We start from the raw sequence: 115,343 nt of genomic DNA, 5'->3' as shown, positions 1-115,343 counted from the left end.
GTTCGCGCCTGACGCGTTCTCGCCGGTTCGCTTGTGTCGCCCTCGTTGTCTTTGCAGGTTGCAATGCAATGAACGGCACGATGAATAACGAAGTCGGCAAGAATTATTATAAGGCCGGCAATTACACGATGGCCAAGGATGAATTTCAGCGGGCCGTGATCAACGATCCGGAGAACGCCGACTACATCCACAATCTCGCCGCCGCCCAGAAAAAGCAGGGGCAAGTCGGCGAGGCGGAACGGCTGTACCGGCATGCGATCACTGTGAATCCCGAACACCAACCGTCGTATCACAGCTTGGCGCTGCTGCTCAACGAACAGGGCCGCCAAGGTGAGACACTTTCCATGCTGCAAGCCTGGAAAGAAACCCAACCGTACAACACCGAGCCGTATATCGAACTCGCTTGGATGAACCGTGAACAAGGCAATCTGGCCGCGTCGGAACAATTGCTGACGCAGGCGCTGCGGATCCGTCCCAACGATCCAATCGCTTCGGCGCAATTGGGACAGGTCTACGAAGACACCGGACAAAAAGACCGGGCATTGGCGATGTATCAGCGTTCGCGATTCTCACAATGGAGCCAGCCCCAGGTCGAATCGCGGATGACGGCTCTGATGCGCGAGAATCCGCAAATCAGTTCCATCGGATCGGCCGTCTATGCCCCCACCCCCTGGACGACGGCGCAAAACGGTTACCCGCAACAACAAATGGCTAATTATCCACTGCCGAACTACTCCGCAGCGACGGCCAGTGTGCCCCAAGCAGTGATCACCGAACGGCCGATTGCACCGGTTCCTGACTCGAATATGCAAATCGGCGCGCCGATTCCGGGAAATGGCGGGACGCAAATCAGTAGCGGCGAGGCGTTCGTACAGCCGTTTTAGGCGGTCTCCCCCAGGTGATTTTGCCGCTTTGTGTGCAAGTTTGCGATTTCCGCGCTGCTAGCGGTTTCGTGACCCTTGGCGCTACGCCTGTCTCCACTAAGCTAGTGTGAGAGGCGTATGGCGCGCGGTCGGACGTCGAATTTCGGCGGACCCTGACTAGACCAAGCGCGGGTTTGTCGTGTAGATCTGCAGGAATCCGGGTGCCACTGCTGGCTTGTCCAGCAGTGTTTGGCGGGGCGGGCGGATTACACTGGCGGACAAGCCGCCGGTGTCCCCCTTTTTCGACAGACTGCGAATTCACCGGGTCGATCTGCAGGGAACGGTACCCGCTATTTCTATGGCGAATGTGTGCTGAGCAATCATTTTTGGGAATCGGATAATGTTTAGAGTATTGATCACCGACAATCTGTCCCCAGCTGGGATGGAAGTATTAAAAAATCTGCAGGGTATCGAGGTCGATGTCCGTCAGGGACTTTCTCCGGAAGAGGTCCGCGAGGCGCTCAAAGAGGCGGACGGCATTATTATTCGTAGTGCGACGAAACTGACGCCGGAATTGCTCAAGGACCAACCGCGACTCAAAGTGGTCGTTCGTGCCGGGGTGGGCGTCGATAACATCAACCTGCCGGCCGCCACCCGCGAGGGAATTGTGGTGATGAATACTCCGGCGGGCAATACGACCAGTACGGCCGAACATACCGTGGCGATGATGATGTCCTTGTCGCGAAACATTGCCCCCGCCGCTGCCAGCATGAGCGCCGGACGTTGGGATCGCAAGTTGTACACCGGAACGCAGCTCGCGGGTAAGACGTTGGGCATTGTCGGTCTGGGACGAATTGGTTTGTCGGTCGCCAAACGGGCCCAAGGTTTGGAAATGAAGATTGTCGGCTTCGACCCGTTTCTGTCCGCCGAGCGGGCGGCCGAGTTGGGGATCGAGCTACATCGAGATATCGACGATCTGGTTCCGCTGTGCGATTACCTAACAGTGCACACGCCGCTGACGGATGAAACACGAGGCATCATCAATGCCGCGCGTCTGGCCAAAATGCGCAAAGGCGTGCGGATCATTAACTGCGCCCGTGGTGGAATCGTTGATGAGAATGATCTGGCCGATGCGATCGAAGCAGGACAGGTCGGCGGCGCAGCGCTGGATGTGTTTACGTCCGAACCCCCCACCGACGACCGCTTGGTCAAGCTGCCGCAAGTACTCAGCACGCCGCACCTGGGGGCTTCGACAGAAGAAGCCCAGGAACTGGTGGCGGTCGAAGCGGCCGAACTGATCAGTGGGTTTTTGCTGCGAAATGAAATTCGCCATGCCGTCAATTTGGCGCCGGTCTCGGCAGCGGAGATGGCCGAGATTCGCACGTACCTCGACCTCAGTCGTCGTTTGGGATTGCTCTTAGCGCAACATCCCAAGGCGGGGGGGATCAAGAGTGCCCGCATTATGTATCGCGGCGAGGTAGCTGCGAAAAACACTAAATTGATCACCGCCAGCTTCACCTCGGGGCTACTCGAAGCGGCGATGGATGATAACGTGAATATCGTCAACGCTGAGTTGATGGCCAAAGAGCGGGGGATTGAGATCACCGAGTCGAGTTCCTCAGAAATCGGCGATTTCTCGACATTGATTCAGGCGACGATTGATACGGATAACGGCCAGCCGACTGCTGCCGGGACAGTCTTCGGCAAGCAATTTTTGCGTTTGGTCCGGTTGGGAACGTTTTCGCTGGATGCCTATCTGGATGGGCTGATGTTGATTTTCCGGCACCGCGACGTGCCCGGTTTGATCGGCTACATCGGCACGATGTTCGGCGAACATGGCGTGAATATCGCGCACATGTCCCTGGGGCGTGAACACGACGAACAGGGGGGCAACGCGATTGCGGTGCTGAATCTGGATAACGCTCCCACGCAAGAGATCATCGCCGAAATCTGTGCGCATCCCGATGTGACGAGCGTCGAGTTGGTCAAACTCCCCCCCGCCGGCGCCCCGCTGCCTTGGCTGGATCGCGGTTGATCCGACTACGCAACATGCGGAGCGCACGACAACGCACGATCCCAGCCACCCTGGATGAAAATGTTCCGGCATGATGCCTGGGCCATTTTCAATCGCGGACTTCGAAAATCACTTCGACCTCTACAGCGATGTTGAAGGGCAGTGAGCCCATGCCGACGGCGCTACGGGCGCCGCGACCTTTTTCGCCGAAGACTTCGACCATCAAGTCGCTAAAGCCGTTGATCACTTTGGGGTGATGCCGAAAATCGGCGGTGGCGTTTACCATGCCCAGCGCCTTGACCAAACGCTCCACCCGGTCGAGCGAGCCCAGATAGTTCTTGATCGTCGACAAGATGCACAGTCCCACGAGCCGGGCCGCTTCGTTGCCTTGCTCTTCGGTGAGATCATCGCCCACCCGCCCTTGGATCTGCTTGCCATTGGCGTGCAAAGGGCCGTGCCCGGAGACGTAAATCAGATTGCCCACTTGGACCACCGGCATATAGGTTCCGGCGGGGACTTGGGGAGCGGGCAGTTCTAGTCCGAGTTCTTGAATTTTTGCGTCGGCACTCATAGTGGCGATAGTCCTTCAGTTGTGAGAGTCATAATCCGGGCGAAACGAACTCGCCGGGGGAGGTTTTGGCTTTCAAGATAGACACCCCGCGTCCTGTTGCCAAATGCCCCGGTCGTTTTTTGGGTCGGTCTCTCAATATTCGTCGATGGAAAAACGGCTGTCGACGCAGATTGAGGATTTCGCTATGCTCCGCACCGTTTTACCGCAACCGACCGGCAGAAATTGCCGGTCGGTTGTCGCGAATGCTACTTTTACTGAAAAAATAGCCGAATTAAGCGGTAGCCCCCCGATACATCCGACCCCTTGGCGTGTTTATTGCGGGTTGAGTCACACCCAATTGTATGGTTGCAATGGGTCGATTGATTTCAGTGTTGATTGATGACTGTGTCGATCCATTCCAGTGAAGATGCGAAATGAGTTCGCATTGCCTAAGGCCAAATCACCGCGCTGCGGATTATTGAGTCAGCGTGGATCCATGGAGGGAACTATCATGCCTCGCCTATATAAGTCGTTTTGCTATTTCGTCGGCTGCGTTTTCGTCCTGCCCTTGTTTGCTGGGTGCCGCAGTATGAATCATACCGAAAACGGAGCGCTGGTCGGCACCGGTATTGGCGCCACCACCGGTGCAATCATCGGCCACCAGTCCGGTCACGGCGAGGGAGGCGCGCTGATCGGGGCCGCTGCGGGAGCGCTGGGCGGGGCATTGGTCGGCAATGCACAACAGATGTCCGAAGAACGTGACGCAGCCGTAGTCGCTGCCCAACAGGCAGAATGGCGCCGCCACGCCGATGCTCAAGCGGTGACCAATGATGACGTGATCCGTATGGCGCGCGGCGGTCTATCGCAGGAAGTGATTGCCGGCACGATTCGCAGTCGCGGAGGACGTTTTGACCTTTCTCCCAACGCGTTGATCGCACTCAAATCCGAAGGCGTTGGGGATGGCGTGATTCAAGCCATGCAAACCAGCGGCGGACCGCAGTATGTTGCCGGTGCGACTACCGTGACCCCATCGGCCGTAATGACAGTCCCCGGTCCCCCGTCCACGGTGTATGTCACCCCGCGTCCCTCGGCGCAAATTGTGATTGGCCCACGGCGCTGGCATCGCCGCCCGCGCCTACATCGCCACCGCTGGTAACGGCAGATTGACAAACATTCTATTTCGAAAAAATGCCATAACTGTTTTTATTAGAAGAGTTTGCGGTGATTGGTGCAGCCTCGGGAAATTCTGGGAAACACCGAATTTTTACGTAACTTTTACAAAACGATGACACTGCAAAACGCGTATTTGCTTAGAATTCTTCGACTTCGGTTTGGACACCGAACAATGTCCGTCAATCCGATGGACATGCCGATCGTAAACAGCAACGAACTGCTGGATGCAGTTACTACGGGCCGTGCAAGTGCCGGCCATGAAATTCGGGAGAGGGAATCCAACAAGCCTCTGTCGCGCGATCGGCAAACTTTCGCAAGTAAAAGCTGACAATATGAGGGGAGCAGTCTAGTGTCGCCACAAGCCACGCAAACCAAAGCGCCAACGCAAACGCGTAACCATAAATTAGACCGTCATACGATCAAATCTCCCGCGCCGCGCCCCGAGCAATCGCGAACGGAGGAGCGTCAGGCGGGAAAACGTCGTCAAATGCTGGAAGGTACGCCGAGTACATTCCGGTTTCGCGATCAATTTCCCAATGGCATCAATTGGGTGACCACCGGTTGGATGACGGTCATGCACGTCGGCGCCGTGGCTGCCCTGTGGTACGTCAGTTGGCAAGCCATGGTGGCGTTCTTCATTCTGCACTACATCACCGCCTGTTGGGGCATCACGCTGGGTTACCACCGGTTGCTGACCCACGGAAGCATGGTTGTCTCCCGCCCGGTTCGATATTTCTTTTCGCTGTGCGGAACACTCTCCGCCGAAGGCAGCCCGCTGTTTTGGGTGGCCAATCATCGCAAGCATCATGTGCTTTCCGATCATGAAGGGGATCCGCACTCCCCCAACCAGGGTTTCTGGTGGTCCCACATGCTGTGGTTCCAACCCAAAGATACCGCCGAACAGGAATTGGAGCTGTTCAAACGCTGGGCGCCGGACATGTACAACGATCCGGTGCAACGCTTCCTGCACAAGACCTTTATCCTGTATCCGATTTTACTTGGATTCGGGCTCTTCGCGATCGGTCAATGGGCCGTCGGCGGACTGGGCATTTCCTTCGTGCTGTGGGGACTCTGTGCCCGCATGGTTGTCTGCTACCACTGCACATGGTTTGTGAATTCCGCCACGCACGTTTGGGGTTATCGCAACTACGAATCGACTGATCGCTCACGCAACCTGTGGTGGGTGGCCCTGTTGTCCTACGGCGAAGGTTGGCACAACAACCACCACGCCCATCAACGTCTGGCGAAACACGGCCACCGTTGGTACGAGATCGACGTCACCTACCGCACAATCTGGGTGTTGGAAAAACTCGGCTTGGCCACGAACGTCCAAGACAAGTTGCCCAAACTCGGACCACTGGCCGATGGCCCGGCCAAGCTTAACTAGCAGCGTCGGCTCTTGTGCCCAATGCCTGCGAGGCTACTGCCCGAGTGCGGAACTTACGACCGCCTGCAGTGCCTCGCTCGGTGTGCCAGTTAATCGTGTGACATCCAGTCGCGGCAGGGCGGGCAATTCGTCCCATGCCGCGGCACTCTCTTCCACGATACTGTCCCCCGCGCCCAACCAGGCAATGAGGGCCGGGGCAGTGGCAAGGGTCTCATGGAAATCCGCCTCGGCAAATTGCGATTGCAGTATCTCGCAGAGCTCGTTGCGTTGCTTTGGGTTCCCTCCGCAGATCGCGAAATCAAGCGGCCGCGCCAAGAGCCGCTGTCGCAATTCAGCCACGGTCACGCCTTTGACTGGATGCACGATATCCGCAGCAATTTCTGTGAGCGGATCGAGTACAAATCGCCGGTACCAGCTGGCCGGGTGCGGCAGGATCAACCGAGGCTTGTCGCAGACTAGGTCGCCGTAAAAGATGATGTCGATGTCGAGCGTCCGTGGGCCCCAACGTTTTTCGCGGGTCCGGCCCAGCCGGGTTTCGGTGGCCTGCAGCAAATCGAGTAGTTCGAGCGGGGCCAGACTGGTCTCAATTTCGGTGGCCGCATTGAGAAACGCGTCTCCGGCAACTGCACCGACAGCGGCGGTTGTGTGGGAGTTGCTGACCTGGCCTACGGAAACAGCTGGCTGGGAATTCAACTCATCGAGACAGCGAGCAAAGGTCTCGGCGACTGCGCCGGCATTTCCGCCTAGTGCCAGAAAGCATTGCGGCATAAGAGGTTTTCATTCGTGATCCGTCGCAAAAATGCGACAACCACGAGGGCCTTCCGTGGATCTCGAAGTAGGAAACGATTACAGCTGAGCTGCGATTCCACCCCAGAGACCTCCAGTCCCGACGCCAAACGTGGAGATAGCAGAGATTGCTGACAGTAGAATCAGGCCCAGCATCACCGCATATTCTACAGCAGTTGTGGCGTCCTCGTCGAGCAAAAATTGTTTGATCGCGTTCATGATGACTTCCCTACCGTTCTAGAGTCGCCTCAGCATGATGGGCGACGGTCCCTTGGTTTCTATGTTGAACAAGGGGGCAATAAAACACTAGGTTGTAGAATTCCGTCCGTCAAATCGAAATTTGCGGAAATTAGTGAACGAATCGGGACCTGTTTCGCTTTGGCAACACGCTAGGACGACTCCTGGGGCGATGTCGCCCGGGTTGATGCCGAAATGCCACAGTTTCGGTCAATGTCACTGGAGAATTTCTTCCGTTCCTGCGAAAATGAAAAACGTCGCGATCGACGCGGGGCAGACGGAGACGATTAGCGATGTCGCAATCGATCAAGCTGCGTAATCCGCATCACGTTTACTTGTGAAAACCCGGGAGGAAGTTTTTTATGGCCAAAGAAGAGGCCATCGAAGTTGAAGGTGTAGTCACCGAAGCATTGGCCAATACGCAATTTCGCGTTGAGTTGGAAAATGGGCATATGGTTCTGGCCCACGTTGCCGGGAAAATGCGCAAGCACTTTATCCGTATTGTCCCAGGCGACCGTGTCGTCGTTGAAGTCTCGCCTTATGACCTCAACCGTGGACGCATTGTCTTTCGCGAGCGCTAACGCGATTTGTTCGCCACAACCGGATTCCCTAATTCCGGCTCTGCCTTGCTGATTGTGGGCCTACGGTCCGCCTATTCCGTCGCAAAGCCTGATGACACGTCGCATGGAGGAGACCCCACCCGTGCCTGATGAGAGAGCGTCTGCGCCTGAGCCGTCGGTCGATCCGTCCGATTTACCCTTCGTGCAACTCTTCACCGATGGCGCCTGTCGCGGCAATCCCGGACCGGGGGGATGGGCGTTTATTCTGCGGTTTCCCGCCACGGGAGCCGAAAAGGAAGCCTCCGGCGGCGCGCCCGATACCACGAACAACAAAATGGAAATGCAGGCCGTTCTCTCCGGACTGAGCGCCCTGAAGCGGACCAGTCGCGTCGAAGTGATTACCGATAGCACCTACGTCGCTAAAGGGTGCAGCGAATGGATGCCCAAGTGGAAAGCCAACGGCTGGAAACGCCGGGAAGGCAGATCGCTCAAACCGGTCAAGAACGAAGACCTCTGGCGAGAAATGGACGCGTTGCTGGCAAAGCACGCCGTCCAATTCCAAATCGTCAAAGGACACGCCGGACATCCCGAAAACGAACGCTGTGATGAACTCGCCGTAGAAGCCGCCGAACAGTATCGCTAAGCGGTCTCCGGGAGGGCGAAGCTCCCGCTGAGCCGCATCGGTACGTTGAGCATGGCCCGGCTGGCGTTTATGTGCGCAAGAACGCGAATGGAGAGTGCGCGGCTCGGCCGGAGCCTCGCCCTCCAGGATCGCCTGTTTAGTAAATCACAGCGACCAACGGGAGTGGCCCACCCGCAACAGAGCGGCAGCTCTCACCCAGCGGCCACGCCGCCTATGCGGTCTTTGCCGACCCAGGGGCGTAGGACTTCGGGGATGATGATGGAGCCGTCTGCTTGCTGGTAGTTTTCCCAGATGGCGATCAAAGCCCGTGTCACAGCGACGGCGGTGCCGTTGAGCGTGTGGGCGATATGCGTGCCTTTTGTGTCCGGTGATTTGTAACGGATGGCCAAACGACGAGCTTGGTAGTCGGTGCAGTTGGAGGCTGAGGTGACTTCGCCGAACGTTCCTGTTTCACCCCGTCCCGGCATCCAGGCTTCCAGATCGTATTTGCGGTACGCCGGTCCACCCAAGTCTCCCGTGGCAGTATCGACCACTTGATAGGGAATGCCCAAGGATTGGAACAGATCCTCTTCGATCGCCACAATCTCATCGTGGATCGCGTCGGATTGATCCGGGCCGGAGACGACGAACATCTCGACTTTGGTGAACTGATGCACGCGGTAGATGCCGCGCGTTGCTGCGCCGTGAGCGCCCGCTTCGGTTCGGAAACAGTGTGAAAGTCCTGCTACCTTGATCGGCAAATGCGTCGCATCCAGGATCTGGTCTTTGAACATCCCCCCCAGCGTGATTTCAGCCGTCGCGACCAGGCTCAGGTCGGTTTTCTCCACAGAATAAATCTGTGCCTCCGGTCCGCGCGGGATGAATCCAATACCCTCCAGCACCGTATCACGCGCCAAGTCGGGCGTCGTATGCAGGGTGAAACCGGCGGCGGCGGCTTTCTGCATCGCGAATTGGATGAGCGCCATTTCCATCAGCACGGCTTCGTTTTTCAGATAGTAAAAACCGTGTCCGGCGACGCGTGAACCCGCTTCGAGATCAATCAGGTCATGCTTCTCCGCCAATTCGACATGGCTCAACGGGGTAAAGTCGAATTTGGGGATTTCGCCAACTTGCCGCACGATCCGGTTGGCGTCGTCGTCGTTGCCGACCGGCGCATCGGGATGCGTCATGTTGGGGACCAGGGATTGCGCGCTGTACAGTTCAGCTTCCAGGTCTCTGAGTTCCGCTTCGTTGGCGGCGATTTTCTGTTTGACTTCCTTACCGTGAGCGATCAAGGCCTGTTTTTTCGCCGCATCGGACTCCTGGGGAATCTTGCTGGAGGACTCCTTGTGCTCGTGCCGCAGGTTGTCGCCGGCGGAAATCAGTTCACCCCGCCGTTGTCGCAGTTGGACGATCTTATCAATGTCCGCAGTCACACCACGGTCGCGGCAGTTTTGGGCGACTTCGTCGGCATGATCACAAATGAATTGCAGGTCCAACATCAGAAGAGACTCTTTCTTGGCGTTATTGTTTGTGCGTCAATTCCGTAGGGCAGGTGCTTTGCGATGCACCCTCCGGTTTTGGCGGCTGGTTATTTTTCGGCTAAGTAGTGTAATAAGTGGGCGCTGGCGCGGGTGCCGCGGTGGAAGTCTAGGAGGTTAAAATGTTCGTTGGGGCTGTGCAAATTGTCAGTGTTTTGCCCCCATCCTAACAGCAGTGTATCGATTCCCAGAATCTCTCGAAAGGATGCCACCACCGGGATGGAACCCCCTTCGCGAATCAAGACCGGCGGCGTTCCAAAGGCGTCGTCGATCGCGCGGCTGGCGGCGGCGGCGAATGGTCCGCTCATATCGACCACCATGCCGTTGCCACCATGTTGGTCGGTGAATTCCAACACCACCCCCGCTGGGCAGAGCGACTCTAAATGCGATTTGAGCGCCGCAGCCACCGACTTGGGATTTTGATCAGGGACGAGGCGGCACGTGATTTTGGCAGTGGCGAACGAGGGGATGATCGTTTTCGGGCCTTCCCCCTGATAGCCCCCGTAAAATCCGTTGATTTCACACGTCGGACGTGCCCAGCGGCGTTCGAGCGTGGTAAAGCCTTGTTCGCCGAATGTCTCCTGCACGCCGATTTTTTCTAGAAAAGAGGCTTCGTCGAACGGAAGGTTCGCGAATTGTTTGCGTTCTCCGTCGGTCAGCGGAATCACGCCGTCGTAAAACCCGGGAATCGTGACCCGGCCGTTTTCGTCGACGAGCGCCCCCACCATTTTTGCCAAGGCATTGACCGGATTGGCAATCGCGCCGCCAAAGACGCCGCTATGCAGGTCTTGCTTCGGTCCCCGCAACGTCACTTCACAAGCCATGATGCCCCGCAGGCCATAGGTAATGGCCGGCATGCCGGGGCCGTATTGGCTGGTGTCGCTGACGACAGCCACATCGGCGGAAAGGTCCTCTTTGCGGGTCTCTAGAAAATCATCGAGGTTGTTGCTGCCGACCTCTTCTTCGCCTTCGATGATCACCTTGACGTTGACCGGCGGAGCGTCTTGGGTCTTGGTCCAAGCTTCGATCGATTTGAGATGCGTGTACAGTTGTCCTTTGTTGTCGGTCGCGCCACGCGCATAGAGATTTCCGTCGCGCACGTGCGGATCGAAAGCGGGGGTGATCCAATCCTCCAGCGGATCGGGGGGCTGCACGTCGTAATGTCCGTAGACCAAAACCGTGGGAACATCCTCAGAAACCATGCGCGAGCCGTACACAATTGGAAAACCGGCTGTCTCGACAACTTCGACATTCAGTCCGGCGTCGACCATTTGAGCGCGAACGAACTCAGCCGCTTTCGTCATTTCCGCCGCAAAGGCCGAATCAGCGCTGACGCTGGCAATCCGCAGAAAATCTTTCAATTGCTCGACATTGCGCTCGGCATGTTCTGTGAGATACTGATCGACCGATTCCAGGGCATTCATCCGTGGGCGTCCTTAGGGTAGGGAGTCTCGAATAAAACAGGCGCGCTGATCTTAGCACGAAACGACTTGTTTTGAAGCCGGTTTCGTCGCAACTATTCGCCAGTTGATGACTCACTCGCTGGAGTGGCGGGGACCAGGGAGGCCAGTGTGGCTTGGGCGGCAAGTTTTCGTTGTGTGTCGCGGAGGCGTTCCAGCATCGAGCAGCGGCGGCCGTCGCCGGTACTGTCGGCCATTTCGAAACCGACGTTCATAAGCTGCTCAGCGGAGATCTGTTCTGGGGGTTGCGCCAAGGTGACCGTTTGTTTGTCGTGATCCAAATAATGCAACAGACCCGCTTCGACTAAGCGGTCGAAAATCTGGGAGACCACCGACGCGGGCAACGAGGCTTCGTCTGCGATTTTGTGCACGGATGTTTGCTGCCCTTGATTGAACCGACCGGTCACGATTTCCATCACCGTCAACACAGCAGCGGGATCGATCAAACCGATCGTTTCGCGTTTGCGTTCGATTTCATCCAGCCGTCGGCCATGCAGCATTTGCAGTGCGGCGCTGACTTGCAAGCCAAACAAGACCCCCAACCACATTAAATAGACCCAAAACATAAAGAGCGGCACTAGCCCCAATGAGCCGTACAAATGGCTGATTGTAAACGCATTGGCCAGATAAGCCCCCATCGTCCGTTTGCCGACTTCTAGCATCAACACCGTGACTAATGCCCCGATTGCCGCTGGTTTGCCGGCAACTTCTGTATTCGGGACGAGCGTATAGACCCCGAACATGAATAACCATTCGATCGTTACCACCCACAAGAATCCACCGATATCAATCAGCCATTGCCAACGACTGCCCAGCGGGGACTCGGTCTTAGTTTTTCCGTCGGACTGTGTGGCGGCGGTTGCCGTGTCGGTCGTGTCCGTGTCCAGCAGCCGTGCGGCTTGTTCCTCCTCCAGGGCGGATTCTGCAACGGCTTTGGCGGCCTTTGAGTCCAAGAGTGTGTCGATTTGCCCGTCGAGATAGACCGCCAAGCCCAAGGCAGCGGGGCTGATGGTGAGGATGAACCAATACAACGGCACACGCCGTACCCAGGACCGCCCTTCGGGCGCGCGATAAATGGTATTAAAGCTGTTTTCGATCGTGACCATCAGACTGATCGCCGAATAGATGATCAGCGCCAATCCGACCCAACCCACAGCCGCCAAATTGATTTCAGCGGCTTTTTCAATCAGTGCGACAATCCATTCCTTGAGGTTGATGCTATCCCCAGGCTCGCCGTTTGCTCCGGCGGTTCGATCAACGACATGGATGTCCGCTAAGCCGATTTCATCCAGTAAGCTTTCGACCTGTGCTTGAAAGTCGGGGATACCAATAATCGCCCGGACCAGGATCGTGGCGACGATTAACACCGGCAACATGCCGAACAACACGCGATAGGCGAGCGCCGCCGCCATTTGTGGGGCTCGGTCGTGTCGCAATTGTCGTGCGCCAAACCGCGACAGGTCATAAGTGAACAGCGCAGCCCGTTGCCAACGATCCAATTCGCTCCGCGGCTGTGTCACAACGCGCTTGAGCCAGAGCAGGGCGTATTGAATGAATTGGCGAATCTTCTCAATCATCGCGTTCCGACTCCAGAGTGATTTTGGCTTTGATTCCTACAAAGCTGGTTCAGGAGCCAGCACTGTGGGAACGCCGCGCATCCCGATCAGGCATTGGGAGGTTGTTGGTCGTGCTGCCAATCTTCGGTGCAGGATGAAAGGCCCGCTCACAACTGCATCGGCGAGTCACTTTTCCTCGCCTAATTCGCTGTTGATCACGTCGATCATCTCCCGCAGCCGTCCGATGCCGTGCCGGTCGAATTGAAATACCAATCGTGGTAAATGGAGCAGATGTTCTTCATCCATCTCCCACTTTAACACGTCCGACTTCTCGATGCGGCCCTTTTCCACGATGTCGCTAAACTCATCGTTGAGGCGTTCGACGAACGCATCGCTCGGCTCGCAGTGCAGTCGCAGTACGAGTTTGTTCCGCACGTAGCGCATACTGTTGTACACGCTATAAAAGCTGAGGATCTCCTCGACCGCTTCGTTGACATCGTCGGTAACGAGGAACAGGGACATATCGGCCGGAGAAATCAATTCGCGGGCAAGCAATTGTTCGGAGATGAATTCCAGCCAGGCTTTCCAATAGATACCCCCCGGTTCGTCGATGAACACGATCGGCATCATGTCCCGTTTTCCGGTTTGCACCAGTGTCAGCGTTTCGAATCCCTCGTCTTGTGTGCCGAAGCCGCCGGGGAATAGGGCGATGGCGTGTACTTCTTTGACGAACAGCAATTTGCGGGTGAAGAAATACTTGAGGTGAACCAGTTTTTCGTCGTCGTTAATCACATAGTTGGCATCCTGCTCGAAGGGGAGCATGATGTTGACCCCCATCGACATCTCTTTGCCCGCGCCGACGTGTCCGGCTTCCATGATTCCACCGCCGGCACCGGTCAACGCCATCCAACCTTCGGCCGCCATCAACCGGCCAAATTCGGCTGCCTGTTTGTATTCCTCGTGTTCGGCCTGCGTTCGCGCTGACCCAAAAATCGTCACTTTGCGGTGCTTGCGGTAGGGGGTGAACACCTTGAACGCATAACGCAGTTCTCGCAGGGCGCGGCTGAGCAGTTTTAGGTCACCGCGCGTCGCTTTGTCCCGGGCAAGTTTGTCAGCGGTCTCTTTGATCTCGTCAATCAACTCTTGATTCTCGACCTGATCACCAAAGTGTTCGGTTGGTAACACGTTGGCTTCAGAGAGGTTCGGGTCCGCACGTTTCAATCGTCGCTTCGTCATGTTCGTCTCCCGGATACGGGGTCACTCCATTTTATTGGATCGGCATTATAGTGGGTGAAGCGGCTTCGGGGGCAAGGGAGAAAATCGCAAGCGAAACCTGTCGCCAACGCGATTCCTGGTTTCAGGACCACTTAGTAGGTAAATTGTTGAACTTGAAACCGATTTCTCGCACAGCGACCAAGACCTGAGCGCGACCGTTTTCATTAGCCACAGATTGAACACCGATGGAACACAGATTTTCTGAGTCTCTGAGGAAACCAATCATCAGGTGGCAGCGATTGCCAACGGCAATCGGTGTGCAACAGGCACAAGAAGCCGCAGTTTTAGCTGTCCCTGCTGAGGAGACTCTGCTTGTTTAAACACGAGGAAATTGCGGCTTCTTGCGGGCTTTGCCCGCCCCGATAGCAAAGCTATGGCGGCCACCCTGAACGGTTTGCATTCTTACTAGTCTCACAGGTGCAATTGAATGCTGTGGGATAGGCAGTTTGTTTTCAGAGTGCACTGCGACGTACATGGCACGGTGTGTCATGCTTGAGTGTGTGTTGCTGGGCGGCTTAGAATACGTGTCTCCATTTCTTTCAATCGAGACATATCATGAAAAAACTTTGGTTGAAGTGTCCCCGTTGGCTAAGACTCTCGTTGATCGTCTCTGGTTCGGTGATTGCCTTACTGGCAATTCTCGCTGGTGGCGGTTGGTGGTATTTGAATCCGGCTGTCGAGCGAACCGACGGCGTGGTGTATGGCCAGCGGAACGATCAGCCGCTCGTGCTGGATGTGATTCGTCCGCTCAATCCCAACGGCTTGGGCGTGGCGTTCATGGTCAGCGGTGGTTGGAAATCGGGAAAGGCGGGCGAAGCGCCGGTGTTGATGATGGCTCCGTTGCTGCGGCGCGGTTATACGGTGTTCGCGATTTACCACATCTCCCAACCGAAAGCGACGGTTATGGAGATCATCGAAGACGTGAACCGCGGCATTCGATTCGTGCGCCATCATGCGGAGGAATATGGCATCGACCCCGACCACATCGGCGTTAGCGGGGGAAGTGCCGGTGGTCACCTGAGTTTGATGTTAGCGACGCGCGGCGGACCAGGTCCGGAGGATGCAGAGGATCCAGTCGATCGAGAAAGCAGCGCTGTGCAAGCGGCGGCGATTTTCTTTCCGGTGACCGACCTGTTGAATCTAGGCCAATCGACCGAGAATCTCGGCGATGGCGGACCGCCGAAAAGCTTTGTGAAATCCTTCGGCCCCAATGCAACCGACCTGACCGCCTGGAAAGAGATCGGCCGCGACTGTTCGCCGATCTACCACATCACACCGGACATGCCGCCGATCCTCATCTATCACGGTGACGCCGACACGTTGACGCCGCTGGAGCAATCCGAGTGGTTTCGCGATCGCGCCGCTGAACAGGATGTTGATGTCAAACTGGTCGTACACCCCGGCGGCGAACACGGTTGGTCAACGATGTTGTGGGATTTGCGAAAATTCGCCGATTGGTTCGACGAACACCTCAAACCAGCGGCGGCTGGGAGTTGAGAGCTAGGATGCATTCCAAGAACTGTGAATTGAAGGGCGTTGCCGTATCTCTTTTTATGAAATAAGTTGCGTCATTTTATCTCCGTTGCGATGGACAGTGCTGCGTGGATTTATTCATGTAAGCCCCCCGCAGGAATCAATCGCAAGCATTGACGCACCACTGGCATGCCAGTCATAATAGGGACCGATTCTATAGAGATTCGCCCGCGCATCCTGCATGGTTTACAGCGGTTTGTGTGAGCCTCCTGGGCGGCGAAGCGGTGGCGTTATCGACATTGCTTCGCGGGCGAAGTAAGCTGGTTTATTGGCATTTCGCACGAGAGACGTGTTCCGGATCCTCTGCTCAACTGGCCGCGACGGAGACTACAACAGTGCGTTCGATTTCCTGTTTGCTTTTACTCACCGCCTGCTTTGCTGTTGCGCCGACTTTCTCTGGGGCGGAAGAAAAAACTGGGGCGGCTGAAGAATCATCGACGGCTGATCAGGGAGAGCGGGTCAAGCGCGACCTTCGGGCGTTGTATACGTTTTCTGCCGGCAAGGGCGATATTGTCCGCGATCAGTCGGGGGTTCGTCCGCAACTTGATCTCAGAATCGAAAAACTTCCCGCTGTGAAATGGAAGTCGGGCGGACTGCTGATTCGGTCGGCGACGAAACTCCGCTCGGTGGCTCCGGCAAAAAAACTGATTGCCACCATCAAACGGACCGGTCAAGTCACGGTCGAAGCTTGGATAGTTCCGGCCAACGATCGTCAATCCGGCCCGGCGCGGATCGTTTCCCTCTCTGCGAATCCCAGCGGACGGAACGTCACTCTGGGGCAGGACGGCAAACGCTACGACGTCCGCTTGCGAACAACCGCCACCAGCGGCAACGGACAGCCTTCGACGAGCACAGACAAAGGGGTCGTCAAAACCAAGTTGACGCATGTCGTCTATACACGCGACATAGCGGGCAACGCGCGGATCTATATCAACGGGAAAGAGAACGTAGCCAAAAAAGTTGACGGACAGTTTTCGAATTGGAGCAACGACGATCATCTGACGTTGGCCAACGAAAGTACAGGCGGCCGCCCCTGGTTGGGCACGCTGCAATTGGCTGCCCTCTACAGCCGTGCGTTGAGCGAAAAAGAAATCGAACAAAACTTCCTCGCTGGACCGGGCGTTGTAGACGCAGCGCCGTTGACGGCTGAGAACCATCAGTCACAAATATTCGCAAATCAGGTTGCTCCTCTATTGGCTAAGCAATGCTTAGACTGCCATGATTCGTTTGCCAAAAAAGGTGGTTTGGATTTGTCGCGACTAGCCTCCGCATTGGCTGGTGGTGAAAACGGCAAGGCGATTGTACCGGGCAATTCCGCCGAGAGCCTGCTGTGGGATCAGATCGAATCCGATGCGATGCCGCCCGAAGGCGAACCGCTGACGGCGGAGCAAAAGAAACTGCTGCGGCAATGGATCGACGACGGGGCGCATTGGTCGGTCGATCTGATCGATCCGGCCGTTTATGCGAACAACAGCCCCAACGGTGCCGTTTGGCTACAACGGCTCACTGTTTCGGAATACATCGCGACGGTGCGCGAAGCGGTGGGAGTCGACATCTCGCAAGAGGCTCGCGAAATCCTGCCCCCCGATTTGCGGGCCGATGGTTTTAGCAATACGGCCTATAACCTCAGCGTCGACTTCAAACATGTCGAAGCTTATGCCCGTTTGGCGGAGGTCATTGTCTCGCGGATGGACGTCTTGAAGTTCGCGCGCAAATTCTCCAAGAGCAAAAAACTCTCCACTGATTCCACGATGCGCAAGTTCGTCGCCAAGATGGGAAAACGCCTGTTGCGAGGCCCGCTGGATGAACGCGAAATTACCAATTACAGCGGCATCGCCACCACAGTGGCCAGCACAGGCGGCGACTACGAGGAAGCGGTCAGTTATCTCATCGAGGCCATGTTGCAGTCGCCGCGGTTTATGTACCGAGTCGAAAATCAGCAGGGGGATGGCACCGCTTGGCCGGTCGGCGGCTATGAGTTGGCGTCGCGGTTGAGCTACATCCTCTGGGGTGGTCCACCGGACAAAGAGTTGTTTCGTGCTGCCGAAGCGGGCGAGCTGGGCAACCAGGCCGCTATCGAGAAACAAGTCCAACGGATGTTGGATGATCCTCGCGCCATCAATCGTTCGTTACAATTTGTCACCGAATGGCTTGATCTGGAGCGACTGGAAAATCTCAGGCCCAACCGCGAACGATTTCCCAAGTGGAACGACGCGTTGGCCGCTGACATGCGGGACGAAACCTTGGCGTTCTTCAAAGAAGTCGCCTGGACGCAAAAACGACCGCTCGCCGATTTGTTCAACGCCCAAGTCACATTCGCGACGCCGGAATTGGCTGAATACTATGGAATCGAGCCGCAAGGTCCGGGATTGGAGCGTTACGACCTGACGGCCGTTGCTCCGCGCGGCGGACTGCTGACGCAAGGCAGCGTATTGACCATGGGAGGCGACGATGCCTCGATGGTGACCCGTGGGCTGTTTGTCCTGAAAGATGTGTTGCGCGGCATGGTGAAAAGTCCTCCGCCCGGGTTGGATACGACCCCGGTCCCCTCCAGTCCGGGGCTGTCACAACGTCACATCGGTGAGCAGCGAATCGCCAATTCAGCCTGCGGCGGATGTCACTCAAAATTTGAACCGCTGGCGTTCGGTCTGGAGAAATTCGACGGCCTCGGTGCGTTTCATGACAAAGACGAACATGGCAACGAACTGCGTAGCGACGGTGAAGTCCTTTTTCCTGGAACGGCGCAACCGATCAAATATCAAACGTCGGCCGAATTGATGGACCTGTTGGCCGACAGCGAACGGGTTCGCGAGACATTGACCTGGAAACTCACACAATTCGCACTTGGCCGCCCGCTCGGCGCGGCGGATGCACAAATTGTGGGAGACATTGATCAAGCTGCCCAACAAAACGGTGGAACCTATTCCGCTCTGATCACCGCCATTGTGATGAGTGATCTCGTACAAACGACGCGCACCGAAGCCACTCCCACGGAGACAAAACCATGATGAAACAACCGATTAGCCGCCGGATGATGCTCAAAAGCGCGGGAGCTGCCACGATTGGGTTGCCGCTGTTGGAAGAGATGTTGGTCGCCCCCTCTTCAGCAGTTGCCGCTGCCGCCGAGGCGACTGTGCCGGTGCGGGCGTTTAATCTCTTTTTTGGTCTGGGCATTCCCGCACCGCTACAAACCGAAGGCTTCGAGGGCGTGCTGGAGCCGCTCAAACCGCTCGGTGATAAATTGTTAATCATGCGCGACGTCGACCAGGTGCGTTGTGATGAAAAAGGGATTAACGCGCATTACGACGGAGCGTCCGGCGCCTTCACAGCCGAGCCGCCCGATGGTGAAGCGAAATCGGGGGGACCTTCGATTGATCAGGTGATTCGCAATGCGCATCATCCCGACGGGATGCCGGCCGGTATGGTTCCCACGTTGATTGGCGGCACGTACTTCCGCCGCAGCCGCGTGGGGCGGTATGTGCACAGCTACAAATCCGACGGTACGGTTGCCGCGACAATACAGGAGTCGCCTCGCAATCTGTTCGACCGTGTCTTTGGTGCGATCGCCCTCTCAGGCGACAACACCGACATTCGCCGACAGCGCCTTCGTCGGAGTGTGTTGGATTCGGTGATGGACGAATACAAATTCTACACCGGCGCCAACTCCCCGTTGGGCGCCGCCTCGCAGGCGCGCGTCGCCGATCACTTGGACCGAATTCGCGAGTATGAGCAACGCGCCTTTTCGTTGGCCAAAAAAGATCCCAACTCGCCCGAACTGCCGCCCCGTTCGCAATTGCTGCACGGCGGCCCAGCCGACCCCGGCGGGATGGGAATCGATATTACATTGGAAGAGCTAACCACCGAGTGGCGGTTGATGGCCGACTTGTATGCACTGGCCATCCAAATGGACCGCGTCCGCTTTGGATCGCTGACCTTCTTGGCCGCCGGCGAACGGATCCGTCTGACCGGCGATTACGAATACAATGGAAAACAGCGATGGCAATTCGACGATGCCAAGCACCTAAACGCCAGCGGCGACAAAGGGTGCAGCCACGAATGGTGGCATAAGTTCAACCCGGAAAAAGAAAACGAAGCACTCCGCGCGCACGCGCATCTAAAAATGCGTGAAGTGGCTTATTTCCTAGAGCGGCTGACTGGTGACGATGCGACCGAAGCCAACGGCAAGACGATCTTGGAAAACTCGTTGATCACCATCTCCACCGAATCGGGAGATGGACGACACAACAACACCAAGCGCGAGTTGTCCGGTGTCTTTCACGCGATCACAGGAGCAAACGGTCGGTTCAAGACCGGTCAGTTCTTGGATGTCGGCGCCGAGGGGCTGGACGTCTATAATAGTATGCTGACCGCGATGGGCTGTACCGAGCGACTGGGTCCGCAGGACCGCGAAGTTCGCCCCGTCGACGCGATCCGCGCCTGAGTCGGTTTCGAGGTGAGACATTCCTAGAACCGGTCGTTGGGCATTTCGTGGTCGCGTATCACGAGAAGTCACCTCGACCAACGTTCAGGAATTCTATGAACCGCCTCGTTATATTTCTATTCGTCGTTGTTGCCGGTTGGCCCGGTTTGGAAATCGCAGCAGCCGAAACCGCCCCTACGCGTCCGAACATTCTGTTTATTCTGGCGGACGACCTCGCTTGGTCGGACCTGGGGTGTTACGGGCATCCCTGGCACGAAACGCCGCATCTGGACCGCTTCGCCGCCGACGGAATGCGGTTCACCAATGGCTATGCGCCGGCGCCGATCTGTTCGGCGTCGCGGGCAAGTTTCATGACCGGCAAATCGCCGGCGCGGTTGCACTTTGAATTTGTGACCAAGGAGAAGCCGGGACGACCCCAGCACCGCGGCGGTCAATTGATGCGCTCCCCGCCCTATACCATGAATCTACCACTCGCCGAACGGACGGTGGCGGAGCGGTTGGGCGACGCCGGATACCACACAGCGTTCTTTGGCAAATGGCATCTCAACGCGCATCACGGCCGTTATCTGGGATGGAGTCCGAAACATGGTCCGCAACAACAAGGTTTTCAAACAGCCGTTGAGGAATTTGGCAGTCATCCCTACAGCTACGGAAAAGGCAACAAGCCCGCACCGATCACCGCGCCGGGGCAATTTCCGGTCGACTCCATGACCAACAAGGCTGCGGCGTTTTTGCAGGGTAAGCACGACGCTCCGTTTTTTTTAATGGCTTCGCACTTTTACGTGCACACACCCGTCAAGACCCCGTGCGAATGGTTGCTCAAAAAGTACGACAAGAAAATTCCCGCCGCTGCGCCTAATCGCAAAAAGCAGATCGCCTATGCGGCGTTTTTGGAAACGCTGGATCACTATGTCGGACAGTTGCTCGCGGCGCTCGATGCGTCGGGGCACCGCGACGACACATTCGTCGTGTTCACATCGGATAACGGCGGACATCCTGAATTCACCGGCAATGGCCCGCTCCGCGGCTCGAAATGGAATCTCTATGAAGGCGGAGTCCGCGTGCCCTTCATCGTCCGCCTTCCTCAGCACATTCCCGCCGGGACCACCAATTCGACGCCGGTCATTGGTTATGACCTGTTGCCCACCTTCGCCGCCCTCGCCGACGCACCGGTTGATATTGCCGCGGAGAAATTAGATGGGCAAGACCTGACAGCGGTCTTTGAAAAGACAGAGCAGGGACCCGACCGGGCGTTGTACTGGCATTTCCCGTATTACCATCCGGAAAAAGGCTATGAAAAAGCGCAAGCGGACATTGGCGTCAACGACTTTGCTGTCAGTCAAACCCACCCGCATTCCGCGGTACGCTCCGGCAAATACAAAATGCTCTTCTTTCATGAAGACCAACGTACTGAGCTATATGACCTGAGCGAAGACATCGGCGAGCAACACAACCTTGTTCAAAAATCGCCAGCAGTCGCCAACGAGATGCGGCAACTGCTGACGACGTATCTCGACGATGCCGACGCCCGATTGCCGCAACCGCTGCATACCCAAGCCAGTACGACAAACACCGCACCGACTGAAAAACCGCGGAAGCCGAATATTCTGTTTGTCTACACGGATGACCAAGCTCCCTGGGGTTTCGGCGCAGCAGGCAACCCGCAAGCGCATACGCCGAATATTGATCGTCTCGCCGACCAAGGCGCGCGATTTACCAATGCCTTTGTCACCACGCCGGTCTGCTCACCAGCGCGGGCTTCGCTGATGACCAGTCGTTATGCGAGTGAATATGGCATCCTCGATTTCATTCCACATCCCCGCCATAAACTGTTTGATGCGGACAAGCAAATCGGCCTCGATCCCCGTAGTGTCACCTTTGCCGAGGTTCTCAAAGAAGGCGGTTATGCGACCGGCTTGATCGGCAAATGGCATTTGGGCGATTGGACCGCTGTGGAAAATCGTGACTACCATCCCACGCAACATGGTTTCGATTATTTCATGGGGCTGACCGGTGGCGGCACAACGCCTGACGATCCGCCTTTGGAAGAGCACGGGGAGGTTCGCAAATTCCAGGGACTAACGACCGACATCCTTACCGACCGGGCGATTTCGTATATCAAAGAGCATGCGGAGGTACCGTTTTTACTCTGTTTGAACTATCGCGCGCCGCACGGTCGCTGGTTGCCGGTGGCCGATGAAGATTGGGCACCGTACGAAGACCTTGATCCAATCCTGCCTCATCCTGATTATCCCGATCTGGATGTGAAATTGGTCAAACGCAAGATGCGTGAGTATCTGGCAAGTATTTCCGGCGTGGATCGCAATTTGGGCCGTGTCCTGCGCACCCTCGACGCATTAGATATCGCCGGCGACACCGTGGTGATTTACACTTCGGATCACGGCTACAACATGGGCCACAACGGGATTCATCACAAAGGCAACGGGGTTTGGGCGACGAAGACTAGACCACCGACGACCAAGAACATCAACGGCAAGTACCGCCCCAACCTGTACGACAATTCGCTGAAGGTCCCCGCCATCGTCCGTTGGCCGGGCGTGGTGCAACCGGGGACGGTGATCGAAGATTCCACGACCAGCCTCGATTGGTATCCCTCGTTGGTCGAAATGGCCGGCGCGACATTACCAGAACAACACACCGTCCGCGGCCGCAGCCTCGTGCCGTTGCTCCGTGGCGAATCGGTGCCCGGTTGGGATCAGAATGTCTATGCCGAGTACAGCATGATTAACTATTGCCGCGCGTTCATGCGAACTTACCGCACGCCGGAGTGGAAACTGGTCCGCGACTTCCTCGATCCGGCGCGGGATGAGATTTACCACCTCTCTGTCGATCCTGAAGAACGGGTGAACCTGATCGGTGAAGACCGCCCCGAGATTCATAAAGTCATCGCTTACCTCGACCGTGAAATACGTCGCAACATGAAACACATCAACGACCCGTTGCTCAAGACGATCCAACAAAAACCGACCGGAGTCACTCCATGAGTCGATACGCCCTGTTTGCCACGTGCCTGTGGATGACACTGTTGGGGCCGGCTCAGGGAACGGCCGAAGAGAACGCGGTTCGGCCTCCGAATTTCCTGATCATCCTCGCCGACGACCTGGGGCGGGAATTATTGGATTGTTACGGCGGGCAATCCGGTTATGAAACACCGCGGATCAATCAATTGGCTGCCGACGGCATGCGGTTCAAGCATTGCTATGCGACGCCGCTGTGCACGCCCAGCCGGGTGGAGATTCTGACCGGGCGGTATAGCTTTCGCAACTACGTCGCCTGGGGCGAATTGGAGCCGGGCGAAATCACCTTTGCCAATCACCTAAAAGACGCGGGGTATGCGACCGCCTTCGCCGGCAAATGGCACCTGGGGGGCTGGTCTTCAAAACCGCCGCGAATTGCCCTAGCCGGGTTCGATGAGTTTTGTTCCTATGATTCGGTCCAGCTGTTGGCGGATTCGAAGCGCGGGCTGGGGAATCGTTTCTGGGGCGGCACGATTAATCGCAACGGGCAGCAGACAAAACTCGACCGTTACGGTCCTGATGTAAATTGCGATTTTCTAGTCGACTTTATCCGTCGTCACCAGGACACCCCGTTTCTGGCCTACTATTGCTTAACGCCGATGCATCGGCCGTTTCACCCTACACCCGAGCATCCTGATGCGCCTACGGCGGGGGAGGATCCGCCGCAGGCGTGGATGGGTAGTCGCGGCGATGCCCAAAACTATGCCGCCATGCTCCGCTATACCGACAAGCTGATCGGGCGTTTACTCGATACGCTCCAAGAGCAAGGGATCGCCGAGAACACCGTTGTGATTTTTACATCCGACAACGGTACCGACAACAAAGGGGAAGCCAAGACGATCCGCACAAAATTCCGTGACCGGATGGTCAGCGGCGGCAAGTATTTCCCGATCGAGTTGGGGGTCAATGTGCCGTTGATTGTACATTGGCCGCATCGAACCACACCGGGGCGGGTCTCGGAGGAGTTGGTCGATCTTACCGACGTGCTACCGACGATTCGCGAACTCGCCGGGGTGAAAAAAGACGAAGACTACCCCACCGATGGCATCAGTTTGGTGCCCCATCTCACCGGCCAAGCAGAGCACGATAAGTCGTTCATTTATACCTGGGGAAATTTCGACCACAGTTCGAAAAGATATAAAGCCCCAGCAAACTATGCGGAGTCATTTCTACACGTCGTCCGCGATAAGAATTGGAAACTCTACAATGACGGCCGGTTGTTTGATCTTTCGCATGACTTTTTCGAAGAGCATGAGATCCCCGCTGAAACCGACCCCACTGCCGACGCCGCGCGTAATCGCTTGCAAAAATCGCTATCCGAATTGCGAGCGACGCCGCCTAAAAAGTTTTAGTCTCAGACTTGGGATCTAGCGGGCTGTCAATTCTTCTCGCATCAATCCCGGCACGATGGCATTGGTCGGTTCGCGAATGGCGTTGTCGTGGCTGAGTACCATGCCGCGACCGACGAAGTATGTGTGGAAATCGGCGACGACGAGGTTATGGACCTTCTCCGCTGTTCCCCCGGAGATCGCTGCCACTTTTTGCGAGCCGATGACAGTGTGCAACACATTGCCCGCGGCAAGGTTTTTGGCCATTGTCCATCCATGTCCGGAATGCCAGAAGGGATGTCCGCCGGTACACACGAGGGATTCGCCTTCCTGGAGCAGGATCGTCTTGAGTTCTTGGGGAGTCCGCTGCGTGGGACGCAGGACCGGTTTGTACATCAGTTCGCCGGTCTCGATATTCTTGGAGAGCACCCGGTCGCCGGCACGGATTTTTTCAATCGCCACAAACCCCTCGTCCGTCCAGACCGGAGTGCCTGCTTGAAAACATTCGGTCGTCTGCGTGTACTGTTGATAACTTTGATCGAAACTGAAATAGTTTTGATTGTAGCTGAGATCAACAGGCTTCTCGCTCACTTCAGTATCCTGTTCTGAATTCCACCACGCCCACCATTTCTGAGGCGAATTAGAAACATCGGACTCGGAAATTGCTGCCAGGACCGTATAGATGCGGGCATTGTCCTTTTGGGCTTGTGCATTGATTTGCCGAGTCATTTCCTTTTGCCGCCGTGAAATATCCTCAGCTAACCGCCGACTGGATGCGCCATTCATATCCTTTGGTCCGATATAATCGATTGTCGATTCCACAACGAGTGCCCGTTTTTGATATTGCTGTTCGCGGTAGTAGACCTGCCGGATAAACGCTGAACCGTTGCGATAACTGGCTTCGATCTCCGTCTCGATCGGTAGGGTCAGTCGGCCTAACAGCTCTGGAACCGATTGTTTGCGCGGCTTGTCCTGCAGTTCTTCAATGGCCGCGTCCCGCACACGGCTGTTATTGGCTGCGATGGCGACGTCGACAAGGGCATGGGCGGCTTGATACACAGTCATTTTTCCAAACGTACGCGTGGCTGCCAATTCTTCGGGCTCTTGGCCGCGGAAGAACATTTGCTCCATCGCATACACCGCCTCTGGATCGGTAATCGCTGCCAGTTCTGTTTCTGCTTTTTGGCGTCGGCGTTCAGATCGAGAACTCAAACCGGTGCGAATCTTCAGAATGCGTGGCTGCCAACGATTCAGGGCAACGGCGCGGGTTTGCTGTTCCTCTTTAAGCATTTCTAGCTGTTGAGGGCTGAGCCATATTCCGCCGATCATTCGATAGCCAAGCCGTCTGCGGACTGCCTCGGATGTCGGTTGAATTTCCAACGCTTCCACGAGGTGAGCCCGCTCCTGATCCCAAAGTCGGTGTGTCCGGCACCAATCGGCCAGCTTGAGACGTTCGGCAAACGACTCTGCTGCATCACTGCGGCGCTGGCGATATTCACTGCGCAGTGCTAAAAGTTTGTCAGAGGTGGGCTGCTGATCGTACGCGACCCAGCCGGCGTGGGTTCTTACCTGTCCCGACTGCCAATGCGCCGGCGCATCCCGTTTGGAACTGCCCAACACACCTTGGAGTAACTCGGCTCGATTCGCCACGCCTCCATCGACTTCCAAGCGGAGCACCTGTGCCAGCGTCTCCCGCGAATCGCGCGAGACCGGACGCTCAGCAACCACGACAGCTGTACTGGATAATCCTGCAATGACCACAATGACTATGATCTGCGTTGAGCACTTCAGCATGGTATTCACCTTTCCCGGCGTTTTCGCTTGTCCAGTCGATGTCCACGTATGACCTTAAGATCGTGACCAGTTATTCCACAGCATTGGCTTCGTCCATTTGTTTGCAGTTTCGCATTGCTTAAAGGACTTGAGGCAAAGCCGGCAGCGCGGCGACTAACGTGCTCTCAGTTCTTTTCGTATCAATCCCGGAACGACAGCGTTTGTAGGTTTGCGGACGGTGTTGTCGTGGCTGAGTACCATGTCACGACCGACGAAATAGGTATTGAAGTCCGCCACGATGAGGTTGTAGACCTTTGCAATCGGACCGTTGGTCATGCCATCGACTGCCTGTGCTCCGGTCACGGAATGCAACAAGTCCCCCTGCTTCAAATCCTTGGCCATCATCCAGCCCATCCCGGATCGCCAAAATAGATGGCCGATCGTGCAGTCCAAGGTTTCGCCACCCGACAGCATGATCGTTTTGAGCTCTTGTTCGGTCCGCTGGGTCGGTTGGAGAACAGGTTTGTACATCAGTTCCCCGGTCTCAATATCTTTGGATAACACCCGGTCGCCGGCGCGGATTTTCTCAATCGCTACAAACCCCTCGTCCGTCCAGACAGGCGTTCCCGCACGAAAACACGAGATCGTAGGCAGTTGGACAAGTCGTTCATGCGAATGCTCGTAGTAGTATTCGTACTGCTTTTCAGAGACTCCGATGTCCTGCTCGAGGTTCCACCAACTCCACCATTTTTCGGGAGTATTGGACACCTCGGCGTCGGAAATCGCTGCAAGCACTGTGTAGATTCGAGCATTACTGTTCTCGGACTGTTTGTTGAGTTGGCGGGCAAGCTCAGCCTGTTGCCGAGCAAGATCTTCTACGAAACGCTTGGTACCTGTGGCGTAGAATGCGCCCCCTCGACGACCCGTCCCTGGTCTACCACCCTGAAGCGTCGTTTCCACAATGGCTGCTTGACGTCGATACTGCCGCTCTCGATAGTACACCTGACGAATGAACGCGCCAGAATGGTGAAAGCGGGTTACGAAAGCTGTCTCCGTCGAATCGGATAATCGTGCCAATAACTCCGGGACCGAGTGTTTATGTGGTTTCGCTTTGAGTTCTTCAATAGCTGCGTTTCGGACCAGGCTATTGTTCGACTCAACCGCAACATCCACCAGCGCGTGTGCCGCTTGATACGCCGTTATTTCTCTCAAAGCCCGTACAGCAGCCAATTCCTCCCTCTCGACGCCGCGGAGGAACAACTGTTCCATCGCATAAACGGCCGCCGCATCCGTGATGGCAGCCAACTGCCGCGTGGCGAGACGCTGACGCCGCTGGGAACCGGAATGCAAATCGTCACGCAGTTTGGTGAGGCGCGGCGCCCATTTCTTGAGTGCGGCGGCGCGCATTCCCTTTTCTTCGTCGAGTCGTTGCTGCTCTTGCGGGCTAAGCCACGTGCCTCCCACAAATTGATGACCGAGCCGTGTGCGTATCTCGGACGACATCGGCCGAAATTTTAACGCTTTCAGAAGATGCACACGTTCTTGATCAGGCAGTTTGTGAGTCCGACACCAGTTGGCGAGCTGAAGTTGCCCTTCTAGTGTCTCTGGAGTTTTCTGGCGCCGCTGGCGATATTCTTTGCGCAGCGCCGGGCTGGTCTCCAACAACAACAACTGGTCGTAGGCCATCCAGTCTTTCCCGCAACGTACCTCGCCGGCTTGCCAGTGCGCCAGATCATCCCATTTCGAATCGATTAAAGCGTCTTTCAGTCGCGCAGCCCGATTCGTGATGATCCCGTCGGCTTCGGATTGCAGAACCTGCGATAGTTCTTCTTGAGCAGCGCGGCGCGTCAGCGGTTGTCCGGCGAACGTTCCCGGACTCCACATCCCGACAATCGAGAGAAAGATAGCAATAGACATCGAGCGTTTCATGACATCACCCGCCTTTCCAAGCGCAACCTCGCGATTAATCGGCATCCGTTTGAGCAGGAGAATCAACGTTCGATCCGGCTGCCTGATATGTTTTCAAAATCTGTCGTTGTAGATCGCCCCAGTCCAGATCCACATAAGACCGCAGGATTCCCAACCGCCGTTCCGCATCGGTGAGTTCAGCGCTCGTCACAACAGGATTGGCTTTCAGACGCTCCTCCTGCCGTTTGAGTCGCTTCGTCCATTTCTCCAACTTCACGTTCTTTTCTAGGAATGTTCCGGTCTCTTTCTCATAGCGTCGCTCAGCGGTGCGACGTTCATTCATAACCGTTTGCGCGTTGCGATTGACAATACTGGCTTGACGCCATACCGCATGCAACTGGGCATGATACCGCATCATTTGATCCTGCAACGTGAAGAGTCTACGGCGGGTCACATCCCCATTACCAAAACTTGTTTCCCTTGCATTCCCCGATCCGATGTCAGGACCAGATTGCCTGTAGAGTTGAATTTCATATTGCAACGACTGTATTGAGCGTCGCAGCGATTTATCTTGTTCCTCCAACGTGATGTATTCCTTTTCCAACTCATTCAGTTTTTCATCCGCTTGTGAAGTTTGGTCTTCCAACCACTCCTTCCATTGCTTTGCATCCCGCTTGATATCATTCTGCTGGCCGGCGAGCTCTTCACGGCGGTCGGCGAGTTCTTCTTGCTTTTCGTTTCGTTTATCCAGTTGGGCTGTTTGCGTATCCTTGCGGATATCATCCACGCGGGTTTGCAGTTGCTGGTGATTCAATTGCGTCATCAACTGCCCTGCGTCGTACGCCGGTCGATAGGAGGCGCTTAAGGATTCACGAAAATCCATTCCGGGACGCTGCAAAGCCTTATCAACTTTGCGTCCGCTTCCCGGACCCTGCAAAAACGCAACCACGCGTCCCACCCAGTGCGCGGTATTTGTGCGCGTCGCTGTGTCGGGCCAAGCGGCTGGGGAATCGGAAAGGGTCTTCACCAACTGCGCCAGACGATCCAGACCCGGTTCATACTCTTTCCGCGACAGCAAATACCAAATCTCCGCTTGCTCTGCCGGAAGGTAGGGATAATCGGCGCGGTGCTTGGCAGCGGTGAAGTGTTCTAGAGCCTCGGACGGGCGAAAGTTTTTCAAGTTCACCAGCCCCAACGCATAATCGAGCCGCGGATCGTTGTTGCACAGTCGACGGGCTTCGACGGCATATTGTTCAGCCGCTTCCACAGCCGATTTTCCAGACTGCCCCAGCCCTTCTTCCAAAAGGTTTTTGACCAAACCGACGTAGGCAACTTGATCGGATTCCACGCGAAAATCGAGCGGGGGAGGGGGCGTCGAATCCGGTACGGCAAATGGCTGTGCGATCGGTTGTGGGGGGGGCTGCACGTCACGATCTGCCGCCACATCGACCGCCGAAGGGCCTTGGTTTTGCGATTCCTCGACGTTCGACTGTTGTTGCACGCGGGCGATCACTCCTGCGATCTCAGTGATCACCGGCCGTAGTGATTCCGGCAACTGCATCGTGGGCAATGCAACGTCTTGCGCGACTTCAGCGGGCTCTTGATTGGTTGGTTCGGCCACCTTCGGCTGTTTGATTTCGAGCGGACGAACATCTTGCACAACCCTTGGTACAGCTTGATTGTCGCTGCGTGCTTGATGTGCGCGGCGGGGCGCGAGCGTTCGCCCCGCCGCGAACACCAAGCAGCCGCAAATAAGAATCGCCGCCGCCGCGACCCACTTCTGGTGTCGCTTGGACCATGTCGTAACGCGCGCCAACAGATTAGGCGGGCGGGCCGCTATCGGTTCGTTGTTCAAAAACCGCCGCAGGTCGGCCGCCAGATCCTCGGCGGTCGCGTACCGGGCCTGTTTGTGTTTGGCGATGGCTTTAAGAATGATCGTTTCCAGATCCTGCGGAATCGACGGTTCCAATGTTCGGGGGCTGACCGGATCATGCCGCGTCCGTTCGCGCAGCAGTTCCGCACGTGTTTCTGATGTGTACAACGGCTGCAGGGTCGCCAGTTCATACAACGTGGCTCCGAGGGCGAAAATGTCACAGCGGTGATCCACGTCGGTCGGCCGGTCGGAGATTTGTTCTGGGCTCATGTACCGCAGCGTCCCGACCAAATCGCCGGTGCCGGTCAAGGTGGCATCGGTTTCGATTTGCGCCAAGCCAAAATCGGCAACCCAGATCTCGCCCTCACTGTCGAGCATTAAATTGGAGGGCTTGATGTCACGGTGCACAATGCCTCGTTGGTGTGCGTACTCCAATGCTTCAGCGGCCTGGACCCCAATCTGTGCCACCGTGCGGTAAAACATACGGCCGCGGTCAAACCCGCCGGCCGATGAGGACTGCAAGGCTTGCGCATCTGCATCCGCCGCAGCGCCGACACACAGATGCCGCAATTGCACGATCGCGTCCGAAAGGTCCCTGCCCTCGATATACTGCATTGCGTAATAGTGCACGCCGCGTTCGCAACCCACGGCGAAGACCGGCACAATGTGTGGGTGATGCAGCGCCGCGGCCGCTTGGGCTTCGTTTTTGAAACGTTGCAACTGCCGCTTGTCAAGCACGGCCGCAAATGGCAGCACCTTCAGCGCGACGCGCCGCCCGAGCGAGACCTGCATTGCTTCATAAACCACCCCCATGCCGCCCCGGCCGATTTCGCGGCCCAGTGCAAAGTCGCCCAACATCGTGCGGCGGCCGTTGCGGAACCCACCGAGGGACCGTGTTTCGCGATCTTGCTCGGCCGGCCCAATCTGATGCAACGCCGCTAGCGACGGAATCAAGTCGCGGATTTGTCGCTCCAGGTGCGGATATTGTTTCACGATACCCGACACATCGATTGAGCGGCCTTCGTCGAGGAATTGTTCCACCTGCTCGGCGATCAGACCGTAGACCAGATACTCACCCCCGGAACTCTCCTCGGGCGGCGTTTCGGCATGCGGTTTTGAGCGGGACTTCACGTTCATGACGACGATTCCCCGGAAGGGAGACGAGCAGTGAGAATGTCCTTCAGCCGTTTGAGCGCACGACCGTGTCGCATGGTCGCCGCTGTCGCGGCAATCTCAAGCGCTTCAGCGACTTGCAGGTTGCTCATGCCTTCGAAGTGTCGCATCACCAATACCTCGCGGTCACGGTCATTCAATTGTTGCAACGCCGCTCCCACTTGTCTACGTAATTCTCCCTGCTCCATGATTCCACTGGGCGTCGGTCCCCCGGCGAGTAACTGGCGGCCCAAGGCCAACGAGGATTCCGCTGGCAAGCGCAATTCGCGCAGGATGTCACGAGATTGCGTTCCCAGGTGACGCCGCTGAACTTTCAGCAGTCGATCCAATGTTAAACCTCGCAGCCAGACAAACAGGGTGACCCGTGGATTGCTGACGTAAGCGTCTATTTTTTGACTGGCGTCCATAAAGGTCTCCTGCAGGATGTCCGACGGGTCAACGCGACTGGTCAACCGTCCCGCGATCCGCAATTCGACCATCCGCCGCAATTGCGGACGATATTGGCCAAATAACTCGGCCAATGCCGTTTTGTCCCCCGAGCGCAGCCGTGCCCAAGCGCGATGTGCATCTGTTGATTGATCCACGGATTCCCAATTCTCTGTATTGTTTACTCCCCGAAACGATGGGGATTATTCACACATTTTAAGAGAAAAAATGCGTGATTCCTACAAAATACATGAAATTGGTCCGCCTCACAGCAGGCGGGGCAATTCCGCCGTCAAATCGATATGATAGTGCTTAGAGCGGATTCATTTAACATCGACTGAGGATTGAACAGATGACATTCGGCCGCAGCAGTTTGGTAAAAGTGAAAAATATGCACCGACGGCGGTTCTTGAAAACCGGTTTGGCCTCTGTGGCTGTGGGTGGTTTGCTGCGGGGTGTGCCGCTCGTTGCTGCTCCGCCGACTAAAGATTTGACCGTTACTAAAATTGACCGCGTCACGGTGAAGGTCCCTTTTCGTCCCGCGCCGGATCGGAACATGGCGCGAGAAATTCCGCACTGGAAATTTTCCGAAATCTGTACCGTCCATTTACAGAGCGGCCATCAAGGACACGGTGAAACGCTGTTGTACTACACCTGGGGTGTGACCTCGGATGAAGATGTCAAAAACGCCATTGGCAAAAATGCCGCTGCCATCATGTGGGATGATTCTCTCGGTGCGGGGCTGCAAATGGCGCTGTTCGATGCGGTCGCCCGCGCCTGTGATGTGCCGATTCACAGCTTATTGGGACACCAAGTCCACGAGCGGACGCCGCTTTCCTGGTGGAACATCGATACCTATCCCGAAGACATGGCGGCCGAATGCAAGTTGGCGTACAGCCAAGGTTACATGGCCTACAAAACCAAAGGCCGGCCTTGGTTCGATATCTATGATCAGATGGATTTGGCTACAAAAGAAGTGCCGCCCGAATTCAAAATCGACATGGACTTCAACGATACGCTACTCAATGCCGAGCTAGCGATGCCAATCATCAAGGCATTGGCTGAGTATCCGCAAACCGACATTTACGAATCACCGATTCCTCAGAGAGACATTCTCGGAAACCAAGCCATTCGCAAGGCGACGCGCGTCCAAATCGCCATGCACTACGGCACGCCCCCACCGAAAATTGCGATTTGCAAAGGTGTCTGCGACGGATTCGTGATCGGTCGCGGCGCTTCTGCTTTGCTCGCTTCGGCAAATGTTGCTGCGGTCGCCGATATGCCGTTTTGGTTGCAGTTGGTCGGCACGGGGATCACCGCCGCGTTCTCGCTGCATTTTGGCGGCGTGACCAGCCACTCGACTTGGCCGGCGGTCAATTGCCATCAGTTGTATACGCACCAGTTGCTGAAAGAACCGATCACGCTACAAGACGGAACAGCGGCCGTCCCCACCAAGCCGGGACTCGGATACGAAATCGACTGGGAAGCGGTCGAACGTTTTCGCGTCGACAAACCGGCAGCGCGACCCGATCCACCGCGACTTGTCGAAGTCAGCTGGCCCGATGGCAAGAAGATGTATTTCAACCACTTGGGCGGCGTGAACTTCGTATTGGTTCCTTGCGGAAAGCCGGACGTGATTCCGTTTTACGTCCGCGGCGTTAAAACGCGATTGTTATCCGACGACGGTTCCGCGGAATTCCAGGATTTGTACAAGCGTTCCCGCAAAGGACCACTCACGATCTAGCACCCGGTGCGACTTTGCTTTGATCAAAAGCAACAGGGGACGAACTGAGTTCGTCCCCTGTTGAATAAAAAACGATTGCACTCGGCGAGAGAGTTAATTCGTCGGTGCGGGGGGCAACTGCAACGTGTCTGCCGCAGGAGTTGCCGTCAGTTGGGCAATATATTCCTTGATCAAATGGTAGGCCTGTCGAAACTCGGCTTTTTGACTGAGCGAACGATATTGCGGGTTCGCGGCAATCTTATCAAAGCGGCCGAGCAACTCCTGGAGACGTTCCACCGGAGGATGCTGGTCGCCGGTGAATACCTGCGCCGGAAAGGCCAGATACTTCTGCCAGTCGGGGGGCAGGATTTTGGCAAGCTTGATTGCCGCGGCTGCCAATTGCTCGCGTGTTGCTTCCGTATCGTTGACACGTTTGGGCGGGGAAAACGTGGGACCCGATTCCGCTGGGACAGCGACCGCACCGCCGGAGTATTGCATCACTTTTTCGATCAATGTCACAGCCGAGGGAGGCAACGCATTGCCATCGGCGGCAGGAGCAGCGCGGTAATAGGCCGCCTCTGCGGACGGGTCGAGACGAATCGCTGAACCGTCCAGGGAGACGCCCGCAAACAATCCGCGGCTGCGTGCATAGGAGAGAATTTCCGCTTGCAGGCGTTCGTCGGTCGCTGCTGCCAGTTGTCGCCCAACCGGTCCTGCCGCGGCGGCCGCATCGACGCCGATCGTAAACTTTCCGCTGAGCAAACCGCGGACGCTGTTTTTGGTCATGAACACTAAAATGATATCGGTCGACTGGACACCAACTTGAAACCCGATGCTGCCGCCGGTCATCTGCAAAAATCGCGGTGCATCCCAGCCCCGGCTTTCGTTGCGAACCAACGCGATGCCGTGACCGTGCCGCGCGCCAATCACAAAGCCCCCTTTGAGCATATTGGGAATGATCACAATGCCTTCGGCTTTGGCCAACAGCGACTCAGGAATTTTACGTCCCGGTGTCTGCATGACTTCATCAAGCACGGCAGCCGAATTGAGCACAGTCTCAATTTCCCGCGTCTGAGCAGCTAGGCGGGATGCCGAGCAGGTAAAGACCGTCGCAACCAAGGCGGCGGATAAGAAAAATCGGTGAGTTGTCATCGCGGGGACTCCATTCGTTACGGGGATTTCCTAATTCGCTCGGAATTGTAGCCAAGCTGGGTCTCAGATCAATGGCGATTCCCATCAGCCCATTTCACGCTAAAAACAGCCTGTCAACGCATAACTACGCTGCTTGGGTGTTTTTTCAGTAAACTCCACGCGACTTGGCGCGATACTTCAGCGTTGCATGATTACGAACCACGAAAGTCACGAAATATTTGTTAAAGCTCGACGCTGCCAACGTTGCTACTAAGTCGTGGGAGTCTGCTCAGGTCTTATTTTTTCCTGTGTTTCGTGCCTTTCGTGGATTACTTATATAACGACCTGTGATTGCGGTTGCATGGATACCACATCGCTCCGCCGGTATCATTGAATTATCAACAAACGATATTGATCCCCTTCATCGATTCCTTTGCGAGACTCCCTCGATGCGAAACTTTGCCCTCATCACTTTGCTTCTCATGATCATGCACGTTGTCGCTGCACCCACCCGGGGTGAGGAGCCGTCGTTTTCGACTGAACTGATTTTTCCCGTCGAAGATTGGCACAACCACGGTTCGTGTGTTGTCGAATGTCCCAACGGTGACTTGCTGGCCTGTTGGTTCCATGGTTCTGGGGAACGGAAGGCGGACGACGTGGTGATTCTCGGAGCGCGAAAACTCAAAGCGACCGGTCAATGGACCAAGCCGTATGTGATGGCCGATACCCCCGGCTTCCCCGATACGAATTGTTGCATGATCATCGATCCCGACGAGCGATTGTGGCTGCTGTGGCCCACGATTCAGGCGCATACCTGGGAGAGCGCGCTGATGAAATACAAGATCTCCGAAAATTACATGCAGCAGGATGCAACTGCCCCCGAATGGGATTCGATGCAAATTCTGCATATGAAACCGGGCGATGATTTTGCGGAGAAGGTGCAGCAGGCGACTGACAAGTACGTGGCCTCGCTCAATATTCCGGACAATCTTGCGCCGTTGGTCAATGCTTGGAAACAGCGGAATCAGAAACAGGCCGCTGACAAATTGACGCGGCGGCTGGGCTGGTTCACTCGCGCGCATCCGTTGATTCTAGATGGCAAAACCATGCTCGTCGGTTTGTATTCTGATGGATTTTCGTTTTCGCTCGCTGCCCTGACCGATGATGGAGGCCAAACTTGGCGGTTCAGTGATCCGATTGTTGGTGGTGGAAATATTCAGCCGAGCTTTGCCCGCAAGGCAGACGGCACGCTGGTGACCTACATGCGCGACAACGGCCCGCCCCCCAAACGCGTGCTGGTTTCCGAATCGACCGACGGGGGTATGTCCTGGGGCACGGTTTATGATCATCCACAACTGCACAATCCCGGAGCGGGGTTGGAGCTAGCCAATCTGGCGGATGGCGACTGGATCTGCATTTACAACGACGCGGAAAACAGCCGCAGCACTTTGGCCGTTTCGATCTCCGACGACGAAGGGGCCACCTGGAAATGGACGCGGCATCTGGAGCAGGACAAAACCGGCAAAGGCCGCTACCACTACCCTTCGATCATCCAAGGCAAAGATGGCATGCTGCACGCCACGTACAGCTACTTCGTTCCCACCCCCGATGGCGAACGCAAAAGCATCAAGGCCGCAACGTTCAATAAAGCTTGGGTCCTCGAAGGAGACCAATAACACCGGGTGCGGGGGGCTAAGAAATTCTGGGTGCCGTGGCTGGCTTGCCTAGCAGTGCGGTGAGCCGTTATTCGTCCGACACGCGTTCCAACAGTTTCGCCGGGTCACAGACCTGTCCGCCATGCACCACCAAGACGATCTTCCGCGTGTTACGAATATCCTGGAGCGGGTCGGCCGAAAGTACAACCAGGTCCGCTTGTTTGCCGACCTCAATGCTGCCCAGCATGTCGGATTGTTGCACGATCCGCGCATTATTGAGCGTGGCCGAGCTGAGCGCCGCTGCCGGTGACAGCCCCGACGCGACTAGCATTTCCAATTCCTGATGCAGCGAAAAGCCGGGCGGGACGAACGGTTCGGGCGTGTCGGTTCCCACCAGAATCGTGACCCCCGCCTGATGCAGCAAGCCGGTCAGTTCCTGATACTTCTCAATTTCGCGCAGCCGTAACGGGCGCGTTTCGGGAGCGAGATTGCTGGAAGCGCGATACTTTTCCCAGTATCGCAGCATCCGTTTCGGCACATGTTTCAAATCGGCGTGTTGGTGGACTTCTTCCAAGTCGTTCAAATAGATCATATTGCGAAACACGACCAACGTCGGATCGACGGCCACTTTTTGCTTCGCCAACTGCGCGATCAATGCTTGGCATTGCGGGTTTTGCAAATCAAGATTCGCCCGTGGATTGGCGACCTTGGCGGCTGCGGGAGAGATGCTGTAGTTGAACACCGACCAGATGTGTTCCAAACAATCGATCCCGTCCGCTGCCGATTCCTGAGCGGTGTAGCGGCCCAAATGTCCGGTGACGATCATACCGCGGCGGTGGCCCTCTTCAATTACTTTTTGCCCGATTGCTCGCGGTGTGCCGACATAGATTTTCAGTGTCACCACATTCCACTGTGACATCTCATCCACAAAGGCGGGGACCAGCGCCGGGTCGGTCAAGCTGTACCCGATGTCGCGATGTACCGGACGCGCGCCGTCAATGAGCGGACTGGCCAGAAACACTTGCGGACAAAACTCCGGATGCAGCGCCGCATACCGCGCGATACCCACTTCGGCAACAATCGCATCACCGGCACTACGAACCGACGTCACCCCCGCTGCCAAGAACAGCGGTAAAAACTCATCACCGGTCACATGCGTGCGATCGGCCAGATGCACCAAATGCACATGCGCGTCGATCAGACCGGGAATCACGTATTTGCCGCCCGCTTCGACGACGGTTGCTCCGTCGGGAATCGTCGCCGGTTCTTCGCGCGTGCCGATCGCCGTGATCAACCCGTCCTCAACCACAACGGTGCGCTCCGGTAGCATCGTCCCGATCGCGGTATCAAACACCGCCGCATCGCGGAGCACCAATGGCGGAGGTTCGGCGGCAGTGACCGTGCTGTGAACCAAGCACACCGCAACGAACAGGGCCAATCGCATCATCAGACCTCGTCCAATGGTTGGGTGGCATCGCCGAAGGCATCCAACTGGACGCCCATTTTGTCCATCATGCTCAGGTAAAGTCGACACATTTGGCGGTCGGGTTTTTCAAGGTAATCCAGATTCTGACCCCCGCGAATCCGCCCGCCCCCGCCGCCAACCATCACCACCGGAAGCTGATTCGCATCGTGGTGCCCGTTGAGCATGCTGGAACAGAGCATCAACATCGAGTTGTCCAGCAGCGTGCGATCTCCTTCGCGAATGCTGTCCATCTTGCGGGCGATGTAGGCGACCTGTTCCAGGAAGAACTGATTCACCTTCAACCAATCGTCCGTATCGTTGTGTGAGAGCAGATGGTGAATCATGTAGTCCACGCCTAGATGCGGAAAGCGCAACGTGCCGTGATCGTTGTTGAGTTTCAAGGTGCAGACGCGGGTCGTGTCGGTTTGGAAGGCCAACACCAAAATGTCGCTCATCAACCGCATGTGTTCGACAATGTCCTGCGGATATCCATCGGCAGGACGCGGTATGTTGGGACCGGTCAATGTTGGACGCCAGCCTTGCAGTTCGCCCCGCTTCCCGGCTCGTTCGATTCGCTGTTCCACATCACGGACTGAGTTTAAATACTCATCCAGTTTATGTTGATCGAGAGTGCTAATGTCCCGGCGAAAGTCCTTGGCATCTGCTAACACCGCATCCAGGACGCTCTTGTCGCCCAACTGCGCACTTTCTTTGAAGAGGTGGTCGAAGGCCAACGCGGGATAGACTTCCAAAGGTGTTGGCGTGGTCGGGCTGCTCCAGGAAATGTGTGAGCTGTACAACATGGAATAGTTTTTGTGCACCGACGGATTCGCTTTTTCGCAACCCAGCACCAGACTCGGCAGTTTGGTCTGATGGCCGATTTTTTGCGCCACAACTTGATCGACACTCGTGCCGGAGCGAATCGTGCCGCCTGCCGATAGCGGCGCGCCGGACAACAAGTTGCCCGTTTGCGAACTATGAATGTTCCCCTTCAGCGCTTCGGCGTTGTACAGCCCGCGAATGAAGGTCATCCGGTCGCGAAAATCATTCAGCGGAGACAGCACCTTGCCGAGTTCCATCGATTTGCCTTCCCCCTTGGCCCACCACTCGTGGCGATGGTAGCCGCAGCCGGAAAACAAAATCGCCATGCGGGTCGGCGCTTGGCTCGCGGGGGTTTGGCTGGGCGTTTCGTCTCCCCAGACCGACAGCGACTCCATCCACGGCAGGGCCAAACTCACACCCAAGCCGCGAAGCATCGTTCGACGTGAAAACTGATGGACTGCCATGGGACCGCTCCGGTTGAAATAATGATATTCGCTAATATCCGTTGTAAAATTCCGCGCCGCTCAATTCAATCGCCGACTAAATCTCGGCCGCGAATCTGTTGGAATTGTTTGCTCGATACAATCGCTTCGACAGCCACATGAAATCGGTAATCGCCCGCCTTCAGTTTTTCTTGCATCGTGGCCAACAACGGCTCATCTGACAATTGTACTTCCCGCCCTAAGGCATAGCCCAATAATTTCCGGCAGAATTGTCGGACCACATCGTCGCGACGAACCGTGAGCAGATAGTTTCGCAATCCCGCGATTCCTTCCATCGGCTGGCCATTGTCGAGGACTGTTTTTGTATCCGCCGGTTCCGGGCGCAGGCGGCCGATGGCATCGTATTGTTCTAGTGCGAAGCCGAACGGGTCGATACGGACGTGACAGGTGGCACACTCCGGAGCGGAGCTATGTTTCTCGATCAACTGCCGCGCCGAGAGTCCCGCCGGAACGGTTTCGGGCAATTGCGGGATATTGGCCGGGGGGCGCGGCAAACGCTCGCCCAGCAACGTTTCGTAAATCCAGTTCCCGCGCAAAATAGGACTCGTCCGCGAGGCGCCCGATTGGCTGGCCAAAAACGTAGCCATCCCCAAAATCCCGCCGCGGCCTTGCGCCTGTAGCCCCTCAACACGCCGCCACTCATTGCCCTCGACGCCGCTTATTCCATAGTGCTGAGCCAGCGCCGCATTCACGAATGCATGATCCGCATTGAGTAATTCCAGAATCGAACCGTCGTTGCGGAACATATCTTCGAAGAACCGTACCGTCTCTTCATACATCGCACCGCGGAGCTCCGCGAACTCGGGATACAACGCTTCGTTTTTATCGTCGTTCTGATCAAAGTCCCGCAGATGCAGCCATTGGCAGGCAAACTGCACTGCCAACCGCCGCGTCCGTGGATCGGCCAGCATCCGCCGCGTTTGTTTTTGCAACACGCCTTCCGACAGCAGCGCACCCGAATCACCCGCTTCACGAAGTTCAGCATCGGGCAGAGACGACCATAGGAAATAACTCAGCCGATTCGCCAACTCGATGCCGGAGACTTCTGCCGCTGCGTCACCCGTCGGCGGGGTTTCGAGCCGATACAAAAATGCCGGCGAAGCCAATACCCGCGCCAACGTCAATTGAATCGCTTCCTCGTGTGGAATGTCCGATAGGCGCAGTCCGTCATAGAGCCTGCGTAAATCCACTTGCTCCGATTCACTCAACGGCCGCCGCCAAGCGCGATTGGCGAATTCCAAAACCGCATCGATGTGCGCCGGTTCAGTGTTTTTTAACCGTGTGCGAAATAGATCCGCCCGCGCATTGATCGGCCCGCGCATCGGCTCAAACGCTTTCACCAAGTCCGGCCGATCCTGTGTGGCGAATTCATAGATCTGTTCATACGCCACCGTCAGCGCGATCGGTTCCTGAGCGACGTAGAATAATTCATCCCACAATCGATCCAATTCAGCCACCTGCTTATCATTGAGCATCAACCGTTTGAGCTGATCATCCTCCCGGAAATACAATGACAACGTAACCACTTCATCAACCGGCACAATCCGGGCATAACAAAGGGCCGCAGGAAACAGGTTGCGAAACTCCGCCACCGCCTGTTTGGCACGCTGCTGCGTTTTTTTATCTGCCGAAACGACAATCGGCAGCGCCGGCGATAATGAGAGCGACTCGGGTTTGGTGCTGAGAACTTGAAGCTGCACACTCCCACTCGTTGATGTCGCCGCATGCAACGTCCCCGACACGGCAAACTCCGCTCCGCTCGCCAATTCTTTCGGTAGTCGCACTTCGAGAACCTGCGGCGCCTGCACGCACAGACTGGCCGGTTCAATGGCCGAGCCGTTGGGATGTTTGCCAAATTGCGCCGCGTCGATTCCAAAGGGGGAATTGCTTCCCGAGGCCGCTGTGCCGGCCACCATTGCCCAGTGCAAAGGACCTTTCCAGTCGTTCAACAATGTTCGTAACGCCCGGTCCGGTTTGCTGAGTGATGCTTCCTCCATCGTCGTCATCGCCGTTTGCACGGATTGCGCCAGCTGCTGGATTTCGCCGACCGGTTTCTCGCCGAGCACGGCCGCTCGCCACTGGGCGAGGGCGGAGCCGGGGGGTAATAATGAATTGGTGGACTCCATATTCTCTGAGGCTCCGAAGTGCCAAGTCTCTGCGTTGCCGTACGCATCGGGCAACGGATTGGACTCCAGGATTCGATCAACGACATCCGTTGCTAAATCCCAAACACGCGCTTCACCCCCGACCTCAGACAATTTCAAGGCAACGTGAGTTGTGTCGCAGGCGTGCGCTTTGTCCCGGGCGTTGATGATCAGCGACACGACGTCTCCGGCGTGAATGGTCGTTTTCCCCTCGGGGGAAATCGTCTGGCGCCCGCCGTTATCCACGGTACCGCTTGCCAGTTGTGTCGTGCCCGTTTCCGCATGCCGTTCTAAGCGCCAGGCAAACCCATTGCCGCACTTATCGTCCGCATCGGCCGCGAGGCCCTCAATCCGCAACTGTCCATCCAGCGGGCTACGCCAAGCGATGATCGATTCCTGCGTCGGCGTCGGATGTACCGTCACTCCGCGGGCGGGAATCGTCAACGTCAGAAACGTCACGTCCTCTGTCGCACGATTCGTCAACAGGCTCGGCAAAATCCCCGCACCCCAACCGTTGATGGAATCATAATTCTGCACGTTGGTTAATTTGTTGGTGAACAGCCCGCGAATCTCACGTTTCTCTTTCCGCTCCAACCCAAGCAGCGTGGACCACGCTTTGAGCAATTGCGGATTCAAACCGTTGGCTTCGGCGAATTCTTCCAACGTGGCCGTCGAGCTGCGCAATTTGTCGACCCCATCGAGATAAGCCGCCGTCCGCGGGCCTTCGCTGGAAATTACCTTTGATATGCGCTCGTCCAGACCGTAGACATCGCGCAGCAGTATCGGCGGGTGCGCTGCTCCCGACTCATCAGCCGGAAACTCAATACGTGGACGTTCCCAAATCACATAGTCCGCATCGCGGCCGTTTCCCAAATCATCAGCCGTGAGATACAGCACAACATCCGCATCGGCCGGCGGCAGCGCCAACCGTATGTCCTGTCGCGTCGTGACTTTGTCGACCGGCCCCATCCAGTTTTTTTGCACGCCATCGCCCGTCAATTGACCGATGGGATTAAACTTCCACAACGCCTGTTGCGCGGTTGTGATTTCTGCCACCAGCTGCGGCACGTCTGCGACTGTCGCTTGCCGCCATTTTTGGCGAAACCGATTCACGACGAACGAATCCGGTGATTCGGCTGGATTTGACAATGCTATCCACAATATCTGCAGATAACGGGGGCTGAGCGAACGTTCGTCGGCAACCTGTTCAATCGACTTTTGACCGGCCAGCAGGGCGTCCCGTTCTTCGAACGTGGCCGTTAGATATCTCTCAACGGGCAACAGGCCCTCTTGGTCGGTGTCGAATTTCGTGCCCTGCCATGTGACAACCGTCCCGTCCCCGCTTTGGGTATAACGGCGGTAGAACGCTTGGATGCGGGCCAGCAATTCGTCCGTGTGGTCACGCTTCGAAGTATGCGGCGAAAAACGAATTCCGTCGGGCAACAGCACCACATGCGCGGCAACATCTTTGGCGGCTTCGAGATACTTGGTGACCAGCGACGGTGACATCGCTTGTGCGGAACCGGTGTTGATAAAGCCTTCCCCAGCGGCGCCGTCGATCGGAAATTCCTCGGTGGGATCAAGCGTGGCGACAACGGTCAGGTCGCGGATTGTATAATTGTACTCCGCATTATTCAGCCGCCGCAGCACGATTGGTCCGGGATCGCCGGCGCGGGCATTGGCTTCGAGAGTGAGAAAATCCCGCACCCAACTCCGCAGTGAATTTAGCTCCCCAGCGGTCGGTTGCGGTTCATCACGCGGCGGCATCTGTCCGCTTTCCAGCATCTGACGAATCCGCAACCACGTTTTCACCTGCTTGCGCGCAGTGGCCATTGTCGGAATCGTCGAAAGGTCAACTTCCGCTTCCGCCAAATCCGCCGAGTGACAATCGAAACAATACTGCCGCAACAACGGTTGAATCGTCTCGCCGTAGTCTTGCTCTAAAGCGGTCGCGGATTTCTCTTCTGCCCGTAGCAAAGGCGCTGACCAATTGGTCGAGAGTACCAACGCGATCAAAATTGCTGAACCGCCGCGCTGAGAGAGACTGGGGAAATTTCTCATCGACCCGCTCCAATCCGCTGACGATGACTTTCGATGTGAGCTTTCAATTCCGCGGTGGCCCGCTCGACATTTTGGTCGCGCAAGTCCTCGACGATTCGCCGATGGCTCGCAATGCCCGCTTTCCATTCCGCCTTTTTGACGCTATCGCGGAAGCGACGAAAGAACACCTGCAATAGATCATCGAAGGCCACGAGCGGCGCGAGGCCGCTGGCTTGCATCAGACTGCGGTGAAATTCGATGTCGACTTCAATTTGCACCTCAAACTTGCGCGACGCACTGAGGCGATCGACGATGGATTTCAGCGAATCATACAAAGCGGGATCATCCGCCATCCGCCGGGCCACGTGCGGGAGGACACCGGTCTCGATGATGATGCGCGAGTCAATCAATTGATGCGGGTCGGCGGCGTGCAGGGCAGGGTGGAAGCCGAGGTGCTTGGTGACTCGCTGCAGGTCGATTTCCCCGACTGTCAGTCCGACGCCGGTCCGCGATTCGACAATCCCCAAAAACTCCAGCGCCTTGGTCGCCTCGCGCAGGCTGAGTCGGCTCACGCCAAACGATTCGGCCAACTCCGTTTCATTCGGCAACCGGTCACCGGGAACCAGTCCTTCAGAAACGATATACGACTTCAGCCCTTCGGCAACCACATCCCGCAGCTTCTGCCGTGGCAGAGTTTTTAACATGAACCTCTCCGCAAACCAGAATCCCGACGGCACACGTGCCATTTTTTACCAGCATTCAGATTATCAGACAATCTGGCAATGTCAAGAGTTTCTGGTTCTGCAGCGGTATCGCGGTGAACGTCACAACTCAACGAAACGGGAGGGCGAAGCTCCCGCTGAGCCGCGCGCAACCAACGACTTGCACCCCGTTAAAAGACCGCAACGAATCTAAAAATGTGCGATTATTCGATGTTGCGGCATCTCGATTTGGGTGAAATCAATAGGTAGACAGCGGCTCGGCGGGAGCCTCGCCCTCCCGGATCGGTTTATCGTACATTCGACGACGCACGGATCTCCCCCGGTTTGGCAACTGGCGCCGACGCCGTGTGCGTTGCTTCCCAGACACGACGAAAACCGGCGACGTCGTCGTTTTTTAATCCCCATTGGTATTGATACCAGCGCCCATTTTCTCCCCGCCAATGCAGTGTCGGGTACGAGCGAACCCAGGCCGGGGCTGCTTTCCATTCCAGTTGGACCGGTAGGGCGTCGGCTTCGCGGTCTAGGCGTTGGCAGCCGGGGCAGGTGAGGCGGAAGTCCTTGTAGGCGAATACCACCGGTTTGGATTCCGCTCTTTCGTGGGCGGCCGCTTCGCAACGGCAATCCAGGCCGCAGGTGCATTTGCCGCCTGAGCTGCAATGGCACGGCCCGACGACTGACCAAGAGAGCGGCTCCTCACCGGCCACCTCTCGTGTCGACGGTCCAACGATCCGCCAATTGAGCGGCTCATCCGCGGTGACTTGGGTGTAACACAATCCGATGAATAACAGAGTTAATGTTCACATCTTACTGGTCTCCAATAATCCGAAAATCCAATTCCTGTGATGGGAAGCCTGCGAACGCGCTGAACGCAAACGAATCCCCTTGAGCGACGATGTACTCGACATCTTTTTCGCGAATCCAAAATCCCCCCGGTGGCGCATCGTCCGGCGGTGTGCCGTGCGCCGCTGCTCCCCAGGAGTTCAACACGTAGTAATATGGCTCGCTGCCAGTCAGGCCGTCGTAACCGATGATGCACATTTGATGATTCCATGTGCCGCGGTGCTCGTTGACGAGTCTTCCGTCGACCTCCCGCGGTTGCATCCGCCCGCCCCAGTCCGAAGCGATCGTCACCGGATATCCATTGCAAACCGCATCCCGCACATCCGCCGCCGAACGAACCGGTGCGACAGTCCGCACGGGAAACTGCTGCGCGAACTGTACGAATTCCTCCGGCGGTCCGCTGCGTCCCCATCTGCGCGCGACGCGACCGTCGTACTCCGGCACCCCTGGATGATCCGCCGGCAAGACGCCAAACCGCCGCGCCCCTTCGGCCGCCCACGCCCCGACCGATCCATCACCCGATATCCGCCCGTTGCCGATCAACACGCGGGAGATGCCGTAAAAATAGGGCGCGAATGAGGGATGAAAATCACTCACCGGCGGGCCGCGGGCAATCTGCACGCATTGCAAATAATCGACCGCATTTTTCGCTCCCCAACTCACGCAATCTCCCACTTGCTGCGCCGTGTTGGGCAAGTGCTGCCCGTCGTTGATTGCTTTGACATAATCCCACAACCGCACGTTGGCCCGCTGATTGTCTTGAGCGGCACCGACAATGCGAAACGTCGGCATCCCCGCCACAAGCGGCCGTGCCGCCCGTACCGCCGCGGGACCGGCCCAACCTTGGCGGACGGATTTGGGCGTGATTGATACGTCGACGTCGACCGACGTGGTGATCGAAATCGTCAGCCCCGCGACCGAAATTCCAATCGCCGCCGCAATTCCCGCCTTCCAGCGCATGCTCAATCCGTTGTTGTGATTCATGAGGCTTGTGTTTCAGCTGTAGGGGCAATTGCTTGAGCAATGGACCGGTGAAAATTTCAGTGGATTCATGCCGGACAGCAGAATGTTCGAATTCTTAAAAAGCTTCGCTGCGCACGACCGCAAGCGGTCGGTTTGGTAGGCGTGCTCTGGTGAGCAGTGTTTATTTGACGGCACGGAGGCCAATCGCGATTTCACGCAAACAGACCGCCCAGTCGCCGGTTTGTGCCAATCGCCCCGCTTTATAAAGTTCTTGCAACTTCAAGCCGATCGCCGTGCCCCACGGGCTCCAGGCGAGCATCGAGGTACCCAGCGCCGCATTATTGGCAGCCAAGATCGCCCGCAGAATTTCTTGCGGTGTCTTGAGCGTCCCTGCGGCGATCGAAGCGGCTACGGCTTCGGCGGCGTCTGCCAAGGCATGCGCCTGTCTCACACGATGGGTCGAGTCGACCAATTGGGCCAAGTCGAACGCCAACTTGGCGATGCGAAACACGCCATCGGGCACAACGTCCGGTGCCGGAGCGGGAGGCGTTGGTGCGGGTGGGGTTGGTGCGGGTGGGGTTGGTGTCGGCGGATTTGGCGAGGGTGGTACGGGAGCGGGATTTGGCTCATCGCCGATCGTCACTGTCCATTGTGCCTGATAAATCCCCTCGGCGTTGCTACACGCCAAAAAAACGTGATATACGCCCGGCACGCTGGCAATGAGGCACTTTCGTCCCTCTTCCAAAACCAAAATCGTCGGCCGCCCGCCGGGCAATTGCGGCGTCACGCTCCAGGCGTAAAAGTCCGCCGCCGATTCTGAAGCATCCAGTACCAGAATATCTCCCGGCACCCCCCCAGTTGGCCCGGTCAGGATGGCTCGTGGCGGAGCCGCCATCGCCTGCGACATCGTCCCGCACGCGCACATCACCACGACTCGGACTATCAATCGCATGTCAGACCTTATAGCACGATGAGTTTTTTACTAGATGCCTCACTCTATGCGGCTGAGGTTGCGCGGCGCTTGACCGCTATGGCCCAATGATGGACGTCGGCGCGCATCGCATGGTATGATTTGTACACAACCATTCCGTGCTCGCGTTCCATCCCCTCTCCGCGTAAGGCATAGCGATATGAAACCGCTGCCCCACGATTTTCTCGCTCAGCACACCCACCTCACACGGCGGTTTTTCCTCCGCAGCGGCGCCGCCGGTTTGGCGGCGATGAGCACGCTACCGCTCTTCGCCGAGGCCGCCAAACGTGACCCCGCGCTGCAACAAGTGATCGATAATCTCGAACCGTGGCTGACGAAGCCGGATGAGTTCCAGGACGTCTCCCGCGGAAATCCGCAACCACACTCCCTCGACGAAGCCCGCCGTAAAGAGGTCGGGCTGACGCGCGACACATGGTCGTTGGAAGTCGTGAGCGATCCCGAAAACAAAGCCCGGCTTCGTAACCCGTTGACGAAAGAAAAAAACACAGCCTTCACGTTCAAAGATCTCATGCAACTGGCCGAGACGCATGCGGTCCGTTTCCCCAAAATTATGACCTGCCTAAACATCGGCTGTCCGTTGGGCAACGGGATTTGGGAAGGTGTGCCGCTGCGGGAAGTGCTCTGGCTAACCAAACCCAGCAAGGATCTCCGTCGTGTCTTTTACGACGGATTCCATAACGACGATCCCAAACAGTTGTTCCGCAGTTCACTGCCGGTCGGCCGCGTGCTCGAGGATATGTACGGTTTGCCGCCGGTGATTCTGTGCTACAAACTCAACGGACAATGGCTCTCGCCCGAGCGCGGCGCGCCGGTGCGGATGGTTGTTCCTGAGGCGTATGGGTTTAAAAGCATCAAATGGTTGTCACACGTGTTTCTGTCAAACCGCGTGAACGCTAACGACACTTACGGTGAAAAAAACAACGACGTAGATAGCCCGCTCAAGACATTCTGCGAAACGATCTCGCTGCCTAAAACCGTCAAACCCGGACAGCCGATACCCGTGACCGGCTATGCGCAAGTCGGCATCTCGGGCCTGAAGAAGGTGCAGGTCTGGGTACAAAACGACGACGAGGAGCGGGTCGCCGGGGATAAGTATTTCACCAAGGCCCCATGGAGCGATGCGGAGATTCTTCCACCACCCAAAGATTGGGGCGGTGATGTCGCCGACAATCGCATCCCGTCGCCCACCCAGGGCTTTGACCCGGATACGGGACAGCCGCGGATGTGGCCCTTGCGGCTTTCCAAAGCCCATTGGGCGGCGCTGTTACCGGGACTGCCGCCCGGGAAGTACACGTTCCGTAGCCGCACAATCGACGACAACGGCGCCGCGCAACCCATGCCCCGGCCGTTTATGAAATCGGGCCGCGCAGCCATTGATCAAGTCGGCTTTAAAGTCGAATAGATTGGCAGGCATGTTCTGAATTATTCAGGCACCGGAGCGATGATGCGGGAGGCGTGTTCGCGGTTGTGGTGGATCGTGTTGACGGCACTCACCGCATCGTCAGGAAATTCGATGGTCAGCGGTTTCCCCGTTTGCGGATTCGGCTCGTACAACGGAGCGCCCGTGCTGGCGATGGTGACGCGGATGCGATGTCCGGCATTGAAAATCTGACTCATCCATCCCACGGGAAACGCGATTTTCGTCACTTCACCGGGTGTCATCAGTGTTTCGTGATCAAAGCCTTCGCGGTACCGCGCCCGCCAAGGATAATCGACGATCAAGATCGAGCGTCCGTCGGGATAGACGTCGCTGATGCGGACGATAAAGTCGGTGTCGCGGGCTGTTGAAGAGACATACAACTCGGCTTGCACACGGCCCGTCCATTCGACCGGTTTCGTCAGCGGTTCGGTGGTGAATGTGCGAACTTCGGCCTGTTCTTCAAAGGGTCGGGCATCGGTCGCGCCGGGAAAACCGCGGCCGGGAATTTGCATGGGGTGCAGCGGGTCGCTGGTGTAACTGGTGGATCCCCCATCAGCGTGCGGTGCCGCAGCCGAGAGCATGCCATCGGTTTGCAAAAACATTTCCACCGGTTGTGCGGGCGGTGGAAAATCTTTAGCTGTTCGCCACACGTTGCCCGGTGCGTCTTCCTCGCCGAGTGAGCCCATCACGTAGTACCGCACTGTTGGATCTTGTTCAACGCCGTTCTCTTCGCCTTTGAGATAATGATTGAACCAGCGGACCATGTGTTCGCGTACCGGCCAAATTGCATTTTTCGGATAAACTAATTGGCCAACGCGATTGCCTTTGTTCAGTCGCCCGTGTAGCCAAGGGCCGACAACCAATTGTTGTTTCCCGCGCGAGTTGGGGCCTCCCTGGTGTTGCCGTCCCTGGAAACTGGCGATCGAGCCTTGATTCATAAAGTCGTACCAACTGCCAATCGTCATGCAGGGGACGTTCATCTTGTCGAAATGCCGCGTGCAATCTTCGGCTTGCCAGTATTCGTCATAGTTCGGATGGGCGAACCACTCGGCCAATAGCCGCGCATTGTCCTGGGGGTCACGGCAAACGCCGGCCATGCCTTTGAATCGTTCCGGCCGTGTTGTGCCGCCGATACGATAGCCTTCTTCAAACAGACTCAAACCAGTATCGGTCATGTATTGGCAAACCAAGTGCGGCGGTTGCGTGACGGCCAAGTAATTCTGTGCATACCCGCCTTGCGAACTCCCGAAGGTCCCAATCTTGCCGGTGCACCAATCTTGGTCGGCCAGCCATTCGCAACTGTCGTATCCGTCTTGTAGTGCGCCCCATTGCAGCGCGCGATAACCGACGTAGGTTCCCTCGGAGAGATGTGTGCCGCGGAAATTGACCAGTGCCACCACAAACCCTTCGCTCGCCAATTCCGCCGCCGCTTTCCGCGTCGACGCTCCCTGCAATCCGCCGTAGCGTTGCTCAAACAGCGCCGGCCAGGGGCCTTTGCCTGCGGGGAAATATAAGTAGGCGGACAGTTTCTTTCCGTCGCGCATGGGGATCATGAGATGTTTTTCATGCACGTCGCCGAGATCGATTTTGTCTTCGGCTGCGCTACTTCCGACGAGCGTCAGTGCCACAAAGGCCGTCGCGAAACCGTAGAGAGACAGGCAGCGAATATTGAGCAGGAGACTTCGTGGATGCATTATAAGGCCAATCTTGCCGACGGGGATGATCAATGAGACGTCTCCCAGCTTAAACCCGGCGACGCATTGCGTCGAGTGAGTCACGGTTGTTTCGCCGATTTCGCGTTTGGCCGTGACATCTCAGCGCCGTTTGCCTATGAAGTACGGCACACGTCCATTCCGCTTCGCAGTGCATGAAAGCCGCCGCCACCCATGATTGCAATCACGCCTCCCCCACGACCGATTTTCGAACCTGGGCAATTGGTACAACATCGGCGATACGGCTATCGCGGCGTGGTTGTGGGTCGCGACGAAGCGTGTCAGGCGGACGCAGCTTGGTATGCCAAAAACCAAACGCAGCCCGACCGCGATCAACCTTGGTATCACGTGCTCGTTCATGGTTCGCTCAGCTGTACGTATGCCGCTGCGGAGAACCTGATGGCCGATCCCAGCGGGCGGCCGATTGATCATCCGATGGTGCCGCACTTTTTCAGTGAGTTCGTCGACGGACATTACGTACGCAATGACGAACCATGGCCGGGATGATGTCTATTCAAACCTGGACTGTGCGGCCCGTTTCTGACGCCTGATAAATTGCGAAAACAGTTTTCAAGGCGCGGAGACTTTCCGCATTGCTGATCGGTGGGTCAGTCATTTCGGCGCACGCTTTGATAGCGGCGTCGACGAACGGCGTATACCCACGGGGCTGCTTCGAGCCTTGCCACGTCTGCACTTCGCCCGCATGCGCGCCCTTGGCGGTATACCATGTGAGCGGTTCGTCTTTCATCGACTCCAGATGCAACCAGCCGCCCGTACCCCAGATTTTTATATGTGAGTTATACCCCTTGTCGAGGTAATACCCCGAGGTCAGCGTGCCGAGTGTTCCGTTGTCAAACTTCAGAGCCGCAGCGGCGGAGTCCTCTACATTGATCGGTTGCCCACCGACATTTGCCGTAAAACCGGCGACTTCAGTAACGCTGGATTGCGTGATGTTCATGGCCAAGTCGAGCCAATGAATGCCCAACCAAATCAAATGCCCCCCGCCCGCGCGATCTTTGTCGGCAAACCATTGTTGCTGATACGATTCGCGCGTCAGCCGGGTTTGGTCGGCAACCAGATGCATTTCCATCCCATAGATTTTGCCGATGACCCCATTGGCGATCATCCGTCGCGCTGCGGCGATTTCGGGATTCAATCGATTGGCCAATGCCAGCATCAGATTTCGATGCCCGCTGTCCGCCTTGTGCACGAGTGGTTCGAAATCTTCCACACGGACACAGGACGGTTTTTCCGCAAACACGTGGCAATCCGCTTCGAGGGCGGCGTCGATCACCGGGGGCGCTAGTTTGGCTTCCATCGTCACCAACACCATTTCGGGGTGTTCACTTTCCAGTAGCGTGTTGTGGTCGGGATAGACCTGCGTGAGTTTGTCCCCAAGAACTTTGCGCGCCTCTTTTTCCCAACGTCCACTTGGATCGGCCAGGACCACTTCGTCGCACGCAGCGGAATTGGCTAACGCACTCAAATAAGCAGTGACATGCGCACCTTGGGCATGCGTGAGAAGTCCGACTTTAATGGCTTGGGGCATTATGAATTGCCTTTGGCTGTTGGCTTATCAAACGGGTAGACCGGGAGGGCGAAGCTCCTGCTGAGCCGCGTCTTAGAAAAACTCATGCAAAGGCGCTATGTGCTGAGCGCGACGGAACCGCAATCAAGCATGTCCGTTATGATCTTAGCCACAGATTGATCACAGATGAAACACAGATTGTTGGGCGTAGATTTCAAAATCCCTAAACGACCGTTTGCGGTCGCACTATGCGATCCGTGACGGACAACGCGCTGGCGTATCTTTGGATAGGCTATAAATGGCTTTTTAGCTGGAGGATGATTTGCCAGAGCAAGCCTACCTGCAATGATCAATGGAGGCCTCAATATGGATTTCACGCACCGCACGCAAAGTTTGACAATTAGTAGAGCGGATGAATCAATGAGAGCCTAGCAAGTTGACGGCGAGCTTTGCTCCTTAGCGTGATGTCTTCGCTCGTTATGAGTCTTTCGTCCTGCTGGGAATGCGTGAACCTCGCGCGTTGCATGGCATTTTCTCAGCATAGCGGCCGACAGGGTTGGCCGCAAATCTCGCGCGCCTATCTTAAAAAATGTGTCCACCGGGACGCCGTGGTCGTCTCTCCGGGGCACGGTTTTGTCTCATAACATCTCACTTGCGCTGTTTAGAGACGAGGAGGGACGTTGGCGTACGTTTTTCCTATTAAGATGACGTTTCGCAGCAAAAATCACGGTGTCAGCACCGCTGACAAGTCGATACACTCCCGCCGCCGCACCACTGCGCGCACTTCATGCCGTCACCTACGTTGACGAGAGACCGATTGCCAGGCAGATTTTGAAGGAATTGACCGGATGAGTACGCAACATGATGTTGTGATCATAGGCGCAGGCCCCGCAGGAAGCACGGCCGCCACGATTATGGCCCAAAAAGGCCTGGATGTCGTCGTCATTGAGCGAGAACACTTTCCTCGATTTCATATTGGCGAATCACTCTTGCCGGCCTCAGTCCGCATCTTTGAACGGCTGGGCGTACACGAACCCATTCGCAAAGCGTTTGTGCACAAGCCGGGCGGAAAATGGCTGTACGGGTCGATCGAGGTGGCCGGCGATTTCAATAAATCGGATCGCAAAGCGAGTTTCAAAGACCATCCCTACTCCTACCTTGTCGAACGTTCGATCTTCGATCAGATTCTGATTCAGCGTTCCGTGGAGTGCGGCGCGGACGTCCGCTTTGGGACTGAAGTCAACGAAGTCATTACGGAAAACGACCGCATAGTCGGCGTGAAATGTCGCGACGAAGAGGGAGACACCGCCGAACTCCGCGCTCGGCTCGTGATCGACGCCACCGGTTTGCGAGCCTTGATCCCGTCGAAACTGGGGCTGCGTGAAGTTACCCAACCGCAGCGGATGGGGATGTATTGCCAATACGCCGCCCGTCCGACGCGCGACGATGTCCAAGCAGGTTGGTTTGTGGGACAGATGTTTTACGACGGTTGGACATGGTTGTTGCGTCTGCCGGAAGATCGGTTTTCGGTCGGCGTGGTGATGACAGTAGATCGCTTCCAAAAATCCCGCCTGTCACCGACCGATTTGCTGGAAAAAATGGTGCAAGAAAATGACCTGCTCAACCATGGGATGACGCTCGACCGTCAACGGATTTCGGACGTGATGGTCACCGGCAACATGGCTAGCAGCTCTCAAAATCTAGCGGGAGACGGATGGGTAGCTGTCGGAGACGCGGCCTATTTTATCGATCCTTGCTACTCATCCGGTGTGCATTTGGCGATGAAGTCAGCCGAAATGGTCGCCGACATCGTTAGTACTCAAACGGCCACAGAAAAGATTTCGAGCGCCGCCTTTGATGGTTACCAAAAAGAAATGCGTTCGCACGAAAAATCGGTGCATCACATGGTCGACGCATTTTATATCGCCAGTCGCAACACGTCGGTGCAAAAAATGGTGACCACCTTTCAAGGAGGCTACCTCAATCGCCGCTTTGTGACGTTTGTCGGTGGCGATTTTCTGACGAACTCACGCATGATCCGCAACGTGCATCAGATTTCCAAAGTCGTGAAGTCGATCTTCGGAAACAACGCCGCCAAAAGCCCGGAAAACTCGCCGTTGTATTTAATCGACCCCGCTTTGAATCAGGACCAAGACGGCCGCGATTCGAACAAGAAGGCCGCTTGAGTCGTCGGGTGAGGTGGAACGCTCCGGACTACGATTTGCAATACGCGAATTGGCACGGAGGCCAACCTTCGCTGGAATTGTTCACAGATAAGCTTGTGATCAACCCTGTTGCGTCTTCCGCAAAGCAGACCACGTGCGGCCAAGCTGCCACATAGAATTCGTTCCTCGCTTGAGGGATAAGTCGCACTTGGCGAAAGCAGCCGAACGGGCCGCTCTGGATATCAAAGGTGGGCTGATCGACCGTTGCTACAAGTGAATCGCCGTGCGGCCGGAGCCGAAACGTAGTCGCTGATCGATCCTCAAGCATTTGGTAATCTCCGGCAAAACGTTCTAGGTGGTTCGCGGCGGAGACAGATTCTGACCGAGGAATGCCCACGTCATCGAGCACCTCGGCATATCGCGTTTTCCAGTCGTCATGCGAAACGCGCTGCCTTAGTTTTTTGAATCCAATCCGAGCAAATACACGATTTGAAATTTCGTCAAATTCCTTCCAAAATTTGATGAATCCAGCATAGCCTGTAAGGCCAGTAGAGCGCGAATAGGGGTATTGGTCGTGGGCAGCAGTCCATAATTCCATTAGACGTTGGCCGCGGGACTCGACCACATCACGAAAGTTTGACTCGATGTCGCGCGGTGTGAGGTAGATCAAAACGGGATTGAGTGCAGTGATCACCTTTTCAATACGCAGGACGAGATCCACAATCAAATCCCGGTCACAATCGTAAATTAACAGCGACCGTACATGATTTTGAAGCACCGCCGCATCAATGACAGCCACGTCATTCCCGCTACCCAGTTCCCGCACAAATCGCTGCCAACTCAACACAACTTCGTCGCAGTAGTTTGACCAAGATCGGTGGCGCTGCGGTTCATAAAACAAACGCACTGGATGCGTGCCGCTTTCTTCATGATACCATTCGACAGGTTGTCCGTCGCTGCGCAATTGTCGAAAGATAAACTGGGATAGCGTCGACTTGCCGGTGCCCGGCATGCCATCAACAAGTATGATTCGTCTCTCCCGCACAGCATCTCCTTGTTTTTTAAGTGATCGATGCTTGGAGCGATGTGATTGTACAATTTCTAATTGGTGTGTGAGAACTGAGCACCTGGAGTTGTTGAGTCTTCTTCGGATCACATTGTTTTTCGTACTAAGCGAGAATCATGCGTCGCGACGCACCCTACGGTTGCGGCCAATTCTTGTGATTTGGTGGGCGATGTTCTTTTTATCAGTGCTGCTGTACAATGTGCGTTGACGCCGGTTCGTTTCATTCCCCCCCCCTAAGATTGGTTCTTTCGTGGCCACTCCGCAGTTCGAGATCCTCGCTTACGAGCCGACTGAGTTGGGCATGTTGTGTTTGCGGCGTCGTGAATTGTTGTGCGAACCGGGGACCATTGTCACGGAAGTGACGCTCAATCACGAATTTCTGATGAGCAGTTATCTGACCGCTTCGGAACGTGCGTTGTCGGAAATTGCGTTGCGGATGCATGCCGGATCGGAACTGCATGTCTTGGTTGGCGGCCTCGGTTTGGGGTATACGGCGCGAGCGGCGCTGGGGTCTCCGCGTGTGGCGAGTTGCGAGGTCATTGAGTTTCTTCCGCAGGTGATCGGTTGGCTGGAGCAAGGACTGGTGCCGTTGTCGGACGAATTGAACGGCGAAGACCGCTTGCAGATTACGCGCGGCGACGTCTATCAATATCTCGCCGCTGCTCCACCGCGAAAGTATGACCTGATTCTGATTGACGTGGATCACTCGCCCGAGGAAAATCTGGGGACGGCCAACGGCGATTTCTACACGGCCCAGGGGTTACGGTTAGCGAAGCAGCATCTCGCTGAAGGGGGGCTGCTGGGGGTTTGGTCGTATGCCGAAGACTCCCCGTTTTCCGAAGCGCTGCGCGCGTTGTTTCGTGAAGTGCACATCGAACCGGTGACCGTTTTCAATAACCTCATCGATGTCGAACAGACCGATTGGTTGTTCTTTGCCCGCGACTAACGATTCACCTTGCGTTGCGTGACGTCGCTGTCATCTCCCGGCGGCCACCATTCGTCCAGCCGTTGGGTCATGCGTGCGATCCGCTCGGTTTGATCCGCTTGATCGATTAGGTTGTTTTGCTCAGCCGGATCATGTTTCAGATCAAAGAGGCTTTTCTTGACCGGGTTTTTAGTGGGGCCGGGGAGTAACAGTTTGTAGTCCCCCCAACGAATCCAGCGACCGCGCACGTGCTGCGAGGGCGCGCCGAGGCTCTGCGCGTCATTGGGATAGATCGCCCCAAACGCCGGTTGATCGGCGAGTGTTTCGTCGCCTCTGGCCGACGGTAGCAGGTTTCGGCCGCGCATGCGTGGTGTGATCTCCGCGGACAATCCCGCTGCTGCCAGAATTGTTGGGACAAGATCAACCGTACTGACCAATTGCGGGTGCTCCGCCGGTTTGATTGTTTTTGGCCAGCAAAGCAAGATCGGCGTGCGCAGACCGTCTTCAAAGGGGGACAATTTGGAGCGTCGATTCTGCCGTGTCGGGGCACGCTCATCCGGACGGAAACCGTTGTCCGAAGCGAACACGATTAAGGTGTCATCCAGGATGTCGTGTTGCGAAAGAAATCCCATCAGCTGCCCCACGGTCTCATCGAATCTCGCAATCTCCGCATAATAGGGCCGCAGGTGTTTCGGAATATCGCGGCCCTTATACAAGTCGTGGAAACGCTGCGGCGCGTCGAACGGTGTGTGCGGTAGAAAAGGGGCGTACCAGACAAAAAATGGTATCTTGCCGGCGTATTCCTCAATGAAGCTTTCAATCGGTTGCATCGTTTCGCGACCGATGACCAGCCCGGCGTCTCCGTTGCCGTGCGCCACCCATTCGCCGTTGGCTTGCTCGCGGGTGCCGGTGACGTGGCCCAGTCGTTTCGCCGGCAGGCCCCGTGTCATACCGTGCGTGAAACCAGCGGTTTGATAACTCCCCTCCCAATGCTTTCCCGTTTGCAGGCAAGCATATCCGTGTTGTGCCAAGATGCGCGGCAGCGTGGGAACGTTTTGGATTAGATAGTCCGTCGTTGCCCGCGCTTGGTGGTACTCATCTGCCGTCATCGTTTTTTGCATCGTCCTCAATCCCGGTGGCGGGTGATTGAAGTGGATGCCGTGTTGATGCGGATAGAGTCCGGTCAAAATTGTTGCCAACGACGGTCGGCAAACGCTCATGGGGACATAGCCATTGGGATACCGCGCCGAAGCGGCCGCCAACTGATCGATCTGCGGCGTGTGCACCAACGGATTGCCGGTAAAACCAAAGTCGCGATACGACTGGTCGTCGGCGAGAATCACCACAATGTTCGGACGTTCCGCCGCGCAACTTGTTAGCGGCGTTTTCACGAAGATCGTAAGCGCAATCACCGTCACCCAGAGGAAGAACGGCGAGAGCATCAGTCGTCTGTTCATCGTCAATCCTCCGGGCTCGGTACGACTATTTTTCAGTGGGCGGTTCCGCAATGCCGAACAACGAACCGTCGGTACGGATGAAAATGCGGCCGTCGGCGATGGCGGGTGTCGCATTGGTGGAATCGTCCAATTTGTTGACGGCGACCCCGATGTACTTCTCTTCACTCGGCTTAAAGACTAACGTCGTTCCCTTTTTGTTTGTCAGGTACAGCAAGCCGCCGGCACCGGCGATTGATCCCCAACTGGGGCCTTTGCCGCGATGACTCCAAAGGATCTTACCCGTTTTGGGATCGATGCATTGAATGGCAGCGCCATCGGCGTTGGGACGATAGAGATAGCCGTCGATAGCAACGCCGGTGCCAATGCTTTGCGGGCTGTTTTCATTGCGATACAGCCGGTGGGTTTCCGTCACGTCCCCCGTGCCGCCCAAGCGGATGGCCATTGTTGGTCCGCGATATCCACCTGTAATAAAACACAGCGGCCCCACGATGACCGGTGATGAATACGCCAAACTCCCGCGATCATGGGCCATGCCGTCACAGGTCCAGATGATCTCGCCCGACTGCGGATCATAAGCGTTCACCCGTGTGGGCATCGCACAGATGATTTGCGATTTGCCATCGACTTCGGCGATGACCGGTGTGCACCACGATCCCATCGGATTGCCGTCGTCGCGACGGTTGCCGTCCGCCTCAACCGGTTCAGGTGTCTTCCAGATCTCTTTGCCGTTTGTTGGATCGATAGCGGTGAGAAAGACATCCTTTCCCGGTCCGGCATTGAGCAAGATTTTTCCGTCGTGGAATATCGGTGAAGCACCATAGCCCCACATGTGGCGGAATTTTCCCAGGTTGCGGGACCACAATTCATTGCCGTCCAAGTCATAGCAATACAAACCGGCCGAGCCGTGAAAGACGACCACTCGTTCGCCGTCGGAGGCAGGGGTCGAACCGCAGTAGGGGTTGGTTTTGTGGGTTGGCATTTTCTCATCGATGGTGACGGTCCGCACCCACTGTTGTTTGCCGGTTTTTTGGTCGAAGCAGTACAAGCTCCGCAGCTTCCCCTCTTCGTCCTCGGCGCTCGTCACAAACACACGGCCATCCACAGCAATGGGACTGCCATTTCCCGGCTGTGGAAGTTTGACTTTCCAAGCGATATTGTCCGTGGCGCTCCATTGGGTTGGACCTTGTTCCTTGCCCGATAACCCATCGCCTGCTGGACCGCGAAAAGTCGGCCAATCAGCGGCTAAGCTCGGATGCGTCGCACCAAACAGTACCAAGAATAATGCCGAAGCTATGCAGCGGTACATCGATAAAACTCCTTGACTCGATGAAAGCAGGGATCGCGGAATGCAGGCACGTGCTGCCGCACAACCGTGGGGCGCAGCACGGCAGCGATCATATCATACCGATGGGCATCCCGCATGTGTTGTTCAGGCAGCGTGGGGCAATAACGCCGGCGGAGCCGTTTCATCGTTGGTGGCGAGCGGGTCGGCGGCTGCGATCGATTTGCGGCGTTCCTGATATAAAAACCAGCCGAGCAGCGAAAGCATCAGCATGTAACCAAAAAATGGCGTCCCGATGGCGCGCACGGGGCGGTACCAGTCCCACGGCGGCACGAAGTTCAGCAACCCTAAGCACGCGAAGAGTCCGCCCAAGGCGAAGCGCATTTGGTTGCGGGAATGGGTGCCGTCACGCAGATACCACATCACGACGGTCAGCGGATACATCAGCCACACGCCGTAGTAAAACCAAGAGATGGGCGAAAACACAATCATCATCACCAGTAGCATGGCATACTCAATCGCATCAGTCCGCTGCGTGCGGAATTTCGTCGCCGGCATCACTGCCACAAATCCCAAACAGATTGCCAGTGCCGCGCCGAGAATCACGAAGTTCACAACACGAAAGTCAAGATTTGCCACGTTGACATAGATCAAACGGTACCCGGCGTTCGGGTTACCGGGAACGTAGGGGCGTGGATGGACGGTTAATTTGCGGTCAGCAGGAATCGGCCGCAACAGCCGATTCGCGGTGGCAATCAGCGACGCGTTTTTCCATCGGTAACTTTGCCCGGGACGTTGCGCGATCGTGCCACGGTCGTAACTGAGCACCATTGCGTTGGTCCATGTTCCGAGTTCAGCCACATTGCGCTGGAATCCGCGAAACGGGGCCGGCAGGCAGATCAGTAAAAAGGCCATTGCTACTAAAAACCCGGTGAGGGCTCGGTATTGCCGTCGCCATAATAAATAGACGGCCAGCATCACTGGAAAAGCCTTCACGGCCGTCGCTAAGGCAATCAATGTCCCTGCCCCAAATTGACGACCGGCGCGCAGGCAAATAAATGCCGCAAGCAGCAGCGCCAACAACATCAAATTGGGTTGCCCCAATTGAAACGTGTCATACACGTAAGCAGTCGTTGCCAGCGTCGGTACGAGATAGACGATCACCGGCCGTCCCCAGGCTTTGCCCGTGGCTAAGTAGACGCCCGCGTAAACACAAAAAATCCAACTCACCGCATTGGCGGCTTCCAAGATCAAAATGAAAGGCAGCTTGCCGGCAATGGTGAGCGGCGCAATTAGACACGCGGAGACAGGCGGGTACATAAAATTGAACCGCGGCGATTCGGCCAGCGGATAGATTTCTTCGCCCGCCCACACCTGTTGTCCGACCGTGTACCAAGTGTCGTAATCTTTATTGCGATCCGATGCGGCTCCATAGCGAAGGTGCACACTCACCGGGACGACTGCAAAGCCGATGATGACGCCAATCCATATGGCCCACAACCAACGGTCACTGTGCCCTTTGTGCGATAAGGACTGATGTTGTTCAATCACGCCGCGTTGGCCTTCCGGGGAAGCAAATGCTATTGAAGGTCGAGTTTTTCATGTGGGGCGCGATTGAAATCATCCGACGGCATCAACGTTCTTCGAAACGAGTTCTACCGACAGTCACTCAAAGGTGTCTTACTGTCGAGCAAGAGTATATCGCTCGTGAGAGATTCCGCAAATGCCAATTGGGGAAAGTGGTTACGGCATTTTTTCAATCCCCCAATGCCGACGAAGCGAGCGGCTCGCTTGCCGATTCGTAGTGGTGCAATTTGGCGTTTCATTCCAGTGCGCGGTGGGGATAATCGGTATACAGTCGTTCAACGCCCAGTTCCCGCAACTGTGCCATCCGCTTGGGATCGTTTACCGTCCACGCACCCGCTTCGAGATCGGCCGCTTTGATTTTTTGGACCTTCTCCGCAGTTACACCCGCTTCGTTGATCACCAAAGCGGCAAAGCCATGCGTCTTGGCTGTGCGAATATCGGCCTTGATATCCGTGTTTGCGCCGCGGTCCCAAAAAATCTTCACCGCTGGAGCCAGCCGTTTGGCCTGGGCCATGTATTGTAAATTGCCGTCGTTGAATCCGACCCAGGCTTCCATCTTGAGTTGTTGGACCAGCGCGACCGCGTCGGCGACGCAATCCATTTTAGGCTGAAGGGAAACCCGCGTCCGCCGCTGTTTTTTAACTAAGCGCAGCACATCTTCCAGCAATGGAATCCGTTGCGGTGGACAGTCGGCTAGACTCTTGCCGGTGCGACGTCGAAAATCGGTAGCGACGTCGACCGTGGCGAGTTCTTGATAGGTTGATTCCGCCACGACTCGTTTTTGGTCACCGACACGCGCCGTCGTTTTGTCATGGATCACAACCAACCGGCCGTCCTGGGTGCGGAGAATATCGAGTTCAAGCCAGTCTGCGCCCGCAGCGATACCGCCTTGGAACGCCGGCAGGGTGTTTTCAGGGAAGTTCCCCGAATCTCCGCGGTGAGCGGTCACGCCGTTGTTGAGAAATGTTGGCGATTCAATTTCAGAAGCAAGAATCGACTCACGTTTCTCCTGGAACAACGTGAGCCAAGCAAGCGTTAGTCCCTCGCCAATCGTCGCAGGTGGTTGATATTCTTTGGGCGTTCTGCCCCAATAAAATCCAATCCAACCGGCCGCGTACGGTTTGGAGGCGTCGATGAATCGCCCCAATTGCTGCGCGTCGCACTTCAGCGGGAAAATTTCTTCGATGACGACCGGTTTGCCGACTTTCGCAAATCCTTGAAGAGTTTTGAGGGCTTGGGGATTCTTGCCGGTTTCAGGGTAGAGGTGCACGGCCAGGAAATCGAGATCGTCGGTCACTTGGTCCGGGATGAATCCCGATGTCAGCCCTGGACGATCCAGGCTATTGGGGACCAGCCCCACGGTAATCAAATGCCGCGGGTCCTGTTTGCGTATGGCGGCAACCATGTGGCCGATCCATTTTCGAGCAATCGCCTGCCGTGGCCGGCCGGCTGTTTCCAGTGTAATGAATTGCACAAAATGCTTGCCGGCAAACGCGGGGCCCAGCCAATCGTCCCGTTTCTTTTTACCCCCTGGAACATAAGGCTCGTTCATCAGGTCGTAACAAAACAGGGCGGGGCTCTTCGCGCAGTGTGCGGCAACGGCCTCCCAAAACCGGGCCTGTGCCTGCCAGCGTTGTTGTTCGTTTAATTTATCGTACCAAGCGGGAACATCTTGCTTGTGGTAGCAGCCCAGTCCGGTCACATCGAGGTACAACCTGGTGGTTTCCGCTAATCGCAACAGTTTTTCCAGTTGCCGAAGTGTGTCCAGGTTCGGTGTGTTGGCAGCTGTCATGAACTTACCAAACTGCAGATGCACACGGACGACATTCGCGCCCAGTTGTTTCATTTCCTGAAAGTCATCAGCAACGGTCGCCCAGTCGTCTACCCAGTAGTCCTCAATCAACCGTCCATCACGGTCGTGATCATAGTTGAATCCCCAGGGTACGAACGTGCGGCCCGATTCTGCCAAAACGAAGCCGCGTTGATCGTTGGCCGTGCGGACCCATTCCAGTTCGGTGGCGAGAGCGTGGTTGGTCAAAACCAGCCCTGCAATCAACGACAGAAATACGAGTTTGCGCTGCATGGTTTCATAAACTTGTTATCTAGCACGAACCTGATGTCGCGCGAAAAAGCGACTATCGCACTGTAAAGGGAATAGCAACCGGATTCAATTGGCGGGCGGACCTGATAATTGGCCTTTGCTACGGTATGATTGAATGGATCAGCAGGCGCTTCATTTGTAGGCCGGCTATATATTTCTTCTTAGATATCCGTATTCCAGATTCAATCGTTGAGGACAAGAGATGAGATCGCTACGTCCGTGCGTCCTGTTTTTGATGGCCACGCTGTCCGTCGGATTGCTGTCAGCCGCTGAGAAAGCAAATACCTCGGGATTGACCTTCACCGAGTATGACATCGAAGAGGATCTCGTCTATGGGCATAAAGACGGCTTGGCGCTGACCATGGATGTGCTAACGCCTAAGCAAAATGCCAAGGAGATCGGTGTGATCTTGGTTTCCAGCGGCTCCTGGAAATCAAAAAAATCCGACATTGAGGCAGAGAACATTCGCAAGCGTGACGAGGACCATTGGGCGCAAGGATTGCTTGCCGGCGGCTATACGCTGTTTGTCGTGCGGCACGGTAGCTCGCCGCGATACTATGTGCCGGAGATGGTGGAAGATATGAATCGCAGCGTACGGTACGTGCGGTCGATCGCTAAAGATCACGGCGTTGATCCTAATCAATTGGGAATCACCAGCGGGTCGTCCGGCGGACATTTGTCGCTGATGGCGGCCATGACCGGCGATGATGGAAATGCCGACGCCAAAGATCCGATCGAGCGCGTGAGCAGTCGCGTGCAGTGCGTCGTCGCTTGGTTCCCCCCGACCGACATGGTGAATTGGGGCGCCGAGAAGGGCTATAACGTGATCAAACTGGTTCGCCCGGAAATGTTTCAGCGGATGTTTGGCGAGATCACCGACCTGGAAAAACAACTCCGCGAAATCTCACCGATTTACTTCGCCACCAAACAATCCCCGCCGTTGTTGTTGATTCACGGTGATAGCGACAGGACCGTCCCGCTGCAGCAATCCAAAGTGATGCAAACGAAATATAAAGAACTTGGCTTACCGGTCGAATTGATCGTCGAACCGGGCGGCGGGCATTCGTATTGGCCGGGGATTGCGGCAGAATATCAAGAAGTCTGGAAGTGGTTCGACACCTATTTGAAGAAGTAATCGTTATGTCCACAGCAATGCCTCTTACCAGTCTCGGCGAAACGTTGGATCTTTCCGCCGAGTACTTCGGTTGGTTTGCATCCAGTGCGCAGCTGATTGACGATCCTGCTGCATTACGGATGCAGTTGGCGGAAGAAGGGTACCTGTACCTGCCCGGTTATCTCGACGTTGACCTCGTGACCGCTGCGCGGGAACGGCTGCTTGGTCAATTGGATGAATTGGGGATGGTCGATCGCGCGCATCCGGTTTCTGCAGGGGTCGCCCAACAACCCTGGCAGGGACGCAGTTGTCACGATCTGGTTCAGGAGAATGCGCCGCTGAGGGAATTGCTGTACGCCGGGCGGATGATGGATTTTTATCGGCGGCTGTTTGACGAATCGGTGCGGCATTTCGATTTCACTTGGCTGCGAGCGATCGGCCCGGGGCACGGCACTGCGCCGCACGTCGATTCGGTCTATATGAATCGCGGGTCACAACGGTTATTAACCAGCTGGACACCGTTGATGGAGATCACACCCGCTATCGGCGGACTGACGATCATGCCCGGTTCGCATCGTTTGGACCGCTTGAAAAAACATTACACAGGCGATGTCGACACGTTTTGCACAAATCAACCCGATCGTCCGCCCCAAGATGTCCATGAATGGATCGGCCCGTTGGGGGACGGAAAACTGAGCGGGCATCCTGCGCGGCTACAATCCAAACTGGGTCTCCCTTGGCGAACCGCCGAGCAGTATCGTCCGGGAGACGTCGTGATATTCAACATTTTTACAGTCCATGGCAGTCTCGACAATCACAGTGACCGCATCCGACTCTCGACCGATTCGCGTTACCAGCCGGCCGATGAACCGGCGGACGAACGTTGGATTGGCGAAAACCCGATCGGCCATAACCGTTCCGTCCGCAAGGGGTTGATTTGCTAGCAAGCGACCAACGACGAGAACACCATAGAAAGTTCCCACTTATGAATCACATACAACGAATTGGCCTCCTTGCATTTCTGGGGCTTCTGATATTGGCCGGAAGCGGCGCGCCCTTGGCGGCGGCGGAATGGGTTGACCTGCAGGATGCGGTTGTTGTCGTCCGCGATGGCGATCTTCCTCAAACGGAGCAAACCGCGGCGACGGTGTTGATTGAAGAGATCAAAAAGCGGACTGGTATCAAGTTGCCCCAAACCGATAAATGGCCGGCGGGCAAAACGGTGATTGCGCTCACTTCAAACGCCAATGTCACCGATTGGAAAACACCACTCCCCATGCGGAAGGGTGAGGACCTTCCCGAAACTCAGCCCGAGGGATATCGCATTTCCGTTCAGCAACGTGATGATGCTGCGCCGATTGTCTGGATCCAAGGGGCTGATCCCCGTGGCGTGTTGTTTGGCGTGGGGGCGTTGTTGCGGAATCTGCAATGGGGCCAAGAGACAGCCAAGCTGCCGGCGGATTTGGATATCGCCACCGCACCGGTCTCGCCGATTCGCGGCCATCAGTTGGGGTATCGCGCGACGGCTAACTCTTGGGACGCTTGGACGGAAGCGCAATTCGATCAATATATCCGCGAATTGGCACTGTTCGGCACCAACGCCATCGAGAATATTCCGTTTCAGGATGGGCGGAAAAACTCGATGATGAAATATTCCCGACAGGATATGAATCGCAAATTGAGCGAAATCTGTGCCCGTTACGGACTCGACTATTGGGTCTGGACGCCGGCCGACTTTGATCTCAACGACAAAAAGCTGCGCAGTGAAATGCTCGACAAACACGAGAGGTTGTACCGCGATTGCCAACGGCTTGACGGGGTCTTCTTCCCTGCCGGCGATCCGGGAGACAATCCGCCGGAATTGGTGCTGCCGTTTTTAGAAGAATTGTCCGAGCGTCTCATCGCAATTCATCCCGAGACGCGGATCTGGTTGTCGCTGCAACGCCTGAGCCGCCGCGACGTCGAGTCTATTTTCGATTATATCAAAACGAATAATCCAAAATGGTTGGGCGGGTTGGTCGCTGGGCCTTCCAGTCCGCCGGCACCGCTGATTCGCAATTCACTCCCGCCGCAATACCAGTTTCGCCTGTACCCTGACATCACGCACAACAAACTCTGCCAATACGTCGTCCCGTGGTGGGACCCGGCCTATGCGCTGACGTTGGGCCGTGAAGCGATCAATCCCCGACCGCGGGAATACGCGGAGATTCACAATCGGCTCGCCCCGTATACCGATGGGTTCATCAGCTATTCCGACGGCGTGCACGATGATGTCAACAAGATCGTCTGGAGCATGTTGGGCTGGGATCCCCACCGCGATGTGCGGGAGATTCTGATCGAGTATTGCCGCGTCTTCTTCGATCCAGCGATTGCACCCGCGGCAGCTGATGGGATTTTGGCTCTCGAAAAAAACTGGCAAGGCGCGTTGGCCGATAACGGTGCGGTCGAAGGAACAGTGTTGTATTGGAATGAACTGGAAAAACAGGCTCCGCAGTTGAGCGGCAATTGGCGTTGGCAAATGAATTTGCTGCGGGCAAATTACGACGCCTTCACCCGCCGCCGTTTGATTTATGAAACCGAATTGGAAAATCAAGCAAACGGAATTCTCGCCCAAGCACCCGAAATCGGCACCCAAGCCGCGATGAAACAGGCCTTGGACGTTCTCAATCGCGCTCAGACAGATCCGATCAGTCCGGAATTGCACGCACGGATCGAGGAACTCTGTCAGGATCTTTTTGAATCGATCGCTCTGCAAAGCAGCGTCGAAAAATATAATGCCAGCGGGGCCGAACGCGGGGCGTTCTTGGATTTCGTCGATCATCCGCTGAACAACCGGTGGTGGCTCGAAGACCGTTTTACCGAGATCGCCAAACTACTCAGCGAAGAGGAGCGACTGAAGGAGTTGGAGATCATCCGCACGTGGGAGAACCCCGGCGCCGGCAGCTTTTATGACGATTTGGGAAACATCGCCAAGTCGCCGCGGTTGATCCGTTGGAATCCCGCCGGCACCAATCCCGCGCATGTCATCCGCTCACCCAGCACGACCTATTGGTGGTTGGATAACGGCAAGTCTCGAGCGCGGCCATCGTGGTTGACGACCATGGAAGCCGGTACAAAGGTCGTCTACGAGGGCCTGGATCCCAATGCCAATTACGTGGTTCGCGTTGCGGGATATGGACAGTCCCTGCTCCGCGCCGACGGCCAACGGTTGCCGACATCCCTGGATAAACGGGGGTTGGGAGAATTCAAGGAATTCCCCGTGCCTAAAGAAATGCTCAAGGACCGCAAGTTGACGATTACCTGGGATGCCCCCACCGGTGAAGAGCATCTCAACTGGCGGCAGCAGTCGCGAAACGCTGAAATCTGGTTGTTAAAACAACCGTAAAGAGGAAACCGCCCCGCCGTTGATGGTTGTTTATTCGCCGCTCACTCCCTCACAATCGTGAGCGACAACGTAGGCTCGTGTCGTCAGTTCTGAGAATGATTGTCAACGTCTAGCGTCTCGACAATGATCGCTGCTTCGGTCGATTCGTGGTCGTGCAGCAGATTTAGGAATTGCTCGATGTCGACAAGAACATCCTTCCAACATTGATAGGATTCTCCGCAAGCCTGCAATCGAGAACTGTAGTTGTCTAGTGTGTCGAGAATTTGTTGGTGTTGCCGTTTCAATCGATCTGCCTGCTCGGCCAACTGTGGCGCGCGTTGAATCGCACCGGCCAGATAGCCTCCCCGTTCTTCGAGATCGAAATGTTCTGCGAGATGATCTCGCAGTTCTCGAATGCGGGCTCCCATCTCTTCGTACTGCGGTCCATCACCCAGTTCGTTGACTTCGCTCCAGAATTGTCTCAAGTCGGCAACTCGTTTCGAAATCTCGACATGTTCGCTCGACAACATCCGCAGGAAATCATCGGTTTGCGATGCAGTCATCGTACCCATCCTTCCAGTGCACTGATTCGTGCACATGTAAGCGACCGAGTTTGTATCGATCACAAACTCCTATTACAGCTGGTCAACAAAAGCGCGCGAGGAACCCCCTCACGGGCTTTGGTCCAGGCGTAAAAAAACCTCTACTGTGCAACCGTTGCACGTAGAGGCTGTCATGACCGGAATCGGACCGCCAAGTCATCAGCGGTTTCTTTCTGTCCGTAATTATTCGTGTCGAACGCAAAAATGTCAAGACGAGTGCTGCCTGCAATCCCTCCCCGTAGCGGGCATTGGGCTTCAGTCAATGACGAGGACCTTGGCTCCCTGAATCGGACCATGTTTCAGATCCAGCAAAGCACGATTTGCGTCTTCCAGGCGGTAAGGTTCGACCGTGGGGCGAATCGGAATCTCGGCGGCGATTTTCAGGAATTCGGCAATATCAAAATGCGTGACGTTGGCGACAGTCTTGATTTCGCGTTCCATCCACAAATGGTCGTGGTAACTCAGGTCTAGGAGCGACTTCTTGTCCGTCTCCTCTTTACGAATCGCATTAATCACCAGCCGTCCTGCCGGGGCGAGGTTCCTTAAGGCCTCGACCACCGGTTTCCAGACCGGTGTGGTGTCGATAATCGCGTCAAGGCTTTCCGGCGACCGATCCGTTGTGTCCCCCACCCAGGTGGCTCCCAATTCCAAGGCGAATCGTCGCGCGCTTTCATCACGCGCAAAGACCGACACTCGACTATCAGGATACAAGTGCCGCGCAAGTTGAATCACGATGTGTGCTGAGCCGCCAAAACCGGTTAATCCCAGAGATTGGCCATTCTGGAGTTGGGTGAGTTTTAAGGCGCGATAACCGACCGCACCCGCACAGAGCAGTGGGGCAGCTTCGGCGTCGGTGAAGATATCTGGAATGCGATAGGCGTACTGCTCCCCGACCGTCAAATATTCCGCATAGCCGCCGTTCACGTCTCGGCCCGTTGCTCGAAAATCGACGCTGAGGTTCTCATCAGCAGCGCCTGTCGAAGAATGAATCCAACCCACGCCGACGCGGTCACCGATTTGCAGTTGGCTGACTTCCGCCCCAAGGCGTTCCACACGACCAATCACCTCATGGCCGGGGACCACCGGGAATTGCGGGGGTGCGGTGCGTCCTTCGATCTCGTCCAATTCGGTATGGCAGACTCCGCATGCGGCAACCCGGATTAAAACCTCACCGGGCCCCGGGATGGGGATGGGAATATCTGCCAGGACGAGCGGTTCCTGCGTGTCATGCAGCGAGACAATTTGTTGAAGAAGCATGGCTTTCATCGCGGCGGCTCCTTGAGGTCTCAACGGACTTCGTAGGACGATCATTCATGGTTCTGTTCTTCGTACTCTTCATCAACGTCCCAAGACGTCCGTGTATGCAACGTTGCTTATCCTGGATGTCTCCGCTGGATAGGCTCAATGGCCCATCCAAAAGACCACCGAGAGGGCAGCCACTACGAGGAGTACTAAGAGAGCCGCATCCGGTTCGACAATCCAGAGTCGTTTCTCGGCGCGATACAACAAACCTTGGATGGCGACAGCCGTCACGAAAATCACCATGGCAGCTGTGACGGCATGTGTCTCTGAGGCCGCGGCGAACAGCGACCCGTCATAGAACAGATCGACTCCGACAAATATCAACATGTTAAAGGCATTGCTGCCGAAAATGTTGCCGATTGCCAAGTCGGTGGCCCCCATTCGCAAAGCGGTGAACGTTGTAACCGCTTCGGGCAATGACGTAATCAGGGCCACGAACAACGTCCCGACAACCGTTCGCCCCAACCCGCTGATGTCCGCCAATTCGCTCGCCACACTTGCCAGTTTTGGGGCGGCGACAAAAATCACTGCGGCGGAGAGAAGGTATCCCGTCACAATTTTGACACGCGACATCGTCGGCGTTTCGGCCGCCTGCGGGGCTTGGCTCAACGCGTATTGCTGATCGAAAAAAATTAGCCGCAGGCAAAACAGATACGTGATTAACAAAAACCACGACCCCGGCCCCAGACGCAGGAACGTCCCGGGTAACTTGACCAGTATAAAAAACAGCACGACCGCCGTAAGGAGAATTCCAGAAACTGCCGAAAGCGCATGGGCCGACGCCGATTTTGAAAGGGCTGCGCCATGTGTTTTTGTACACAAATCGAGGACGGCCAGGATCAATAGATTAAACAGCGAGCTTCCCAGCAGGTCTCCCAGGGTTAAATCCACAGCAGGAATCATGGCGGCCTTGCAGCCGACAAGTAGTTCCGGCAAACTCGTCGCTAACGCGAGTAACACAACGCCAGCCATGGAACGCCCCATGCCCGTAATCATGCCGAGTTCGTCGGCGAAACGGGCGAGCAGTGTTCCCGCTACAACAACAACTAATGCAATCAAAATGAATTGTAAGATCAGTCCGGCCATGCGCTTCGATCCGGCAAATACAGAAAATGGTAGCGATTCTTCCAGGCATACATCCTAACAGCGATTGTTTCTAGAACAATCTCACCGGTCTTCATCCACATCATGCAAAAACAAATCCCCACCGAAATCGCCACGAAGACTGCCTGGCATGCCTTGTCGAGCGCGGAGGTCATTTCGCAGCTTGGCACCGATTTGAAGTCCGGTCTCTCGGCAACCGAGTCGCAAGCACGTTTGAAATCCTATGGCCCGAATGAACTGCTCTCCACGGAAGAAACGCGTTGGTATACGGTCCTGCTGCGGCAGTTTTGGGATGTGATCATCGGCATTTTGATGCTCGCGGCTCTGATGTCGGCGGCGACCGGTGAACTGATCGATGCGGCTGCGATTTTGATTATCGTCGTACTCAATGGACTGTTAGGATTTGTCCAAGAGTGGAAGGCGGAACAAGCGCTCAAAGCTTTGCAACAAATGCTCGCGCCGCAGTGCACCGTCGTTCGGGATGGACGCGAGTTGAAAATCCAGGCCGCACAGATCGTGCCGGGTGATTTGGTGATGCTGCGCGTCGGCAATCGCGTGCCCGCCGATTTGCGGCTGACAACGGCCGTCAACTTGAAGGTTGATGAATCGGCACTCACTGGTGAATCCGACTCGGTCTCGAAAGGGATGGAACCGGTTGACGAATCGACACCCTTGGCCGAGAAATCCTCAATGGTCTGGATGGGGACGGCGGTCACAAACGGCCACGCGTCCGGCATCGTCGTCGCGACGGGAGAAGCGACCGAATTTGGACGCGTCGCGCTACTGACACAAGCTATCGGGCCTGAAACGACTCCCCTGCAACGCCGCACTACTGTTTTAGGTAAGAAACTGGGGCTGATCGCGATTGTGGTTTCGGCCCTCATTGCCGTCGGCGGTTGGGTCGCAGGCAAACCGCGGCTGGAAATGTTTCTGACCGGTGTCTCGTTGGCCGTTGCGGTCGTCCCCGAAGGACTCCCGGCGGTCATCACAATTACATTAGCGCTCGGCGTGCGGGCCATGGCAAAAAAACAGGCGCTGCTGCGTCGATTGACCGCCGCTGAGGCCTTGGGAGCGGCATCGGTTGTTTGCACAGACAAAACCGGCACCTTGACCAAAAATGAAATGACCGTCCAGCAAATCTGGTTACCGTCCGGCCATATCGATGTGACCGGCACCGGCTACGATCCCGCCGGTCATTTTGAAGTGGATGGGGAACGGCTCGATTATCAATCACGGCCCGATTTGCTGGCATTTTTAGAGACCGGTTTGCGTTGTAACCACTCCACACTGCAACAGACTGACGACGGTTGGCAACAGTCGGGCGAACCGACCGAAGCCGCACTGGTTGTGGCCGCCTACAAAGCCTGGATGCCGTCGGTCGAGAACGGCGAAGACTCCACGGAATTCTCATTCAATTCGACGCGTAAACGGATGACCGTCGTTGAGCGGAAATCCGAAGGTGCGCTAGCGCATGTCAAAGGCGCCCCAGAGGTGATTCTCGGCCGGTGTCAGCGCATCTTGAAGGACAACGACGAACAACCACTGACTGAGGACGACCGTCAGCGCATCGAACACGCCTATGCGGAAATGGCCAATGAGGGCTTGCGCGTTTTGGCAATCGCTCGCCGCACACTTCCGCTCGATTTCGAGGTGGAGGAGGACGCTGTCGAACAGGACCTGACCTTGTTGGGATTGGCGGGCATCATCGATCCGCCCCGTCCGGAAGTCTCAGCGGCCATTGAGACCGCTGCTCTGGCGGGTATCCATGTCATAATGATAACCGGCGACGCCGCGCCGACTGCATTGGCCATCGCCAAGCAGATTGGTCTAAGCGCCGAACAGGCACTCACCGGCAGTGAGCTGAAGCAACTGGATGATGCGACATTGCTCGAACGTCTAATGCAAAAAATTGTAATCGCCCGCGCGACCCCCGAACAGAAATTGCGAATCGTGACGTTGCTGCAAGGCAACGGGCATGTTGTAGCTATGACGGGCGACGGCGTGAACGATGCCCCCGCATTGAAGAAAGCCGAGATCGGCATCGCGATGGGGCTGCGAGGCACGGATGTCGCCAAGGGGGCCGCCGACATGGTGCTGACGGACGATAACTTCAGTTCCATTATCAATGCCGTCGAAGAGGGCCGCCGTCAATATGACAACATTCAGAAATTCGTCCTGTATTTGCTCTCGTCCAATACAGGCGAAGTCTTGGCGATCTTTTGTAATATTCTGTTGGGCGGGCCGTTGATTCTGTTGCCCGTGCAAATTCTGTGGATGAATTTAATCACTGACGGAGTGACCGCCGTCGCGCTGGGGTTGGAACCGATCGAAGAGGGTAACATGCACCGCCCTCCGCGTGATTCGAACCAGCCGCTGCTTGACCGTCGTGGGATCGTTATGATCGGTCTGCTTGGCTCCTATCTGACGGCTGTGACGCTGTGGTTAATGTACGACTATTGGGGCAGCGACGATCCGCATGATAAGGCGATTGCGCAGACGATGGCCTTTTGTGGACTAATCATTGCCGAGAAAATCAACGTCTTCAATTTCCGCACACTGCGGACGTCGCTATTTCGGCTCAATTTCTTTTCCAATCCTTGGATCTTGATCGCCTGTACGGGCATGATCGGGCTGCAGGTCGCAGCGGTTTACATCCCGTTTTTACAAACGGCGCTGCATACTATGCCACTTGGACTGCAGGATTGGGGATTGATCGTCGCCTTGTCGCTGCCGGTACTGGTCATAGGCGAAACGTATAAGTGGTTTTTGCGGCGCGGTGACTGTGAAGTTGCCCACGATTGATGCTCGAAATTGCTCAGCAGCCTCAATTCGTTTTTCCGCGGCAGTCCATCACCCAATACACCATTCCCACGCCGGGACTCGCACCGCTGCTCAATCCAAATTGGTCGTTCGCAGTCGCAGTGCGTTGGCGATCACTGACACGGAACTGAAACTCATCGCAGCGGCGGCGATCATCGGATTGAGTAACAGCCCCATGACCGGATAGAGCACACCAGCGGCAATCGGCACGCCGAGCGCGTTGTAGATGAATGCGAAAAACAGGTTCTGCCGAATGTTGCGCATTGTGTGGCGGCTGAGGTTGACCGCTTTGATGATTCCACGCAGATCTCCTTTGACGAGGGTGACCCCCGCCGATTCGATCGCCACATCGGTCCCCGTCCCCATGGCGATGCCGACATCGGCCAGCGCGAGCGCCGGTGCATCGTTGATGCCGTCGCCGGCCATCGCCACCTTATGACCTTCGCTTTTGAGCGACTTGATCCGCGCCTGTTTATCCTCGGGTCGCTCGCCCGCTTCGAACTCATCGATTCCCAATTGCTCAGCGACTGTTTGAGCCGTTTTTTCGTTGTCGCCAGTTAGCATGATGATCCGCAGCCCCAATTGGTGCAGCGCCGTAACGGCTTCGGCGGTGGAGGCTTTGATCGGATCGGAGACAGCGATGATTCCGGCGAAACGTTGGTCCACAGCGACATACATCACCGTCCGTCCCTGCCGCTGCAGTTCATCGACCTTGTCGTCTAAGACCGCAAAATCTTGCACCTGCCGTTCTTCCAACAACGAACGTTTGCCAATCAGCACAGCCTTGCCATCGACCGTTCCATGCACCCCTCCGCCTGTGACCGAATCGAAATCAGCGGTGCTCGATAAACTTAGCTCTCGATCCTTGGCTCCCTGAACGATGGCATGCGCCAGCGGATGCTCGCTGTTTTGTTCGACGCTTGCCGCCAATTGTAATAGGTCCGCTTCGGGAAAGCCCTGAGCCGGAATGCACTCGGTCAGTTTGGGGCGGCCTTCGGTCAGCGTGCCAGTTTTGTCGACGACGAGTGTGTCGATTTTTTCCAAGGTCTCCAAGACTTCGGCGTCCTTAATCAGCACGCCTGCCTTCGCCCCACGTCCGACGCCGACCATGATCGACATCGGTGTGGCCAGCCCCAATGCACAGGGGCAGGCAATGATCAACACGGCCACGGCATTGACCAGCGCCCAAGCCAACGCCGGTTGCTTTGGCTGTAGGACTGCCCATACGATAAACGTCAGCACCGCGCACAGCACCACCGCCGGCACGAAATATCCAGCGACGACATCGGCGACTTTCTGAATCGGCGCGCGACTCCGCTGAGCGTCCGAGACCATATTGACGATCTGCGCCAACACCGTGTCACCGCCCACTTTTTCCGCTTGCATCAAAAACGCGCCGGTCTGGTTAACCGTTCCGCCGATCACTTCGTCGCCGGTTTGTTTTTGCACCGCCGCCGGCTCGCCGGTAATCATGGACTCATCGACGGAACTTTTCCCCTCCGTCAATTTGCCGTCGACGGGGATTTTCTCACCCGGACGCACACGCAGCACATCCCCCTGCTGGACGTCATCCAGCGGAACCTCTTGCTCCTGACCGTCACGAACAATGCGCGCGGTCGGCGGCGCCAGCGACATCAACTCCCGAATCGCATGCCCGGTTCGTCGTCGTGCGCGAAGTTCTAGCACCTGACCAAGCAACACCAACGTGATAATCACCGCCGCCGCTTCGAAATAAACCTCCACATGCCCGTCGGTTTTCAGGTCGTCGGGAACCAGTCCCGGAAACAGCACGACCAACAGACTAAACAAATACGCCGTCCCGGTGCCGATGGCGATCAAGGTGAACATGTTGAGATTCCAAGTCAGAATCGACCGCCAACCCCGCACAAAAAACGGCCAGCCCGCCCACAACACGACCGGCGTGCTGAACACGACTTGCAACCACGTATGCAGCGAATGCCCCAACCATCGGTCAACCGGCACCCCCACCATCGGCAGCATAGCTAAGAGGAACACGGGAATGCTCAGCGACAAAGCCACCCAAAAACGTAGCAGCATGCTCCGCAGTTCCGTATCGTCTTGCGGTGCGTCCGCCTCGACGAACTTCGGCTCCAAATCCATTCCGCACTTCGGACAGCTCCCCGGATGGTCCTGTTCGATCTCCGGATGCATGGGGCAGGTGTAGATCGTCTTTTGGCCTGAGGTGACCTGTGCCGATTCCAGCGCCATCCCACATTTCGGGCAATCCCCCGGTTCATCCGATTCGACTCCCGCGCACATCGGGCAGAAATACTTCTTGGTCGTCTTGCGCGGAGTTGTGTCGGCCGAATGTTCCTGATGACAACATCCGCCCAACTGCACCATGTCCGGCGGCGATTCTGCGTCTGGCTCTAAGAACTTTTGCCGGCAATGTTCGCTGCAAAAGTAAAACGTCTCGCCCTCGCGGGTCGCTTTGAGATCCGTAGATTCATCCACTTCCATATGACAGATCGGGTCGATGGCCATGTTTGCTCTTTGGTGAATGCCGGGAGAATGCCGGGGAATGTCTACGGTATCAAACGTCACAACCATCAGGTTATCCCACGGCAACGCGCTTGCCAACTATGAGCACCTGTCGCTGAGGAAAGCGAATGTCTGATCGTGGGACTAAAACCATGAACCTATACCGCTGCCGCTGGTAACGATAAACTCTATGTTCGCCGACCAGACCCCCAACAACCAGGAGAGACATCGATGACACTGCGCGGGACGTTCTTATTGACTTGGATTGTATTGTGCGTAATGGGCAATTCCGGATTCTGCGACGAACCCGCCGCTGGGCAACGCGCGGGCCGGTTGGAAACGCAGGTCCAGGTGCAAATGAACTACCTGTTGTATCTGCCGCAAGATTATGATTCGCAACCCAATTGGCCGCTGATGCTGTTCCTGCATGGGGCTGGGGAGCGTGGAGATGACCTGGAACTAGTGAAGATGCACGGTCCGCCCAAGTTGATCGCCGCCGGTCAGCAATTCCCTTTCATCGTCGTTTCGCCGCAATGCCCCAAAGAGAAGGAATGGGAGCCGATTGAACTATTGGCGCTGCTGGACGATGTCAGTCGTCAATACAATGTGGATCCCGATCGCATTTATGTGACCGGACTGAGTATGGGAGGCTTTGGCAGTTGGCGTTTGGCGGCTTATGCCCCAGATCGTTTGGCGGCCATTGCCCCGATTTGCGGCGGCGGGGAAAAACATTGGGCCAAGCGGTATCCACACCTGCCTGTTTGGGCATTCCATGGTGGCAAAGATCCCGGCGTGCCAGTGGAACGCACGCTGTCGATGGTCGATGCCCTGATCGAGAAAGGGGGCAATCCGCAGCTGACGATTTACCCCGAAGCAGGTCACAATTCATGGGCCGCCACGTACGCCAACCCCGAGTTTTACAAATGGTTGTTGCGACAAAAAAGAACCCAACAGGAATAATCCGTTGAAACGCAAACTTTTGCGCGGCGTACTCTACTTCGTGCTTGCCATGGTAGTTTTGGGAATAGGATTGCTCATGACGCTCAGTTTCTTCGGCAAGCGGCCCAATGATTTAGGTGTCACCGACGGGCAGCTTAAGTCGTGTCCGGACACGCCGAATTGTGTGAATTCCCAATCCACTGATTCGGAACATGCAATCCTGCCGATTCCCTTCCAAGGACCGGCGGCTGAAGCGGGTGAGAAAATTCGCAGCGCACTGTTGCAGCAACCCCGGACACAGATCGTGAGTGATGACGGCGATTACATTCACGCGGAATCACGGTCCGCGCTGTTTCGCTTCGTGGATGACGTCGAAATCTACATCGATGCCGAGCAGCAGGTCATCCACATCCGTTCGGCCTCGCGCGTGGGCCGTTCGGACTTGGGTGTGAATCGCCAACGCGTGGAGTCAATCCGCAAAACCTTCACCAACGCGCCGCCTGAACCGTAGGGTGCGTAACGACACACCTTTCTAGAACCAGTTTCAAAACCCGGTTGCGCTTGTTTCAGAATCTTGCAGACCATTGTCAGTGGAATGCGTCAGAGGATTTTGAAACAACTTGTAAGTAGTACGGCCGATTCTCCCAACAAAACAAGACTTTCCACACGTTTCGGAGAAAACATCCGCGGCGAATCCAGGCATCACTTACCGACCGTGACCCCTTCAATCAACTTCGAGGCGGTTGTATCACCAAACGCATGTTGAAGTTCGTTCAACAATTCGTCGCGAGTCTGCTGGTTGGCGACGTGGCCGTTTAAAGTAAGTTGACCTGCGGATATTGGTTCGATCGCCACGTCGGGAAATCTTTCGTCCTGCAAGATCGGTGACAGCACTTGTCCCCGCTCATAGCCAGCTTGGAGGTTATGGACGTGTTCGTTGATGGTCGAGCCTAAAATTAATGCGGCAACGAGCGATGCCACAAACGTTACAGCTAGAATCAATCCGAACATAGGCCGAAACACCCCTCGGATTTTTCCACGGGGAACGGGTTTCTCGTCGGCGTGTGTTTCAATCAGCGAGTTATCATTCCACAACAGGAAAGCAACGACAAGGACCCCCATGAGGAGGCCCGCAAACAGGCCCTGCGTTAGACCCAACCCAATGCCCGTTTGTAGAGGAGCGAAGTCGGAGGAACTGTCAATGGAGAACATGGTTCGATAGTAACCAGGCGCCCATTGCCCCAAAGCCGCACCTATTCCCATGCCCAGCACTGCACACATGAAAGCGGTCAGCATGACAATTCCGAATGCCTTTTTGAGCGCCATAACACAACTCGGATCAAATGGAATACACAGCTCAGACCGTAGGGTGCGTCGCGACGCACCTTTTGATGGAGTACAGCTGAATATCCTAATGAAATAAAACGTTCCACACGTTTTGGCAAAAGAATTGACCGCAGAGTAACGCAGAGAAAACTGCCGATCAACCAAACACCGGTCCCTGAACCAGGCGGACCCCCGCTAAAAACTCTCTGCGCCTCCGCGTCTCTGCGCGAGATTTTCGTCACACGACAATTACGCAAACAACTCGCCAATCAATTCCCCACCTTCGACCAACTTAATCGGCCGTTCGTTCGTCGCCATGTATTCGTCGTGTGGATCGAGGCCCAGGATGTGGCAAAACGTGACGAACAGATCTTGCACTGCCACGGGACGTTCGGTGACGTCCTTGCCGTCTTTGTCGGTGGCGCCGATCACCTGGCCGCCTTGCACTCCGCCGCCTGAGAAGGCCGTCAACCAGCCTTTCGAGTAGTGGTCGCGACCGCCGTCGGGTTTGATTTTCGGGGTCCGTCCGAATTCCCCCATCCAGACGACCAGTGTATTGTCCAACATGCCTCGGCGTTCCAGGTCGTGGAGCAGGGCGGGGTAGGCTTGGTCGGTTTCGCGGCACAACAGTGGATTATCGCGGAAGCCGTCGTTATGCGTGTCCCAGCCGGCATCGTTGCGGCCGCCGGTGCTGATGACTTCGATAAAACTGACCCCTTGTTCCACCAGTCGGCGAGCGAGCAAGCAGCCTTGACCGAATTCGGTATGCCCATATTCGTCGCGTATCTTGGCCGGCTCGTTTTCTAAATCGAACACGCCGAGTCGCGGGCTGAGCACGAATTTTTCGGTGCGGGCATAGATGTCGCGTTTTTCCTGGATCAGCATATCTGTCGCCGAGGAATGGTACTCGGTGTCGAATTGCGCCGCCAAACTCAGTCGCCGCCGTAGCGTCGCCTCATCGACCACCGGTTCGACATTGGCCGGCAATGCGCCGGGTGAAGGAACATTGAACGAGGCGTATTTCGCGCCCAGTACGCCGGCGTCGACATCACGTGTGGCGATCCGCGGCTTGCCGATCCGCACAAAACTGGGCAGATCCAAATCAGGATCAAAACGATCCTGCGCGACCACCGAACCGAATGTCGGATAGCGGACCGATACCGACGGGGGATAGCCGGTCCGCACCAGCGCAATCGCGCGGTCATGCACGGCGATGTTGCTGTGCATCGAGCGAATCAGTGCGATTTTATCTAAGGACTGCGCCGTGCGAGGCCAGTATTCGGCGAAGTCGATGCCGGGCAGGGTGGTCGAGATCGCCGTCGTCGGCCCTTGGAACTTTGAGCCGACTTTGGGATTGAACGATTCAAATTGGCTCGGCCCGCCGTCCATCCACAACAGAATCATCGACTTGCCGCGTTTACGCAGTTCGTCGGCTTGGAGCGAAACAAGATCCCGCCAACCCAGCGTCAAAGCTCCCGCAGCCCCGCTGCCAACGGCAAGCCGCTTCATAAACCCACGACGACTCACCACACCGGCCCGCGACATCCCGACGTCGATCATTGGTGCTTGCATGTTGTTGGTGGCTCCGGATGGTTTGGCGTGCAGGATTATTTTTCGGCAGTGGGAAGAAAGGCTTTAGGCGTTAGTCCGTAGGCTTTAGGAAAAAAGGCAACTATGCTCGTTGGCATTCAACAACCAACCCTACAGCCTCAGGCCTACGGCCTCAAGCCTCGCTTTCATCGTGTCGTAAACTCCACCGTATTCACCAATCCCCACAGCAGGTCCTCGAAGGCGGCGTTGCGGTTGCCGACCTTCTTGATGTGCTTTGCGGCGATGGTGGTTTCTCGTTCTGTGGGTTGGCGGGCTAAGACCTGCAGAAACAGTTGCTCAATGGCGGCCCGGTTCTTGGGATAGGTGATCAACAGCCGGCTCAATTGTGTGCCGCTCTCCGGGTCGGCGTTGATTTGTGCCTGCAGTTGTGTGTTGTTCATCAGGAACATCGCTTGTCCCATGGTGCGGGGTTGTTCTTCTTCGGGCAGCGAGGGGTCGGCGGCAAAGGCTTCGACGACTAATTCCCGCGTGCTTTTCGGCGGTGGGGGGAAACGAAACGCCTTGGTCGCAGCTTTCTGTTCCCCCTTCACGTTCGGCAGTCCCGTTGCCATGAACAATGCATCGTAAAGCACATCGCCCCGCAACCGTTCCGCTGTGGTTCCGGCAGCAAGCAGATTGTCGTCGCTTTGCGCATTCGGCAAACGGCGCTGATAGGCGTCAGTCACAAGAATAATGCGGAACAAATCCTTGATGTCGTAACCGCTCGCCAAAAAATGCGCGGTGAGTGCGTCGTGCACTTCCGGCAGCAAATGATCCTTATAGGGTCCCATGTCGTCGACCGGTTCGTAGAATCCACGGCCCATCAATTTGGCCCAGATACGATTCACATACGCCCGCGCGAACCACGGGTTATCGGGCAGCGTGATCAAATTTGCTAGACGTTGGCGGCGGGCCATGTCCGGTTTTCCTAGCGGCAAACCTTCGCCCGTCATCAACGTCGGCCGCATCGCCGTTCCAGGTTTTTTGACATCCATAGCATTGGGCATGCGGTATTCCCCCTTGCCGCGATCCGAAACAATCGTTCCGGTCCCATCTTGCACCTTGCCAAGTTTGCCCGCAGCGCGTGCGAAGAAAGCAGCCATTTGGTGGAACTCTTCGCGCTGCCAATCGTCAAAGGGATGATCGTGGCATTCGGCGCACTGCAGTTGCAGTCCCAGAAACACGCGAGCGGCCTCCGCTCCTAATTTGACGGCGTTTCCTTGATGGTATCCGACAAACGTGGCGGCGGGGTTTTGTTTGATTGGTCCGGTGCCGGTTAAAATCGCACGCGTAATCTCCGCCCAGGAATGATTGGCGTTCAGTTCCGCTGCGAGCCAATGCTGAAATAAACCGTAATTCAAGAACGTCAATTCAGGCGGCGGCACGCGGGCACTGATTGTGTCTCGCCAGTAATGCGCCCAATGCGTTCCGAATTCTTCGCTGTCCAGCAATTGGTCAATGACCGCTGCGCGACGGTCGGGGTTTTCGTCGGCGGCGAAACGAGTCGACTCCGCTGGTGTCGGTTGGCGGCCGATCAGGTCCAGACTCACGCGCCGTAAAAACTGCTCATCGCCGACAACCGCTTGTGCATTCCTATCGGATAACGAATTGACAATCAGTTTGTCGACTTGTCCGGGCGAAATCCGCGCGGCTGGTTCGGCGGCATTGGCGGTCGCAGCCAACAGCACGATGGTATTGACAACGAGGATGTGTGCAATAACCGGCATGGAGTCGCCCTGACGATTGTCTCGGATCAAGAACTTGAAGTCTCGCTACAACTGCCGGTCGCGACCAAGGCCTCTTTGTCACCGTTGAGATTGTGGCGGATTTTACCGCACAATTCCTTGAAGAGTGCAAGCTCTTCTTCAGTTAGCCCCACAGCTGCTTGCTCACGGGTTTCACGAGCACATTGCACGCCCCGTTCCCAAAGCAGTTCCGCCTTGTCTGTTGCGAGAATCCGTTTGCAGCGACGATCCTCGGAACAAGGCACCCGTTCCAGGATACCGTCGCGTTCCATGCGATCCAAGATTCCGGCCAAGGTCGGTGCTTCGATCCCCATCCGGTCGCCCAACTGTCGTTGTGTTTGTTCCCCATGCATGGAAATCATGGCCAGGACTTCCCATTGACGAAATGTAATTCCGTCCTGCACGAGCTTGGCATCGAGCGATTTGCGAATCGCATGAGATGTCGAACAAACCCAATATCCCAAACTCTGCTCAAAATCATAGGTCAACATAGAGATGGCTTTCGAAGCGAGTTCGGCGAAAATTGACGCAATTCTATTGTAGTCTTCGTCAATTGTGGGTCGAAGAATCCGAGAAAATCTGCAGAGCGCATCGGAAATAAGGCAGGAAGGGACGATCGTCACCGGCCTCGTACTCTTTATAATACGGGGTCCAGGTGACTCGAATCAAGCGGCGAACGTGTCCACCGGCTGGTATTTTGGTAATGTACTAAGGCTCAGACCGGGAATGACCGGTTTTACTGTCCCTTTTCGCCGTCTAACAGAACACACATCAGAACTTAGGAGTGACCTCCGGGAAGCGAACAGGGAAGGCAGGGGGATCAGACCTGAGTCGATTCAGTCCAGGCAGCAGGGAATATCGGGGCTGAAATAGTACTGTCTTTGGGCGAGCGGAATACGCGGCTGGTCGGCGCGGCGATAGACCAAACGGCCCTCGACGATGACGTGTGTCACCTGCGTCTTGTGTTCAAACGGGTCACCGTCGTACAGCACAATGTCGGCCACCTTGCCCGGTTCCAGGCTGCCGTATTGGTCGTCGATTTTGAGAATCTTTGCCGCATCCAGCGTGACTGCCGCCAACGCCCGCGCGCGACCCAGACCGTACACCATGGCCATGGCCGCTTCGTGCCGTATCACCCGCGTCTTGGGAACGTAAGTCTCCACGCCGCTGCCGATTGCAATCGGAATTTTATGATCGGCCAGTGCCGCCGCATTCCCCAAGAACGAACGATAGGTTTCCATACCCCCCACACGCTGCATTGTCGGGTGCACGATGACCGGCACATGGGCGGCGTTGATTTGGTTCGCGACTAAATAGCCGTCAGCGGCCAATGCAATCATCGCCTCGAGTTTGAATTCCTTGGTCAAACGCAGCGCGGTTAAAATATCGTCGCCCCGTTGCGCGCAGAACAGAGCGGGAACTTTCTTCTCCAGGACACTGGTGAGTGCTTCCTGTTTCAAATCGCGATTGGGAACGTCGTCGGCATCTTGGTCCGGTTTCTTTTTGCGTGAGAAATTCGCCGCACCGGTCAACGCCTCACGAATCAACGAAGCCGTTCCCATCCGCGTGCGCGGTTTGCGACCGTCGTAGGTTTCTTTGGGCCATTCTCCCAAGTTGAACAACATCGCCTGTGGGAATCGAATCGTCATGCTCTCCGGCGTCCGTCCATGTGTATGGAATACCCCCGACAGACCCGCAATCACATTCGCCCGCCCCGGACAGGCATGCACCGTGGTGATGCCTTGTTGCAGCAAAAATTGCAACAACGGTTCGGACGGGTTGAAACCATCCAACACGCGGACGTCAGCCTGATTGGGGTCGCTCTCCTCATTCGAGTCCTGATCCGCGCGGATGTTGTACTCCCCTTCCAGCGGCACCACACTGTGCGCGTCGATCAGTCCGGGCGAAACCTCTGCTGCGGCGACGACCGGAATGTCGACGGCAAGCTTCAATTCCGCACGTGGTCCGGCGAATACAATTTTCCCGTCGCGCACATGCACGGCACCATCGTCGATGCTCTCACCGGAAACGGTATGCAAACGGCCTGCCAGGATCACGAATTCTGTGCTCTGCAAATCAGGCTGCGCTGCGCTGGCGGGGGGAGTGGGTGCCCCCACGACTTGCAGCGGCGCGACGAGCGGTTTTGCGGGTGGGATTTGCGCCTTGTCGCGCACCGCAAATCCGCCGGTTTGAAACAGCCGTTCCGATTCATCCGCCAGATCAAACACGCGTTTGCCATCGATGTAGGTTTCGAGCACCCGTGCATAAATGCTAAACGGCGGTCCGCTCAAGACCACAAAATCGGCATCCTTACCCGCTTCGAGAGAACCGAGGCGATCATCGAGATGCATCACCTCGGCTCCGTGCAGAGTGACTGCCTTCAGGGCGATGTCCTCGGGTAATCCGCCGCGCACGGCAATTGCCGCCGTCCGTAGCATAAAACGGCTTTCGGTCACCGGGTCGTCCGTATTGACCAAAACTTTGACGCCCGCAGCCGCCAACTCCGCGCCGCACTCTTCGAGAAACTGCACGACTTCAGCTTTGCCGCCGGGGCTGTCGAGGATGGTCATCGATACCGGCACGCCATGTCGGGCGATCTCGTCGATAATTTTATACGACTCGGTGCCGTGTTGAATCACGAGGTCAAAGTCGAATTCTTCTTTCAAGCGCATAGTTGTCAACAAGTCGTCGGCACGGTGCGAATGAAAGTGTACGGTCCGTTTCTTTTGCAGGACTTCGACGAGTGCTTCTAGGCCAAGGTCGACATCCGGCGGCGAGACCTCTTCACCAGCGGCGAGTTTCTTGCGGTACCCATCCCATTCACGGCGGTAATCCATCGCTTTGAGAAACTCAGCCCGCTGCAGGGCGGCGATTTTCATGCGCGTGCCGGGCGCTTTTCCCTTGCTGCCATAACTCCGCTTGGGGTTTTCGCCGTTGGCCATTTTTAACCCCCCCAATACGTCGGGCGAGGCAATCCACATTTGTTCCGGCGTATGCCCCCGCAGTTTGACATAGATGGTCTGTCCGCCAATCACATTGCCGCTGCCCGGCATGATGTTGGCCGTCGTGACTCCCCCGGCATTGGCCATGCGGATGCCCGGATCAAACGGATTGAGCGAATCGAGCGCGCGGACCACACTTTGCACCGGACCGGTCATTTCGTTGCCGTCGCTATTCGCCGAGACGGCCGGCCGGGAATAGACGCCCAGATGGGAATGCGTATCGACTAGGCCTGGGATGATCACCTTTCCCGCAGCATCATGCACCTCGGCGCCGTCGGGAATGGCAACATCGTTCATCGGACCGACAGCAACGATCTTCCCACCTTCAACAAGCAGCGTACCTGGATCGAACACTTTGCCGGCGGCCGTTAGAATCCGCGCGCCGCGATAGGCGATTGGTTTCGATTCCGCCGCAGAGCAAAAACCGCTTGTCGCGATGAACATACAGGGGGCAATCAGCAGACAGCGCAAAATAATTGGCATCAGAGGTGGTCCGTTTCATGGCCCCCCGGCAAAGCCGGGGGCTGGAAGGGCGTCGCCGGATTAGAAGCCGTATTATCCATCAGCCCCCGGCTTTGCCGGGGGGCAATCGAGCGCACGGTATCCCCCGGCCATCGAATTACGGTATAAAATCTATTGGTTCCATCCTAGCTTTCCTAGGCACCCTTGCCCAGTATATTCAGGAGACACCCAAATGAACCGCTGGTTCAGCCTATCCATCGCCACACTGTTCGTCTTTGCATTGGGCGACGACACCGCACAAGCAGCCGAGCAACCGAATATACTGTGGATCAGTTGTGAGGATATCAGTCCTGATTTGCGGTGTTACGGCGATGATTATGCCGTCAGTCCCCACATAGACCAGTTGGCGGCCGAAGGGGTGCTGTATTCGCGGGCCTTTTCCCACTCCGGTGTTTGTGCGCCGACCCGGTCGGGGATTATTACCGGCATGTATCCCACCAGCATCGGCACACCCCACATGCGTTGCCGTGGCGTGCCGCCGGCCGAAGTGCGTTGTTTCAGTCAGTATCTGCGCGCCGCTGGATATTACTGCACTAACAACAAAAAAACCGACTACCAATTCGAGTCGCCGCTCACTGCCTGGGATGAGAGTAGCAAACAGGCGCATTGGCGAAATCGCGAAGAAGGACAGCCTTTCTTTGCGATCATCAATCTTACGATTTCCCACGAAAGTCAAATTCGCAATCCTCGTCCAGAAACCAAAAAGCTGGTTTCCCGACTCAGCCCCGCCGAGCAGCACGATCCGGCGAAAGCGCCGCTGCCGAGTTACTATCCTGACACACCCTTGGTCCGCCGCGACTGGGCGAATTATCACGACAACATCACGGCGATGGATAAACAGGTGGCGGAGATCCTTCAGCAGCTCGAGGAAGATGGACTTGCCGAGGATACAATTGTTTGGTTTTGGGGCGACCACGGCCGCGGTTTGCCGCGGGGGAAACGCTGGATTTATGACTCTGGTCTGCAGGTACCGTTGATCATTCGCGTTCCCGAGAAATGGAAGCAGCGCGCGCTGCCCGAACATCCGGAGCAATTGGCAGCCGGAACTGTGAACGACGAATTGGTGGCCTTCATCGACTTTGCGCCTACGATGCTCTCGCTGGCCGGAATCGATATCCCAGAGCATATTCAAGGCCAAGCTTTTCTCGGCCCACAAAAAGCTGCGCCGCGAAAATATATCTTCGCTGCTCGCGACCGCATGGATGAACGTTACGACCTGATCCGCGCTGCGCGCGACAAGCGGTTCAAATATATCCGCAACGACATGCCGTTTATCCCCTATTCTCAAAACATCTCATACATGAACGAAATGCCAACCATGCAGGAGATGCGGCGCCTCGATGCTGCAGACAAATTGGTGGGGCCGCAAAAATTGTACTTCCGCCAAGTCAAACCAGTGGAGGAACTCTACGATACCGATGCCGATCCCGAAGAGCTAATCAATCTAGCCGACGATCCTAAGTACGCCGACAAGTTGGCCGAACTCCGCTCGCAAACTCGGCAATGGCGTAAGGAGATCGGCGACATCGGGCTGATTCCCGAGCCGATCTTCGACGAGATGAAACGCCCCGGCGGCAAGTATGCCGTGACCGCCGACCCCATTTTTACGATCACCAATGTCAACGACGCACAACGGTCGTACAAAGTGGCAATTGCTTCGCCGACCGCCGGGAGTTCTATCGCCTACCGCTTCGGCAAAGGACCTTATCAACTCTACACCCAGCCGGTCACGGTCAAACCAGGACAAAAGCTCACGGCCGTTGCCTGCCGCATTGGCTTTCGCGACAGCCAGGCCAACACGTTCCGACCCGGCGCTGCTACCGATCCACCGGCCGAGAGCGAGACGCCGGACTCTGTCCATTGGCGCGATGCACTCGACAAGTCCGACTTGCTGGAGCAATTGGCTGAACTGAAGGCAATTGATAGCGCGCAACCGGAGTCTGTCGCGAAATACTGTTCGGCGCTCGCCAGCGAACAAGCTGCAATGCGCTATTGGGCGATTACGGAACTCTATTATTCCGACGCGATCGACGAAGGCATCGCGAACAAAATTCGGCCCTATTTGGATGGCCCGTCGCCAGTGGTTTGTATTGCCGCAGCACAGGCCATTGCCGATGCGGATCCCGATGCCGCCTTAGCGATCTTGACCAAAATGCTCCAGCATCCACAAGACACAACACGCCTGAGTGCCGCGCTCGTTTTGGATGAACTCGGCGAAACCGCACGGCCGGCGATTCCCGCTATGCAGAATGCACGGCAAGACAAGTTCAAATATGTCGTCCGCGTCTGCGACGGCGCGCTCGCGCGGTTGGGTGTCCCCACGGATTGATGCTCCTGGGAGCGAATCTTCAAATTTCGAACGACTCCCAGCGGAACAAGCCATCCTAGAGTGAAGTACAGCCTTGTTGTCGAGCAAACTGCAATTGGGATTTTTTATCGAGCCGGAGTTTTTTGCGAATGGTTTCATGCGGCATCGGTCGCGCTTCTCCATTTTCATGGCCATCAAATTGAATTGCAAAGCCCATGATCATTCCGTTTGCTGATCTTGACTCATCGCAAGTTGCTGTGGCCGGTGGAAAAGGAGCCTCCCTGGGGGAATTGACTCGCGCCGGTGCGCCGGTTCCGCCCGGCTTTGTGATTTCCAGTAGTGCCTTTACGGATGCAATTCACTCGGGCGACCATCAACGGTATTTGCAGGATACCCTAAGCCGACTGAACGGTAACGAAATTGAACCGGACGAAGCCGCTCGAGAGATTGCCATCCACCTTGAGTCGGTCCATGTGGTCGAGGACGTTGCATCGGCGATCCAGCTGGGACTTGAGACACTCGGCGTCAACTCGGTTTCAGTCCGTTCCAGTGCCACATGCGAGGACAGTGGTTCCAGCGCTTGGGCAGGACAGTTGGAAACCTATCTCAATGTCCCCCCGGAGCACGTCGTCGGACGCGTGCGAGATTGCTGGATGTCGATGTTTAGTCCGCAAGCACTAGCGTATGGCGCCGTTCACGGATACGGAGCGGGACAGTTCGCGGTCGCGGTCGTTGTGCAGCAGATGGTGGCCAGTGAGATATCGGGAATCGGCTTCTCCGTGCATCCGGTGACACAGGAGCCGAACATCATGCTCATCGAAGCTTGTCTAGGGCTTGGAGAAGCGATTGTTTCTGGTCAGATCAACCCCGACCAGTATGTTGTCGAGCGAGACAGTGATCGGATCATTGCATCTGTTGTCGGCGAGCAACGACAAGCCTTATATGTCGCGTCTGAGGCATCTCCGGCCCAATGGCGTGAATTGGGCGCGCGCGGAAGTGCGCGAAAAATCAGCGACGAACAGGTGGTTGAATACGCGCGCTTGTTGTCCCGGATTCATCACCATTATGGCCATCCGATGGATACGGAATGGGCGATTGAAAACGACCAGTTTCAAGTATTGCAGGCGCGGCCAATCACGACGCTGGCGGCCGAATATCAGGAATCGTTAATTGACCTGAGCACCGAATGGCAACCGATCGTCCGCCGACCGCAATCGCTCATCGAGGTTTCTATCGCATCGCATTGGATTGATGCGCAACACGCACACAATCCCCTCGGCATTCACTTCGATCGCGAACTCGCAGTCCAAGATCAGGCGGGGATGGCGCAACTCTTTCAAAACAAGGAGGCGTGCGAGGCGTGTTTCGAGCGCGTCAAGGACGCTTTTCAGAAAGATCGAGCACTACTCCTCGAAATGATGCAGCATGGCCAGCAAATTTATCGCAACGTGCAATCGCAAATCGATCAGGGGCCAGAGGGATTCAACAGTTTGGATGAGGCGGCGGAATTCTTTGCCGAGGTTGCTCAATACACAACAATTTATCCATTCTGGGTATTGAATACCCTGGGCATTGAAGAAATTGACGATCCGGAGCTGCGCGGCTTGGCCGAAGAACTCAGGTCCCGGTCGCTGTATCCCACAATAGAACGGAAGATTATCGATCCCTACGTGGCCCGACTGACAGCGGATATGGGATTTTCCGCGCCCGACGAAGCACCGAATGTTGTGACCTGGAGTGAACTACGACGCGGGAGCCTCGACCGTGATGAGCTGGAGTCACGATTGCAAGCGATCCGTGACGGTCACCGTTTCATCTTCCAATCGATCGACGGCGAAGACCAAGTGCACTTCGTAAAGCAAACCGAGTACTTGCTGATGCGGCTCGCCAAACAACGGCAAGTTGTCCCTCGCTCCGATAAAAACCAGTTAACCGGAAGCACCGCTTGGCCGGGCCATTATACGGGTCGCGCGCGAGTCATCCTCAGTCCCGACACCGTCGGCCAGACCTTTGAAGAAGGCGAAGTGCTGGTGTCGATTCAATCCAGCCCGGCATTGATGCCATTCCTAACACGCTGCGGAGCAATCATTACCGACGATGGCGGAATCGCCTGCCACGCCGCTATTATCGCCCGTGAACTTTGCAAACCAACGCTCATTGGTACCGGAAGGGCGACATCAACCATTCATACCGGAGATCTGGTGGAGGTCGATACCTACTCACAAGTCGTGCGGATTCTCGAACGAGTCTAACGGTTCAATTCGCCACCGCTGCATCCTGGTCCATGAGTTCAGCTGTGATGCGTGCTGCATAGATCTGTGCAAAGCGATTGATCTGTTGCGGCAACAGCGCCAACACCATTTCCGCGACGGCAACCTCCCGATCCAATAACGGAAAAGGTGCTAACTCATCGTCGATGGCGATGACCATTTCCAACGACAGCGGGTGAAATGTTTTCATTCGTGGGGCCTTTCAGCGGCAACGCGACCGGATGTAGGTGATTTCATTCGCTCGGCTAATCGGTCCTTCAGCTAATAACGCGACAAGTCGGTACAAAATCGGTAATCGGTTTCTGCTTTTTGGAGGCAGTGGCAATTGAGACGGACTCCACGCGCGCGAAAGCGGCCCGTTTGCAGCGGCCTGTGATCCGTCGAAGTTCACAAGGCCGCGGAAACGTAGTAAAGTGAATGCATCGCCTAGTTGTGGGCGGTGGTTTGCGGATGATCGATGCGGAGAGAGGGAAACCAGGATGATGCAGAGATTCACCGGGCTGATCGGATTGGTAGTGTTGTGCTGCGGCAATGGAATGCCAGCTGCGGAAATTAATTTTGGCCGTGATGTGCAACCGATTCTGTCGGATAAATGTTACGCCTGCCACGGTCCCGATGCGGAAGAACGCCAAGGGGGCGATCCCGACGCGGGGGGACTCCGCTTTGATACAAAAAAGGGAGCCTTCGTCGATTTGGGAGGCTATGTCGCCATCGATCCCGGTCAACTGGAATCGAGCGAGTTGGTCACGCGGATCACCACTAAGGATGAAGGTCTGGTGATGCCGCCGGTCGATCACCCCAAACAACTCACCGATGAGGAAAAGAAAATCCTGATTGAGTGGATTCGCCAAGGCGCCCCCTGGAAAAATCATTGGGCCTACACCCCGCCTGTTTTACATCCAGTCCCCAAAGTATCCGCCGCTGCCCCATATAATTTCATCGACAATTTTATTCTCGCCCGATTGCAAAGCGCATCGGTAAAACCTGCGCCGGCGGCTGACAAACGGACACTGTTGAGGCGGCTCAGTTTTGATCTGACCGGATTGCCCCCCACAGTTGAAGAGATGCAAGCATTTTTGGCGGACGACTCTGCCGAGGCTTACGAAAAGTGTGTCGATCGCCTACTGGCCTCGCCGCACTACGGCGAACGAATGGCTATGTACTGGCTGGACTTGGTCCGCTATGCCGATTCCGTTGGCTACCACGGTGATCAACCGGTGAGCGTCTCTCCGTATCGCGACTATGTGATCGAGGCCTTCAATGACAACATGCCCTTCGACCGCTTTACCCGCGAACAATTGGCGGGTGACCTGTTGCCCAATCCCACACAGGAGCAATTGATCGCCTCAGGGTATAACCGTCTCGGCATGATGTCGGCCGAAGGGGGCGTGCAGCCCAAGGAGTACCTGGCCAAATACGCCGCCGATCGCGTGCGGACCGCCGCATCGGTCTGGTTGGGTTCGACGCTGGGTTGCGCAGAATGCCACGACCACAAATACGATCCCTTCACCTCCAAAGACTTTTACCGCTTCGCTTCGTTTTTTGCCGACATCAAAGAAAAAGGGTTGTATTCCGGATCACACGCGACGGGCCGATGGGGACCGCAGGTCGACGTGCCCAATGACCGCTTACCGGTTTTGCTGAAACCGATCGATCGGCAACTTGCCGAGTTGCAAAGCCTCATCGAGACACCAACCGAAGAACTGGCAGCGGCGCAAATCGCATGGGAACAAGAACTCGCCACAGCTCCGGCATGGCAGGTCGTCATCCCCGCAACCGCTGCGGCGCTGCACGAAACCAAACTCGCCGTGCTTGAGGATCACTCGCTGCTGGCCTCCGGTCCGGATTCGGCCCACAACAGCTATACGATTACCGCCAAGATTCCGCTGAAAAACATAACTGGATTTCGCGTCGAGGTTTTGCCCGACAAATCGCTCCCCAAAAATGGTCCGGGACGCGCGGGGAATGGTAACTTTGTCCTGACCGAATTTCGCGTCTCCCGCACCACTGAGAACGAGGCAGCGGTGATGCCGATCGAATTGAAAAATGCCTCCGCCACGTTCGAGCAGACGATCGGGGCGGGCAAACTGCCGGATAAAAAATGGTCAGCCGCTCATACCGTCGACAGCGACCTCAAAAACCCCGGCTGGGGTTGGGCGATCTTGCCGGAAGTCGGCCAGGAAAACCACATGGTCGCCGAAACGGCCGAGGTACTCGCCAATGAGGACGATGCAACCTTCACCTTTGTCTTGGATCAAAACTATGCCTCCGGCGGGCATACGCTGGGCCGATTCCGCATCGCAGCCACCACCGCTCCGCAACCACTCAAAGCGGGCGAACTCGATCCGCTCACCCAAGAGATCCGCGCCATCTTAACCGTCGCCGCTGAACAGCGCACCGAGGAACAGGCCCAACAACTCGCCGCCTACTACCGCTCGATCGCGCCCGCCTTAGCGGAGACACGCGAGAAAATTGCCGCTCTGAAAAAACAACGTGAGGAAACCGTTGCCGCCAACACGCGTACCACATTGGTGACAGTCTCGGTCACGCCGCGGGAAATGCGCGTGCTGTCCCGTGGGAATTGGATGGACGATTCCGGCGATGTCGTCCAACCGGGCGTCCCGAACTTCCTTCCGCAGATTGAGACTGAGCAGCGCGCGACACGTATTGATTTAGCGAATTGGCTCACCGCACCTGAGAACCCACTCACGGCGCGGGTCTTCGTCAATCGACTATGGCAGCGCTATTTTGGCACCGGCATTTCCAAAATCTCGGACGATCTCGGCGCACAGGGCGAACCGCCGGTGCATCCCGAATTGCTGGACAATCTAGCTCTTGAGTTTGTTGAAAGTGGCTGGGATATCAAGCACATCATCAAGTTGATCGTCCTGTCCAACACGTACCGGCAATCGTCGCTCATGCGCGACGGCTTGGCGGAGGTCGATCCGTATAACCGTTTGTTGGCGCGGCAGTCCCGTTTTCGGCTCGATGCGGAAATCATTCGCGACAACGCCTTGGCCGTCAGCGGGCTGTTGGTCGACAAACTGGGCGGACGCAGCGTGATGCCGTATCAGCCCGAAGGATTGTACCGGCACCTGAATTTCCCCGCGCGGACCTATAAAGTAGACAGCGGCGAAAACCAATATCGCCGCGGCGTCTACACGCATTGGCAGCGGCAATTCCTGCATCCGGCGATGAAGGCCTTCGATGCTCCGGCGCGCGAAGAATGCACCGCACAGCGACCCCGCTCCAACACTCCGCTGGGCGCACTGGTTCTGCTCAACGATCCCTCCTACGTCGAAGCCGCCCGCGCATTCGCCGCTCAAGTAATTCTACAGGGAGGAACGAAAACAAACGACCGGCTCCACTGGATGATGCAGCACGCCCTGTCACGCAACGCCGACGAACAGGAGATCGCCGTGCTAACCGATTTGTTACAGACACAGCGCGCCGCATACACCGCAAACCCAGCCGCCGCCGAAAAACTAATCCACACCGGCCAGTCCCAGCCCCCCAAAGACATCCCCGCCCCAGAACTCGCCGCCTGGACCGCCGTCACACGCACGGTATTCAATCTGCACGAGTTTATTACGCGGAATTGATACGGTGGAATTCAGGATGGCCGCGATAGCTCGGCTATCGGGGCGGGCAAAGCCCGCAAGAAGCCCCAGTTTCCGCGCTGGTTGACAAGAGAAGCCTCTTTGGCACGGACCGCTGAAATGGGGGCTTCTTGTGCCTGCGGCACACGGATTGCCGTTGGCAATCCGTGCCACCCATTCGTTGAGGCTCACCGTTCCGCCGCTTGCAACACCCGCAGTTCCTTCGGCAGTTGGAATTGCACGTTTTCTTCACGGATCGTCATCACTTCGACCGTTGCGTCATAATCCGCGACCAAGCGGTCGATGCATTGTTCGACGACGACTTCCGGGGCACTGGCGCCGGCCGTGATGAGTACTGTCTCGCTGCCGGTGAACCAGGAGGGGTCGATTTCTTTGGCGCCGTCGATCAAATGCGATGGCTTGCCCATTCCGGCGGCGATCTCTGCCAGTCGTTTGCTGTTGGAACTGTTTTGACTTCCCAGCACCAACACGACATCCGTTTGCGGAGCCAGTGTGGAGACCGCCTCCTGCCGGTTGGTTGTCGCGTAACAGATATCCTCTTTGGGGGGCGACTCGATGTGCGGAAAGCGTTCTCGCAAGCGTTCGATCACCGTATTCGCCTCCGACACGCTGAGGGTCGTTTGTGTGAGATAGGCGATTTTGCTTCCGGGTGGGAATTCCAGCTGATCGACATCTTCGGCGGTTTCCACCAGCGTAATCGATTCGGGAGCTTCTCCCATCGTGCCGATCACTTCGTCGTGCCCTTCGTGGCCGATCAGCACAATGTTGTAGTGTTGTTTGGCAAAGCGGACCGCTTCGAGGTGCACTTTGGTCACCAGCGGGCAGGTGGCATCGATCGTCCGCAGATTGCGACTGGCTGCGTGTTCCCGCAACTCCGGCGAGACACCGTGCGCGCTATACAACAAAAACGCCCCGTGCGGGACTTCGTCCAGGTCGTTGACAAAGGTCACTCCCTGAGCGGTGAAATTTTCGACGACGTATTTGTTGTGCACAATTTCGTGGTAGACATAAATTTCGGGCCCGCAGATGCGGAGCGCCTCGTCCAGACACTCAATTGCCATATTGACGCCCGCACAAAACCCGCGCGGGTTGGCCAGCAAGATTTTCATCGATTCTCCGCCCACAATCTCTACGTATGTATAATATCCATGCCTCAGCCCCAGTACTGCGGGATGGTGAGAACCGCAGCACATCGCATGTCATAACATGCCAATGCCTATGATAACTCAGCGATGCGCGATTGGGGAAGTGGCGAGATGGATTGGGGCAAGAAACCCGCGTTATTCCACCGTCACGCTTTTCGCCAGATTGCGTGGGCGGTCAACATTGCAGCCTCGCAGTATTGCGACGTGATAGGCCAGTAATTGGAGCGGAATCGAGGTGACAATCGGTTGCAGATACTCTTCGACATCCGGTACGAAGATCACGTCGTCGGCTGCTGCGGAGATTTCTTTGTCCCCTTCGCAGGCAATGGCAATCACCGGTCCCTTGCGGGCTTTGACCTCTTCGAGGTTGCTCATCACCTTGGGGTACATCGTCCCGTGTGGAACCACAAACACGCTCGGAGTGACTTCGTCAACCAATGCGATCGGCCCGTGCTTCATTTCGGCCGCTGGATAGCCTTCAGCATGGATGTAGCTGATTTCCTTCAGTTTCAACGCGCCTTCCAGGGCCACGGGGAAATTATAAAGCCGGCCCAGGTAGAGGAAATTGTTGCGGTCGAAATACTTCGTGGCGATTTTCGCGACAGCTTCGTTGCAGGCGAGTGTTTTTTCGACCAGTTGCGGCAATTGGCGCATCTGTTTGATCAAGCGTTGCCCGGCGGGAAACGACAGATGCCGCATGCGCCCCAGATAGAGGGCCAACAACATTAACGACGTCACTTGTGAGGTAAACGCCTTGGTCGAGGCGACGCCGATTTCCGGTCCCGCATGCAGATAAATTCCACCGTCCGCTTCGCGGGCGATCGTCGAGCCGACGACGTTGCAAATCGCCATCGTCGCATGCCCTTTGCGGCGGCTTTCCCGTAGCGCCGCCAACGTATCGGCCGTCTCGCCGCTTTGTGTGATGGCGAACGTCATCGTGCGGTCGGTCATGGGCGGATTGCGATAACGAAACTCGCTGGCATATTCGACTTCCACCGGAATGCGGGCGAATTCCTCAATCAGATACTCTCCGACCAGCGCCGCATGCCAACTTGTACCGCAAGCCGTTAAGACAATTCGATCAACGTGCCGCAAATCCTGTACGTCGACATTGAGTCCGCCAAACTTCGCACTGGCAGCATCATCGTCGATGCGTCCCCGCAAACAGTTTTCCAGCGATTGGGGTTGCTCGAAGATCTCCTTGAGCATGTAGGTATCGAAATTCCCCAAATCAATATTACCGGCGACATGATCCAGGGTTTGAATCGAGGGCGCCCGTTGTCCGGAATCACGATGGATAATTTCCATCCCCTCGGGGCTGAGGAACGCCCATTCGTGATCGTCGAGATAGACGACTTCGTCGGTATGTCCGACGAGCGGACTGGAATCGCTGGCTAAGAAGTATTCGTTGTGCCCAATGCCGATCACCAGCGGACTGCCGGCTCGGATCGCCACCAACAATTCCGGGTGATCACGAAAAATGATCGCCAGTCCGTAGGTGCCTTTGAGTTGTTTTAATGACATTTCGAGCGTGCGTTGAATCGTCGCGCGATCCTGGGGATCGTCCCCCATGCGAATACATTCATCCAGATGATGGGCGATGAGATGTGCGACCACTTCGCTATCGGTCGTGGTTTTGAACACGTACCCACGGACTTGCAGCGATTCCCGTAGCGACGCATAGTTCTCGATCACGCCGTTGTGCACCAATACCACCTCGCCGTTGCCGCCCACATGCGGATGCGAGTTGGTGTCGGTTGTTTCGCCGTGTGTCGCCCAGCGGGTATGGCCGATCCCCAGGCTGCCCTGGATCGGTTCCTCGTCGAGCAATTTGACCAGTTCGCCCACGCGACCGGCGCGTTTGCGGATGTTGATGCCTTCGCCATTGCGAACGGCGATTCCCGCGCTGTCATAACCGCGGTATTCGAGCCGATGTAGTCCCTCGACCAGTAACGCAGAAGCCGGTTTTCCACCCACATACCCCACGATTCCACACATACTTCGCGCTCCGTTCGTAGCCGGACGATACGATGCCTTGCCTGCGTAGAGCATCGACCGTCTTGGGATTGGTCGCCCGTCTGAAAAAAACTCCGCCGTGCGAGCTGCGACGCGGCGGAAACTACCAGAAAACCGCACTTTTGGTCAATTGCGGTCCACCGCGATTGCCGAACTTACCGACGCCGTCTATTTTAACGCTGCTGGTCTAGCTCTTTGCCATTGGTATTTTCCCATGAACCCGGTTTTTGCCCCGCCACAAGCAATCTATATCCACGTGCCGTTTTGCGCGCATCGCTGTGGATATTGCGACTTCACGCTTGTCGCCGGCAAGGATCACTTGATCAACAACTATCTCCGCGCACTGGAAATGGAGTTGTCCCGCGTCGAAGATTCTCCCGAGATCAGCACGCTTTTTTTCGGCGGCGGCACCCCGACGCACCTACTCCCGGCAGACCTAAAGCGGTTGTTGGAGATCGTGTTGAGTAAATTTCGCTTGGCCGCTGGCTGCGAATTCAGCGTCGAAGCCAATCCGGCCGGTTTGAGCGAGGAGAAAATCGCCATCCTGGCCGACGCGGGTGTCAATCGCGTCAGTCTGGGAATTCAATCGTTTGATGCCCAAATCCTTTCGGTGTTGGAACGGGATCATCGTCAGGAGGAAATCGACCAATCCCTACAGTGGCTTCGCCGTCGGATCAACAACATCGCCCTGGATTTGATATTCGCAGTCCCCGGACAATCGCTCGCACTCTGGGAGTCGACTCTCGAAATGGCTGTCGCTCATCACCCGCAGCATCTCTCGACGTATGGGCTGACATTTGAAAAAGGCACTGCCTTTTGGACCCGCCGTGAAAAATCGCAACTCACGCCGGCAACACCAGAGCTGGAACGGGAGATGTACGCCCTGGCACTCGATAAACTCCCCGCCGCCGGTTACGAGCACTATGAAATCTCCAATTTCGCGCAGCCCGGTTTTCGTTGCCGACACAACGAAGTCTATTGGACCGGACAGTCCTATGATGCCTTCGGACCGGGAGCAGCACGGTATCTCGACGGCCGTCGCTCGATCAATCACCGCAGCGTGACGACATGGTTGAAGCGAACATTGGCCGGCGAATTACCGATCGGGGAGACGGAAATGCTCTCTCCCGAAGACCGCGCACGGGAGGCCATCGCCCTCGGCCTACGCCGCCGCGCGGGCATCGATTTGATGGAGTTCCACGAACGCACCGGTTACGATCTACTCGAGTTGGCTGGTGACGCTGTTGACAGTCTCACCGCCCAAGGTTGGTTGGAGCGTAACAGCGGCACGATTCGGCTGACGCACGAAGGCTTGTTTTTCGCCGATCAGGTGGCGGGAGAGTTTTTGTGAAGGAATGGCCCGGAAAATTAGCATCCCGAGCCAACAACTTGCCACATTGGCGGACCAGCCTTAGAATGCAACGCGCACTTTCCCTATCAGACGATCTCTACAGTCGTAATCCGAGGCCCGCATGCTGCAGCGACGCGAATATTTTCCCAACGTCATCGAAATGAACTACCAGGCCCGCCAGCGGTTGGGGTGCTGTGTTTATTTGATTTTCGATCAGTCTGAGTGGATGTTGATCGATATCGGTTACGAAGACACTGTTCCCGAAATTGTCGAATTGATTCGACAAATGGATTTCCCGTTGGCCAATTGCAAATATCTGGTGCTGACCCATCCCGATGTGGACCACGCCCAGGGCGCCCGCAAATTTTGCGAGTTGGTGGGCGACACCCAAATCGTCGCGCATCCAGGGGCTGTGAAACCGTTGGCCGATGCGGATCGAATTCGCACGTTTGCCGAAATCTCCGCCCAGGGAATCTCACTCGATATCCAGCCGATCAAAGTCGATCGACAAGTCGATGAGGGGGATGTTCTGGAAGTGGGAGACATCAAAATCGAGGTCTGGCACACTCCGGGGCATACCGACAGCCAGTTGGCGTTCCGTTGGAACGACCTGCTGTTTTCCGGCGACAACATCTTTCGCGACGGCGGTGTCGGTGCCATTGACGCGCATCACGGTTCCGATATTCCGGCGTTTATCAAATCACTACGGCGCATCAAGGACTCGGACGCGAAGTGGTTACTCCCCAGTCACGGGCCGGCGTTTCATAAGGATGACGCCACGTTGCAACAGGCGATCGACCGCTTGGATGCCTATCAACACCTGTCCGATTTCGGCACGTGTGCCATCGATTGGCCTTTGCTGGACGAATGGGAAGAAGATCTGATCGCCGGGAACAAACCACAGCCGTAGCCGTCCTGTGGAATTCGACCGGACGAACGAGCGCCGGCTGGGCTATTGCGGCGCCGGTTTGTCTGCCTCGAACAGCGCTTCCATCACATGATAACCCGGCATCGTCATGCCCAGTTTGTAATACGTCTGTTGCGCCCGATCATTTTCCCGCTCAACATAGAGCCGCAGCCCCACGACATCTTTGTCTGCCGCGGCTAAGGCGTATACATGTTCGTACAGCGCGCGGAATACGCCGCGACCGCGGTGGGCTGGCTCAACAAAAACGCTTTGTAGCCACCAGATTTCGCCGTTGCGCCAATCGCTCCACTCCCGCGTGTGCATCACCTGCCCCACGACGCGGTCATCGATGACGGCGACAAAGTACTGCGCTTTGTGCTCATCTAACAACGCCGCCCGGACGCCCGGTTCCAGTGCTTCAGGTGATAACTGTTTCCCTTCCGTCTCGGCGGCGAGGGCGGAATTGGCGGCGGCAATGATGGGCCAATCCTCAAGTACGCCTTTTCGGATATGTATCGGAGTCATCGTGCGTGTCCGGTTTGATTCACGTTTGGGTGTCTCGGTCATGAGGCGTCAGTAGAACGCAAACCGGGACCCAAATCGAGGCTGGGAGAGCATTTCGGCTACACATTCGCTAGCCAAGGGCTGTTACGCATCGAAGATCGTCGATGCGACTTGAATAGGAAGGGGATTTTACCGGTATTGCGGTACATTCCGCCTCGTGGGGTGGTGGCGGATTCAATTTTGAGAAATCAGGGGGACTTGGCAGGATTCCATGTCAGAACATATCTCACAAATGGCGATACTAGGGCATATGGGAATTACAAGAAGAATTTACCGCTCACCTAGTTCTTTCCGTTTGACAAGCTCGAATTCATGATTTCCCTCCTCGTAAGAGGGGAATCGCCTAATGACGGCCGGACGGCTGCTGCGATATCGCTGGATCGGTGTTATCCCGATCCAGTTATGAGGGTCGGCAACAGACTCCAAAACCCAGCTCAACGACTTTTGTTGGGCCAGGCCAATGTGGAGCGGACCGGTTGCGATAGCCAACGGTGGCTAAGGCGAGCACAAATTCAACTTGAATCCACAATCCAGACATAAATCCGTATCTGAGGGAGCGAACCTTGGACAACTCTGATATCAGGAATCTTGACGTGAAAAATCATTCCGAATCTTCAATGTTTGAACTAAGCAAGCCGTATTGGATCATGATGTTTGCCGGGCTCGCCGTGGCAATGATCGGATTGCATTATCTGGTTTCGAAGCCGCTCGAGCGCCAACTCGCGATGATGCAGGGAGAAATCGATCAGGTGCACCGCCAAATGGAAGACTTGGTCGATATGCGTAGCAGTGTCAAAAATACCAACACGTTGCTCAGCGGACTGCAGGCGCAACGACAGCAACTTGCCGATGCACAAAGCGCGTTGGTTAAGGTTCGCCAATTGCGGGCCGAAGTCGCCGCTGAAGCCCGTCAAGCGAATATCTCCTTGACCCAATTGCGGGAAATCAACGACTTGCAAGCAATGTTGTTGGACAATCAGGAAATGACCGAGTCGGCACGTCGTGCACTGACCGGCATGGCCGAAATTCAAAACCAACTCGTCGAAGAATATATCTCGACCCCGACCGCGCAAGAAACGCTGCAAGAATTGATCACGCTGAGCCAAATGGCACAGGATCAAGCAGTCAATATGCAAGAAGCCGAGAAGGCGATGGATGCCATGGTCAACGTCAAAACGCAACTCGTCGCCCAATCGGATGACCTGCCCAAAGCGCACAGCAACTTGACGCAACTGATCAACCTTAAGGATCGGATTCGTGAAGATGCCGCAGACTTGGCCCAAGCCCAAGCCGCCGCCGACGGCGTGATCGAACTCAAGGGTAAAATCGAGTCACAGGCCGGCGATACCGCCAATGCTACGACCATCGTCGATGAACTGTTTGCCTTGCGGGATTATCTGTCCGCCGGGGAACGAGACGTGGTCGCCGCCCGGACCAACCTCGATACACTGTTGACGATGAAAGATTCGCTCAACAGCCAGAATGAAACGTTGGCCGACGCCGTGCAGACTCTGGAAATTCTGGTCGACTTCCAAGAAGAATTCGAAGGACGCGTCGCCAGCTTGGGGGCCATGCGGCAGGGACTGACGGAAATGATGATGATGGAAACCAGCATCGGCCGCCTGACACGGGCACTGCAACCGTTGGCCGAACTGGGCAACCTCCGCCGATTGGGCAACGCGGAACTTCGCGACGCGGCCCGCGTGGTCTTGGAGAAACGCAATGCTCGGATCGGGATGAAATCGGACACGGTCACCAGTGAATCGATTTCCACCGAATCTGTCGAGACGGACTCCACGGAGTTGGCGCCGGTTCCGTTTCCGCTGAGCGAGGAAGAAGAAATCGACTTCAAGAAAGTCCTCGACATCGAATGATTTTTGTGGTCAAAATCAGTGATGTCCAATAGTAACGGCGGGAAGCATCTGCAGAAGTGCTTCCCGCCGTTTTCGTATTCTTTGTGCCGCAGGTGCAACGTTAGTCGACAACGCCGTGTGCGATTTCGTCGCCGGCATAATGTTCGTAGAACAATTGGCCGATCTCTTCGCTCAACCGGGACAAGTACAGGGCTTTGAATCGGTCGCGTTTGATTTCATGTGCGGGCTTGGGGGCACGGATGGGATAGACGGAGACGATCTCCTTGGTGAAGATCTCCTCGCCATTGCCATCATTCATGTCAAACACTTTGACCATTGCTGTCGTACGTCCGCGATACAATTCCATCGAACCTTCTTCCCACAGAGTGTATTCCTGCATGTCGATGTAGACGACCCAATCCGCCTCGAGAGCATGGCCGACTTCCGCGGGGGAATCCCAATCGTCGTTTTGGTCCAACCAGTTTTGTACGGCGGCCGGGGCAATGACCTTCATGCCGTGGCTGTTCAGCCGCATGGCGACATGTTGGGCTAACTCGTCGTCAACATCCTCGGTGTCGAATTTGAGTTCCTTGGGAGCATAGCAGACGACGGCGATTCGTTTTTCGTCCTTTTTGAGCGACGTCTTGGTTTGAATGTCAAACGGGGGTTCGATGGAAGGGGGACCACCGATGAGATAGCCCAGAAGGACGACCGCCTTACAGCCGGTGCAAGTGGATGCTAAAAGCATCGAGCAGAGCAACAGCTTCAGCATCTGTCGGCGGGGCTGATCCTGCTTCGTGTGGTTGTTATCAATTCTCATATCTGCGATCCCTCGCCGGTAAATATTTTAAGACGATACGAACGGTCGGTGCTTTTACCAATCGCACCTGAGTCTCCCATTTATGCAATCGGAGATACCTTACGACTCAATGTTTTGTTTTAACTGCCGATACAAACTTCGAAAATCTGCGTTCAATGAACTTCCTTGGCGGTAAAGGAAGTCGTTGCCATGGTCTGTTCCCAAGCCAGGTCGAGAGCATAGTCACGGCGTGATTTGGGGATTGTGTGTCACGAGCTTTGCCGGTGCAAGACCAACTTTTCAGGCGGCTGGAAAACACGGGGTGAGCCGTTGCGGCCTGGGGTTTGTTGGTTGCCCCTCGGTAGGTTTAGTCGAACGTCTCTTCCGGACGGTGTTCGTAAAACAGTCTCGCGATTTGTGTGCTCAGTTGATCAACGTAACGTTTGCGAAATGCTTGTTTACTGATTCGATCAGCCATTTCGGGGTACTGTCTAGGAAAGACAGAATCGATGGTGTTGCTGAAAATCCGTGAATCGAATTCGTTGTTTTCGTAGACCGAAACCTCGATCTGCGAACGACCGCGATACAAGCCCGGACTGTCTTTCTCCAAATAGCTGAATTCGTTGACATCTACGAGAACTAAAAAGTCCGCATCTGTGAATTTTTCAAACAGATCCTCGGGGCTGCCCCAATCACCGCCGTTGTCGTCGATCCAAGTTGCAACTTTATGACTGTCGATGACTTCGATGTCGTGTTGCTTAAATCGCCGGCTAAGCTCGGCCTGCAATTCTTGGTCGAGCGCTGCGGCTTCGCTATCGCTCCCCAAGGGGGCTTCGCAAATCACAACCGCTTTGACCCCTTTTTCTCCCAGCGACTTTTTCGAGAATTCTTCGAATGCGGCCGGGATTTTCGGCCGTCCCATGAGCATCACACCCGTTTCGACCATCAGCGAACAACCGGCCATTGTCGATGCGCTGCCGCAGAGTAGAAGCAAGGTCAGCCAACCCAGCCGATGGGGGCGTTGCTTGAATGAAAGGTTTGTATTCGACATTTCGCGCTCCATCGCAGCTGCCGTTCTATTCTCTGTCTCACCGTCGGCGGACGATTGCCGGGCTACGTGTCGCAAATCCCTAGGGATTCGTCGACAGCGTTGATTGATCGGTAAATCCGTTTACCAATGGTGGTGAATTGAGGTTTCTTAAAAAATTTGCCGACACCAATTGATGACGGCCACTAGGGAAATGCCGCCGACCACGATCAGTGCGAAATTTGTGGGTTGGTGAACCCACCACAGTCGCCCTTTGAGTGCACTGATCCAGCACCAGGGGATTTGAATCAAACAGGTGATTGCAAGTAACAATCCAGCGATATTCGCCCGAGCTGCAGCGGCAATTTGCCCGCGTATAAAATGGGAGAAACTCGTGGTCATTCCGCAACTAGGACAAGGGATGTCGAACAAGATTTGAAACGTACAAGGTGGAAAACCGAGACTTTGATGCGTGCCGAAACCTCGCGGATCGGGACGCATGCTGGCAGCCAAGGCAAACCCCACACACAGAAACAGGCTCCACAGAACCAGCAAAACACGAATGCCGGTGCCGATAGGATGTCCGCTGGAGAGGGGTGTTTTGATAAGTGATTGAGAGGAGCGGGTTAAATACTCGTTTCCGGTCGTCGCTGCAAGAGCGCTTTGCGACCTCTCCGCAGGATCGGCCGTATTCCGGTCATTGTCCGGCAATTGCTGACTGCCTGAGCTCTCTTGAAATTCGTTCACCGCAGTGTATCTCAATAGTCTTGCGAAGCCGGACCGGGCCAGTCCGTTTCTAGGCGGATCTCATGACCGCGGCCAGAAGGCGACATAACAAATTGCGGCTGTCAAAGCGGGGAGCAAGAAATAACCCAATAATGAAAGGCCGTCGAGGTAAGTGGATGAGTCGATGACGAATCCGTCGAGCAGATTGGCAATCACGAAGCTGAAGCAAAAAGCAATGATGCACAATTGTTTCTGTTCGCGCGCTTGATCACCCCGCGTTGGTTCTTTTTTCTTTGCCGCCTTCTTTTTCTCGGCTTTTTTTGCCTTCCCTTTTTTTCCACCTTCTCCCGCCTTGGGGGATTCCACCTCTTCTTCGGCTTCCTCACGGACGCCGGGGGCATAGTATTTGGCGATGGCTTGATTGATGGCCATGGGCGCCGCGATCACGTCGCGGACTGGTAGGCTGAACCGCAGTCGCAAATCATCCTCGACATCGGCTGTGATTGGATTCACGCCGGCAACAAGCAACACGTCGTCATCTTCATCGATGAACAACGGCAGGATCGAATGTTTCTTAACCATTGAGCGGGGGACGCGATCCAGAACGTCATCGTCGGGAATCATGTCGGCGAGATCGACGAAGGGGCGTCCCAGTGAAGTGGCGAGAGCGCGGGCGGCCGCATCGGCTTTGACCGCCTTGAGCTGGACCAACGCATCCCGCATTTCGATGCCCAGGTTGTCGCACATCTGACGCGCTTCTTGGATCTGGGCGTCGCTGATTATGTCCTGGTCCAACAGAATCTTCTCGATGGGGGGCAGGGCGCCAGGTTCATCGTCATCATCGAATTCACGGCCGAGTTGCTCGTCGTAATCGCGTTTCCGTTCCGCATCAGTCAGGCAGAGCATGGCCTTGGCCAATTCGTTGAGCAACGCCTGCGATTCGTCCATGTATTGTCCAGTCGCGTATTTGCGGACATGGGCGTTGAGTTTGCGGTAATTGGCTTGCACCTTTTCCGCACTGTCTTCAAATTGCACGAGACGTAGCAACTGATAATGGTCGGGCGGACGCTGATCTTCCGGGATCCCCAGCCATTCCTTATAGACATCGATCGCCACTCTGGTTCACTCCTCAGATCTATTGACGAGGTGCTCTGTTGCGTCCGTCGACACCGGACAAGCCAGTTCGTCAAGGTTCTGGATCAAGTTGGATTTGTGTCGTCGGTTGTGCCGTTGACAAGAATCGTGAATCGCCGGGTTTGGCGAGACGAAAAGTGCCGTTTCCAACACGGGAAAATAGGAAGCGAGCCTCTTCGTCGTTGAAGAGGCCCGCCTGAATTTCCCACAGCATGCGATGGGTTTATTCGACTTTATATTCGCTAGCCAGTGTTTCAAAGCTGTTCAAACCGGCGGAGTCCAATCCTGAAGCCCGCACAATTTCCGCCGAGGCTTCTTTATTTCCCGTCAGGTCACGGGCGGTGGCATGAATCCGTCCATTGGCGTCGTAACTATAGGTCACTTCGACCGGAGATCCGGCCGGCAGGTCCGGGGGCAAGCCGACGACGCGAAAATCGCCAATTTGCGAACAGGCATCGACATCTTTCACTTCCCCTTCCAACAAGTAAACGTGTACCGATTGCTGGTTGGCGGAGTTGGTTGTAAACCGTTCGGTTCGCGAGAAGGGAATGGTTGTATTGCGGGGAATCATGATGTGATTGATTTTCCGCGTCCGCTCGTCCGGGTCGGTGATTTTGATTCCCAGGGAGTGCGAGTTGACGTCCTCAGACGAGACTGACTGGAGGCGGTTCATCACTGCCTTGGCCATGCGGCTTTCACCGCCAGTGACCTTGGCTTCTAAGATGGCAGCATGAATCGCCGCCCCTTGTGCAACCGCCACTTCGGCGTTCAGTTCCCGAGACGGTGAACGCTTACACACATCGAGAAGCATCGATTCGACCGAGGGCATGTGTGTCGAACCACCAACCAAGATCATTTCGTCCAAGGTTCCTGGATCGACGTTGGCTTGTTGCATCACCAATTCTGTGGTGTCGCGTGTCCGTTGCAACAGGTCGGCTGTCATCCGCTCGAAATCGCCTCGCGTGAGTGCGACGGTGAGTGTCTTGCCTTTGTAGTAGACATTGACCGGCACTTGAGCTTTGGAGCTGAGCGCCAATTTCGCTGCTTCGCATTCTTGCGACATTTGCAGCGCTGTTTCGGGATCTTCCCGGGGGTCCATGCCGAACTTTTGTTTGAACTGTTCCGACACGTGGTCGACAATTCGCGCACTCCAGTCGAGTCCACCTAAGTAGACGTCACCATCGGTCGCCAACACGCGGAAGTGAGTCGGTGTATAACGCACGACGGTAACGTCGAACGTTCCGCCCCCCAGGTCGTAGACGAGAATCGTGCGTTCGATGTCTCCCAAGTCGGTACGGCCCAGTTCGCCCTTCATCCAGGCATAGGCCAATGTGGCAGCGGTCGGTTCATTGATAATGTCAATGATATTCAGACCGGCAATTTGCCCGGCATCTTGTGTCGCTTTGCGGCGAACATCGTTGAAGTAATAGGGAACGGTGACGACCGCATTGGCGATGGGGCCGATTTGTTGTTCGGCATCCTGCTTGAGTTTTTTGACGATCAGTGCCGACAGAAACTCAGGCGTCAGCTTTTTCCCTTCGTAGACCTTAAAGTAATTCTTGTTGCCCATTTGGCGTTTGACTGCTTCGACAATATGAGCCGGATCAGAAACGGAGATCCGTTCAAACGACGGGCCGACGAGAATATGCCCTTGGTCTCCGAGCAAAATCACCGACGGTGTGATTGACTTTCCGTCGGAGTTTTTCAAAGAGACCGGGTTGCCGTCTGCGTCCAATTGGGACATTGTCGAGAATGTCGTTCCCAGATCGATGCCTACTGTTTGACCGTCGAGTAACTTCATGATCGTGCCTTAAGAGAGTTTTTGTATTTGCAAAACGTGTTTCTGATATGCGAAGGCCCTGACAATGCGGAGTGGCGACGTATACAACGTGAATGCAGATGGCGCATTCAACCGTAGCCATGCATTTTGACAGCAGACTGTGAGAGAATCAAGCGCCTATTCGTTATCAGGGGTTTGATTGCAAATCCATCCTCCTCCTGGTTTTCAACGGATTTTGTGGATCACAATTCACAATGCATTGAGCGATCAAAGGACCAAAATACCAATTTGATGGCGGAGCGACCCAAATGTCTGGAAATACGCACGAATTACTCATTCGCGCCGGGCGAGTCTATTGCGCGCAAAACCGTTTTGACGCGGTCGCTGCGGTCGCCGTTTCTGGGGGGCGGATCACCGCCATCGGTCCGCATCTGTCTAAAATAGTCGCCGACACGGAACTCAATTTTCCCGACGCGGTCCTGCTACCGGGATTGGTCGATTTGCACGCGCACCCCGCGATCACCGGGTCAAAGTACGGCATCCACCCCGATACCGAACTGCTCAAACGGGGTGTGACGACTGTTCTCTCGCAAGGGGACGCCGGGGGCAATAACTGGGAAGAGTACCGTCGCACAACGCTACTTCCCGCGCGAATGCGGATTCGCATGGCACTCAATCTGTCCGCCCTCGGCGAATCGATGCCCGGAGGCTGCTTCGAGGAGTTCGCCTGGGTCGATGTGGACCAATGTGTCGCCACCATCAATTCCTCGGTTGAATCGAGCGGCGATGAAATCTGGGGGATCGCTGTAAATGTCAGCCGGATCGCTTGTGGCAAGACCGACCCCCGCGCCGTCATGGATCGGGCTTTGCAGGTCGCAGCGCAAACCGGGCGGCCCATTTTATACGGCATGCGCGATCCGCGTGATTGGCCACTGGATGACCAACTCTCACAGCTCCGTGCGGGGGATGTCGTAACCTATTGTTTTCGCGCGGAACCCTTTGGAGTCGTACAAAAAGGAGTGATACCCGGTTGTATCCGTGCGGCGCGTGAGCGAGGTGTCTTGTTCGATGTAGGGCATGGGATGGCGTCGTTTGATTTTTCGGTGGCTGAAACGGCTCTCGCTGCAGGATTTCCACCGGATACGATATCGTCAGACCAATACGCTCGGCACATCGGTTCCAAGCCGCCCCACGATTTGCTGCGGACGATGTCGAAACTGATCGCAGCTGGGATGCCCGAACCCGATGCCTTCGCAGCTGTTACGTCGCGCCCCGCAGATATTCTGCGTCTCGGCAACGAAATCGGCCAGTTGACGCCCGGTGCCTGTGCGGATCTAACCGTCATCCAATACAACGCCGACGCCGCTGCTCTGACCGATACTCAAAGTGTCCCCCGTCCAGGCGGCTGCTGGGAGCCACTGTTGACGATTCGAGCGGGGGAACAAATCCTGCCGACATAATCGCCGCAAGCCCGCTGTATTCAGGGGCCGCCGTCCGTATCTGCGGAATCCCATTAGCAAAAACCACCATTTCCCGCAGTCCGCTGTTTGCGTCCGCAGCGTTTTCAATTGGCTGCTAATTGTCTACCATGTGTGACGTGGCGCATGCAGTTTGTCGGCAGGAAGCCCAAGCGCCTTGTGGCAGGGATGTCCGTATTCTTGTCGACGGCGGACATCCGTTGTTTGCCCTCACCCCGGTCTTCTCCTTGAGGGAGAGGGCGAACCCGTTTCGCGTTCGCTTCCGGGGACCATGCCGTCATTGGCCTGTTGCCGATTGGGTGCACAGATGCCGATCCCACGTTTGCCGAATATCCAGGAGCAACTGCTGAGATGACTGAAGCCGAAGCCCGTGAACAACTTGACGCGCATGTTTGCGAAATCATGGAGTGGCACTTCAATCCCGAAACGGGCAGCCCGTTTTGGCTCGAAAAGGCCCAATCCTTCAACTTCGATCCCCGCAAAGACATCAAGTGCTTCGACGACCTGAAGAAGTTTGAACACTTCGAGGACGAATGGCTCCGTGGCGGCCCGATTCGTCGCTGGGTTCCCAAGGCCTATGAAAACGAAAAGGTCTACGTTTTCGAAACCGGCGGGACGACCGGAATCCCCAAATCGCGGGCTGTCGTCAACGACCATTGGATCGATTACGAAAACTTCAGCGACACGCTACCGGATGAACATTTTCCCAAGGGTGGCAACTGGCTGATGCTTGGTCCTTCCGGCCCGCGCCGACTGCGACTGGCCGTAGAACACCTTTGCCAACATCGCGGCGGCATCTGCTTCTGCGTCGACCTGGACCCGCGTTGGGTGGTCAAGCTAATCAAGCGTGGCAACATGGCCGAGATGGAAGCGTATCGCGATCACGTGATCGATCAAGCGGTGACGGTCCTTTCCGCCGGGCACGACATCAAATGCATGTTCACCACGCCCAAATTGCTCGAAGCGTTGGCCATGCGATTGATGGAGGATGGCACCAGCATCAAAGAGCAGGGGATCACCGGGATCTTCTCCGGCGGCACCGAATTTACGCCGCAATGGTATCGCTTTGCCATGGAAGAATTGATCGAAGGGGTCTATATGACCCCCACCTATGGCAACACGCTGATGGGCCTAGCTTGCAGCAAGCCGTTTGACCCGGCAGATGAATATAAAATCAGCTACCACGCACCCCAGCCGCGAGCGGTAATTGAGGTCGTCGATTTCGATGACTACAACAAACTCGTCGGTTACGGCGAAACAGGCCGCGTGAAACTGACAACGCTCACCAAGGAGCTATTCGTCCCTGGATTCATGGAACGGGATGAAGGCGAACGCGAAAAACCATGCGAAGCCTATCCCTGGGACGGCGTAAGCGGCGTCCGCCCCTACCACGAATTCGCCACCACAACGACCGTCGGCGTGTATTAGACCCTGGCAGTCGGTCACGTTGAGCGTGACGTCATTGTCCGATGAATATTCATGTCATGCACAGCATGACCTACAAAATACAGATATCCCACGAAGGAACTACTGATGGTTGAAATTCCCGTTTTGCGCTGGGGCAAGCCTTACGAGAGCCTCGAGAAGGACGAAGTTGTGCACTTTGAGACGGGTGAAACGCTCGCACAGGTGCATCAGGCCAACGGGGGGATGATTCAGATGGATATGCGTAAAGCCCAACGGGCGCGCGATATCCTTCGTGAGTTCTCGATCGACGATTTGATTGACAAAGTCGGCAAAGCGGCCGATTTGTATGCCGAAGGGACTTTGCCTATTGGCGATGGCCAACAAACGCCGGCCGACTTTTGCAAAATGCAATCGGCGACCACCGGCCTGCCGGAGCACATGTGTGCCGGCAACATGAAGAAAAACCAGTTCGTCCTCAAGAACATGCGGGAGATCCTCGACGCCCTGACGCGTGGCTTGCCGCTCGACATCTTGGCCAATGGCTATGGCATGGAGGATCGCGGCGTGATGGTCAGCTATCAGGCCAACGCTCCGGTGCTCGGTCTGGTGTTGCCGTCCAACTCGCCCGGTGTGCATACGTTGTGGATGCCCGTCATTCCGCTGCAAATGGGATTGGTCCTCAAACCGGGGCCGCAAGAACCGTGGACACCCTATCGCATGGCGGAGGCGTTTTTCGCTGCCGGCATTCCTCGCGAAGTGATTTCTATCTATCCCGGCGGCGCCGATTGCGGGGCAGCTGTGTTGGCCAGTTGTGAGCGGGCGATGATCTTCGGCGGACTGCCGACGGTCGAACGCTATCACGGCGACCCCCGCGTGCAACCGCACGGTCCCGGCTTTAGTAAAATTATTCTGGGCGACGACAAAGTCGACGACTGGGAAAAGTACCTCGACTTGATGGTCGACAGCGTGCTGGTGAACAGTGGACGTAGCTGCATTAGTTGTTCGGGCATTTGGGTGTCGCGACACGGCAAGGAAATCGCCGACGCCCTCGCTCAGCGTCTCGGCCCGGTCGCTCCGTTGCCGGCAACACATCCGGAATCCCCGCTGGCTGCCTTCACGGTCCCCGGCATGGCCGAAGCGATCTCGAACCAGATCGACCAAGGGATCAAAGATCCCAGTGTCACCGAGGTCACTGCCAAGTACCGGGACGGCGAACGGCTGGTGAAAAATGAACGTTGCGACTTCCTGCGACCGACGGTGTTGCATTGCACGAATTCGGAGACGGAAATTTCCAAGGGGGAATACATGTTCCCGTTTGTGACGGTCGTCGATTGTCCGGAAGACCAAATGCTCAAACGGATGGGCCAGACGCTGGTCTGCTCGGCGATCACCGAAAATGAAAAATTCCAACAGCAACTGCTGGATGCCACGTTCATTGACCGGCTGAACATTGGCGAGGTGAAGACGATCGCCCTGAACTGGCTGCAACCGCACGAAGGAAACATCATCGATTTCCTCTTCCGTGCCCGAGCCTTCCAAAACAGCCCGCCGCCGGCGCATTAAACTTATCGCAAACTCGTTCCCAAGCTCCGGCTTGGGAACGTCCGTTTGCGAGGCTTTGCTTCGCACCGGCTCAGCGGAACCGCACGACGCTGCCTGCAAGAATAACGCGACCTATTCAGCAAAGGCGATCACATGCTTCCCAGCGATTCGCCGTTTACGAATCAGGTGGACATCAAAGAGCTCCCGCATGCGCCAGACGGGTCATTCGCTTGGCTCGCTGGAACCCCCACGCACAGCGAATGGGCAATCGGTGAGGAACGTGCTGATGAACTTCCGACGCAACTTGCGTCCGTATCCGCTTCCGCTACCGATCATGGTCTGCAACTTCCGCCCGAGTTCGTTAAATTTATTGACACTGCGGCGCTTCACAAGCATTTGCGTTCGACTACCGGCTTCTACCTCGATGTGGCGGAATCGGTCTTGCGGTTTTCGGACGGTTACCTGATTCGATTTCTCTCGGACCAACAAGGATGCGTGTTCTGGTACCTCTTCACCAATGCCGACGGCTCCGACCATTGCGTGGTCATGTCGCTGGAATACTTCGACGCCGACGAGATGGATTACGAAATCGAAGACCTCAAAGAAACCGACTTTCGGTTTGAGGCAGTCTCATTCGAGGCTTTTCTGTCGCGCTTTTGGTTGGAGAACGAGATTTCCTTCGCCGAGTTTGAGTCGACTCCCCCGCCGGACGTGGACCCGCGATTTTTGGAGTTGTACCGTCAAAACTAAAGCCGGGTGCACGGCGAAGCAACCTACGTGCTGCATTCATTTTCGATTGAAGCGATATTGTCGTGGCTCGATCAATTTACCCAAAAAACGCACAGAAGAGAGTGACATCTGCTCTGAAAAAGATGCTCGCTCCATACGGCTTTGAAAACGCTCGTACTGATCCGCTAACAATGGGTGGCTGGCAGTTCAGTATGGAGACATCGGAATTCGTTGTCATTGCGTTACAGGAGCGTGCATATGCCACTCTTGGGATTTATGTCGGCTCAAAAATTCGTCGCAAACCACGGGCACACATGCGCGGTCCATGGTTTTTAGAACTTCTTCGCGGTTACATCAATGGTGATCAAGATCATTACGAAACAATGACGCCGCGAGAGCAACTTGACTGGCTGCAAGCCAATATTGAACAGTTGTTGAATACGCCGTTCCTCAATTCCGATGATCTCAATACCTGGGCTGTCAAAGCATCGCGGCGCATGTTTGGACAGCGCCCCAGGTAACCCGCCGGGTGCCATTAGCGGCTTGTCCGACAGTATCGCTTGCTTTTCCATCGTGACTCGAAGCAGAGCTTCGAGAAATTGGGTTCCCAAACAGAGTTTGGGAACCAGGGACTCAAATAACGCGAGCTCGTCAGAGATCCCGACTTTGGGCGGGAATGAATGCCGGACCGTCATGGACCCTCAGCGGGTCGATGCGAACTGTCGTCGTAACGCCCGTCTTTTTTGCTTCCAACTCATCAATCCGCTGGTACACATCGCCGAGCAGGCTGCCGTAGCAGGTCCCACAGAATGAAATGGGGCGAAACGTATCTGCGGCGCGGTTGGCGAAGAAAATTGCGGAATCCAACGCTCCACATTTTTCGCAAACCGACGATGCGGTGAGGCATGCCGCATGCGAATGGTCTGGATTCGCGAACCACAGTGCGGCAACAGTGAGGAGCAGCGCCGTTGTTTGCCGCCGCTTGGCGAACACCCGCGCGCGTCTGAAAATTCGGTGCAGCTTCCGGTGAGGGTCATTGGTGACGACCAGTAACAGACCGAGCGTCGTTAACATCAGCCCCAGGCAATGCTCCTCGGGATGCGCGAATGCGACGTCTGATAATGATGGTCCCCACCGCTGCAATTCGAAAAAGGCCCAGATCGCCAAAATGGACGAACCGGTCAGACGACCTAAGATTCTCAGCGGATCGGTGCGAAATACAAAAAATAGCACAACCGCAGCAATGAGAAACCACGATTGCCAAAAAACGAATCGCGACAGTTCGTACAGTACGGATATCAATCCATTCGCAAAACCGGCAAGAATCAACAACCAGCCTGTGATGCGAAGAATGCGCGAGCCGAGCAATTCGTTTTCTAATTCTGCTAGGTACATGGAAGCATTCATGTATGACTTGCGCCGTCTGCCGCGATTTTATTCTCGCTTGACCCAACACCCAGGGATGGCCGATTGAAATTCTAGAGCTGCTGCTTCTGTAACTTCCGTGCGAAAAACGATCACCTGTTTGAGGGCTTTGTTTTTCTTGAGGTTGTTCAGCCCTTCATCAGTGATCTGTGTGTCGGAAAGGTCGATTCCACGCAGTCGGCTCAGCACGCCAAGCTTTTCGAGTCCCTCATTCGTGATTTGTGTCCCGGAAAGGTCGAGAAAAGATAAGCGTTTCAAATTCCCAATCCCATCCAAGCCCGAGTCGGAAATTTGTGTTTTGGCGAGGTAGAGCTGACGCAGGGACGAGATTCCTTTTATGTGATCTAATCCAGCGTCTGAGATTCCTGTATCGGCGAGGTCCAGTTCCACTAAAAACTGAAGTCCTTCGAGGGACGCCAAACCGGCGTCTGTGACTTGAGTGCCATTCAGACGAAGACGTTCCAACTCGGGGAACGATTTTACATATTCCACTTCTGTATCCGAAATATCCAGATCGCTGAAACGAATTTTCCTTTGGCGACTGCTGTACAGACCTCCTGCCTCTTTGATCTTGGTGAGAACTTCTCTCTTCATGGATTGAGCTTGTAATTTTTCTGGGCTCACTGGTGGCGTCGGTTTTTTGGCATCGTCTCCTCCACCACAGCCAATCAGCAATAACACGGCAATTATCCAGCTACATCGACCATTCATCTATGCGTTACTCCCTAGAGTCAGATTTTCAAAGTTTTATGAATTATGACACGGATCTGAGCGATGAACAATGGTATCTGCCCAACAGTATCTGCAGGCGGGTTTCGCAGTGGAGACTCGGCAGGTCGGCAGGAGGGCTGCGCTGGACCGAATCATTCCCAAGCACGTGTTCGAATCCAGTTTCTATCCTGCGTGTGTTTCGCAACAGTGTATGATAAAATGAGTCTCCCTCCAGAGACGCGCCTCGCCTTGAACTTCGTCGTAGGAGCCTCCCCATGCGATTCGCCCACACATTCTCGCTCTGCCTCGTTGTTGTAGTGGTCACCGCGACTCCGCTATCTGCACAGTTCGTGCAGCTGAAGCAGGATTTTTCCCGCGATCCGGGGTGGGATCATTATCAGAATCGGATTGTCGGCACCGAAATGCCCCTCGTCGTTCAGGACTTTGGATGGCGGGAGACCAATTTCACCGGGACCGGTCCGGGAGAGATCGGAGGACGGGTTGATAATTCGCGGCGGCAAGCCTACTACGCGATTCCACTCGGCAAGCCGCTAAGCTTTAATGATCACCTCTCCGCTTCGGGCAAATTGGCGATCAAACACATCGGCCTGCGCGGTGTGGGGTATATCGGCTTTTTTAATTCGCAGCGACACACCTGGCGGGTTTGGTCCTCGCTGGCGTTTCGAATCTGGGAAGAAGACAACCTGGGCCAAATCATGTTTGACTGGATGTCCAGCGATTGGCAGGCGCGGGGGGCGGAGACAGCCATTTTGCTCAACTCCGATGGCAAGGTGCATACTTGGAGTTTTGAATACGATCCTGATGCCAAGGACGATCCGGTTTGGCGCGACGAAGCTCTGAAAAAACTTATCACGTCCGAAACAGGCAACGGACGACCGTATGAATTGCAAGGCGAGGAGCATCTGCTCGCGCGGCTCAAAGCCGTGGAACCCGACGTGACCGCCAAACAATTGCGGGAACGGTTGTTGAAACTTCGTGATCAAGGGCTTGTGGAATACTTTCATCGCCACAATCAACACCGCTGGTGGAAGCGGCCCGAAGCGGGGCAGGGGCATGGTCGCATCACATTGTCGTTTGATGAGGAGACCCCTTATGTCATTTGGTTTGACGAGGCGATCCGCCAAGCACCGGTCAGCTTTGATCGTTTTGGCCTGTTCAACATTGCCCGCTTTGGCGAGCACATGGAATTGTATCTCGGCGATCTGACAATCAACGGTGAGAAGATCGAATTGTCGCAAGACCCGCATTGGGAAGGGCACAACAACGAGTCGAAATATCTGGAACCGAATTTTCACGGCATGCATAACTATGGCTGGAGTCAAACTAATTGGGCGGGCAAAAATCCGGGGGAGATCGGCGGGCTGTTTTGGCGGACGGAACCACACGATCCACTGTTTTCGTATTACGCCGACGATGTCGGAGATTTGACCTTGAATGATCCAATTTCATTTTCAGGCACGATCTGTTTTACCGAGGGAATGTCGGATTCAGCTGCGTATTTTGGCTACTTCAATCGTGACGACCACATGACGGAATTCAAAAGGGATGAACCACATGCCGACAAACTGCGGACAAACCGGCTGGGGTTTTATATCGCTGACCGCTCCTCGGTGGGGTACAACCTCAAACCGGTCGTTTCGACCACCGATGGACAAAGAGCCGAAGCCAATTGCGGTGTATACACCCCGGATCGGAAGCAGCACCGGTTCACGTTCGACTACGACCCCAACGCCAACGATGGCATTGGCCGCATGACCGTCAGTTTGGACGGCGTCCGGCAAACATTTGATTTGACGCCGGAGATGCGCAAAGCAGGCGCTGAGTTGAATCGCTTTGGGCTGGCCAACATCCGTTCCGGAGGACATTCGGTCGAGTTCTACCTCGACGACCTGACCTACACCGCACGTCGCTCGCGCGCTGAAAAATTCATTCCTCAGACGCGGGTCAAGGTACCCTATCCCCACGATCAAGCAGGCCGACGGTACTAGAAGATCCGGCGGACGAGACGAACGCATCGCTAAAGCTCCGCCGGAGCCTATTCCTGATCTCGATTGGGAGAAACAGGGGAATTCCGTCGCTGAATTCACGAATAAACTCGGTGCAAAAACCTCGCGTTAGTCACCATTTGGCCGCTGCAGAATGTTGTCTATATGCAACGACCCGCTATTACTATTTCCGGAAAATCAGAATAACCCGAAAAGTGAAAAATCGGGAGATTTTGTAATTGACCATGGTCTCTACGCGCCCATATTGTGAATAAAGGTTCATTTTTAATGGTGAAACGTTAAGTGAATTTAACAAACTGTTGAAAAGGCGCTCAATGAGCGAAACGGTGTCGGTAGGTGATTGCGACTCATTCAATCACAAAGTTGGCGTTCCTAGATTCATGATTTACTTACTTAGAGATTCTCACGATGAAACATTTTCTACTTGCTGGTTTAATTAGCTTCGGTTTGCTATCTAGCGCTGAGGCCGGATTCGTCGATGTCTCCATCGGCGATCACTTGAAACTTCATAACGGCACGGGCAACGGCAGCGGCGGTGAGTATGATGCCGTGCTCCAGGAATACAATGGAACGAATTACGTTCCCACAGCGACGACGTGGTCCACATTTTGTCTCGAGGTCGATGAACACTTTTATTACAACCAATTGTTGAAAGTGAACAACATTTCGGACACGGCGATGTCGGGGGGCTCGAACACGAACAATGGTGACCCGATTTCGTTTGCGACCGCTTGGCTGTACACTCAGTTCTCCAACGGTTCACTCGTGGGCCTGAACTCGGGCGGGACAGCTGAAAACGGAAATTACAACGACAACCACGCTGCCAATGCGAC

82 protein-coding genes (1 of these 82 cut by a window edge) are annotated in these 115,343 nt (G+C 55.9%); 36 read left to right on the top strand and 46 right to left on the bottom strand.

All coding sequences use genetic code 11. The features are described from left to right. Positions 1–80: 80 nt before the first annotated feature. A complete protein-coding gene (locus CA54_RS06665; RefSeq protein ID WP_197532249.1) occupies positions 81–884 on the top strand; it encodes a tetratricopeptide repeat protein in 804 nt (267 codons plus the stop codon). A gap of 379 nt (positions 885–1,263) precedes the next feature. Continuing rightward, the gene (serA, locus tag CA54_RS06660) at positions 1,264–2,898 is read left to right on the top strand and encodes a phosphoglycerate dehydrogenase (protein WP_197532248.1); all 1,635 of its coding nucleotides are present in this window, start codon (positions 1,264–1,266) and stop codon (positions 2,896–2,898) included. Between the two features lie 88 nt (positions 2,899–2,986). Here serA and CA54_RS06655 read toward each other — a convergent pair whose 3' ends face one another. Then, entirely contained in the window at positions 2,987–3,448 is a 462-nt protein-coding gene (locus CA54_RS06655) for a RidA family protein (protein ID WP_146370030.1), read from the bottom strand. Positions 3,449–3,938: 490 nt separating this feature from the next. Here CA54_RS06655 and CA54_RS06650 point away from each other — a divergent pair, with 490 nt between their 5' ends. Together CA54_RS06650 and CA54_RS06645 are read left to right on the top strand one after the other, a co-directional pair. After that, a complete protein-coding gene (locus tag CA54_RS06650) occupies positions 3,939–4,583 on the top strand; it encodes a YMGG-like glycine zipper-containing protein (RefSeq protein WP_197532247.1) in 645 nt (214 codons plus the stop codon). 366 nt (positions 4,584–4,949) lie between these two features. Continuing rightward, positions 4,950–5,987, top strand: coding sequence for an acyl-CoA desaturase (locus CA54_RS06645; RefSeq protein ID WP_197532246.1), 1,038 nt, complete (start codon positions 4,950–4,952; stop codon positions 5,985–5,987). A 33-nt stretch (positions 5,988–6,020) separates the two neighbouring features. On the opposite strand, the gene folK is transcribed toward CA54_RS06645, so the two are convergent. Both folK and CA54_RS06635 read right to left on the bottom strand, forming a co-directional pair. Then, positions 6,021–6,755: a 2-amino-4-hydroxy-6-hydroxymethyldihydropteridine diphosphokinase gene (gene folK, locus CA54_RS06640; protein WP_146370028.1), complete on the bottom strand. Its 735-nt coding sequence runs from the start codon at positions 6,753–6,755 to the stop codon at positions 6,021–6,023. Positions 6,756–6,833: 78 nt separating this feature from the next. Next, on the bottom strand, positions 6,834–6,992 hold the full coding sequence (locus tag CA54_RS06635; RefSeq protein WP_145373999.1) for a Flp family type IVb pilin: 159 nt from the start codon (positions 6,990–6,992) through the stop codon (positions 6,834–6,836). A gap of 380 nt (positions 6,993–7,372) precedes the next feature. On the opposite strand from CA54_RS06635, the gene infA reads away from it, so the two are divergent. Together infA and rnhA are read left to right on the top strand one after the other, a co-directional pair. Next, positions 7,373–7,591 carry a translation initiation factor IF-1 gene (gene infA / locus CA54_RS06630; protein ID WP_145374000.1) on the top strand — a complete coding sequence of 73 codons (219 nt, stop codon included), beginning with the start codon at positions 7,373–7,375 and terminating at the stop codon, positions 7,589–7,591. Between the two features lie 121 nt (positions 7,592–7,712). Further along, positions 7,713–8,213, top strand: a complete 501-nt coding sequence (rnhA, locus tag CA54_RS06625; protein ID WP_231962989.1) for a ribonuclease HI — start codon at positions 7,713–7,715, stop codon at positions 8,211–8,213. A gap of 191 nt (positions 8,214–8,404) precedes the next feature. On the opposite strand, the gene serS is transcribed toward rnhA, so the two are convergent. The 4 genes from serS to CA54_RS06605 all read right to left on the bottom strand — a co-directional run bounded on the left by serS (position 8,405) and on the right by CA54_RS06605 (position 13,985). Then, positions 8,405–9,694, bottom strand: a complete 1,290-nt coding sequence (gene serS, locus CA54_RS06620; protein WP_146370027.1) for a serine--tRNA ligase — start codon at positions 9,692–9,694, stop codon at positions 8,405–8,407. An 89-nt stretch (positions 9,695–9,783) separates the two neighbouring features. Further along, positions 9,784–11,157, bottom strand: a complete 1,374-nt coding sequence (locus tag CA54_RS06615) for a dipeptidase (protein ID WP_146370026.1) — start codon at positions 11,155–11,157, stop codon at positions 9,784–9,786. A gap of 92 nt (positions 11,158–11,249) precedes the next feature. Next, positions 11,250–12,770, bottom strand: coding sequence for a YhjD/YihY/BrkB family envelope integrity protein (locus tag CA54_RS06610; protein ID WP_146370025.1), 1,521 nt, complete (start codon positions 12,768–12,770; stop codon positions 11,250–11,252). A gap of 165 nt (positions 12,771–12,935) precedes the next feature. Then, positions 12,936–13,985, bottom strand: coding sequence for an LOG family protein (locus CA54_RS06605; RefSeq protein WP_146370024.1), 1,050 nt, complete (start codon positions 13,983–13,985; stop codon positions 12,936–12,938). A 594-nt stretch (positions 13,986–14,579) separates the two neighbouring features. Between CA54_RS06605 and CA54_RS06600 the strand changes: the two genes are divergently transcribed. The 5 genes from CA54_RS06600 (at position 14,580) to CA54_RS06580 (ending at position 24,388) form a co-directional block, all read left to right on the top strand. After that, positions 14,580–15,521, top strand: a complete 942-nt coding sequence (locus tag CA54_RS06600) for an alpha/beta hydrolase (RefSeq protein ID WP_146370023.1) — start codon at positions 14,580–14,582, stop codon at positions 15,519–15,521. A 371-nt stretch (positions 15,522–15,892) separates the two neighbouring features. Beyond that, positions 15,893–18,565: a DUF1592 domain-containing protein gene (locus CA54_RS06595; RefSeq protein ID WP_197532245.1), complete on the top strand. Its 2,673-nt coding sequence runs from the start codon at positions 15,893–15,895 to the stop codon at positions 18,563–18,565. Continuing rightward, complete coding sequence (locus CA54_RS06590; RefSeq protein ID WP_146370022.1) at positions 18,562–19,998, top strand: DUF1552 domain-containing protein; 1,437 nt, start codon at positions 18,562–18,564, stop codon at positions 19,996–19,998. The genes CA54_RS06595 and CA54_RS06590 overlap by 4 nt, the downstream gene beginning before the upstream one ends. Positions 19,999–20,093: 95 nt before the next feature. Then, positions 20,094–23,003, top strand: a complete 2,910-nt coding sequence (locus CA54_RS29175) for a sulfatase-like hydrolase/transferase (protein ID WP_197532244.1) — start codon at positions 20,094–20,096, stop codon at positions 23,001–23,003. After that, entirely contained in the window at positions 23,000–24,388 is a 1,389-nt protein-coding gene (locus CA54_RS06580) for a sulfatase-like hydrolase/transferase (RefSeq protein WP_146370021.1), read from the top strand. Before CA54_RS29175 ends, CA54_RS06580 begins: the two co-directional genes overlap by 4 nt. A 15-nt stretch (positions 24,389–24,403) precedes the next feature. On the opposite strand, the gene CA54_RS06575 is transcribed toward CA54_RS06580, so the two are convergent. The 4 genes from CA54_RS06575 to CA54_RS06560 all read right to left on the bottom strand — a co-directional run bounded on the left by CA54_RS06575 (position 24,404) and on the right by CA54_RS06560 (position 31,675). Next, positions 24,404–26,158 carry a polymorphic toxin-type HINT domain-containing protein gene (locus CA54_RS06575; protein WP_146370020.1) on the bottom strand — a complete coding sequence of 585 codons (1,755 nt, stop codon included), beginning with the start codon at positions 26,156–26,158 and terminating at the stop codon, positions 24,404–24,406. A gap of 153 nt (positions 26,159–26,311) precedes the next feature. Beyond that, positions 26,312–28,054, bottom strand: a complete 1,743-nt coding sequence (locus CA54_RS06570) for a polymorphic toxin-type HINT domain-containing protein (protein WP_197532243.1) — start codon at positions 28,052–28,054, stop codon at positions 26,312–26,314. Positions 28,055–28,100: 46 nt separating this feature from the next. After that, on the bottom strand, positions 28,101–31,055 hold the full coding sequence (locus CA54_RS06565) for a serine/threonine protein kinase (protein WP_146370018.1): 2,955 nt from the start codon (positions 31,053–31,055) through the stop codon (positions 28,101–28,103). After that, positions 31,052–31,675 carry a sigma-70 family RNA polymerase sigma factor gene (locus CA54_RS06560; RefSeq protein ID WP_146370017.1) on the bottom strand — a complete coding sequence of 208 codons (624 nt, stop codon included), beginning with the start codon at positions 31,673–31,675 and terminating at the stop codon, positions 31,052–31,054. Before CA54_RS06560 ends, CA54_RS06565 begins: the two co-directional genes overlap by 4 nt. Before the next feature lie 194 nt (positions 31,676–31,869). Between CA54_RS06560 and CA54_RS06555 the strand changes: the two genes are divergently transcribed. Next, the gene (locus CA54_RS06555; protein WP_146370016.1) at positions 31,870–33,261 is read left to right on the top strand and encodes a mandelate racemase/muconate lactonizing enzyme family protein; all 1,392 of its coding nucleotides are present in this window, start codon (positions 31,870–31,872) and stop codon (positions 33,259–33,261) included. 93 nt (positions 33,262–33,354) lie between these two features. Here the strand turns inward: CA54_RS06555 and CA54_RS06550 are convergent, their stop codons facing one another. After that, positions 33,355–34,392, bottom strand: coding sequence for a lipid-binding SYLF domain-containing protein (locus tag CA54_RS06550; protein WP_146370015.1), 1,038 nt, complete (start codon positions 34,390–34,392; stop codon positions 33,355–33,357). A 428-nt stretch (positions 34,393–34,820) separates the two neighbouring features. On the opposite strand from CA54_RS06550, the gene CA54_RS06545 reads away from it, so the two are divergent. After that, a complete protein-coding gene (locus CA54_RS06545) occupies positions 34,821–36,047 on the top strand; it encodes a sialidase family protein (RefSeq protein WP_146370014.1) in 1,227 nt (408 codons plus the stop codon). Between the two features lie 67 nt (positions 36,048–36,114). Here CA54_RS06545 and CA54_RS06540 read toward each other — a convergent pair whose 3' ends face one another. From CA54_RS06540 to CA54_RS29170, 7 genes are all read right to left on the bottom strand, one after another. Continuing rightward, the gene (locus CA54_RS06540; RefSeq protein ID WP_146370013.1) at positions 36,115–37,473 is read right to left on the bottom strand and encodes an amidohydrolase family protein; all 1,359 of its coding nucleotides are present in this window, start codon (positions 37,471–37,473) and stop codon (positions 36,115–36,117) included. Further along, the gene (locus CA54_RS06535; protein WP_146370012.1) at positions 37,473–38,777 is read right to left on the bottom strand and encodes a DUF1552 domain-containing protein; all 1,305 of its coding nucleotides are present in this window, start codon (positions 38,775–38,777) and stop codon (positions 37,473–37,475) included. Before CA54_RS06535 ends, CA54_RS06540 begins: the two co-directional genes overlap by 1 nt. Before the next feature lie 65 nt (positions 38,778–38,842). Next, entirely contained in the window at positions 38,843–43,021 is a 4,179-nt protein-coding gene (locus CA54_RS06530) for a DUF1592 domain-containing protein (RefSeq protein ID WP_197532242.1), read from the bottom strand. Next, positions 43,018–43,704 (bottom strand): FadR/GntR family transcriptional regulator, encoded by a 687-nt coding sequence (locus CA54_RS06525; protein WP_197532241.1) that lies wholly within the window; start codon positions 43,702–43,704, stop codon positions 43,018–43,020. The genes CA54_RS06530 and CA54_RS06525 overlap by 4 nt, the downstream gene beginning before the upstream one ends. 305 nt (positions 43,705–44,009) lie before the next feature. Further along, positions 44,010–44,495, bottom strand: coding sequence for a hypothetical protein (locus tag CA54_RS06520; RefSeq protein WP_146370009.1), 486 nt, complete (start codon positions 44,493–44,495; stop codon positions 44,010–44,012). 31 nt (positions 44,496–44,526) lie between these two features. Continuing rightward, on the bottom strand, positions 44,527–45,546 hold the full coding sequence (locus tag CA54_RS06515; protein WP_146370008.1) for a hypothetical protein: 1,020 nt from the start codon (positions 45,544–45,546) through the stop codon (positions 44,527–44,529). Positions 45,547–45,706: 160 nt separating this feature from the next. After that, the gene (locus CA54_RS29170) at positions 45,707–46,477 is read right to left on the bottom strand and encodes a hypothetical protein (protein ID WP_197532240.1); all 771 of its coding nucleotides are present in this window, start codon (positions 46,475–46,477) and stop codon (positions 45,707–45,709) included. Between the two features lie 178 nt (positions 46,478–46,655). Between CA54_RS29170 and CA54_RS06505 the strand changes: the two genes are divergently transcribed. Continuing rightward, positions 46,656–47,918, top strand: a complete 1,263-nt coding sequence (locus CA54_RS06505) for a molybdopterin-dependent oxidoreductase (RefSeq protein ID WP_197532239.1) — start codon at positions 46,656–46,658, stop codon at positions 47,916–47,918. 20 nt (positions 47,919–47,938) lie between these two features. Here CA54_RS06505 and CA54_RS06500 read toward each other — a convergent pair whose 3' ends face one another. After that, on the bottom strand, positions 47,939–49,714 hold the full coding sequence (locus tag CA54_RS06500; protein WP_231962988.1) for a CocE/NonD family hydrolase: 1,776 nt from the start codon (positions 49,712–49,714) through the stop codon (positions 47,939–47,941). Positions 49,715–49,822: 108 nt separating this feature from the next. On the opposite strand from CA54_RS06500, the gene hspQ reads away from it, so the two are divergent. Further along, positions 49,823–50,155 carry a heat shock protein HspQ gene (hspQ, locus tag CA54_RS06495; protein WP_146370006.1) on the top strand — a complete coding sequence of 111 codons (333 nt, stop codon included), beginning with the start codon at positions 49,823–49,825 and terminating at the stop codon, positions 50,153–50,155. A gap of 7 nt (positions 50,156–50,162) precedes the next feature. Here the strand turns inward: hspQ and CA54_RS06490 are convergent, their stop codons facing one another. Beyond that, the gene (locus CA54_RS06490) at positions 50,163–51,197 is read right to left on the bottom strand and encodes a Gfo/Idh/MocA family protein (protein ID WP_146370005.1); all 1,035 of its coding nucleotides are present in this window, start codon (positions 51,195–51,197) and stop codon (positions 50,163–50,165) included. 827 nt (positions 51,198–52,024) lie between these two features. On the opposite strand from CA54_RS06490, the gene CA54_RS06485 reads away from it, so the two are divergent. Then, the gene (locus CA54_RS06485) at positions 52,025–53,362 is read left to right on the top strand and encodes an NAD(P)/FAD-dependent oxidoreductase (RefSeq protein WP_146370004.1); all 1,338 of its coding nucleotides are present in this window, start codon (positions 52,025–52,027) and stop codon (positions 53,360–53,362) included. A 28-nt stretch (positions 53,363–53,390) separates the two neighbouring features. On the opposite strand, the gene CA54_RS06480 is transcribed toward CA54_RS06485, so the two are convergent. Then, positions 53,391–54,386 (bottom strand): hypothetical protein, encoded by a 996-nt coding sequence (locus tag CA54_RS06480; protein ID WP_146370003.1) that lies wholly within the window; start codon positions 54,384–54,386, stop codon positions 53,391–53,393. A gap of 271 nt (positions 54,387–54,657) precedes the next feature. Here CA54_RS06480 and CA54_RS06475 point away from each other — a divergent pair, with 271 nt between their 5' ends. After that, a complete protein-coding gene (locus tag CA54_RS06475) occupies positions 54,658–55,353 on the top strand; it encodes a spermidine synthase (RefSeq protein WP_146370002.1) in 696 nt (231 codons plus the stop codon). Here the strand turns inward: CA54_RS06475 and CA54_RS06470 are convergent. The 4 genes from CA54_RS06470 to CA54_RS29165 form a co-directional block, all read right to left on the bottom strand. Further along, the gene (locus CA54_RS06470) at positions 55,350–56,789 is read right to left on the bottom strand and encodes a sulfatase family protein (protein ID WP_197532238.1); all 1,440 of its coding nucleotides are present in this window, start codon (positions 56,787–56,789) and stop codon (positions 55,350–55,352) included. The two genes, CA54_RS06475 and CA54_RS06470, sit on opposite strands and share 4 nt — an antisense overlap. A 25-nt stretch (positions 56,790–56,814) precedes the next feature. Then, positions 56,815–58,095, bottom strand: a complete 1,281-nt coding sequence (locus tag CA54_RS06465) for an outer membrane protein assembly factor BamB family protein (RefSeq protein WP_146370000.1) — start codon at positions 58,093–58,095, stop codon at positions 56,815–56,817. A gap of 123 nt (positions 58,096–58,218) precedes the next feature. Continuing rightward, the gene (locus tag CA54_RS06460; protein WP_146369999.1) at positions 58,219–59,622 is read right to left on the bottom strand and encodes a glycosyltransferase family 87 protein; all 1,404 of its coding nucleotides are present in this window, start codon (positions 59,620–59,622) and stop codon (positions 58,219–58,221) included. Between the two features lie 271 nt (positions 59,623–59,893). Continuing rightward, entirely contained in the window at positions 59,894–61,741 is a 1,848-nt protein-coding gene (locus tag CA54_RS29165; RefSeq protein WP_197532237.1) for a glycerophosphodiester phosphodiesterase family protein, read from the bottom strand. A gap of 220 nt (positions 61,742–61,961) precedes the next feature. On the opposite strand from CA54_RS29165, the gene CA54_RS06450 reads away from it, so the two are divergent. Genes CA54_RS06450 through CA54_RS06440 form a run of 3 tightly spaced genes read left to right on the top strand, consistent with a single transcriptional unit; the run spans position 61,962 to position 66,258 of the window. Beyond that, positions 61,962–62,894 (top strand): prolyl oligopeptidase family serine peptidase, encoded by a 933-nt coding sequence (locus tag CA54_RS06450; RefSeq protein WP_146369998.1) that lies wholly within the window; start codon positions 61,962–61,964, stop codon positions 62,892–62,894. A gap of 5 nt (positions 62,895–62,899) precedes the next feature. Beyond that, complete coding sequence (locus CA54_RS06445) at positions 62,900–63,817, top strand: phytanoyl-CoA dioxygenase family protein (RefSeq protein ID WP_146369997.1); 918 nt, start codon at positions 62,900–62,902, stop codon at positions 63,815–63,817. Between the two features lie 41 nt (positions 63,818–63,858). Next, on the top strand, positions 63,859–66,258 hold the full coding sequence (locus CA54_RS06440; protein ID WP_146369996.1) for a glycoside hydrolase family 20 zincin-like fold domain-containing protein: 2,400 nt from the start codon (positions 63,859–63,861) through the stop codon (positions 66,256–66,258). 83 nt (positions 66,259–66,341) lie between these two features. Here CA54_RS06440 and CA54_RS06435 read toward each other — a convergent pair whose 3' ends face one another. From CA54_RS06435 to CA54_RS06425, 3 genes are all read right to left on the bottom strand, one after another. Continuing rightward, complete coding sequence (locus tag CA54_RS06435; protein ID WP_197532236.1) at positions 66,342–66,800, bottom strand: hemerythrin domain-containing protein; 459 nt, start codon at positions 66,798–66,800, stop codon at positions 66,342–66,344. A 294-nt stretch (positions 66,801–67,094) separates the two neighbouring features. Beyond that, positions 67,095–68,105 carry a zinc-dependent alcohol dehydrogenase family protein gene (locus CA54_RS06430; protein ID WP_146369994.1) on the bottom strand — a complete coding sequence of 337 codons (1,011 nt, stop codon included), beginning with the start codon at positions 68,103–68,105 and terminating at the stop codon, positions 67,095–67,097. A gap of 135 nt (positions 68,106–68,240) precedes the next feature. After that, the gene (locus CA54_RS06425; protein WP_146369993.1) at positions 68,241–69,227 is read right to left on the bottom strand and encodes a sodium:calcium antiporter; all 987 of its coding nucleotides are present in this window, start codon (positions 69,225–69,227) and stop codon (positions 68,241–68,243) included. Between the two features lie 102 nt (positions 69,228–69,329). On the opposite strand from CA54_RS06425, the gene CA54_RS06420 reads away from it, so the two are divergent. Further along, positions 69,330–72,047 carry a cation-translocating P-type ATPase gene (locus CA54_RS06420; RefSeq protein WP_146369992.1) on the top strand — a complete coding sequence of 906 codons (2,718 nt, stop codon included), beginning with the start codon at positions 69,330–69,332 and terminating at the stop codon, positions 72,045–72,047. 90 nt (positions 72,048–72,137) lie between these two features. On the opposite strand, the gene CA54_RS06415 is transcribed toward CA54_RS06420, so the two are convergent. Next, positions 72,138–74,570, bottom strand: a complete 2,433-nt coding sequence (locus tag CA54_RS06415) for a heavy metal translocating P-type ATPase (protein ID WP_146369991.1) — start codon at positions 74,568–74,570, stop codon at positions 72,138–72,140. Positions 74,571–74,798: 228 nt separating this feature from the next. Here CA54_RS06415 and CA54_RS06410 point away from each other — a divergent pair, with 228 nt between their 5' ends. Both CA54_RS06410 and CA54_RS06405 read left to right on the top strand, forming a co-directional pair. Continuing rightward, positions 74,799–75,527: a carboxylesterase family protein gene (locus CA54_RS06410; protein WP_197532235.1), complete on the top strand. Its 729-nt coding sequence runs from the start codon at positions 74,799–74,801 to the stop codon at positions 75,525–75,527. A 4-nt stretch (positions 75,528–75,531) separates the two neighbouring features. Then, the gene (locus CA54_RS06405; protein ID WP_197532234.1) at positions 75,532–76,017 is read left to right on the top strand and encodes a DUF1499 domain-containing protein; all 486 of its coding nucleotides are present in this window, start codon (positions 75,532–75,534) and stop codon (positions 76,015–76,017) included. A gap of 191 nt (positions 76,018–76,208) precedes the next feature. Here CA54_RS06405 and CA54_RS06400 read toward each other — a convergent pair whose 3' ends face one another. From CA54_RS06400 to CA54_RS06380, 5 genes are all read right to left on the bottom strand, one after another. Continuing rightward, positions 76,209–76,832, bottom strand: coding sequence for a hypothetical protein (locus tag CA54_RS06400; RefSeq protein WP_146369990.1), 624 nt, complete (start codon positions 76,830–76,832; stop codon positions 76,209–76,211). A gap of 249 nt (positions 76,833–77,081) precedes the next feature. Next, positions 77,082–78,404, bottom strand: coding sequence for a DUF1501 domain-containing protein (locus CA54_RS06395; RefSeq protein ID WP_146369989.1), 1,323 nt, complete (start codon positions 78,402–78,404; stop codon positions 77,082–77,084). A gap of 164 nt (positions 78,405–78,568) precedes the next feature. Continuing rightward, the gene (locus CA54_RS06390; RefSeq protein WP_146369988.1) at positions 78,569–80,149 is read right to left on the bottom strand and encodes a DUF1549 domain-containing protein; all 1,581 of its coding nucleotides are present in this window, start codon (positions 80,147–80,149) and stop codon (positions 78,569–78,571) included. Positions 80,150–80,175: 26 nt separating this feature from the next. Continuing rightward, positions 80,176–80,658: a MarR family winged helix-turn-helix transcriptional regulator gene (locus CA54_RS06385; protein ID WP_146369987.1), complete on the bottom strand. Its 483-nt coding sequence runs from the start codon at positions 80,656–80,658 to the stop codon at positions 80,176–80,178. 345 nt (positions 80,659–81,003) lie between these two features. Further along, positions 81,004–83,652: an amidohydrolase family protein gene (locus CA54_RS06380; protein ID WP_146369986.1), complete on the bottom strand. Its 2,649-nt coding sequence runs from the start codon at positions 83,650–83,652 to the stop codon at positions 81,004–81,006. A 211-nt stretch (positions 83,653–83,863) separates the two neighbouring features. On the opposite strand from CA54_RS06380, the gene CA54_RS06375 reads away from it, so the two are divergent. Beyond that, positions 83,864–86,020, top strand: coding sequence for a sulfatase family protein (locus tag CA54_RS06375; protein WP_146369985.1), 2,157 nt, complete (start codon positions 83,864–83,866; stop codon positions 86,018–86,020). A 194-nt stretch (positions 86,021–86,214) separates the two neighbouring features. Continuing rightward, positions 86,215–88,251 carry a PEP/pyruvate-binding domain-containing protein gene (locus tag CA54_RS06370; protein ID WP_146369984.1) on the top strand — a complete coding sequence of 679 codons (2,037 nt, stop codon included), beginning with the start codon at positions 86,215–86,217 and terminating at the stop codon, positions 88,249–88,251. Positions 88,252–88,255: 4 nt separating this feature from the next. Here the strand turns inward: CA54_RS06370 and CA54_RS06365 are convergent, their stop codons facing one another. Continuing rightward, on the bottom strand, positions 88,256–88,459 hold the full coding sequence (locus CA54_RS06365) for a hypothetical protein (RefSeq protein WP_146369983.1): 204 nt from the start codon (positions 88,457–88,459) through the stop codon (positions 88,256–88,258). A gap of 289 nt (positions 88,460–88,748) precedes the next feature. Between CA54_RS06365 and CA54_RS06360 the strand changes: the two genes are divergently transcribed. Next, positions 88,749–91,871 carry a PSD1 and planctomycete cytochrome C domain-containing protein gene (locus CA54_RS06360; RefSeq protein ID WP_146369982.1) on the top strand — a complete coding sequence of 1,041 codons (3,123 nt, stop codon included), beginning with the start codon at positions 88,749–88,751 and terminating at the stop codon, positions 91,869–91,871. A 185-nt stretch (positions 91,872–92,056) separates the two neighbouring features. Here CA54_RS06360 and ispH read toward each other — a convergent pair whose 3' ends face one another. Both ispH and glmS read right to left on the bottom strand, forming a co-directional pair. Beyond that, on the bottom strand, positions 92,057–92,998 hold the full coding sequence (ispH, locus tag CA54_RS06355) for a 4-hydroxy-3-methylbut-2-enyl diphosphate reductase (RefSeq protein ID WP_146369981.1): 942 nt from the start codon (positions 92,996–92,998) through the stop codon (positions 92,057–92,059). A gap of 171 nt (positions 92,999–93,169) precedes the next feature. Beyond that, a complete protein-coding gene (gene glmS / locus CA54_RS06350; RefSeq protein WP_146369980.1) occupies positions 93,170–95,032 on the bottom strand; it encodes a glutamine--fructose-6-phosphate transaminase (isomerizing) in 1,863 nt (620 codons plus the stop codon). A gap of 232 nt (positions 95,033–95,264) precedes the next feature. Here glmS and hemW point away from each other — a divergent pair, with 232 nt between their 5' ends. Both hemW and CA54_RS06340 read left to right on the top strand, forming a co-directional pair. Next, positions 95,265–96,401, top strand: coding sequence for a radical SAM family heme chaperone HemW (hemW, locus tag CA54_RS06345; RefSeq protein ID WP_146369979.1), 1,137 nt, complete (start codon positions 95,265–95,267; stop codon positions 96,399–96,401). A gap of 121 nt (positions 96,402–96,522) precedes the next feature. Further along, positions 96,523–97,311, top strand: a complete 789-nt coding sequence (locus CA54_RS06340; protein WP_146369978.1) for an MBL fold metallo-hydrolase — start codon at positions 96,523–96,525, stop codon at positions 97,309–97,311. 42 nt (positions 97,312–97,353) lie between these two features. Here CA54_RS06340 and CA54_RS06335 read toward each other — a convergent pair whose 3' ends face one another. Beyond that, a complete protein-coding gene (locus tag CA54_RS06335; protein WP_146369977.1) occupies positions 97,354–97,833 on the bottom strand; it encodes a GNAT family N-acetyltransferase in 480 nt (159 codons plus the stop codon). Positions 97,834–98,465: 632 nt separating this feature from the next. On the opposite strand from CA54_RS06335, the gene CA54_RS06330 reads away from it, so the two are divergent. After that, positions 98,466–99,746: a hypothetical protein gene (locus CA54_RS06330; RefSeq protein ID WP_146369976.1), complete on the top strand. Its 1,281-nt coding sequence runs from the start codon at positions 98,466–98,468 to the stop codon at positions 99,744–99,746. A 100-nt stretch (positions 99,747–99,846) separates the two neighbouring features. Here CA54_RS06330 and CA54_RS06325 read toward each other — a convergent pair whose 3' ends face one another. The 5 genes from CA54_RS06325 to CA54_RS06305 all read right to left on the bottom strand — a co-directional run bounded on the left by CA54_RS06325 (position 99,847) and on the right by CA54_RS06305 (position 105,212). Next, complete coding sequence (locus CA54_RS06325) at positions 99,847–100,545, bottom strand: hypothetical protein (RefSeq protein ID WP_231962987.1); 699 nt, start codon at positions 100,543–100,545, stop codon at positions 99,847–99,849. 346 nt (positions 100,546–100,891) lie between these two features. Then, the gene (locus CA54_RS06320; RefSeq protein ID WP_146369975.1) at positions 100,892–101,575 is read right to left on the bottom strand and encodes a hypothetical protein; all 684 of its coding nucleotides are present in this window, start codon (positions 101,573–101,575) and stop codon (positions 100,892–100,894) included. Between the two features lie 147 nt (positions 101,576–101,722). Continuing rightward, positions 101,723–102,298, bottom strand: coding sequence for a DUF2752 domain-containing protein (locus tag CA54_RS06315; RefSeq protein ID WP_146369974.1), 576 nt, complete (start codon positions 102,296–102,298; stop codon positions 101,723–101,725). Between the two features lie 60 nt (positions 102,299–102,358). Then, complete coding sequence (locus CA54_RS06310) at positions 102,359–103,393, bottom strand: GspE/PulE/PilB domain-containing protein (RefSeq protein WP_146369973.1); 1,035 nt, start codon at positions 103,391–103,393, stop codon at positions 102,359–102,361. Positions 103,394–103,634: 241 nt separating this feature from the next. Beyond that, a complete protein-coding gene (locus tag CA54_RS06305) occupies positions 103,635–105,212 on the bottom strand; it encodes an Hsp70 family protein (protein ID WP_146369972.1) in 1,578 nt (525 codons plus the stop codon). A 287-nt stretch (positions 105,213–105,499) separates the two neighbouring features. Here CA54_RS06305 and CA54_RS06300 point away from each other — a divergent pair, with 287 nt between their 5' ends. The 5 genes from CA54_RS06300 to CA54_RS06280 all read left to right on the top strand — a co-directional run bounded on the left by CA54_RS06300 (position 105,500) and on the right by CA54_RS06280 (position 110,868). After that, positions 105,500–106,651: an amidohydrolase family protein gene (locus CA54_RS06300; protein ID WP_146369971.1), complete on the top strand. Its 1,152-nt coding sequence runs from the start codon at positions 105,500–105,502 to the stop codon at positions 106,649–106,651. Between the two features lie 369 nt (positions 106,652–107,020). Then, positions 107,021–108,097, top strand: a complete 1,077-nt coding sequence (locus CA54_RS06295; protein WP_146369970.1) for a hypothetical protein — start codon at positions 107,021–107,023, stop codon at positions 108,095–108,097. Positions 108,098–108,202: 105 nt separating this feature from the next. Continuing rightward, the gene (locus CA54_RS06290) at positions 108,203–109,639 is read left to right on the top strand and encodes an aldehyde dehydrogenase family protein (protein ID WP_146369969.1); all 1,437 of its coding nucleotides are present in this window, start codon (positions 108,203–108,205) and stop codon (positions 109,637–109,639) included. Between the two features lie 132 nt (positions 109,640–109,771). After that, the gene (locus CA54_RS06285; RefSeq protein WP_146369968.1) at positions 109,772–110,368 is read left to right on the top strand and encodes a hypothetical protein; all 597 of its coding nucleotides are present in this window, start codon (positions 109,772–109,774) and stop codon (positions 110,366–110,368) included. A 62-nt stretch (positions 110,369–110,430) separates the two neighbouring features. Continuing rightward, entirely contained in the window at positions 110,431–110,868 is a 438-nt protein-coding gene (locus CA54_RS06280; protein ID WP_146369967.1) for a hypothetical protein, read from the top strand. Positions 110,869–110,998: 130 nt separating this feature from the next. Here CA54_RS06280 and CA54_RS06275 read toward each other — a convergent pair whose 3' ends face one another. After that, a complete protein-coding gene (locus tag CA54_RS06275) occupies positions 110,999–111,754 on the bottom strand; it encodes a hypothetical protein (RefSeq protein ID WP_146369966.1) in 756 nt (251 codons plus the stop codon). Between the two features lie 27 nt (positions 111,755–111,781). Beyond that, entirely contained in the window at positions 111,782–112,483 is a 702-nt protein-coding gene (locus tag CA54_RS06270; RefSeq protein WP_146369965.1) for a leucine-rich repeat domain-containing protein, read from the bottom strand. A 275-nt stretch (positions 112,484–112,758) separates the two neighbouring features. Here CA54_RS06270 and CA54_RS06265 point away from each other — a divergent pair, with 275 nt between their 5' ends. After that, on the top strand, positions 112,759–114,492 hold the full coding sequence (locus CA54_RS06265) for a hypothetical protein (RefSeq protein WP_146369964.1): 1,734 nt from the start codon (positions 112,759–112,761) through the stop codon (positions 114,490–114,492). A gap of 426 nt (positions 114,493–114,918) precedes the next feature. Further along, positions 114,919–115,343, top strand: the 5' portion of a protein-coding gene (locus CA54_RS06260) for a PEP-CTERM sorting domain-containing protein (RefSeq protein ID WP_146369963.1). The gene runs 295 nt beyond the window's last position; 425 of the gene's 720 nt are visible here — the first part of the coding sequence; the start codon lies at positions 114,919–114,921; the stop codon falls past the right edge of the window.

This window comes from Symmachiella macrocystis (assembly GCF_007860075.1).
GTDB lineage: Bacteria > Planctomycetota > Planctomycetia > Planctomycetales > Planctomycetaceae > Symmachiella > Symmachiella macrocystis.
The sequence above is the reverse complement of the archived record's forward strand: the minus strand, read 5'-3'. Positions and strand labels throughout refer to the sequence as shown.

Coding starts and splice junctions, on each gene's coding strand:
- CA54_RS06665 (WP_197532249.1), top strand. CDS start 81: ATGAATAACGAAGTCGGCAAGAATTATTATAAGGCCGGCAATTACACG.
- serA (WP_197532248.1), top strand. CDS start 1,264: ATGTTTAGAGTATTGATCACCGACAATCTGTCCCCAGCTGGGATGGAA.
- CA54_RS06655 (WP_146370030.1), bottom strand. CDS start 3,448: ATGAGTGCCGACGCAAAAATTCAAGAACTCGGACTAGAACTGCCCGCT.
- CA54_RS06650 (WP_197532247.1), top strand. CDS start 3,939: ATGCCTCGCCTATATAAGTCGTTTTGCTATTTCGTCGGCTGCGTTTTC.
- folK (WP_146370028.1), bottom strand. CDS start 6,755: ATGCCGCAATGCTTTCTGGCACTAGGCGGAAATGCCGGCGCAGTCGCC.
- CA54_RS06635 (WP_145373999.1), bottom strand. CDS start 6,992: ATGAACGCGATCAAACAATTTTTGCTCGACGAGGACGCCACAACTGCT.
- infA (WP_145374000.1), top strand. CDS start 7,373: ATGGCCAAAGAAGAGGCCATCGAAGTTGAAGGTGTAGTCACCGAAGCA.
- serS (WP_146370027.1), bottom strand. CDS start 9,694: ATGTTGGACCTGCAATTCATTTGTGATCATGCCGACGAAGTCGCCCAA.
- CA54_RS06615 (WP_146370026.1), bottom strand. CDS start 11,157: ATGAATGCCCTGGAATCGGTCGATCAGTATCTCACAGAACATGCCGAG.
- CA54_RS06610 (WP_146370025.1), bottom strand. CDS start 12,770: ATGATTGAGAAGATTCGCCAATTCATTCAATACGCCCTGCTCTGGCTC.
- CA54_RS06605 (WP_146370024.1), bottom strand. CDS start 13,985: ATGACGAAGCGACGATTGAAACGTGCGGACCCGAACCTCTCTGAAGCC.
- CA54_RS06600 (WP_146370023.1), top strand. CDS start 14,580: ATGAAAAAACTTTGGTTGAAGTGTCCCCGTTGGCTAAGACTCTCGTTG.
- CA54_RS06590 (WP_146370022.1), top strand. CDS start 18,562: ATGATGAAACAACCGATTAGCCGCCGGATGATGCTCAAAAGCGCGGGA.
- CA54_RS29175 (WP_197532244.1), top strand. CDS start 20,094: ATGAACCGCCTCGTTATATTTCTATTCGTCGTTGTTGCCGGTTGGCCC.
- CA54_RS06580 (WP_146370021.1), top strand. CDS start 23,000: ATGAGTCGATACGCCCTGTTTGCCACGTGCCTGTGGATGACACTGTTG.
- CA54_RS06575 (WP_146370020.1), bottom strand. CDS start 26,158: ATGCTGAAGTGCTCAACGCAGATCATAGTCATTGTGGTCATTGCAGGA.
- CA54_RS06570 (WP_197532243.1), bottom strand. CDS start 28,054: ATGTCTATTGCTATCTTTCTCTCGATTGTCGGGATGTGGAGTCCGGGA.
- CA54_RS06565 (WP_146370018.1), bottom strand. CDS start 31,055: ATGAACGTGAAGTCCCGCTCAAAACCGCATGCCGAAACGCCGCCCGAG.
- CA54_RS06555 (WP_146370016.1), top strand. CDS start 31,870: ATGACATTCGGCCGCAGCAGTTTGGTAAAAGTGAAAAATATGCACCGA.
- CA54_RS06550 (WP_146370015.1), bottom strand. CDS start 34,392: ATGACAACTCACCGATTTTTCTTATCCGCCGCCTTGGTTGCGACGGTC.
- CA54_RS06545 (WP_146370014.1), top strand. CDS start 34,821: ATGCGAAACTTTGCCCTCATCACTTTGCTTCTCATGATCATGCACGTT.
- CA54_RS06540 (WP_146370013.1), bottom strand. CDS start 37,473: ATGATGCGATTGGCCCTGTTCGTTGCGGTGTGCTTGGTTCACAGCACG.
- CA54_RS06535 (WP_146370012.1), bottom strand. CDS start 38,777: ATGGCAGTCCATCAGTTTTCACGTCGAACGATGCTTCGCGGCTTGGGT.
- CA54_RS06530 (WP_197532242.1), bottom strand. CDS start 43,021: ATGAGAAATTTCCCCAGTCTCTCTCAGCGCGGCGGTTCAGCAATTTTG.
- CA54_RS06525 (WP_197532241.1), bottom strand. CDS start 43,704: ATGTTAAAAACTCTGCCACGGCAGAAGCTGCGGGATGTGGTTGCCGAA.
- CA54_RS06515 (WP_146370008.1), bottom strand. CDS start 45,546: ATGAATCACAACAACGGATTGAGCATGCGCTGGAAGGCGGGAATTGCG.
- CA54_RS29170 (WP_197532240.1), bottom strand. CDS start 46,477: ATGCGATTGATAGTCCGAGTCGTGGTGATGTGCGCGTGCGGGACGATG.
- CA54_RS06505 (WP_197532239.1), top strand. CDS start 46,656: ATGAAACCGCTGCCCCACGATTTTCTCGCTCAGCACACCCACCTCACA.
- hspQ (WP_146370006.1), top strand. CDS start 49,823: ATGATTGCAATCACGCCTCCCCCACGACCGATTTTCGAACCTGGGCAA.
- CA54_RS06490 (WP_146370005.1), bottom strand. CDS start 51,197: ATGCCCCAAGCCATTAAAGTCGGACTTCTCACGCATGCCCAAGGTGCG.
- CA54_RS06485 (WP_146370004.1), top strand. CDS start 52,025: ATGAGTACGCAACATGATGTTGTGATCATAGGCGCAGGCCCCGCAGGA.
- CA54_RS06470 (WP_197532238.1), bottom strand. CDS start 56,789: ATGAACAGACGACTGATGCTCTCGCCGTTCTTCCTCTGGGTGACGGTG.
- CA54_RS06465 (WP_146370000.1), bottom strand. CDS start 58,095: ATGTACCGCTGCATAGCTTCGGCATTATTCTTGGTACTGTTTGGTGCG.
- CA54_RS29165 (WP_197532237.1), bottom strand. CDS start 61,741: ATGCAGCGCAAACTCGTATTTCTGTCGTTGATTGCAGGGCTGGTTTTG.
- CA54_RS06450 (WP_146369998.1), top strand. CDS start 61,962: ATGAGATCGCTACGTCCGTGCGTCCTGTTTTTGATGGCCACGCTGTCC.
- CA54_RS06445 (WP_146369997.1), top strand. CDS start 62,900: ATGTCCACAGCAATGCCTCTTACCAGTCTCGGCGAAACGTTGGATCTT.
- CA54_RS06440 (WP_146369996.1), top strand. CDS start 63,859: ATGAATCACATACAACGAATTGGCCTCCTTGCATTTCTGGGGCTTCTG.
- CA54_RS06435 (WP_197532236.1), bottom strand. CDS start 66,800: ATGACTGCATCGCAAACCGATGATTTCCTGCGGATGTTGTCGAGCGAA.
- CA54_RS06430 (WP_146369994.1), bottom strand. CDS start 68,105: ATGAAAGCCATGCTTCTTCAACAAATTGTCTCGCTGCATGACACGCAG.
- CA54_RS06425 (WP_146369993.1), bottom strand. CDS start 69,227: ATGGCCGGACTGATCTTACAATTCATTTTGATTGCATTAGTTGTTGTT.
- CA54_RS06420 (WP_146369992.1), top strand. CDS start 69,330: ATGCAAAAACAAATCCCCACCGAAATCGCCACGAAGACTGCCTGGCAT.
- CA54_RS06415 (WP_146369991.1), bottom strand. CDS start 74,570: ATGGCCATCGACCCGATCTGTCATATGGAAGTGGATGAATCTACGGAT.
- CA54_RS06410 (WP_197532235.1), top strand. CDS start 74,799: ATGACACTGCGCGGGACGTTCTTATTGACTTGGATTGTATTGTGCGTA.
- CA54_RS06400 (WP_146369990.1), bottom strand. CDS start 76,832: ATGGCGCTCAAAAAGGCATTCGGAATTGTCATGCTGACCGCTTTCATG.
- CA54_RS06395 (WP_146369989.1), bottom strand. CDS start 78,404: ATGCAAGCACCAATGATCGACGTCGGGATGTCGCGGGCCGGTGTGGTG.
- CA54_RS06390 (WP_146369988.1), bottom strand. CDS start 80,149: ATGCCGGTTATTGCACACATCCTCGTTGTCAATACCATCGTGCTGTTG.
- CA54_RS06385 (WP_146369987.1), bottom strand. CDS start 80,658: ATGTTGACCTATGATTTTGAGCAGAGTTTGGGATATTGGGTTTGTTCG.
- CA54_RS06380 (WP_146369986.1), bottom strand. CDS start 83,652: ATGCCAATTATTTTGCGCTGTCTGCTGATTGCCCCCTGTATGTTCATC.
- CA54_RS06375 (WP_146369985.1), top strand. CDS start 83,864: ATGAACCGCTGGTTCAGCCTATCCATCGCCACACTGTTCGTCTTTGCA.
- CA54_RS06370 (WP_146369984.1), top strand. CDS start 86,215: ATGATCATTCCGTTTGCTGATCTTGACTCATCGCAAGTTGCTGTGGCC.
- CA54_RS06365 (WP_146369983.1), bottom strand. CDS start 88,459: ATGAAAACATTTCACCCGCTGTCGTTGGAAATGGTCATCGCCATCGAC.
- CA54_RS06360 (WP_146369982.1), top strand. CDS start 88,749: ATGATGCAGAGATTCACCGGGCTGATCGGATTGGTAGTGTTGTGCTGC.
- ispH (WP_146369981.1), bottom strand. CDS start 92,998: ATGAAAATCTTGCTGGCCAACCCGCGCGGGTTTTGTGCGGGCGTCAAT.
- glmS (WP_146369980.1), bottom strand. CDS start 95,032: ATGTGTGGAATCGTGGGGTATGTGGGTGGAAAACCGGCTTCTGCGTTA.
- hemW (WP_146369979.1), top strand. CDS start 95,265: ATGAACCCGGTTTTTGCCCCGCCACAAGCAATCTATATCCACGTGCCG.
- CA54_RS06340 (WP_146369978.1), top strand. CDS start 96,523: ATGCTGCAGCGACGCGAATATTTTCCCAACGTCATCGAAATGAACTAC.
- CA54_RS06335 (WP_146369977.1), bottom strand. CDS start 97,833: ATGACTCCGATACATATCCGAAAAGGCGTACTTGAGGATTGGCCCATC.
- CA54_RS06325 (WP_231962987.1), bottom strand. CDS start 100,545: ATGAGAATTGATAACAACCACACGAAGCAGGATCAGCCCCGCCGACAG.
- CA54_RS06320 (WP_146369975.1), bottom strand. CDS start 101,575: ATGTCGAATACAAACCTTTCATTCAAGCAACGCCCCCATCGGCTGGGT.
- CA54_RS06305 (WP_146369972.1), bottom strand. CDS start 105,212: ATGAAGTTACTCGACGGTCAAACAGTAGGCATCGATCTGGGAACGACA.
- CA54_RS06300 (WP_146369971.1), top strand. CDS start 105,500: ATGTCTGGAAATACGCACGAATTACTCATTCGCGCCGGGCGAGTCTAT.
- CA54_RS06295 (WP_146369970.1), top strand. CDS start 107,021: ATGACTGAAGCCGAAGCCCGTGAACAACTTGACGCGCATGTTTGCGAA.
- CA54_RS06290 (WP_146369969.1), top strand. CDS start 108,203: ATGGTTGAAATTCCCGTTTTGCGCTGGGGCAAGCCTTACGAGAGCCTC.
- CA54_RS06285 (WP_146369968.1), top strand. CDS start 109,772: ATGCTTCCCAGCGATTCGCCGTTTACGAATCAGGTGGACATCAAAGAG.
- CA54_RS06275 (WP_146369966.1), bottom strand. CDS start 111,754: ATGAATGCTTCCATGTACCTAGCAGAATTAGAAAACGAATTGCTCGGC.
- CA54_RS06270 (WP_146369965.1), bottom strand. CDS start 112,483: ATGAATGGTCGATGTAGCTGGATAATTGCCGTGTTATTGCTGATTGGC.
- CA54_RS06265 (WP_146369964.1), top strand. CDS start 112,759: ATGCGATTCGCCCACACATTCTCGCTCTGCCTCGTTGTTGTAGTGGTC.